Source organism: Streptosporangiales bacterium, from assembly GCA_009379825.1.
GTDB lineage: Bacteria > Actinomycetota > Actinomycetes > Streptosporangiales > WHST01 > WHST01.
The window spans coordinates 1-113,226 of sequence record WHTA01000001.1 but is presented as its reverse complement, the minus strand read 5'-3'; the positions used below and the strand labels follow the sequence as shown (position 1 = coordinate 113,226).

Genomic DNA, 113,226 nt, shown 5'->3' with positions numbered 1-113,226 from the left:
ACGTTCTACGATGAGCTCGGTGACGGGCCCGCCATCGTCTGCGTGCATACGGCCGGCGCGAGCAGCCTGGAATACCGGTACCTGCTGGCCGAGCTCGCCGACCGTGGCTACCGTGCGATCGCGCTGGACCTGCCCGGCCGTGGACGCACCTACCCGGCGGGCTGGGAGGTCACGACGAGGATCCACCCGCACGCGGAGTTCGTGCACCGGTTCACCCAGCTGGTGTGCTCGGGGGGGCGTCCCGTGATCACGGGGTCGTCGATCGGCGGCGACATCACCCTCGACATCGCCGCGCACCACGGCGAGGACTACCTGGCGGCGATCCCGATGGAGGGCGCGGCACGCACGCCGACCTTCCCGGACCCGAGCGAGTACATGTACCCGTCCTGGACGCCGGGCTGGCAGGACCTGATGGAACGCGTGTCCGGCGCATCGCTGAACCGCGCGTGCCCGGCGGAGAAGGTCGAGGAGCTCCGGTGGATGCACCGCAATGCCCAGGTCAGTGCAGTGGGCGACCTGTGCGGCTGGGCCAACCACGACATCCGTGACGTCCTGCCGGGCACGCGCTGCCCGGTGCTCGTGGTCAAGGGTGCCGACGACTTCTGGCTCCCCGAGGAGCTCGTCGACGAGACGGTGAAGCTGCTGCCTGACGGTGAGAAGCTGGTCCTCGACGGTATCGGCCACTACCCGATGTTCGAGGACCCAGCCCGTATCGCTGACGTCATCGTCGACTTCGTCCAGCGTGTGAACTCTCGTGCGGTCGGCGCGGCGACCTGACGCGCTTACCGACGTCGACCAGCTACGGGCGGTCGTCGGCGGCGAGATGGGCACCGCATCTTGGGTGTCGGTCAGCGAGGACCGCATTGCCCAGTTCACTGCCGCGACCGACGACGACCCCTAGCCCGGCACCACGACGGTGCCGGGCTTCTTGTTGTTAGCGCTGATCGCGAAGTTCCTGCCGCAGGTGCTGCCCCTCGGTGGTGTACGCATGGTGGTGAACGACGGCCTGGACCGGGTGCGCTTCCCAGCGCCGCTACCCGCCCATACTCGGGTAAGAGCGACGGCGCGGCTGCTGGACGCCGTCGAGATCGACGGCGGCGTGCAGGTGAAGGTGCGCTATACGATGCTGCCGGAGCGTTCGGCGACGCCGGTGTGCATCGCCGACCACCTCACGAGGCTGTATTTGGATCCATCCCACGACCTCGCGTCCCCAGCGATGCGTACTGGTCGCGCAGAACGCGCTTGAGTACCTTGCCCGAGGCGTTGCGGGGGAGCTCGTCGACGAGCACCACGTGTCGCGGGCATTCGTAGCCAGCGAGCTGGCCGCGGCAGCGCGCCACCAGCTCGTCTGCGGTGACCGTCATGCCGGGGCTGGTGACGATGACCGCGCATGGGCGTTCACCCCACCTGGCGTCCGGGATGCCGATGACGGCTGCGTCCTTCACCGCCGGGTGATCGAGGAGCACCGCCTCGACCTGGGCGGGGTAGATGTTCTCGCCGCCGCTGATGATCATGTCCTTGACACGGCCGACGACGTAGAGGTGACCGTCGGCGGTGAGCCGGCCGAGGTCGCCTGTTCTGCACCAGCCGTCGACGAACGTCGCCGCCGTTGCCTCGGGCTTGTTGTAGTAGACGCCGCACGTCGCTGGGCCGCGGACCCAGATCTCGCCCTCCTGGTCTGCTGCGGCGTCCGCCGCGAGGTCGTCGAGGCGCGCGATGCGTACTTCGACCAGCGGCATCGGTGTGCCGACGCTGGCGGGATGGGTGTCGAGGTCGGCGGGGTCCATGACCGTGGAGATCGGGCCACCCTCGGTGAGTCCGTACGCTTGCTCCAGCGAGACGTCGGGGAGCGCCTGCCGCATCTTGGTCACCGCCCACGCCGCCATCGGCGACCCACCCGTCACGACCCGGCGCAGGCTGGGCAGGTCGAGCGCGCCGGGCGCGTCCGACGTGAGCAGGTCGTAGATGACGGAAGGGACGAGAAAAGTGTCCGTGACACCGTGTCGTCGCACCATCGCGGCGATCCGTTCAGGGCGCAGGCCGGTCGAGCGCATCATCACCGCGTGGCCGCCGAGCATCAACGCCGGCAGCGCCCAGTCCTCGACCGCGCTCACGTGGTACATCGGCGTGGTGGACAGGCAGACGAGATTCTTGTCGTACTTCCATTGCATGACCTGGATGGCGCATTGCCACAGCGTCGTGTCGTGCGACCACAACGCGCCCTTGGGGCGTCCCGTGGTGCCCGACGTGTACATGATCATGCACGGGTCGGTCGCCGCCGGGTCATCAACCGGTGGTTCGGTAGCCGGCTGCGTCGCGAACGGGTCGGCGCCTTCTGTGAAGGCCACCGGCGTCAGGTCGGGCAGCACGCCGAGCATCTGGCGCAGCTCGCCGGTGAAGGCGTCGTCGAGGCACAGTACCGTCGCGCCTGAGTCGCGCAGTGCGTAGTCGAGCTCGGCCGGCGCCAGTCGCCAGTTCAGCCGTACGGCGATCGCCCCGATCCTCGTGGTGGCGAGGTAGGCGGCCCAGTACTCGAGCGAGTTGCGCATCAGCAAGCCGACACGGTCGCCCGCGGTCACGCCGAGGTCGAGCAGGCCGTTGGCGTACCGGTTGACGTTGGCGACGAGCTCGCCGTACGTCCACGTGGGCCCGTCTTCCAACGACACCGCGGGACGGTCGCGGTAGCCTGCCCTCGCCCGCTGCGCCACGCTGCGCAGCACGCTGCTGGTGAACATCGCTCAGCCTTCCAGCCTGGTCCGGACGACGAAGTCGTCGAGGTCGGCGCGGCGCGTGAGCGCCCAGTAGTCGACGATCCGCCAGGGTGAGTTGGTGACGACGCGCCCGTTGCGGTTCCGGTACCAGGTGTCCATGCCCGGATGGGTCCAGATCATCCGCGCGTGTGCGTCGTCGAGGTCGCGATTGTACCGCTCTGTCACGTCCGCGCGTGGCTCGACGGACGTGATGTCTGTGTCGATCATCTGCGCGACCAGGTCGACGATGTACCTCACCTGGCACTCCGCCACCGTGATGTAGCTGCCGCCGTGCCCGAGGTTGGTGTGTGGGCCGTAGGTCAAGAAGAGGTTGGGGAAGTCCGGTACCGTGATGCCGAGGTACGCGTACGCGTCGTCGTCGCCCCAGACGCCCCTGAGGGTTCGTCCGGAACGCCCGCGGATGCCCAGCTCGCCGAGCAGCTTGCGTGCCTCGAAGCCGGTCGCGAACACGACCACGTCGGCGGGGCGTTTGCGGCCGTCGGACGTCTCCACGCCGGTACGGGTGAACCGCGTGACGGGTGCTGTGACGAGTTCGACGTTCGGCCGGCGCAACGCCTTGAACCAGCCGTTGTCGAGCAGCATCCGTTTGCCGAACGGTGGGTAGTCGGGCAGTGTCTTTGCCTGCAGGTCGGGGCGGCCGTCGAGCTCGCGCATCAGGTATCTGGTGAAGTACGTGCGGTGGCCGTCGTTGACCGCGTTGACGGCGTGCTGTCCGAGACCCCAGTCGGGGTCGATCTGCAGCGATGCGTGTGTCTTGTCGTTGAACGTCCACGCCAGTCGCACGCGGTACCAGGCGCGGTAGTACGGCACGTGAGTGATCAGCCAGTCCTTACGCGGGCTGACCGGTTCGAAGTAGTTGGCGTTCGGCGCGACCCACTGTGGGGAGCGCTGGTAGACGGTGAGGCTCGCGACCCGGTCGGCGACGGCGGGGACGATCTGCATCGCGCTCGCGCCCGTGCCGACGACGGCGACGCGCTTCCCGGTGACGTCGAGGCCGTCTGGCCAACGCGCGGAGTGAAACACCGGGCCGGTGAAGTCGGCTGCTCCTTCGATGTCGGGCACGGCGGGGCGGTTCAGCTGGCCGACCGCGGTCACGACGGCGCGCGCGGTGAATCGGTCCGTACCGCCGTCAGGGCCGACGACCGTCACCGTCCAGCGCTGCGCAGTGTCGTCCCATTCGATGGCTGTCACCTCGTGGCGGAGCCTGATGTGGGGCCACAGCTCGAAGTGATCGGCGAACTCCTCGAGATAGCGCGCGAGCTCGTCGCGTTTCGCGAAGTGCGCAGTCCACCGGCGCGGAAAGTACGAGAACGAGTAGAGGTGGCTCGGTGTGTCGACGCCGGCGCCTGGGTAACGGTTCTCCAGCCACGTCCCGCCAACAGTCGCGTTCTTCTCCAGCACAGTGACAGGCACGCCCAGCTCACGGAGCTTGACCGTCGCGGCGAGCCCGGAGACACCGGCACCGATCACGACGACCGGGAACCCCGCCGCTCTCTCGGTGTCGACGACCCGTGACCGCGCAGGAGCGAAACCCAGCTCCTCTGCCATCATCGGCTCGAAGTCCGGTGCGACCTGCTCACCCATGCACACCGAGAGCATGGTCGTCAGCAGGTCGCCGCGCGGTGCCGGGACGGTGACCGGTCGGCCCTGGTCCCAGGCGAGCACGGCGGTGGCTGCCGCGTTCCGCACACGTTGCTGGAGGTCCGGGGACAGACCACCGTCGTCGTGGTCGCTCATGCCGGGAATGCGGGTGGGCAGATATGGCTCGCGCAACCAGCTACGGTTGCCGCTCAGCTGGAACAGCACCATCAGCAGTGTGGGCACGTTGGCCTCGACGAGGGTGTCACGCAGAGTCGCCTCGTCGAGGGAGGTAATGCGTTCCGCGGCTCTCGGCACGGTAACCTCATTCCTGAATCTAATGTAGATTAGAATCAAGATGAGGATGGTGGCAAGCGAGCTGGTTGGGTAGAGCGCTCAGTTCGCGCACTTCGGCTACAGGCAGCGATGGCTGGTCGATCTGACGCGCTGCCAGGTCGACCGTGCCCTTGGCGTCACGGTCTCCAGGCTGGAGTCGCCGCGGGCTCCTCGGCATGCCAACACGTGTGGTGTTTCAGATCGGTACACCCCGCGGTGGCGGCTGCGGCCGCACACTGCATCACACGGTCCCGCCGTTACGGACAAAGGAGTATCGAGATGGCGGTCTCTTCCGAACCTCAGCAGTCGAAGACCTCAACTGACGCAGATACGCTCAGGAGCCTCTACGCGGACTGGACCGAGATCCTCGCGTCGACACCGGACCTGAACATACGGTTGCTCCGGAGCATCTTCGACGAGTGGCACCAGCCCACCCGCGAACCCGAGAACGTCACCTACAAGGAGGAGACGATCGGTGGCGTACCTGGCATCTGGGCCCTGCCCAGCGGTGCCGACCGCGCCAAGGTCCTGCTCTACACTCACGGCGGCGGCTTCGCCGTAGGGTCGGCGGCCAGTCACCGCAAGCTCGCCGCGCACGTCGCGCGAGCGATTGGCGTCACAGCATTCGTGCTCGATTACCGGCGAGCACCGGAACACGTCCATCCGGCGCAGGTCGAAGACGGTGTCGCGGTGTTCCTAGCGCTCACCGACCGAGGGATCGCGCCGGCCGACATCGCGACCATCGGTGACTCAGCCGGCGGGAACCTGGCCGTCGCGATCCCGTTGGCACTGCGTGCTGACGGCCGGCCACTGCCCGGGCGGGTGATCGCGTTCTCGCCGTGGCTGGACATGGAGAACAAGGGGAAGACGTTGGTCACCAACGACGCCACCGATGCGTTGATCACGGTCGGTTTGCTCGAGGGCATGATCGCCGGCGTGCTTGGTGGCACGGTCGCTCCCACGACGCCGTTGGCGAATCCCTTGTATGCCGACTTCACCGGTTTCCCGAGGCTCTACGTCAACGCTGGTTCGGTCGAGTCACTCGTCGACAACGCCACCCGGCTCGCCGCGAGCGCCGACGCTGCGAGCGTCGACGTGACGTTGTCCGTCGTCGAGGGTATGCAGCACGTCTTCCCCTTCCTCGCTGGCCGCGCACCGGAAGCGGACGAGGAGATTCGACGGATCGCCGTCTGGTACCACGGCTGACCGTGTCAGGCCTATCGACACCTACCGAGCAAAGGAGCATCACTGATGGCTGCCAGCAAGACGAGCACGGACGTCGACGCGATCGTCGTGGGCGCGGGATTCGGGGGCATCTACATGCTCCACAAGCTACGCAATGAGCTCGGCCTCACCGTCCGGGCGTTCGACAGGGCCAGCGGCGTAGGGGGCACCTGGCACTGGAACCGATACCCAGGAGCATTGTCGGACACCGAAGGTTTCGTCTACTGCTACTCCTTCGACAAGGATCTGCTCCAGCAGTGGACCTGGGACACCCGTTACCTCACGCAATCACAGGTCCTGGCCTACCTGGAACACGTCGTCGAGCGTTTCGACCTCGGCCGTGACATCCAGCTGAACACCGGCATCACGTCCGCCGTCTTCGACGAGTCGAGGAATGCGTGGGAGGTCCGCACCGACACCGGCGAGACGTTCACCGCGCGGTACCTGGTGTCTGCCCTGGGGCTGCTCTCTGCGACGAACATCCCGGACATCGCCGGGCGGGACACGTTCGAGGGGGAGGTCTACCACACCGGCGCCTGGCCCGAGGAACACGACCTTGCCGGCAAGCGAGTCGGCGTGCTCGGCACGGGTTCCACCGGATGTCAGGTGATCACCGCGCTCGCGCCGGAGGTCGGGCACCTCACCGTCTTCCAGCGTTCGGCACAGTACAGCGTCCCGATCGCCAACGGTCCGGTGACCGAAGACTATGTTGCGTCGGTCAAAGCGAACTATGACCAGGTCTGGGACGGCGTGCGCAACTCGGTCGTCGCCTTCGGCTTCAAGGAGAGCGCCGTCGCGGCGATGAGCGTTTCGGAGGAGGAACGGCAACGCGTCTTTGAGAAGGCATGGGAACGCGGTGGCGGTTTCCATTTCATGTTCGGTACGTTCAGCGACATCGCCACGGACCCGGAGGCGAACGAGGCCGCGGCGTCGTTCATCCGAGCCAAGATCGCGGAGATCGTCGAGGACCCGGAAACCGCGCGCAAGCTGACACCGACGGACCTCTACGCCAAGCGACCACTGTGCGACCCGGGCTACTACGAGACGTTCAACCGCGACAACGTCTCGCTGGTGGATGTCAAGGCCAACCCGATCGCCGAGATCACGCCGAAGGGTGTGCGGACCGAGGACGGCCAGGAACACCAGCTCGACGTGCTCATCTTCGCGACCGGCTTCGACGCGGTCGACGGCAACTACACCCGGATCGACATCCGCGGACGCGGGGGAAGGTCCGTCAAGGAGCACTGGAAGGACGGACCGACCAGCTATCTCGGCATTTCGACGACGGGCTTCCCGAACCTGTTCATGATCCTCGGACCCAACGGGCCCTTCACCAACCTGCCGCCCAGCATCGAGGCCCAGGGTGAGTGGATCTCCGAGCTGATCAACAACGCGGAGCGGTCGGGTGTGACATCGATCGAGGCGACCGCGCAGGCAGAGGAGGGATGGACCACCACCTGCCGCGAGATCGCGAACATGACGCTGTTCCCCAAAGCGGACTCCTGGATCTTCGGCGCCAACATCCCCGGCAAACCCAACACCGTCATGTTCTACATGGCTGGCCTGCAGGCCTATCGCCAGCAGCTTGCCGAGGTGACGAGCAACGGCTACGCGGGCTTCGAGATGGCTCCATCGGCACAGGTCTCGTAGGACGAGCCTCATAGGACGAGCTGTTACGCGGCCTGGGTCGTCCGCTGGCCCTGAACCCGTCGCCCCACGGAAGGACTCTTCAATGGATGCGCAGACCGTCATACTCGGGGTCGCCATCGCGTACTTGGTGGTAATGATCGGCATCGGACTCTGGGCGAACTCCAAGATGACGTCGTCGAAGGAGTTCCTGGTCGCCGGCCAGTCACTGGGATTCTTCGTGATGGCGATCGCCTCGTTCTCTTCGATCCAGAGCGGCTGGGGCATGGTGGGTGCCAGCGGCACCACGTCGGCATGGGGTCCCGCCGCGTTGGTGGCCGGGGCGTTCCTCGCGCCGTTGGGGCCGTTCCCGACGGCCGCGCAGACGGCAGCCTCGCGATCACCTGGCGGCGCAGCGGCGTCGAGGGAGCAGAGACCGCCCCGCCCCTGTTCCGTTCTGGAACATGATCGTCGCCGGGATCGATGAGATCATGTGCTCAGAGCCTCTGTTCAGAGTCGAGGAGTGGCTGTGTACGCGTACGCCGTAACCGAAGACGACACCACGGTTCGGCAGGTCGAACTGCCCGACCGTCCACCACGGGCCGGCGAGGTCACCCTGCGTGTGCTGCACGTAGGTGTCTGCCACACCGACACCCATCTCCGGCAGGGGTACTACGATCTCGGGCGGCGCGGCAGGCTCCGGCTCACCGACCGTGGCATTGCCTACCCGCTGGTCATGGGTCACGAGATCGTGGGCAGGGTCGAAGCCATCGGTCCCGACGTCCGCGACGTCGCTGTCGGGGAGGAGCGGCTGGTCTACCCGTGGATCGGCTGCGGCTCGTGTCACCTCTGCGCTGCCGGCTTGGACAATCACTGCGGCTCCGGCCGAACGATCGGGGTGAACAGACACGGCGGCTACGCCGAGCTCGTGACCGTCCCCGACGAGAAGTTCCTCATCGACATCTCCGGACTGGAGCCTGCCTGGGCGGCCACCCTGGCCTGCTCAGGTGTCACCGCGTTCAGCGCCGTGAACAAGGTGCTGCCGTTGCCGGCCGACATGCCCGTCGTCGTGATCGGCGCGGGAGGAGTCGGGCTGACCGTGGTCGGTGTTCTTGTCGCGCGTGGGCACCGCAACGTCTGCGCCGTCGACATCAATGCGGCGAACCTCCGGCTCGCGTCGGCTGCAGGCGCGACGACAACACTGGTGGTGGACGGAGACCGGGCGCAGCAGGATCTGTCCGAGGCATGTGGCGGGCCGGTCCGTGCCGTGATCGACGTCGTGAACAACACCCAGACCGCCGAACTGGCCTTCAACGCGCTCGGCAAGGCCGGCAAGCTCGTGCAGATCGGGCTGTTCGGCGGCGAACTCACCGTGCCGACCGCCCTCATGGCGTTGAAGATGATCACCATCCAGGGCAGCTACGTCGGCACACTCGACGAGCTGCAGCAACTCGTGACGATCGCACGGACCAGTGAGCTACCACGCTCACCGGTCGTGCCTGGCACGCTGGACCTCGCCGGCGTCAGCGGTTCCTTGACCGATGTCGCCAACGGAGGGGTCCCCGGCCGGATCGTGCTCTCGTCATGAACACCAGCGCCGAACCGTGGCCCACCGGACCCGCAGCCGACCAGCAACGCATCCGGCAGGCGAAGGACGACCTGCTGAGCAATGGCCTCCTCGCCGTGCGACCGTCAGCGGTGGGCGTGAGAGACGTCATCGAGCGCAGCTGGCGGCGTTCCCTCGGTGACACTGTTCCGACGAGACCTGACGAGATCCCCTACCAGGAGATCGACGGACACGAGCTGGAACTGGGGAGAGCCGCGGCCACGGTCTTCGACCGGCTCAGCGACCACATCGGCGAGGTCCGGGTCGCGATGTTCCTCAGTGACCACACCGGCAAGATCATCATGCGTCGAGTGAGTGAACCCAGCCAGCGCAGCGTGCTCGATAACGCCTTCGCGGCGGAGGGGTTCGACTTCTCGGAGACCTCGATCGGGACGAACGGCTTGGGCACCGTCATCGCGGAACGCCGTCCGCTCGTCGTGCGGGGCAGCGAGCACTACAACGACATGCTCGAACCCATCACCTGCGCCGGCACTCCAGTCTTCGAACCCTTCACAGGGCGACTGGTAGGAACGTTCTCCCTGGCCTGCTACACCGTCGATGCGACACCGCTCACGTACGCCGTTGCGATCGATGTCGGTCGTCAGATCGAGAGCAACCTGACCGCGATGCGCGGCGCCAAGGAGCGTGCCCTCATCCAGGCATACCTGGTCGCCAACCAGGGAGAGCACGACCCCGTCCTCGTCGTCAACGAACGGGTGATGTTCGCCAACACCGCAGGGCTGACCTACGTGAGCAGCGACTCACACGCCTTGTTGTGGACACACCTGTCCGACGCCCCGCTGGAGCGGGGACCACAACGGATCGGGATTCCGTTGCCCACCGCATGGCGCGAGGCTGTGGTGGAGCGGGTCGACGGGAGCCACGAATCCGATGCCGCATACTGCGTCCGCCTGCTCCCGGCCGACCACGACCCGCCGCACCGGGCCGGCACGGTCTTGACCGGATCGGCGATCCGGCTGCCGGCGGCGTCGCTGAGTGTGACGCCGGACGTCCAGACGCAACTCATTGACGCCATCTGCAGTCGGGACTGCGTCGCGATCGACGGCGGACCAGGGACGGGCAAGTTCCATGCTGCGTCCGCGGTTTACCGTACCTTCCGCACTCACGTGTCGCCGCTTGTCATCGACGTCTCCTGTCATCGTCGGGACGACGAGTCCGGCTGGTTCTCTGCTGCGAGCGAGGCGCTCGCCGAGGACAGGCCGGTGATCCTGCGGCATGTGCAGGATCTTGAGCCGCGTGAGGTTAACAGGGTCAAGGCGCTCGTCCAATGCCAGGATTCCGCAGGTTCTACCGCCACTGCGGGTGATCGCTGTGCTGCGCTGGTCATGACGGTCGATCTGGATGCGGCGGAAGAGCACGTCCAGTCCTTAGTGGGCCAGCTGGCGACCATTGTGCGGTTGCCGACGTTGCGTGAGATACAGCAACAGATCCCGCAGTTGGTGGGCCACATCCTGACCGGTCTGCCGGACGGGCGTCGGGAGACGACGTTCTCCTCGGAGGCGCTGCAGGCGCTGATCGCGTGGTCGTGGCCAGGGAATGTCGCCGAGCTCTCCCGGACCGTCGAGGATCTTGCTTGCCGCATGCCGGGAGGGGTGGTGCGGCTCACGGATCTCCCGACACGGCTGCAGCACGCCCGGTCCCGTCGTCAGCTGACCCTGATGGAAGACGCGGAACGGCAGGCCATCATCTCGGCGCTGCACCGATCCGGCGGAAACCGAACCGAAGCCGCCCAGGCACTCGGTATCGGCAGGACAACGCTCTACCGCAAGATGGTGGCACTGCGCATCGACGCATGAACGGCACGAACGCAACAGCACGCATGTTCCGTATCGGCACAACCGCAACCTCTGCCGGTCTCCGAGACTATGAGTCTGGTCGGCATGCACGCGACGAAGGGAGGGACCATGGGCGACTATGTCACGCGTCATCCGGGGACCGGGACCGTGCTCAAGGTGTTTCCCGTCGCGACGGCCGCGGAGATCGAGGACGTGCTCGAGGAGTCCTCTGCTGCCTACCGGATGTGGCGAGTGACCTCCTTGCGGCAGCGCGCCGAGGTGTTGCGCCGGGTCGCGGCCCTGTATCGTGAACGCTCTGAAGAGCTCGCGTTGACGGCGACGCTGGAGATGGGCAAACCCGTCACCCAGGCCAAAGGCGAGATCGTGCTGACGGCCGACATCTACGAGTACTACGCCGACCACGGCGAACGGTTCCTGGCCGACGAGCCGCTGGAGATCGCCGGCCGGGGCGAGGCGTTGGTGCGAACCGAGCCGATCGGACCACTCGTCGGCATCATGCCGTGGAACTACCCGCACTATCAGGTCGCCAGGTTCGCCGCTCCGAACATCCTGCTCGGCAACACGGTCGTGTTGAAGCACGCCCGCAACTGCCCACAGTCCGCCCTGGCCATCGAGGCGCTGATGACCGACGCCGGGCTGCCCGCCGGCGTGTATGTCAACGTGTTCGCCGACAGTACGCAGATTGCGCAGATGATCGCAGATTCCCGTGTCCAGGGCGTGTCGCTCACCGGCTCGGAACGAGCGGGATCGGCGGTTGGTGAGGTCGCCGAACGTCACCTGAAGAAGTACGTGCTCGAGCTCGGCGGGTCCGACCCGTTCATCGTGCTCGACGGCCACGACCTCGACGCGACCGTCGCCGCGGCTGTGAACAACCGGCTGACGAACGCTGGCCAGGCATGCACCGCATCCAAGCGCTTCATCGTGTTGGACGACATCTTCGACGCGTTCGTCGGCAGGTTCGCGACGGCGATGCGTGCGCAGGTTCCCGGCGATCCCGTCGACCCGGACACCACGTTCGGGCCGTTGTCGTCGCGCGAGGCCGTCGACGAGCTCGCCGCGCAGGTCGACGACGCGGTCGCCAAGGGCGCGACCGTACTCACCGGCGGACACCGGATCGCCGGCGCGGGCTCGTTCTACGAGGCAACCGTGCTCACCGACGTGACCCCTGCCATGCGCGCCTATCGGGAGGAGTTGTTCGGGCCGGTCGTCCACCGAGCGGCTTCGGCGGATGCCGCCGTCGCCCTCGCGAACGACACGCCGTTCGGGCTGGCCGCTGCGGTCTACACGCTCGACATCGACCAGGCCCGTGCGCTGGCCGAGCGGCTCGAGGCCGGCATGGTGTGGATCAACGGCACCAGCAAGAGCGCACCCGACCTCCCGTTCGGTGGCGTCAAAGCCTCCGGGGTCGGACGCGAGCTGGCCAGGTACGGCATCGAGGAGTTCGCGAACAAGAAGCTGGTCCGTGTCATTGGTTGACTCAGCGAGGAGAGTATCGACCATGGGTAGCACGGCCACAGCCTCGAAATCCACCGGCCAACTCGCCGATCTGTGGAAGCTGCTCTATCCACGGTCCATCACGGTGATCGGTGCCTCCGACAACCCCGTCAAGCTCTCCGGCCGACCTGTCGACTACTTGCAGCGGTTCGGGTTCACCGGCCGCGTCATCCCGATCAACACCGCTCGCCCGCAGGTGCAGGGCCTGCCCGCCTATCGCAGCCTCGACGAGGTCCCCGGCACTATCGACCTCGCCATGATCATGCTGCCGGCCGAGCAGGTGCCAACTGCGGTACGTGCCTGCGGAAAGAACGGGATCTCCGCGGCCATCGTGGGAGCGTCCGGCTTCGGCGAATCGGGTAAGCGGGGCGCGCAGCTGCAGCTGGAGCTCGAAGCCGCCATCGCGGAGACCGGAGTCCGTGTCCTCGGCCCGAACTGCCTTGGGATGATCGGGGTCAGAGACCGAGCCGTTCCGACCTTCACCTCAGCGCTGGACGAGACGATCGAGCTGCGGGACGGTCCTGTAGCCTTCGTCAGCCAAAGTGGTGCCTTCGGGTCCTTCGTCTTCACCGAGGCGCTACACGCTGGGATCGGGATCTCGCACTACGTCAACACCGGCAACGAGGTCGATCTCTCGGTCGCCGACGTCCTGGACGCACTGTTGGACGCCGGCGAGACGCGGGTACTGCTCGCCTACCTGGAAGGCGTCAGCGACGGACGGCGGCTGCTGGAGGTGGCGCGCCGTGCCCACCGCCTCGACAAGCCCATCCTCGCCGTGAAGGTAGGACGGTCGGAAGCCGGCGCCCGGGCCGCGCAGTCACACACCGCCTCCCTTGCCGGAGAGGACGCGGTCTTCGAAGGAGCAGCGCACCAGTTCGGCATCGTCCGGGTCGACGGCATGAACGCCCTGCTCGATGCCGCCCAGCTGTTCGCCACCGGCCGCCGTGCACATGGCCGCTCACTCACCACATTGTCGCTCTCCGGCGGCGCCGGTGTGCTCATGGCAGACGCGGCCAGCGCACACGGCGTCGAGATCACCGCCTGGGACCAGGCTTGGCAGGACCGAATGGCCGCGGTTCTCCCACCCTACGGGTCCCCGAGCAACCCGATCGACTTGACGGCGGCGCTGCTCGCCGATCCCGACCTGCTGCGGTGCGCGCTCGATGTCGCCCTGGCACACCCGGACTCCCATCTGGTCGCTGTGCTGCTTGGCAATGCCGACAAGCACGCCGAGCAGCTGGTCGACGTGATCGGTTGTGCACACCGGTCCACCGACCGTCCGTTCGTGGTCGTGTGGACCGGTGGCAGCGGCGATGCGCAGCGGCTGTTGCGAGCGCAGGGCATTCCCTGCTACAACGACCCGGGACGGGCGGCCGCAGCTCTGGGCGCACTCGTCGACTACAGCCTCCGGCCGGCGGTACCCGATCCGCACCGTCCGTCCGGTGTCGACCCGACGGCGGCCCGTGCGGTTCTCGACGCGGTCAGGACCGCCGGGCAGACCCAGCTCGACGAGTACGCGTCCACAAGGCTGATCGCCGCGTACGGCATACCCAGCGCGGGGTCACGCCGCGCAGCCACCCCTGAGGCTGCCGTGTCCGCCTTGGATGAGCTCGGCGGACCAGTCACGGTCAAGCTGCTCTCCCACCATGTCGGGCACAAGAGCGACATCGGCGGAGTGCTGCTCGACCTGGTCGATGCCGACCAGGTACGAGAGGCGGCGCGGACGCTGCTCACCCGCGCGTCGACCGCTGAGCTCGCGGACGCGGAGCTGCTGGTGCAGCGCATGGTCGACGGCGACCTCGAAGTGATCGTTGGAACCAAGCATGACATCGGGTTCGGCCCGGTCGTCGTCGTAGGGTTCGGGGGCGTGCTCGTCGAGGTCCTGGCCGACAGCGCGGCCGCGGTCGCTCCGGTCGACCTCGACACCGCTCGGCGAATGCTGCTCTCGTTACGCGGCAGCCGGTTGTTCGGTCCGGTCCGCGGCCGTCCTGCCTGTGACCTCGACGCCATCGCCGATGTAGTCGTACGAGTGTCCTGGCTCGCGACCGATCTCGCCGAAGAAGTCGCCGAGCTCGACGTCAATCCGCTGCTCGTCGATCGATCCGGGCAGGCGCTGGCCGCCGTCGACTGCCTGGCCAGGCTCACCGACGTGCCAACCACTCCTTGACGTTACAGCCAAGAGGGAGAGCCGCTATGGACGACGCGGACTTCGCCGCGGTACTCGAGGCCGTCAGGACACTCGTGCGAACTGGCTGACTCACAGACCGAGCTCTATGCGGGTCGTGCGATGGTCCTGCAGGCGGCCCGCGAGTACGACGAAGGCAGCGACCGACGAACCGCGCCGTCGTGTACGAAGCTCTTCTGCTCCGAGATGGTCGACCGAGTCGCCGACCGTGCTGTCCAGATCCACGGCGGGCTCGGCTACATGCGATCCGTCCCGGTCGAGCGGTTCTACCGAGACGCACGGCTGTTCCGCATCTACGAAGGCACCAGCGAGGTCCAGAGAGTGATCATCGCAAGAGGCGTTCTAGGCGACGCTTGGTCAGGTGGGTCCAGACCTGACGGGTGATCGGGAACGTCGCGTATGAGAGCCAGCTATCGCCAGTTGCGTGACCTCGTCGCGACGGCGAGGGAGAACGGCTCTATCCGTTGGGCGACGATGTTGATAGCGCCGTTGGCGCTCTCCAGGAGGCCGGTGACGAACAGAGCGGGGCTGTCGAGGAGGGTTTTCTTGGTTCGGCGGTAGGTTGGGGGTGGGCAGATGATGTTGGCCATGCCGGTTTCGTCTTCGAGGTTGAGGAAGCAGACACCGCCGGCGGTGGGTGGGCGTGTCCCGCGTCATCCCAACGAGACACTGACGCAAAGCAGCGAAAAGCCCGAGCAGGTCGAACTTGATCAGGCCGAGCCAGGCGCAGTCGTCCTTGTCCCACTGGATGACGCTGCGACCGGGCATCCGCGCCCACTCGACCGGGCACACCTCGCCGACGGGGCGGTCGCAGATCACCATGCCGCCGGAGTGGATGCCCAGGTGACGGGGCAGCCGCTTCACCCTGGTGGCGAGGTCGCGCACCATGGCCGGCAGCTCGTCGGACGACTCGAACTCACCCAGCCCCACCGACTTCGACCACGCGTCCTGCTGGCCCGGGCTGTAGCCGAGCGCCCTGCCCACGTCGCGGATCGCCATCTTCGGGCGGTACGAGATAACGTTGGCCACCTGTGCGGCGTGCTCCCGCCCGTAGGTGTCGTAGACGTGCTGGATGACCTCCTCGCGGCGGGCGTTCTCGATGTCCAGGTCGATGTCCGGCGGGCCGTCCCTGCCGGGGGAGAGGAACCGCTCGAAGAGCAGCTGGTGCCGTACGGCGTCGACACCGGTGATGCCGAGCGCGTAACACACCGCGGAGTTCGCCGCGGAGCCACGGCCCTGGCAGAGGATCCGCTCCTCCCGGCAGAACGCCACGATCTCGTGCACGATCAGGAAGTAGCCGGTGTACCCGCCGCCGATGATGACGTCCAGCTCGCGTTCCAGCTGGGCGTACGCCAGCGGGTGCTCGACGAGCGACCCGTAGCGCCGCAGCGCCCCCTCGCGGGTGAGCCGCCGCAGGTGCTGCGACTCGGTGTAGCCGGTAGGCACCTTACGGTCCGGCAGCTGTGGCGCCACCTCCTCGAAGTCGAACGCGCAGGCGCGGGCGAGCTCCGCGGTCGCCTCCTGGACGCCGGGGAACCTGGCCAGCCGGGCGGCCATCTCCGTGCCCGAGCGCAGGTGTGCGGTGCGGGTGGCGGGCAGCCAGCCGGCCATCTCGTCCAGGCTGCGCCTGGCCCGCACGGCGGCAACGGTGGCGGCGAGGTCGGCTTCACTCGGTCCGGCGTAGTGCACGTTGTTCGACGCGACCACGCCCACCCCGACCCGGTCGGCGAGCACCGCGAGGGCGTCGTTCCTCGCGTCGTCGAGCGGCTGGTCGTGGTCGACCAGCTCGACGCAGACATTGTCGCGGCCGAACCGGTCCACCAACTCGCGCAGCTCCCGTTCCGCGGCCGCCGCACCGTACGTGGCGAGCGCGGCCGGCACCGCGCCCTTGCGGCAGCCGGTGAGCACCACCCAGTGCCCGTCGTGCGCCGCGCTCAGCTGGTCGAGGTCGTAACGCGGCCGGCCCTTCTGCCCACCGGCGAGCTGGGCGGCGCCGATCGCGCGGCTCAGCCGCCGGTACCCGGTGCTGTCGCGGGCCAGCACCAGCAGGTGTCGGCCCTGCGGGTCGGCCACCCCGGTCTGCGGTGCGGCCAGCCCCAGGCTCAGCTCCGCGCCGAAGACCGTACGGAGCCCGGTGCCGCGCGCGGCCTCGGCGAACTGGGCGACGCCGTACATGCCGTCGTGGTCGGTGAGGGCGAGCGTCTGGATCCCCAGCCGCAGCGCCTCGGCCACCAGTGCTGCGGGGGAGGAGCAGCCGTCCAGGAAGCTGTACGAAGAGTGGCAGTGCAGCTCCGCCCACGGCGGCTGCTCGTCTTGCTCCGCCGGTGCCGCCGTACGGGCCGGCGGCTGCTCCGCCGCCGGCGACGCGACGTCCGGCGGTCGGCGGCCACCGTGCCACGACAGCCGCCGCTCGAACTCCCGCCACGGAATGGCCGGGTTCTGCCACCCCATTAGGGCACGCCTCCCAACACCTGTCCGGGCTGCGCGACGCCCAGGACGGCCCCTAGCGGCGTTGTCCTCAGCGCGAGTATGCCCAATACGAGCGCCTCGTCCGCCGCCGCTATCGACCGCTCTGGACGCCGCTCGCCTCGACCGCCGTTGGGAGGCATGCCCTAGTACTCCGCCTCGACGTACCACCTGGCCTGCCGCAGCACCAGCAACCAGCCGCGGCCGTCCGCGGTCACCAGCTGGCACCTGACCGACCGCTGGCTGCGCGCGGGGTCCCACCAGTACTCGTGCGCCGGCCAGGGCCCGGTCCAGCCGGTGACGGCCAGCGCGGCCGACCGCGGCCCGACGACCAACCGGTGCGGGGGCGCCGAGGCGGCGCACCGGCCGTCCACCGTGACCGGCGCGCCGGCGGCGTCGACGACCGCGACCGCAGGCGGCTCGACGTGGACGACGGCCGGCGCGGGCGTGGGCACCCGGCCCGGCCAGCCGCCGTCCCGTGGGATGTCGGCGGGCGCGTCGCCCCACGGCACCCGCAGCACCTGGTCGCCCGGCCCGCGACCGCCGACGCGGACCGGCTGCGTGACCGCGGCGTGGCCGAGCATCGTCTGCACGCGGGTGGCCGCCCGCTCCACCTGGTCGTCCGCGGCCCGGCCGCCCCGCAGCGCCAGCTGCCGGCCGCTGTCCGGGACCAGCTGGTCGGGGACCAGCCGGAGCCGGACCAGGCCACCGGTCAGCGCCTCGTCGGCCGCCGTGGCCGTACGCCACGCGTCGAGCTGCCAACGCACCCGCTCGGCGACCGCCGACGCGGAGAACAGCCCGTCGTGCCGCCACGCCCGCGACCAGCACCTGCCGTCGTCGGTGGTCACCTCCACCTCGACCCGTACGCAGCTGACCCCGTGCCTGGCCAGGGTGGTGTGCAGCTCGTCGGCGAGCGACTTCGCGGTGAACACCACCTGCTCGAACTGCTCGACCGGAGGGTCGAACGTCAGCTGCACGGCGAGGTCGCGCGCGGGCGTACGCGGCGCCAGCCGGCGCGGTTCGCGCCCGCGCGCGAGCTGGTGCGCGACCGCCGCGTCGGCACCGAACCTGGCGAACACGTCCTCGCCTGGCAGCGCGGCGAAGTCGGCCAGGGTGCGGATGCCAAGCCGCACCAGCAGCCCGGACAGCTCCGGCCGGTCGAGCACGTTCACCGGGTGCCCGGCGAGGAAGCCAGCGGTCTCGGCCGTCTGGACGATGCGGATGTCCGACTCGGCGGCGCGGGCCGCGAGCACGGCGGCGAACAGCCCGTCGGCGACGCCGACCCGGCACTCGACGCCCGCCGCGGCGACCGTCTCGTGCATCAGCTCGGCGAGCACCTGCTCACCGCCGTAGTAGCGCGCCGGGCCGCGGGCAGGCACGGCACACAGCCCGGGCCGGATCACCTCCACCCGGGGACACCGTTGTTCCACCCCGGCCACCACCTGCTCGAACAGCCGCACCTGGGCAGCGAGGTCGTCGTCGAGTACCTGCAGCTGCGGACAGCGCCCCTGCGCGTCGCGCAGCCGCTGCCCGCGGCGTACACCCGCGGCGCGAGCCGGCGCGGAGCAGGCAACCACCCGCCCACCGGTGACGACCGCGACCGGCTGCTCCCGCTCCGACCGACCGGCGACGCTGACCACCGGCCAGTCCGGACACCACACCGCCAGCACCCGCGCCGGCCTGGCCCCGGCGCTCACAAGACCACCGCCAACTCAGCCGGCGGTACTTGTCGCACGACGCCGTCCGCGCCCGACAACCACAGCGGAGTGCACCACACCCTGACGGCACAACCACAGGCCACGACCCCCACCTCAGCCAGCGGTGCCCCCTGCTCAGCCACGACCTCCCGCACGATGCGGCCGGCGCTCACGAGACCGCCTCCACTTCGGCCGGGTAGGGCAGCGGTGTCAGCTGTTGCTCGGCCGCGGCCTCCCGTACGGTGCCGTTCGCGTCCGGTAGCCACAGCGGGGTGCGCCACGCCCTGGCGGCACTGCCGCGGCCGGCGCTGGTGACCGTGACGTGCCGGCGGGTCAGCTGTCCGTGTCCGTCGGCGACGCCGTACCAGCGGCTGCCGGCAAGGCTCAGGTTCACCTCCGCGCCCGCCCAGGCACCGGCGACCAGCAGGGCGGCCTCGTGCCGTCTGGCCAGGGCGACCAGCCGCCGCGCGACGGCCGGCGGCGGCTCGCCCGCCGGCCACACCGCGACCAGTGTGACCCCGTCGAGCAGCGCGGCGACCACCTCGGGCCAGCGCCTGCCGGCGTCGTCGACGAGCAGCAGCCGGTCGGTCGCCACCCCGAGCTCCGCCACGGCGACCAGGCCGCACTCCGGCATGCCCACGAGCGCGGCCCAGCCACCGGCGGCGGTGGGGCCGGCCGCGAGCGCCAACAGCAGCGTCGGGTCGTCCACCGTGGTCACGGAGCCAGGCCGCAACCCGCCCGCGGGCAGCAGCCCGCGCAGCGGCGGAAGCACGGGCAGCACGTCCTTCACGCGCTGCCCGGCCACCGCTTCGGCCATCCCAGGAGAGGCAACCACTCTTCCAGAATCGAACACGTGTTCGACAACGTCAAGTGGTTCGAAACCGCCCGCGGTGTCCGTGCCGGCGCGTACGCTGCCGGCCATGGACACCACCGCGGAGCAACTGCCGGTCACCGCGGAGCAGCTGCGGATCGTCCCGGCCAACGAGGCGTCCTGGGCAGACGTGCAGGCGATCTTCGGCACGACCGACTACCCGGGGCTGTGCCAGTGCCAGCGGTTCAAGGTCGCCGGCTGGGTGTGGCGCGACACCATCCAGGAGGAGCGGATCGCGCTGCTGCGCACGCAGACGGCCTGCGGTGAGCCGGACGCCGCGACCACCGGCGGGCTGGTCGCGTACCTCGACGGCGAGCCGGTGGGCTGGGTGGCCGTGGAACCGCGCACGGCGTACCCGAAGCTGCGCACCTCGCGCATCCCGTGGCGCGGCCGGGACGAGGACAAGGACGACGAGAGTGTCTGGGCGGTGACCTGCTTCGTGGTGCGGAAGGGTTACCGCGGCCGCGGCCTCACGTACCCGCTCGCCGCGGCCACCGTCGAATACGCGCGCGGACGCGGCGCGCGGGCGGTCGAGGGGTACTCGATGATCACCCAGCCGGGTAAGGAGATCACCTGGGGCGAGCTGCACGTGGGTGCGCGCCAGGTGTTCGAAGACGCCGGGTTCACGGAGGTCAGCCACCCCACCGTGCGGCGGGTGGTGATGCGGGTCGACTTCGGCGCGGGAGGCGACCAGCGGTGAGCGACCCGGTCACACCACGGCAGGTCCATGAGGCCGCCGGTCTCGACGACTGGCGGCTGGTCGGCGAGACGCTGTGCACGTACTTCCGCACCGGCTCGTTCGCCGCCGGCGCCCGGCTCGTACGGACGATCGGCGAACTGCCCAGCGTCGACCGACACGAGCCCGACGTCGACCTGCGACGCGGCGGGGTCACCGTGCGGCTGCTCACGATCACGCCGGACTACTACGGGCTGACCGCAGCCGACGTCGAGCTGGCCAGGCGGATCTCCGCGGCGGCACGCGAGCTGGACGTACCGGCCGACCCGTCCGCCGTGCAGAACCTGGTGGTCTCGATCGACGCGCTCGTCATCCCCGAGGTGCTGCCGTTCTGGCGGGCCGTGCTCGGCTACCGGCCCCGCGCCGACACCCCGGACGACGAGCTGAACGACCCGCACCTGCACGGGCCGGTGTTCTTCTTCAACCAGATGGACGCGGCGCGCCCACAGCGCAACCGGATCCACCTCGACGTGTGGGTGCCGCTCGACCAGGCGGAGGCACGCGTCGCGGCGGCGCTGGCCGCCGGCGGGCACGTGGTGACCGACGAGCACGCGCCTGGCTGGTGGGTGCTCGCCGATGTCGAGGGCAACGAGGCCTGCGTGGCCACCTGGGTGAGCAGCGGCTGACCGCCGGCTACGCCTTGGCCTTGGGCCTGGCGCGCAGGTGTGCACGCTCGCCCTGTTTGCCGAACAGGCTGAGGAACTCGACCGGGTCGCTGTCGGCGGAGCCGAACCAGTGCGGCACCCGGGTGTCGAACTCCGCGGCTTCGCCGGGGGAGAGCACCAGGTCGTGCTCGCCGAGGATCATCCGCAGCCGCCCGTTCAGCACGTAGAGCCACTCGTAGCCCTCGTGCGTCTGGAGCTCCGGTTCGGCCGCGCGACGGCGACGACCGGGGAGCACCAGCTTGTACGCCTGGATGCCGCCGGCGCGGCGGGTCAGCGGCAGCATGGTCATGCCGTGCCGGGTGACCGGACGCAGGTTGACGCGCGGGTCCCCGGTGGGCGGGGCGTCGACGAGCTCGTCCAGCGTGACGCCGTGCGCCTTGGCCAGCGGGAGCAGTTGCTCGAGCGTCGGCCGGCGGGCACCGGACTCCAGTCGCGACAGCGTGCTCACCGAGATGCCGGTGGCCGCCGACAGGTCGGCCAGCGTCGTCTCGCGCTCCTTGCGCAACGCGCGCAGCCGGGCGCCTACCCCGTCGAGCGCTCGACCCAAGTCCTCGTCCATACCGCCAGTTTGCCATATCGGCAAGGACGTTTGCCGACGCGTCCGCGGCGTGTGCATGGTTGCCGTGGAGGTGGTCATGGTGACCGATCAGCTGGCGGACAGCTACGAGGTAGTGGTGATCGGCGGCGGTGCCGCGGGGTTGAACGGCGCACTGCTGCTGGCCCGGGCACGACGCTCGGTCGTGGTGATCGACGCGGGCGCTCCGCGCAACGCGCCGGCCGCCGGCGTGCACGGCCTGCTCGGCAGGGAGGGGACCGACCCGGCCGAGCTGCTGGCACACGGACGGGCGGAGGTCCGCGGCTACGGCGGGCACGTGGTGCCGGGCGAGGTCGCCGTCGCCACGCGCACGGACGACGGCTTCGTCGTGGAGCTGGCCGACAGCCGGACGGTCCGCGCGCGCCGGCTGCTCGTGACCACCGGGCTGGTCGACGAGCTGCCCGACGTACCTGGCCTGCAGGCGCGGTGGGGTCGCGACGTCCTGCACTGCCCGTACTGCCACGGCTGGGAGGTCCGTGACCGGGCCATCGGGGTGCTGAACAGCGGGCCGATGTCGGTGCACCAGGCGTTGCTGTTCCGGCAGTTGAGCGCCGACGTCACGTTCTTCACCCACAGCAGGCAGGTGCCGACAGAAGACGAGGCGGAGCAGCTGGCCGCCCGCGGCATCCGCGTGGTGCCGGGCGAGGTGGCGTCGCTGGAGGTCGTCGACGACCGCCTCGCGGGAGTGCGACTGACCGACGGCACCCCCGTCGACTGTGACGCCGTCGTGGTCTCGTCGCGGATGGTGGCACGCGCCGGCTTCCTGGACGCGCTCGGCCTGCAGCCGGTGGAGCACCCGGCGGGCGTCGGTGCGCACATCCCCGCCGACCCGACCGGCCGCACCGACGTGCCAGGGGTGTGGGTCGCCGGCAACGTCACCGACCTGGTGGCGCAGGTGGGCAACGCCGCGGCAGCGGGTGCGGCTGCGGCCGCGCAGATCAACGCCGACCTGGTCACCGAGGAGACCCGGCAGGCCGTCGACGCCGCGAGAGCCACGGCACCGACCGGGTAGGAAGAAAGCGTCAGGACCGCTGAGCTTCCGGGCCGGGCGCGCTCACCGACCGACCCGCCGAGGCGGCCGCGATGGCCGGGATGAACAGCATGGCGAGGGCGCCGACCAGAGCGGGGATCGCGAACGCGTAGAAGTTCGCCTGCAGGCCCCATCCGGTGGACAGGATGAAGCTGCCGTAGAGCGGTCCGAGGATGGCGCCGAGCCGGCCGATACCCAGCGACCAGCCGATGCCCGTGGCACGCATCCGCACCGGGTAGAAGTTGGCGGTGTAGGCGTTCACCAGGATCGTGGTGCCGATCGTGCAGGTGCCGGCGACGGCGACCAGCACGTACTGCACCGCGGTCGGCATGCCGAGACTCAGCAGGAAGATGCACACCGCGGCGGTCAGGAACATCCCGACGGTGACCGGTTTGGAACCGATCCGGTCGGCGAGCGCACCGAGCAGTGGCGTCCCTACGATCGCGCCGAGGTTCAACGCGAGGAGGAAGGCGAGCGCAGAACCCAGGCCGAAGCCGGCCTTCACCATGATCTGTGCGAGCCAGGTGTTCAGGCCGTAGACGAGCAACAGCCCGATCCCGCAGCCGAGCCAGAACAGCAGGGTGCCGCGCAGCACGCTCGGGTCGAACAGCGCCTTCAGTCCGGCGAGGCCACCGACCCGCTCGTCGTCCGCCCGGCCCGGCTCTTCCAGCCGCAGGTCGTACTTTGCGGCCAGCTGCTCCGCTTCGGCCCGCCTGCCCCGCGCGACCAGATAGCTCGCCGACTCGGGCAGTAGGGCGATACACAGCGGGACGAGTAGCACCCCCAGCGCCGCGCCGATCCAGAACATCGCCCGCCACCCGAGGCTGGTTATCGCGACGGTGCCGATCAGCGACACCACGATGCCACCGACCGAATAGCCGACGAACATCACGGCGTTCGTCGCGTTGCGGTGCCGCTCGTGGGCGTACTCGATCGTCAGCGCGATCGCGGTCGGCACCACGCCACCGAGGCCGAGCCCGGCAACGAACCTGGCCAGTGCGAACAGGTCCGGGTTCGGTGCGACGGCGGCGAGCGCCATGGCCGCGGAGAACCAGGTGATGCAACCGATCATGATGCGACGCCTACCGACGAGGTCGGTGGCAGTGCCGATACAGATCGCTCCGACCAGCATGCCGATCAGCGCGTAAGCACCGATCCGGCCGGCCTCGGCAGTGGTGAGGGTCCACTCCGCGTCGCCACCGACGAGGACGGGCAGCACCACGCCGTAGACGATGAGGTCGTAACCGTCCACGATGATGGCCATACCGCACAGAGCGACGACCACGAACCTGCTTGACCGCTTTCCAGCGGCCACATTGCTGGACATCATGAAATGCCCCTGCCTCGCGGTGAATTGTGGCAGCAGACGTTATAGCGCCAGCATGACGGCCGTCAAGGCCGCGCACGATGCGCCAGCGCGTCCAGGTCCCGCTCCGCGTACAGCCGGTGTTCCCACTCCTCGGTCAGGATGCACAGCAGGCACTCTCGCACCGGGTAGCTGCGCGGCTGCGGCCAGCCGGGCCCCTCGACCGATTCTGTATGCCCGGCCAGCGACTCGTCGGTGAGACCCTCGAGAACCGCGCGGACGGTGGACATCCGGTCACGACGCAGCTCGAGCACCACGTCGAGCGACGGCCGTACCTCGCGGTCGCGGGGCACGCCGGGCGTGTCCGCCATCTCGTCCCACGGCAGGTCGAGCGGATGCCACGGCGACGGGTCGCCGAGGATCGCGCGCCTGACCCAGGCATCGGTCGCGAACACCAGGTGCCGCAGCGTCTCGATGAACGACCACTCGCCGTCGACCGACTCGTGCAGCAGCTCGGGGTCGAACCGGCGGGCCCCGGGCGACAGTACCGTCCCAGAGCCGCTCGAGGACGTCCCACCCCTCGCGGAAGCCGGCCGGGTCCTTCGGTCGCATCTTCGCCCGGTCGGGATATCGGCGGTCGAGCTCGGCGTCGACCAACGGCCCGACGTCGACACCGTTGACGGTCAGGTTCACGATCTCACCGTAGATGTCGACGTCCACCAGTTCGACGCCGCGCATCACCACCCGGCTCATGTCGACGCCGCGGAACGTGGCGCCTGTCAGGTCGCTGGCCCGGATCTGCGAACCGCTCAGGTCGACCCACTCGAACCGGGATCCCTGGAGATCCTCGCGGAAGAAGTTGGCCATGGCCGGACGGTAGCGCCGGCTGCCGACAGTCCGATCTTGACATCCGATCCGCGAGCGGCCAGCGTGTACGACGCCGAGGCGGGGGAGGAAAGGGGAGCAGCGGTGTCGGAGCCCGCACGGGCATCGCCTCAGAACCGGCTCGCCACCTGGCGGTTCGTCGCCACGACCGTCGTCGGCTGCCTGTTCTTCCTGCTGCCGATCCGCGTGGCCGGCTCGTGGACCGTACCCTTCGACGTCGCGGTGAGCGCAATCACCGACCGGATACCGGCAGCGGTCGACGTGTACAGCCTGGTCGTGATCCTCGCATCGGCGGCGCTCACCGTGGCCGGCGTAGTGCAACGCCGCGCCGCCGAGGCACCCACCGGTTACCGCGACGTACGGGCGTTCGCGGCCGGACCGGTCTTCCTCGTACTCCGCGTGCTCGGCGCCGTCGCGGCCGTGCTGATCTTCTTCGACATCGGCCCGGCCGTGATCCGGGCGGAGGAGTCCGGCGGCCTGATGTTCAGCACGCTGGTGGCGTCGGTCGGTGTGATCGTCCCCATCGGCGCGGTCTTCGTCACGCTGTTCGTCGCGTTCGGCGGCCTGGAGTTCATCGGCACGCTGGCGCGCCCGGTGATGCGGCCACTCTTCCGGGTGCCGGGGCGGGCGGCGCTGGACGCCATCGCGTCGTTCGTCGGCAGCTACTCGGTCGGGCTCTACGTCACCAACCGGATGTACCTGGAGAGCCGTTACTCCGCCAGGGAGTCCGCGACCATCGCCACCTGCTTCTCCACGGTGAGCATGGGGTTCTTCGCGGTCGTCGCGTCCACCCTGGACCTGCTCGCGTACTTCCCGCTGATCTTCGGGTCGGTGTGCCTGGTGACGTTCGTACTCGGCGTCGTGCTCTGCCGGGCGCCGCCGCTGTCGCGGAAGCCGGACACCTACGTCGGGACGCCGCGGCCGGAGGAGAAGGTCACGGGGAACCTCTGGCGGGCGGCGGTCGACCGTGCCAAGTCGCGTGCCGCCGAGTCCGGGAGCGTCGGCAGGGAGGCGGCACGGGGCTTCCTGGACGGCCTGCGGCTGGCGGTGATGATCCTGCCGACCATCCTCGCGGTGGGCCTGATCGCCATCCTCATCGCGAACCACACGCCGGTCTTCAACTGGCTCGGCGCACCGCTGGAACCGGTGCTGTCCCTGCTCGGCATCCCCGACGCCGACACGGTGGCGCCGGCGAGCCTGATCGGCATCAGCGAGATGTTCCTCCCTGCCCTGTTGAGCACGGGAGCCGCCGTACCGGCGAAGTTCTTCGTCGCGGTGCTGTCGTTGAGCCAGATCCTGTTCTTCTCCGCCACCATCCCGTTGCTGCTCGAGCTCGACGTGCCGGTGCGGCTGCACGACTGCCTGCTGCTGTTCGTATTCCGTACGGTGCTCGCCATCCCGCTCATCGCGGCCATCACTGCGCTGCTGTTCTGACCGACTACTCCGCGCGGAACCCACAGCGCGCGGCGCCCGCACAGGATACGCTCATCGCCGCGACAGCCGGGAGACGAGGAGTCGAGGAGCGTGCCGTCCGCGGGCCCACCCAGCCAGCCAGACCCGATGACCGGCCCACCGCCGCCTGGTTGGCCTGGCGGCTCTCCGCCGCGGCGGCGGCGCAAGCGGCGTGTCCTCGTGGTGACGTTGGTCGTCGTCGCGACGCTCCTGCTGCTCGTCGGTGTCGGTGGCGTGCTCGCCGCCCCGACGGTGCGCGACGTCGCCCGTGACCAGACGGTCAGGACCACACTGCCGGCCGAGGCCGGCGGCCTGTCGAAGGGCGACGACGCCACGGTGCTGGCCGAGCTCGACGGCATCGACCTCGCCTCGTTCGACACGCCAGTGAAGGGCTACTACGAGGACGACGCCCGACCGATAGTGGTGTGGGGCGGCACCGGCCTGATGCTCCTGCTCGACCGACAGATGGACGACTTCTTCAAGACGGTCGAGGACGAGGGCGACCCGGTATCCCGGCGCACCGCAGTGTCCCCGGGCCGGGTCGGCGGCCGACTCGAATGCGCCGCCATGAAGACCGCAGACGGCACCAACGGCCTATGCGTCTGGATGAACCACGGCGCGCTCCTGGCATTCCTCAGCCCGGACCGCCTCCCGCCGACAACCGCCGGCAACCAGGTAGTGCGAATGCTGCCCGACATGGTGCACCGAGCCTGACCGCCCACCCCGATGCCTGACGGCGGTGCAGCTCGTGCACCTCCCCGGCAGGCTTCGCGACGCGCCCCTCGACGACAACACCGGGGCACGACATCCTGCACCGACCAGGTCAGCCCCGATACCGACGACGGAGCAGTCCGTGCACCTCCCCGGCAAGCTCGACGACCGGCCCTTCGACAACACTTGGACCGACCGGTCAACTCCGGTGCCGACGGCGGTGCAGCTCGTGCACCTCCTCGGTGAGCTCCGCGACGGGGCCCTCGACGACTACACCGGGGGCGACGTCCTGGACCGGCAACGCACGTACCCGGCCCCGGGGGCACGCCGAGCTCGGCCAGCCAGCTGCTCCGACGAGCTGGCGTAGACGATGCGTCCGAGGCCGACCCAAGCATGCGCCGCGGCGCACATCGGGCAGTGCTCGCCTGAGGTGAAGACGGTCGCCGCGGCCCGTTCGTCCGGCGTCATGTTCGCCGCCGCCCAGCGGGCCAGCTCGAACTCCGGATGCCGGGTGTGGTCGCCGCCGGCAACCCGGTTGCGGTCCTCGGCACGGGCCACGCCCGCCCCGTCCACGAGCACGGACCCGAACGGCTCGTCCCCGTCGTCGAGTGCCTCCGTCGCCAACTCCACGCAGCGCCGCAGATGCCGCACTTCCGCCTTGTCGCTCATCACGCACCCCCTTCCGCGGCGCCCATGCTAGTGCCGTACGCCCAACAGGGGCACCGCTTGCGGACGACGGCGCGCGCCGCGGGCGTGCTGGTTTCGGTTCGCGGGGCGCCGCGCGCAGCCACGATGCTTACGCGCCGGAGCCCCATGTGCCCGGGCGGGGTACGCCGCCTGGGTGCTCGGGGACTGGCACACCGGGCTCGGCCGCATCCGGGAAGCGGCCGAGCTCGGCGGACATGCTCTTCTGCCGGGATGCTCGATGAACCGGGGTCGGGCGCCTGCAGGGAGGCGGGCGACTGGTCAATCCGGTGACCGTGTGCCACAGGCCCGGCAAGCCGGTGTGCCAAGGGCCCGACGACCCGTGCGCCAAAAGGCCCAGACCTTCGACCCCGGTGACCCGTGTGCCCCGGGCACGGTCCGAGGGCACGCCGAGCCGTTGCGCCACCGGGCCTGGGCACAAGACCCGGCAACCCGTATGCCCGGGCACGGTCCGAGGGCACGCCGAGCCGTTGCGCCACCGGGCCTGGGCACAAGATCCGCCAACCCGTGTGCCCCGGGCACGGTCCGAGGGAACGGCGAACCCGCGAGCCACGGGCCCGGGCACCAGGGCGCGGCAGGTTAGGCGGCTTGGGTGGTTGGGGACTCGGCGAACTGGGTGCGGTACAGCTGTTCGTAGCGGCCGCCGACGGCTAGGAGCTCGTCGTGGGTGCCGCGTTCTACGATGCGGCCGGCTTCGACGACCAGGATCTGGTCGGCGGCTCGTACGGTCGACAGGCGGTGGGCGATCACTACGGCGGTGCGGCCGCTCAGCGCTTCGCTCAGGGCCTCCTGCACCGCGGCCTCCGACGTCGAGTCGAGGTGTGCCGTCGCCTCGTCCAGGATGACTACGCGCGGCTGGGCGAGCAGCAACCTGGCGATGGTCAGCCGCTGCCGCTCGCCGCCGGAGAACCGGTAGCCGCGCTCGCCGACGACGGTGTCGAGGCCGTCGGGTAGCAGCGCCACCAGATCGTCCAGGCGCGCCCTGCGCAGCGCGTCCCACAGCTGCTCCTCGGACGCGTTCGCCCGGCCGAGCGACAGGTTCGCGCGGACGGTGTCGTGGAACAGGTGACCGTCCTGGGTCACCATGCCGAGCGTCTCCCGCACGGAGTCGGTGGTGAGGTCCTTGACGTCGACGCCGCCGATCCGGATCGCGCCGGTGTCCGCGTCGTACAGCCGCGGGATCAGCTGCGCGATGGTCGACTTGCCCGCACCGGACGAGCCCACCAACGCGACCATCTGCCCGGGTTCCACGCTGAACGACACGTCGTGCAGCACGTCCTCGCCGCCGCGGGTGTCGAGCGTCGCGACCTCCTCGAGCGAGGCCAACGACACCTTCTCCGCGGACGGGTACGCGAACGTCACCTCGTCGAACTCCACCGCGACCGAACCCGCAGGCACCGGACTTGCGTCCGGCTTCTCCGCGATCAGCGGCTTCAGGTCGAGCACCTCGAACACCCGCTGGAAGCTCACCAACGCGCTCATTACCTCGACGCGTGCGCTGGCCAGCTCGGTCAGCGGCGCGTAGAGCCGGGTCAGCAGGAACGCCAGCGCGACGACCGCGCCCGCGTCGAGCTGACCGATCAGCGTGAAGTAACCGCCGAACCCGTAGACGAGCGCGAGCGCCAACGCCGAGACCAGCGTCAGCGCAGTGATGAACACCCACTGCACCATCGCCGTACGGACGCCGATGTCGCGCACCCGCCTGGCCCGCGCGGCGAACTCCTCCGACTCGCACCCCGGCTGCCCGAACAGCTTCACCAGCGTCGCGCCCGGCGCGGAGAACCGCTCGGTCATCTGCGTGCTCATCGCCGCGTCGTGGTTGGCCGCCTCCCGCTCCAGCCGCGCCAACCGGCGGCCCATCCGACGGGCCGGCAGCAGGAACAGCGGCAGCAGGGCGAGTGCGAGCAGCGTGATCTGCCAGGAGAGGCTGATCATCACCACACCGGTGAAGACGACCGTGACGAGGTTCTTCACCACGCCGGACAGCGTGTCGCTGAACGCCCGCTGCGCCCCGATCACGTCGTTGTTCAACCGGCTCACCAGCGCGCCCGTACGGGTGCGGGTGAAGAACGCCACCGGCATCTTCTGTACGTGGTCGAACACCGCCGTACGGAGGTCGAGGATCAGGCCCTCACCGATCCGGGCGGACAGCCACCTGCTCAGCAACCCGACGCCGGCCTCGGCCACCGCGATCAGCGCGATCAGCACGGCGAAGCTGACGACCAGCTGGACGGCCGCGCCGTGCACGATCGCGTCCACCACCCGGCCGGCCAACAGCGGCGTCGCGACCGTGAGCATCGCCGTCAGCACGCTGAGGACCAGGAACCACACCAGCCGCGCCTTGTGCGGCCTGGCGAACGCGCCGATCCGGCGCAACGTCTCCTTGGAGAACGGGCGCCGGTCCTGCTGGGCGTGCATCGCGTTGTACAGCGACATCCACGCCGTGACTTCCATGCTCATCGAGGTCCCTTTCCGCTGCTGGCACAGTCAACCACCGGCCAGTGACAGAACCGACGTTATGACCTGAACCAAACTTCAGGTCAAGGCATTCCGTCGTCGAGAACACGGACTCCGCACGGAAGGAGAACTCATCGGCGCCGGGGGAGCGACCCCTACTCGACCGTCACCGACTTGGCCAGGTTGCGCGGCTTGTCGACGTCGTGGCCGAGGTGGGCGGCGGCATGGTACGCGAGCAGCTGCAGCGGCACGGTGAGCAGGATCGGGTCCAGCTCGGGCTGGTTCGCCGGTACGTCGATACGGGTGGCGGACAGCTCGCCCAGGTCGACGTCGGCGTGGGTGACCACGACGAGCGGCCCGCCCCGCGCGGCGATCTCGTGCAACGCCGCCAGGTTGCGCTCGGTGAGCTCGTCGCGCGGCGCGATGGCGACGGTCGGCAGGTGCGGGCCGACAAGCGCGAGCGGGCCGTGCTTCAGCTCGCTCGCCGGGTACGCCTCGGCGTGCCGGTACGAGATCTCCTTGAACTTCTGCGCACCCTCGCGCGCCACCGGGTACCCCCGCACCCGGCCGAGGAAGAACAGGCTCGGTGCGTCCGCCAGCTGCTTGGCCACCTCCGCCACCCGCCCGTCGGCGGCGAGGATCTCGTCGATCTGACCGGGCAGCGCGCGCAGCCCTTCGATGATGCGCAGCCCGTCGGTGATCGACAGGTCGCGCACGCGCCCCAGGCACAGCGCGAGCAGCGCGAAGCCGACGGCCATGTTCGTCAGCGCCTTGGTGGACGCCACGGCGACCTCGGGGCCGGCGTGCAGGTAGATGCCGCCGTCGCACTCCCGCGCGATCGTCGAGCCGACCACGTTCACCAGCCCCACGACGCGGCCGCCCTTGCGCTTGATCTCCTGCACGGCGACCGCGGTGTCCGCGGTCTCGCCGGACTGGCTGACGACGACGTACAGGGTGTCCGGTTCGATCAGCGGGTTGCGGTACCGCAGCTCGGACGCCGGCTCGGCGTCCGCCGGCACCCTGGCCAGCTCCTCGATCAGCAACGCACCCAGCTGCCCGACGTAGTACGCAGAGCCGCAGCCGAGCACCTTCACCCGCCGCACGCCGCGCAGGTCGCGGGCATCCAGGTTGAGCCCGTCCAGCCTGGTGGTGCCGAACCGGTCGTCCAGCCGGCCGCGCAGCATCCGTTCCACGGCGGCGGGCTGCTCCCAGATCTCCTTGCGCATGAAGTGCGCGTGGCCGGCCCGCTCGTAGTCGGCGGCGTCCACGTCCACCGTGGTCGGTTCCTTGCGGACGTCGCCGCTGTCCCTGGTGAACGTGGTGAAGTCGGTGGCGGTGACGGTGGCGAGCTCCCCGTCGTCGAGGTGGACGACGGACTTCGTGTGCCGCACCAGCGCGGCCAGGTCGCTGGCGACGAACATCTCGTGGTCGCCGACGCCGATGATCAACGGGGACCCGTTGCGTGCCACCACGATCCGGTCCGGGTGGCGTTCGTCGAGGACCGCGAGCCCGTACGTCCCTTCGATGCGCGCGAGCGCGTCGAGCACGGCGCCCTCGAGTGTGGTGGCGTCGGACGCGGCCACCAGGTGCGCGACGACCTCGCTGTCGGTGTCCGACGCCAGCCGCACGCCCGCGTCGGCGAGCTCGCTGCGCAGCTGCGCCGCGTTGTCGATGATGCCGTTGTGCACGACGCTGATCCGCCCGTCGGCGCTGGTGTGCGGGTGCGCGTTCGCCTCGGTCGGCGGACCGTGGGTGGCCCAGCGGGTGTGCCCGACGCCGATCTTGCCGGCGAACCGGCGCGGCACTGCCGCCCTGAGATCAGCGACCCGGCCGACCGTGCGTACGGACCTGCTCCCACCGTTGCCGAGCACGGCGACGCCCGCCGAGTCGTAGCCGCGGTACTCGAGCCTGGCCAGGCCCTCGAGCAGGACGGGCGCCGCGTCCTTGCGCCCGACGTATCCGACGATGCCGCACATGATGGTCCACCTTCAGCCGTAGATGATGCGCCGTAACTGCCGCTGCGTGAGCGCGGGCCCCGCGAACACCCGCTCGCCGACCTCCGCGGCGAGCTGGGCGTAGATCTCGTCGTTGCGGCCGCCGTACACCTGCAGGTGCGCGTGCCGCCGCCGCACATAGTCCGCTACCGGCTCGCGGTAGTACGCCACGACGTCCTCGACGACGCGCGCGGCGACCGGCGGGGGCAGCCCGGTGGATGTGGCGACGCGGTCGACGAGCTCCTGGTCAGGCACCCGACGATCATCCACGGCGCCGCAGGAAATGGCAACGATCTGCCCGAATTCGGGCAGATCTTCGCCACTGCGCCTAAACGGTCAGGGTCGCGCGGACCTTCCGCTCGTGCTCGAGCAGGTACTGCTTGCGCGGTAGGCCGCCGCCGTACCCGGTCAGGTCGCCGTTGGCGCCGATCACCCGGTGGCAGGGCACCACGATGCTGATCGGGTTGCGCCCGTTGGCCAGGCCGATGGCACGGGCGGCGGACGGCTTGCCGATCCGCTCGGCCAGCTCGCCGTAGCTGACCGTCTCCGCGTACGGGATGGTCCGCAGCGCCGTCCACACGGTCTGCTGGAACGGGGTGCCGGCCGGGTCGAGCGGCAGCTCGAACTCGGTCAGCTCGCCGGCGAAGTACGCCGTGAGCTGGTCGACGACGGCGTCGAAGCCGGTGTCGTCGCGCTCGCCGAAGGTCTCGTGCTCCGGCCGGTGGCTCTGGGTCTCCATGAACAGGCCGGCCAGGCCGCTGTCGGTGCGTACCAGGGTCAGTGGCCCTACCGGGCTGTCCATCACGGTGTGCGTGCGGTGTGGGTGGGACATGGTCGTCGTCTGCTCCTCGCAGGTCAGGCGGGTAGGTGGTTGATGGCGTGGTCGCCGGTGGCCCACAGGTACTGGACGGCGTAGGCCCGCCACGGCTGCCAGGCCGCGGCCCGTTCGGTCAGCGCGCGCGGGGTGTCAGGCAGGCCGAGCTCCGCCGCGGCGAGCTTGATGCCGAGGTCGCTCGCCAGGAACGCGTCCGGGTCGCCGAGCGCGCGCATGGCGACGCTCTCCACCGTCCACGGCCCGACGCCGGGCAACCCCGCGAGCTGCTCGCGCGCGGCCCGCCAGTCGCTGCCGATGTCGAGGTCGATCTCGCCGGCCGCCAGGGCACCGGTCAGTGCCCTGAGGGTGCGGCGCCGCGTCTGCGGCATGGCGAAGCTCGCGTCGTCGACCTCGGCGAGGGCCGCCGGGGTGGGGAAGAGGTGGGTGAGCCCGCCGGCCGGGTCCTCGACCTGGTCGCCGTACGCGGTCACCAGCCGTGCGGCATGTGTGCGGGCCGCCGCGGTCGACACCTGCTGGCCGATGACCGCGCGCACGGCGAACTCGGCCGGGTCCACCGTCCGCGGCACCCGCCGCCCCGGGCTCTTGTCCACGTACGGCTGCAGCACCGGGTCGGTACGCAGCTGCGCGTCGACGGCGGTCGGGTCGGCGTCCAGGTCGAGCAGCCAGCGGCACCGGCTGATCGCCGTGGTGAGGTCGCGGTGGTCCGACAGCGTCAGCTCGCACCCGACGTACGCGGGCGTCGGCCGCAGCGCCGCGATGCCGTAGCCGTGCGGCAGCCGCAGCGTCCTGCGGTACGCACTGTCGCGCCACTCCTCGACCCCGGGTACGGCGGTCGCGGCGAGGTGCCCGAACAGGTTGTCCGGACACAGCGGTGCACGGAACGGCAGCCGCAGCGTGATGGTCCCCGTCGTGGTGCTCGGCCGGCCGCGCGCCACTCGGCTGCGCAGCTCGCTCGGGGTGAGGGCGAACACCTCGCGCACGGTGTCGTTGAACGAGCGCACGCTGCTGAAGCCGGCGGCGAACGCGACGTCGGCCAACGGCAGCGTGGTGGTCTCGACCAGCAGCCGCGCCGTCTGCGCGCGTCCCGCGCGGGCCAGCGCGAGCGGCCCGGCCCCGAGCTCGGCGACCAGCTGCCGCTCGATCTGCCGCGTGCTGTAGCCGAGCCGGCTGGCCAGGCCCGGCACCCCCTCGCGGTCCACCACGCCGTCCGCGATCAGGCGCATCGCGCGGGCGACCAGGTCGGCCCGCTCGTTCCACTCCGGCGAGCCCGGGCTGGCGTCCGGCCGGCAGCGTTTGCAGGCGCGGAAGCCGGCCTGTTGGGCGGCCGCCGCGCTGGGGTAGAAGCGCATGTTCTCGCGCTTCGGCGTGACCGCAGGGCAGCTGGGCCTGCAGTAGATGCCGGTGCTGACCACGGCGACGAAGAACCACCCGTCGAACCGGGCGTCCTTCGACCGTACGGCGCGGTAGCGCCGCTCCTCGTCTTCATCCATGTCTGCCAGCATCCACCGTGGTCACCACCATGGTCTAGCAAGAATCCGACAGCGTTGCCAACGCGAACCTCGATGTCGGATTCCTGCTAGTCACGCCGCATGGCGGCGACCACCGTCGCGGCGTCGGTGCCCGCGCCCCCGATGATGCCGGAGGCCAGCGTGTTCTGGAACTGCATGCCCACGAAGTGCAGCCCGGGTACCTCGCCCGGCAGGTCGAGCCAGCCGAGCCCAGGACGGTACCCTGTGCACCACACGACCGTGCGTACGGCCAGCTCCCGGCCGTCGGCGAGCAGCGGGCGGCCGGCCCGCACACCGGTCACCCGCGGCACCCGGCGGATGCCCGCGCGAACCAGGTCGGCGCGGCCGATCCCCACCAGCGGGGTGCCCCGACCGGCCAGCCGGCGCGCCACCGCGCGCCCGACACCACGATCGGTGCGGACGTGCGGCAGCACCTGATAGCACGAGGCGTCCAGCCAACCAGGGACGCGCCCGGTGGCGCGACCGGCCAGCCAGACCGGGTGGTACGGCGCGAGGTCCATGGCGATGTCGCCACCGGAGTTGCCCGCGCCCACCACGAGCACCGGCCCGGCCGGCAGCTGCGCCGGCTCGACGTAGTCCGCAGAGTGCAGCTGGTGGACGCCAGGGTCAAGACCGGCAGCGAACGCCGGCACCCGCGGCGCACGCAGCGGCCCGGTGGCAACGACCACATGGTCCGCCGTGAACCGCTCGCCGTCGACGGTCAAGGCGAACCCCGTATCGGCACGCGTCATCTTGTCGACGGCGCAGCCCGACAGCACCGGCAGCGCGAACGCCTGCGCGTACGCCTCCAGGTAGTCGGCCATCTCGTCCTTCGTCGGCCGGTGGTTGCGCGGCGCAGGGAACGTCATGCCGGGCAGCGCGTCCACGGCGGCCGGCGTGAACAACCGCAGCGACCGCCACCTCTGCCGCCAGGCGTCACCGACCCGGGCGGCAGCGTCGAGGACGACGAGCTCGCGCCCGTCCAAGGCCAGCTGGCGGCCGGCCGCGAGCCCCGCCTGGCCGCCACCGACCACCACCACGTCGTAGTGCTGCGCCACCTGGCCGACGCTAACGTGGAGCCCATGGTGACCACGCGCACGGCTCACCCCGCCGACGTACCCGCACTCGAACAGCTCGCCGCCGCGGCATACGAGCCCTACACCCCGCGGATCGGAAGGCCGCCGGCGCCGATGGTGGCCGACTACGCCGCCGCCGTCCACGCCGGCCACACCTGGGTGGCCGAGCACGACGGCGCCGTCGTCGGCCTGTTGGTCCTCGTCGAGCAACCCGACCACGTCCTGCTGGAGAACGTCGCGGTGCATCCGGCGGCGCAGGGAAGCGGGGTCGGCCGGCTGCTCATGCAGCTCGCCGAGGAGCAGGCGCGCACAGCCGGGTTCACCGAGATCAGGCTCTACACCAACGAGGCCATGACGGAAAACCTCGCGTACTACCCACGGCACGGCTACCTGGAGACGCACCGCGTCGGGGAGGACGGCTTCCGCCGCGTCTACTTCCGCAAGACGCTCACCGCGTGACGGTCACTGCGCCGCGGACACCACCTCGTCTTGCGGCCGCACCCGCCGCCGGTACCGCACCAGCCTGATCACCTGCGGCAGCACGACGCCGAGCACGATCACCACGACGAACACCAGCGAGATCGGCCGCGTGACGAAGACCGTCGGGTCACCCGCGCTGATCTTCATCGCCCGCCGCAGGTTCTCCTCGAGCAACGGCTCGAGCACCAGACCGAGCACGACCGGTGCCAACGGGAAGTCGTAGCGCTGCATCAGGTACCCGACGAGACCGAACGCGAACAACAGCACCAGGTGGAACAGCGAGAAGGTGAGCGCGAACGCGCCGAGCACGGTCAGCGCGAGCACGCTGCTGTACAGCAGCGCCGGCGGGATCTTCAGCAGCCGCACGAACAGACCGACCAGCGGCAGGTTCAGCACCAGCAGCACCAGGTTGCCGATGTACATGCTCGCGATGATCGCCCACACCAGGCTGGAGTTCTCCGTGAACAGCAACGGCCCCGGCTGCAGGCCGTACATCATGAACACGAACAACAGCAGTGCCGTCGTCGCCGAGCCCGGGATGCCGAGCGTCAGCAGCGGCACCATGGCACCGCCGACGCCGGCGTTGTTCGCACTCTCCGGGCCTGCGACGCCTTCGATCGCGCCCTTGCCCCACTCGCTCTTCCGCCGCGACAGCCGCTTCTCCAGCATGTACGACGTGAACGAGCCGAGCGTCGGGCCGATGCCGGGCAGCACGCCGGCGAGGAAGCCGATCACCGAGCCGCGGCCGTACGGGCCGACGGACCGCCGCCAGTCCTCGCGGTTCATCCACACCCGGCTGGTCACGCGCATCGTCTTGCCGTGCGTCGTCCGCCCGGTCGCGAGCGCGCCCAGCGCCTCGGGGATCGCGAACATGGCGATCGCGACGAGCGCGAAGTCGATGCCGTCCTCCAGGTACAGCGCACCGAAGGTGAGCCGTGGCACGGTCGCCTGCGGATCGATCCCCACCACCGCGATGGTCATCCCGAACGCGGTGGCCAGCATCGCTTTCAGCCGCGAGCCGGTGCTCAGGCTCGACATCATGGCGAGTGCCATCAGCATCAGCAGGAAGTACTCGGGCGCGCCGAAGATCACGGCCAGCTCGGTGAGCAGGGGAGCGAGCAGGGTCAGCGCGATGACCGCGAGCGTGCCCGCGACGAACGAACCGATCGCCGCCGTCGCCAGCGCCGGTCCGGCACGTCCGCGCTTCGCCATCTCGTGGCCCTCGAGCGTGGTGACCACAGACGCGACCTCACCGGGGGTGCGGATCAGGATCGACGTGGTCGAGCCGCCGTACATGGCGCCGTAGTAGATGCCGGCGAGCAGGATCAGGCCGGCCGTCGGCTCCAGCCCGAACGAGACGGGTATCAGCACCGCGATCGCCGTGATCGGGCCGATGCCGGGGAGCACCCCGACGACGGTGCCGATCAGCACGCCGAGGAACGCGTACACCAGGTTCTGCGGTGCGAGCGCCGTGGCGAGCCCCTCACCGAGCTGCACCAGTACGTTCATGCGAGCAGCCCGATCGGTCCTGGCGGAAGTTCCACCTGCAGTCCGTAGGTGAACGCGACGTAGACCACTCCTGCGAACACCGCCGCGAAGATCGCGTTCCTGATCCACTTCCGGCGCTCGATGTACGTGCTGACCGCCAGCAGGAAGCCGAACGTGGCGATCAGGTACCCGACGGGGATGAAGATCAGGATGTACCCGAGCAGCATGGCCGCGAGGACGAGGAAGCGTCTCCCCAGGCCGGGGAGCGCAGCGTCCTCGTCCTCTTCGTCCGGGTCGTGCCCGGCAGCCGGCTCGGTGGCCGGCTGCCGGGCACGCAACACCGCCGTGCGCAGCCCGTTGACGAGCAGCGCCACGGCGCCGGCCGCGATCACCACGCTGAGCGCGACCGGCACGACCTTCGGGCCGATCAGCTCGACGTTCGCACTGACCTCACGGATCTGTAACGACGCGACGAACACCACGGCGGCGAAGACGAAGACCGCCGCACCGACGTAAACATCGGACGGTAGCTCCTTGGCCCGCGACATGGCAGACCGTCACTTCGCGTCGCCGGTGGACTCCAGTGCCTTCTTCAGCTCAGCGTTCGTCGTGCTGAGGTAGTCGTTCATCTCCTTGCCTTGCAGGTACGCGGTGTCCCACTGGTTGCGTTCTGCGGTCTTCTGCCAGGACTTCGTCTCCATGGCCTTCTTCAGCACGTCCTGCCAGTACTTCACCGCGTCCTTCGGCATGCCCGGCGGGCCGTACACGCCGCGCCAGTTGTCCAGGGTCACGTCGTAGCCCTGTTCCTTCGCAGTAGGGATGTCGGCGAGGTCGCCCTCCAACCGGTCTTCCTTCAGCACACCGAGACCGCTGAGCTTCTTCGCGACCAGCTGCCCGCGCAGCTCGCTCACGCCGGCGATCGCGGCGTCGATGTCGCCGTTGAGCAGCGCCGTGGTCTGCTCACCGCCGCCCTCGTAGTTCACGAAGTTGATCTTCTCCGGATCGCCGCCTGCGGCCATGACCACGAGGCTGAACGGCAGTCGGTCGTCACCGGCCGCACCGATCGGCACCGACTTGGGGTTCTTCTTGATCGCGTTGATCAGGTCGGGCAGCTCCTTGTACTTCGAGTCAGGGGTCGTCGCGATCGTGTAGTACTCGCTGAACAGTTTCGCGATCATCGTCACGTCCTGGTAGCTGTGCTTGCTCAGCCCACGCAGGCTGTTCGACATGATCGGTGTCGACGTGACGGCGATCTGGTACGGGTCGCCCTTGTTCGCCGTCACCATCTTCGACAGCCATACCGCACCCGTGGCCCCTGGCCGGTTCTGCACCGGCAACGGCTTGTCGACCAGGTTCTCCTTCTGCAGGGTCTGCACCAGCGCCCTGGCCGTGGTGTCCCAACCGCTACCGGGTTCCGACGGTGCGGTGACCGTCACCGGCTTCCGCGGATAACCACTACCTGCCGTGCCACCGCCTTGTCCTGTGCCACATGCCGATACCCCCAATACCGCTGCAGCAATTGCGGCGACGAGCCTTCGTTGCCTCATCTGCCTGCTTCCTCTCTGTGCGAGATACGTCTAGGAGGCCTTCACCTGCCGGTCCGGTGCCGCGTGCAGCGCCCACGAGACGCCGGCACGGGCAACGGCACTCTCCAGTTCGTGACCGACTGCCTCGGTCACGACGCCGCGGGACAGCGCCAACATGGCGTCGATGTCGACGCCGGTCTCGATCTCCATCAGCTGCAACATGTGCACCAGGTCGTCCGTGGCCAGGTTGCCGGTCGCGCCAGGCGCGAACGGGCAACCGCCCAACCCGCCGACCGCCGAGTCGAACGACGTGACACCCGCCTGCATCGCAGCGAGGACGTTCGCCAGCGCCATGCCACGGGTGTTGTGCAGGTGCACGGTCAGCTCCACGTCGGGGAAGTCCGACCGCAGTCGCGACAGCCGGTCGAGCACGAGGGCCGGGTCCGCGACGCCGACGGTGTCGGCGACCGTCAGGTGTCTGACGCCGAGCTCGTGGTAGCGACCCGCGACGTGGTGCAGCCGCTCGTACGGCGGCCGCCCTTCGAACGGGCAGCCGAGCGCGGTCGCCATCCCGCCGACCACCTCGACGCCGTGCTGCAGGCCGAGCTCCACGACCGGCGCCACGGCGTCCATCGCCTCGTCGGTGTTCCGGTTCGCGTTCGACCTGCTGTGCGCGTCGGTCACCGACAACATCAGGTCCCACTCGTCCGCCTGCAGCGGCACGGCGCGCTCCGCGCCGCGCAGGTTCGGCACGAGGATCGAGTACTTCACGTCCGGCCGGCGCTCGATACGTGCCATCACCTCCTCGGCGTCAGCGAGCTGCGGCACGGCCTTCGGGTGCACGACGGAGGTCACCTGGATGGTCGGCACCCCGCTCGCCGAGAGGGCGTCCACGATCGCGATCTTCTTGTCGGTCGGGATGTGCGCGGCCTCCGCCTGGAAGCCGTCCCGCGGCCCCACCTCACGGATGTGCACCTGGGCCGGCAACGGCTGCGTGCTCATATCACGCCCTCCTCGCTGAGTTCGCTGATCTCCTGGTCGGACAGGCCGAGCGCGCGGTACACCTGGGTGTTGTGCTCGCCCAGTCGCGCGCCCGAGGTACGCACCTGTCCTGGTGTCTTCGTGAAGCGCGGCACCACGCCGGGCAGACGCACCTGGCCGAGCGTCGGGTGGTCGACTTCGACCAGCATGTCGCGTGCGGCGTAGTGCGGGTCGGCGAAGATGTCGGCGATGTCGAGGATGCGCGACACCGGCACACCGTTCGCGTCACACCGCTGCTGGATGGTCTCCGCGTCGTGCGCGCCGAACCAGTCACCGACGATGCCGTCGACCTCGTCGCGGTGCTCGACGCGCGCGCGGTTGGTCGCGTAACGCGGGTCCCCGAGCATGTCGCGGCGGCCGATGACCGACGCCAACCGCTTGAACGTCCGCTCGGTGCTCGTCGTCAGCACCATCCAGACGCCGTCGCCCGCCTTGAACACACCCGCGGGCACCGACGCGGTGAGCCGGTTGCCCAGCCGTTCCTGCACGACGCCGAGCCGGTCGTACTGCGCCACCATCGTCTCGAGCAGCCGGAACATCGACTCGTACAGCGCGGCGTCGACCTCCTGCGCGTCGCCGTCGAGCGCGTCGCGGTGGTAGAGCGCGGCCAGCGAGCCGATCGTCGCGAACAGCCCGGTGACGTAGTCGGTCAGCGAGATGGGCGGCAGGATCGGCGGCCGGTCGGGGAAACCACTGATGTGGGTGAAGCCGCTGAATGCAGTGGCCGGCGTGCCGAAGCCGGCGTGCTCGCGGTGCGGGCCGGTATGACCGAACCCACTGACCCGCACGACCACCAGCTTCGGGTTGACCGACCGCAGCTCGTCGATGCCCAGCCCCCACTTGTCGAGCGTGCCTGGCCGGAAGTTCTCGAACAACACGTCGCGGTCGGCGAGCAGGCGCAGCAGCAGCTCGTGTCCGCGGGGTGTGCGCAGGTCCAGGGTGATGCAGCGCTTGTTCCGCGACATCGCCGCCCAGACGAGCGACTCCTCGCCCTCGAACGGCTGCAGTGCACGCAGGGGGTCGCCGGTGCCCGGCAGTTCGACCTTCAGCACGTCCGCGCCGAGGTCGCCGAGGATGGTGGCAGCGAACGGCGCCGCGTAGACGGTCGCTATGTCGAGAACGCGGAGGCCCGCCAGCGGACCCGTCGCCGTCGAAGTGGCCGCATCATCGTCGGTCTCCGTCACGGCGTCCTCCTGCCGTTGTCGTGTTACTGCGCTGGACTCTCCAGGTAGCCGGTGTCCTTGGAAACGCTTGCTGCGGTGGTGCGGACCAGCGGCGCCAGTTCCCTACGCCGCTTCGCCGGCAGGCGGGTCGAAGGGCCGCTGAGCACCACCGCGGCCACGACCTCACCACGCACGTCGAACACCGGCGCCGCCACGGCGGCGACGCCGGCCCACCGCTCGCCGTCGCTGTCCGCCCAACCGCGGTTGCGCGTGCGCCGCAGCGCCGCGTGGAACGTCTTCTGGTCGAACGCGCTGCTGCCGAGGAAGTGCCGCGCGCTCGCGTCGGCGATCGCCTCCGCCTCGTCCGGCGGCAGCCAGGCGAGCAACGCCTTCGCGCTCGCCCCGACGTGCAGCGGGAACGGCATGCCCGCCTCGACGAACGGCCGCAGGTTCTGCGGGCTCAGCACCACCTCGACGGCGACGCGCGCATGGCCGCGGCGTACGTGCAGCTCGGCGTTCTCCGCGGTCTCGGCGCTCAGCCGGTTCAGGTGGGGGAGCGCGGTCCTGCGCAGGTCGAAGGCCGCGGCACCGAGGCCACCCAACCTGAGCAGACGGGTGCCGGGCCTGAACCGCGTACCGTCCTTCTCCAACAGGCTGTGCTCGGTCATCGCCTGCATCAGCCGGTACACGGTCGGCAACGTGAGCCCGGTGCGCTCGGCGACAGTGCGTGGCTCGAGCACCGTGGCCCCGCGCTCGTACGCATCCAAGATCGCCATCACCTTGTCCAGGACCGCGACACTGGAGACATGCACCGATTCCATTATGCGGAATCCGTTCCATATCTCATGGCTGAGATGTCTAGCACCGCGTAGCAGCGCGGGTCAACGGTCGCCGTCGGCGAGAGGTACCCACCGTCGTCACGGCTGCGTTGAGCTACACTACCAACCGGCCGGATGGGCTAGAATCAGTCCATGCGGTCGAAAAACCGTCCAGACGGCCGGACAGAGTCTTTCATCGAGGCGGCGCGGCGTGCCCAGATCGTGGCCGCGGCGATCGAAGCGCTCAACGCCGTGGGCTACTCGAACGCCTCGCTGGCGCGCATCGCGCAGCAGGCGGGGATCAGCAAGAGCGTCATCTCGTACCACTTCGCGGGAAAGGGCGAGCTGTTCGAGTACGTGATCGCGCACGTTCTCACCGACTGCGCGGAGTTCATGCGGCCACGGCTGGCCGCCGAGACGACCGCGGCCGGCCGGCTCAAGGAGCACATCAGGGCCGAGCTCGCGTACATGGAGACCCACCACGCCAACTTCGTGGCGCTCGGCGAGCTCGTCGTCAACCACCGCGACAGTGACGGCTCGCAGGCGTTCGCCGACGATCCGGACGAGTACCTACTCGACGAGCTGCTGACGATCCTCCGCGACGGACAGCGCGACGGCGAGTTCCGCGACTTCGACCCGTACGTGATGGCCATCACCGTCAGCCAGGCCGTCGACGGTGCGCTCACGGCATGGGCGAGCGGGCGGATCGCCGACCTCGGCGCGTACTCCGAGGAGCTGGTCACCACCTTCGACCTGGCCACGGCACGCACGGCGAAGCGACGGGCGCGCCGGTGACCGAACACGACGAACTGACAGGGGGAGCGGTGGACAACGACCACGCGGACGTCGAGACCGTCGTCGCGTACACGATCGTGGACAGGCTCGTGTTGTGGTGCGGCCTGCCGCTCGCCGGCGCCGCCGTCGGCTGGGTGCTGAAGCTCCTCGCCGGCGGGCCGCGAGGCTGCCGTGGGTGCCGTTCCAGGGGCCGTTCGAGCTGATCGCCAGCATCCCCGACCCGCAGGCAACCGTGGGCGCGCTCGTCGTCGGCGCGCTCGCCGGTGTCGTGCTCGGGTTCATCGGCTCGCGGGAGGGCCTCACCGTACGGGTGCGCGACGACCAGGTCACGCTCACCCGCGGCGACGACACGAGGACGGTCTCCGGTCACCAGGTCACCGTGGTCTGCATGGACGCGAAGCAGCTCGTGCTGCAGGACGAGAACAGGAGAGAGCTGGCCAGGGAACAGACTGACGCCAAGCCGGAGCGACTCCGCGCCGCGTTCGCCGCCCACGGCTACTCCTGGCACGACGGCGACCCGCACGCCGCGGCGTTCCGTCCCTGGGTGGAGGAGTCACCGGACCTGTCGTCGAGTGCGCACGCCCTGCTCAGTGCCCGCCGGCGCGCCCTGGCGAAGGACAACAAGACCGACGCACGGCACCTGCGCGAGGAGCTGGCCAGGCTGGGCATCGTCGTACGCGACGAGAAGAAGGTCCAGTACTGGCGGAGCGTCCTCGACAGCCGCTGAGCGCCGCGTCACCTCAACGGGCTTCGCGCCGTTGGGTGAGGATCTCGTGCACGTCCAACGGCTGTTGGGTCACCGGCGGGCCTGCCGGCGGCTTGCGTAGCGCTTCGCCTATGCGCACGTTGACCTCGTCGACGATGGCGCGGGCCTCGTCGTCCGAGCGCGCGGCCAACGCCCTGGACGTGGCCTCCTCGGCGTCCTTGCGCAGCTGCAGTGCAGCGGGCAGGTACGAGAGGTTCTCCCGGCGCATCTTGCGCTTGATCCACCAGGTGTCCTCGTACGGGCGGTCGATGTCGGGGATCGGCTCGCCCGCGCCGGGCAGGTCGTCGAAGTCGCCGCGTTCCTGGGCTTCGCGGACCTTCTGCTCGACGACCGACTCGATCTTGCTCAGGCTCGGCTCGCCGTCCCGCATCGCGACCTCCCCGCTACCGCCCACCGCTCTCGTCGAGATTCTAGCGAGCCGCGAGATACTGCTGCGATGGAGATCTGGATCAACCCGGGCTGCTCGAAGTGCCGTTCTGCAGTGTCCCTGCTCGACGCGGAAGGCGGCGAGTACACCGTGCGGCACTACCTGGAGCAGCCACCTACCGCCGCCGAGATCACCGACGTGCTCGACCGTCTCGGCCTCGAACCCTGGGACATCACCCGCACCGGCGAACCGTCCGCCGCCGAGCTCAGCATCGCGGACTGGCCCAGGGACGCGAACGCACGCGGCCGGTGGATCGACGCGCTCGCCAGCCACCCGATCCTCATCCAGCGCCCCATCATCACCGCGGACGACGGCACGGCTGTCGTCGGTCGCACACCGGAGTCCGTCCGTTCCGTGCTCCCGTGAGCCGACGGCCGGTCACGTGTCGCTGCGCGCAATCAGCTCCTCGAGGAAGCTCGGGAGCCTCGTCTCGAAGTCCAGCAGCTTCGCCCACTCCGGCACGACGGTGAGCCGCGCCATCTGCGGGTAGATCCCACGTACGGTCGCCTCGAACTCGGGCATCCGCTCGGCGCCGACATGCTTCTTCGCGCCCGCCAGGTACTCGGGGAAGACCCCGTCCACGACGTCCACCGTGACGGTGCCTCGTACGAGCAGCACCTTCGGCGGCTGGATCGCCGTGTCGACGGTCAACGCGACCTTCGGGTTGGCGATGAGAGCGGCCACCTTCGGCGAGTTCGTCGCGGTGCCGACGATGATCCTGGAGCCGTCCCAGTGGAAACCGACTGGGACGACACGCGGGAAGCCGTCTGGACCGGTGTACGCGAGCCGCGCGGGGATGTCCGCCGCCATCAGCTCCTGGGCCAGCGGGTCGTGCAGAACCTGGGTCACGGTCTTCGCGTCCATGATGGTGTCCTCTCCTGCGAACGGCTTCTGTACCTACGGGACGGAGCCGAGTCCGCGTTCTCGACATCAGGAATCTCGCGCTGCGTAGCGCACGACGAGCTCGGCACCGATGTCCGCCAGTTCGGCGCGTACCGTCGCCGGCTCCTCGACCACCACGGTGGTGCCCCACCCGGCGAGCTGTTCCGCGATCGACCGCGGGGTGTGCGCGGCCACCCGCACCCGCACCCGCGCGGGCCCGGTGCCGGGCAGGTCGAGCACCTCGAGGTGCCGACCGAAATGGGTGCGTAGAACCGGCAGCAGCCGTGCCTCGATCAGCACCACCGCGGACACCAGGGACCGTCGCTGCTCGACCTCGTCGACGACCCGCTCCCAGGTCGCCGCGAGCTCGAAGTCGTCGGGCAGCTCGTAGGGGACCTCGGTCACCTCGACCGAGACGATGCGGTCGATCCGGAACGTACGCTGACCCGCCTCGGTGCCGGCGATCAGGTACCAGACGTCGTCCTTGTCCACCAGGCCCCACGGATCGACCAGCCGGGTGGTGGTCCTGCGGCCGCGCCCGGTGTACTCCAGGCGCACCCGCCGCCTGTTGACGACGGCGTCCTGCAGTGTCGCCACGTACGCCGGCCGGTCGCGCTCCGTCTCGCCCCACCTGGTGTGGTCGATGACCACCGCGCTCGCGGCTGCCTCCGCACCGGCACGGAAGGTGTCCGGCAACGCCCGCACCAGCTTCCGCAACGCCGACTTGAGCTCAGGCGCGACGGCCGCCGCCGGGCCGGCCAGCAGGAAGAGCGCCTGTGCCTCCGCGGCGGTGAGCCCGGTGAGGTCCGTACGCGCACCGCCGAGCAGCGCCCAGCCGCCGCCGCGGCCCGGCTGCGGATAGACGGGGATGCCGGCGGCCGACAGCGCCTCCAGGTCGCGGCGGGCGGTGGCCACCGACACCTCGAGCTCGGCCGCGAGCTCCGCCGCCGTCACCCGGCCGCGCGCCTGCATGAACAGGAGTGCGGCGACCAGTCGATCTGCGCGCATGCCGGAAAGTCTGCCAGGAAAAGTACGCAGAGCGTGCGTACTTTTCTGCTCTACCTTGTGGACATGGAGATCGAAGACACACCAACAGTCGCCGCAGCCTCCAGAGCGCAGTGGCGTACCTGGCTGGCGGCGAACTGTCGCACCGAGAAGGCGGCCTGGCTGGTGATCCAGCGGCAGGGGAGCAGCACGCCGAGCGTCAGCTACGGCGACGCGGTCGAGGAGGCGCTCTGCTTCGGCTGGGTGGACAGCAAGGCCGTCAAGCGCGACGCCGACAGCACCTGGCAGCGGTTCGGCCCGCGGAACCCGAGGAGCGGCTGGAGCAACGTCAACAAGGAACGCGTTCAGCGGCTCACCGACGCCGGGCTGATGACCTCGTACGGCCAGCAGCTCGTCGACCTCGCCAAGCAGACCGGCACCTGGGACCTGCTCACCGACGCGCAGAACCTGGTCGTACCCGACGACCTGCGCCAGCGGTTCGACGCCAACCCGGCCGCGTTGCGCAACTTCCAGGCCTTCCCGCCGTCCTCGCAACGCCGGATCCTGGAGTGGATCGCCACCGCCAAGCGCCCCGAGACCAGGCAGCGCAGGGTGGGCGAGACCGTCGAGCTGGCGGCGAGGAACGTCCGCGCCAACCACCCCTGACCAGGTCAGCCGGGTTGCGCCACGCGGCTCGTACGGGCCGTGCCTACGAGCGCCACGGCCGTCCCCACGCACGCGACCACGCCGACCAGGCTGGCGACGCCGACCCCGCCGCGGACGGCGTACGACGCCACCGACGTCGTGAAGACACCGGCGGCAAAGCACAGCGCCGCCACCAGTGCCGGGCGCGCGGACCGCAGGGGGAGTGCCGCGGTCACGGCAAGCGCCACGCACAACACCAGGTCGGGGACGAGGAAGATGTTGTCGGCGCGCCAGGAGTCATGGAGGAACAGGAAGACGAACGTACTGACGCTGACGGCGAGCGCCACCAGACGGGCTACGAGCACCACGGCCTGCACCTCCGTACACTGATCAGCAGTACTGACGATCAGTATAACTGATCGTCATGGTAGTTGCGGAGTTGTAGATTGAGACAGGTGACGAGCAAACGACACGCGACGATGGAAGACTTCACCGGCTTCCTCATCTACCGGATCGGCACCGACGTCGCCAGGGTGATCGAGCGCACGCTGGCGCCGACCGGCATCAGCGGGCGGGAGCTGCGGGTGCTGAGCTTCCTGTCGGCGGGGGAGTTGTCCCAGCGCGAGCTCGGCACGAAAGCCGGCCTGGACCGCACCACGATGGTCGCCGTCGTCGACCACCTCGAGGAGCTCGGACACGTCGACCGACGCCGCAGCACCGAGGACCGGCGGAAGTACGTCATCGTCGTCACGTCGAAGGGACGCACGACGTACAACGACGCGGTCAAGCGTCTCGCGAAGGCAGAAGGCGACTATCTCCGGTCACTGGACGCCAGTCAGCGCAACGCATTGCACGACACGCTCCGCACGCTGCACGCCGCGCACCAGATCGACTGCTGACGGCTAGCGGCTCACCGCCGTCTCGCGCTCCACGCGCGAGAGCTTCTCCGGGTTGCGCACGTAGTAGAACCCGGTGACGAGGCCGTCCTCGACCCGCACCGCCGCGACGCCGTCGAGCTCCCCGTCGAGCCGGATGCGCAGAGCCGGCCAGCCATTGATATGCACCGGCTCGACCGACATCCTGCCGCCGCCCACCGTCTTCAAACCGGCGGCGAACAGGCGAGCAACCTTGTCGGCTCCCACGATGGGCCGCGGCACAGCCTGCTTGACGCCGCCACCGTCGCTCAGGACGACCACGTCGGGCGCGAGGACGTCGAGCAGGTTCTGCAGGTCGCCCGTGTCGACCGCCCGCTGGAAGGCCGCGAGCACAGCTCGGGTCTCGGTCGGGGAGACGACCCCACGCGGCCGGCGTGCGGCCACGTGGGCCCGCGCCCGGTGGGCGATCTGGCGGACCGCGGCCGGGCTCTTGTCGACGGCTTCCGCGATCTCGTCGTACCTCAGGTCGAACACCTCACGCAGCACGAACACGGCCCGCTCGGTCGGCGCGAGCGTCTCCAGCACCAGCAGCATCGCCATCGAGACGCTCTCCGCCAGCTCGACGTCGTCGGCCACGTCGGGCGCGGTGAGCAGCGGCTCGGGCAGCCAGGTGCCGACGTACGACTCCTTGCGGCGGCCGAGCGTACGCAGCCGGTCGAGCGCCTGCCGAGTGGTGATCCGCACCAGGTAGGCACGCTGATCCCGCACCGTGTCGAGATCGACGCCCACCTACCGCAGCAGGTCTCCTGAAGGACGTCCTCCGCATCCGCCGCGACGCCGAGCATCTCGTACGCGACCGTAAAGAGCAGGTTCCGATGCACGACGAACGCCTCGGTGGCGGGGTCCGGCCGGCCGTCCTCGCTCATGCCCACTCCTGTCTTTTTGCTCTCGACTGCGCCACCCACAAGATGCCGCACCCTGCCGTTCTGTGACACCCCTCAGCTGACCACCATGTCCTGGGCCTTGGACATCTAACTTGACATAATGTCCATTATCGGCCAATCAAAACAACGGGAGTAGCACTAGATGCGCTGCCCTCGCCTGTTCCCTGTCCGGGTACGTGCGCCAACGACTGACCTCGGTCGAGTTCCCATTCCCTAACCCGGACTGGAGCGGCACACCTGAGCCCTGTGGGGCTGAATCTGGCGGTGCGGCTGTTCGCTACCCACCTGACGCGACAGGCCGCACGGGTGAACGCCGCGCTTCGCGGTTGACGCCGCCCAGCCCGTCACATGGACCTCGACGGTCTACCTAAGGAAGATCCATGACGCGGCCACTTAGCCTGCGCGGCATGATCGAGCCCACGCCGCCGAGCCCGCACGCCCGCCCGAGGCACGTCCCGCGTGCCTCGCCTCGTGCCGTGGCCATCCTGTTGTTCAGCACCACGATCGCCTGCGTCGCGGGAGGCGTCACCCAGTTCGTGATCGTCTATGGGTACCTGTTCCCGACCGTGAGTGACGACTTCCTCGAAGGTTTCGGCCCGCTCGTAGCCCGCACTCTGACGGCCGTGTCCACCGGCCGTGCCGGCGTCCTCGGTGCGTGTGGCGTACTGCTGGCCGCGGCGGCCTGGAGACGTAGGCCCCGCCGCGGTGACCGTCTCCGGGTGTTCATCGGCCTGGTCGCCACGGGATAACTGCTGTGGGCTGTGGCGCCGTTGCCACCGGTGGTTCGTCTGCTCGAGCTCATGAGCGCCATCGCCCCCGGCGGACAGACCTGGCCGTTGGTACTCGTCGTACTCCAGAATGCGCTGGTCGGGCTGGGCGCGCTCGTGACCTGATCATACTGGCGCTGCTCCGTGCTCAACGGACACGCAGCCAGCCGAACTCGAAGCCATGAAACACGAAGCGTTACCAGCAAGATGACGGGAGTCGAGGGGCCGAGGGCTTGCTGGTCAGGTATCGCGTCGGGCCATGTGCACGACGACAGGACCTTGTTGACCGTCGGCCGGGAGTCGTAGCTCGGCGACGATGCGTAGGTCTGCGTTCTCGAGAAGAACGGTCAGCTGCTCGGGCCGCCATTGGTATGTCGTCCAGTTCACCGCGACGCCGCCGTAGGCCTCGGTCCGGACCACGTCGTCATCGCCGACGTGCGTCGCGATGATCAGCTGCCCGCCGGGCAGGAGCGCGTCGTGGAAGGCGGCGAGGACGTTCGGCAGGATCTCGCGTGGCAGGTTGAACAGCGACCACCATCCGAGGATGCCCCCTAACGACCGCGGCTCGAGGTCGAGTTCGGTGGACGAGCCGACGGCGAAGGTGCACTCCGGGTGAAGCCGTCGGGCGTGTTCGATCATGCGAGGTGACAGATCCACGCCCGAGACGTCGATGCCACGCTCGTGGAGGTACGCCGTGACGCTCCCGGGCCCACATCCAACGTCAAGAACCGGACCAAGGTCCCGGACTGATTCGGCGAACGCGTCGATGGCTGCCTTCAACCCAAACCCGGCGGGATCGGAGGGTCGACGTACCCGAGCACGGCCTTCCGAAACTCCGCAACCGCTCGTGGATTCGCGCAGTCGAAAGTCACCTGCACCTGCTTCACGTTTGTCATCAACCCAGAGTATGACCGAGCGCCCTCCGGCCGTCTCGACCCCGGCACAATGAGGGTCTCGATGAACGGAGGAGTCCCACGGTGAAGACAGACTTCAAGAAGACGCTCGACTGCTATCGAGCGCGACACCGTGAGTTCCGCATCGTGGAGGTGCCGCCACTGCAGTACCTGATGGTCGACGGGCATGGTGACCCGAACACGGCGGATGAGTACGCCGACGCGCTCGCGGCCCTGTATCCGGTTGCCTACAAGCTCAAGTTCGCCAGCAAGCAAGACCTGGGCCGCGACTACGTGGTTCCGCCTCTGGAGGCGTTGTGGTGGGCGTCGGACATGGACGTCTTCACGTCAGCGCGGGACAAGTCCCAGTGGGACTGGACGGCGATGATCATGGTGCCCGACTGGATCACCGCCGAGATGTTCGACGACGCCGTCGCCAGAGCCGCCGCGAAGGATCGTCCAGCCAGTCTCGACGAGGTGCGTATGGGGACCCTAGACGAGGGAGACTGTGTTCAGACCCTGCACATCGGACCGTACGACGATGAGGCCCAGGTGCTGGCTGAACTGCATCACCACTTCATCCCGACCGCCGGCCTACGCACGACGGGTAAGCACCACGAGATCTACCTCAGCGACGCTCGGAGGGTCGAGCCGTCGAAGCTGCGGACCATCCTGCGCCAGCCAGTCGAGCAGACCTAGGTGTGCCGCCCGCATGTGCCGCAATCGGTGCTGATCATGATGGTTGGGCGGCACATGATTCGGCTGAGACTCGTCACGCCAGGAGGGCGCGCCAGCGGTCGGCGGACTCCATCTCGTCCAGGCTGATCCGCTCCAGGAACGTCCCTACCTTTACCAACCGCTGCCCCACGGGCCCATCGAGCCCGAACCTCTCCGCCGCCGTCATCGCGGCCCGCGCCGACTCGAGCAGCTGCCGTGAGCTGATCACGACCGAGTGGTACCAGGCGTCGTCGTCGACCACGTAGACGTCGCGACGCCACTGCAGATCGCGTTCGCGCCGGACGAACCCCTGCCGGATCAGGAGATTCACGGCCACGGAGACCGAGGCCGGGCTGACCTTCAGCCTGCGGGTCAGCTCGGCCGCGGTGCGCCTGCCCTCTTCGGACAGCACCAGGTCGAGGTGCACGCGCGCTGCCGTCCTCGGCATTCCCGCCCTGACCGCCATCTCGATGATCTCCTCGTCGATCGTGCCGTCCGGCGGTCTGGCCGCGCGCGGAGGTGTTGGTGTGCCGCGCCGCGCCCGTTGGACCGTCGCCCAGTGCGCCTGCTGCGACCGGTAGCCGCCGGGGCCGCCGTTGCGTCCGACCTCTCGGCTGATCGTCGAGGTCGGCCGGTCGAGCCGCCTGGCGATCTCGGCGTAGGAGCGCCCGTCGGCGAGTCCGGCTGCGATGCGCTGGCGGTCCTGCTGGGTCAACCGTCCTCCTGGCATGCCGCCAGTATTGCCTTCGCCGCCATTCATTGCAACGTGGCATTGCGTTCAAGGTCAGCGTCATTGCGTCAATTTACCGCCACTTACCTGGGTAAATGCCGTTCAGCTGATTGACATCCATTCCGGATGCAACGTAGCTTTCGAGCTATATAAAACACGTACTATCGCGAGATGGGCAACGGCATGGGTGACTCCCTCCACACCGTCACGACGATGCCGACGGCGGTTCAGCTCGCGCAAGGAGCTCATGCTCCACCACCCGACCATCGACTACACCGGCATCGAGGCCCCTCCGGCGGCGCCAGGCGAGTTCCTCGTCATGGACGAGCCACAGCACAGCCGCTATCGCAAACCGCTGGTGGACAAGTTCACCGCACGCCGGATGCGACTGCTCACCGAGCGCGTCGAGCAGATCACCGCCGAGCACCTGGACGCCATGGAGAAGGCCGGGCCGCCGGCGGACCTGGTGACCGCGTTCGCCAAGCCCATCCCCGCCATCATGATCTGTGAGCTGCTGGGTGTGCCGTACGAGGACCGGGACTCCTTCCAGGGGCATGTCGACAAGTTCATGGACGGGGAGACGAACGACGACGACCTGATCGCGGCCTACACGGCGACCCAGCAGTACCTCGCGGAGCTGGTGGCCGCCAAGCGCGCGAACCCCACCGACGACGTCCTCAGCGACCTCACCGACAGCGACCTGACCGATGAGGAACTGCGAGGGATGAGCCTGATCATGCTGGCGGCCGGGCTCGACACCACCGCGAACATGCTGGCGCTCGGCACCTTCGCGCTGCTGCGCAACCCGGCGCAGCTGGCCGCGCTCCGCGCCGATCCCGCGCTCACCGACCAGGCCGTGGAGGAGCTGCTGCGGTACCTGAGCGTCGCCAAGACGTTCCAGCGGACGACGCTGGAGGACGTCGAGCTGGGCGGCCAGACCATCAAGGCCGGCACAGCGGTTGTCGTTTCGTACAGCACCGCCAACCGCGACCCCGAGCGCTTCGCCGATCCACACGTGCTCGACCTCCGCAGGCAGGACGGCGGGCACCTGGCCTTCGGCCACGGCATCCACCACTGCCTGGGACAGCAGCTCGCGCGCATCGAGATGCAGGTCGCCTTCCCCACGCTGGTCAATCGCTTCCCCACCCTGCGCCTGGCCGTACCGGCCGAGGAGGTCGAGCTGCGGCCCGAGACCGCGGACATCTACGGGGTGAAGAGCCTCCAGGTCACCTGGGACGTATGACCGCGATCAGATCGGTCAACGGCGCACCCGATAGCGCAGGTGGAGCACCCGGATGCCCTGGACCATCACATCAGGATCCTCCAACAGGTGCTGCGCGTCGACCGACCCGAAGTAGCGCTTGCCGGACCCGAACACCACGGGTACGACGTCCATAGCGACCTCGTCGACGAGCCCTGCCGCCAGCACCTGACCGCCGACGGAGCTTGCGGGCGACCTCGACCGTGCGGTCGCCCGCAAGCTCCTGTGCCTTGGCCATGGCGGCCTCGACACCGTCGACGAAGTGGAACGGCGCCTCGGGGTCCCAGCCCTCGGGCGCCGGCCGGTGCGACACGACGACTACGTGGTCGATCCCGCCCGGCGGCTCGGCGCCCCAGCCGTCCGTCAGGTCGAAGACGTGCCGGCCGACGATCGTCACTGCGATCTGGTCCCAGTACGGCCGGGTATAGTCGTAGGACGCCTGCGACACCTTCACCTCGCCGCTCTCGTCCAACGGGACGTCACCGCTGGACAACCAGTCGAACAGCGGTCCGGGCTGGTCGTTCTCGTCCGCGACGAAGCCGTCTACCGACACCGAGCTGTACATGACCACCTTGCCCACGGACTCTCCTCTGCTTGGGATGCACCCAGTTTGACGTGTCGTGAGATCTCGGCTCTTGTAAGAAATCAATCGGCCGGCAGCGGCCCGACGTCGAGCGCATGACCGGGATGTTCGCGCAGGAACCGCCGCCGGACGTCGACGTACCGGGTCGGCGTAAGCCCCGTGAACGCCCGGAACTCGTGGCCGAAGTGCGCCTGGTCGAAGTAGCCGGCGCGACCGGCGAGGTCTGCCCAGTCGACCGGTCCGGCGAGGTCGATCGCGAACACGGTGGCGGCGAAGCGGTAGGTGCGGGCGAGCCGCTTGGGCGTGACACCGATGAGTTTCTTGAACCGCTGTGCCAGATGGGTGCTGCTGACGCCGGCCGTCGAACTCAGGTCGCCGATCGCCACCGCTCCCCTCGCCGCCGCGATGACGCTGCTCGCGTGGCGGACCAGCCCGAGGCCGGCGGTCTCGCAGAGCCGTCGCATCAGCTCGTCCTCCAGCAGCGTCAGCATCTCGTGCGCCCCGGCCGCCGTGGCCAGCCGGTCGCGCAGCCCAGCAACGCCTGCGCGGCCCCAGACCTGCTCCACCGTCACCGGCCGGTCGCACAGCTCGGCCGCAGCCATCGGCAGGAACGGCGCCAGCCCCCACGGCTTGAAGTGCACGCCGACCGACCGGGTCCCCGGCGGGTAGCCGAACTCGAAGGCACGGGTAGGCGTGGTGACCACGCAGCCGTCGGCGTACTCGGCCGGCTCGATGTCGGTGCCGGCGCGGCGGATGCGGAACGGCGCCCCGAGGTTGAGGATGAGCACCGCCGACGGCATCGGCGGCAGCGTCAGGCGGGGGTACGGCGGCGCGCCCTCCAGGTAGTAGGGGTCGTCGATCAGCCCGTCCAGCGGCGGTCGTGGCACTCTGGACCCGTACTCCACGGGTGACAGTATCGCCGACGCCCAGACGGGCCGCCAGGTCAGCGACCCGGGGCGACGCCACCTTGATAGGCAAGTGAACACTTGCCTATCGTGCGTCTGCACCGTGCGGCGTTCGAAACCTGAAGGAGAATCCATGACCGAACCCACCGCATACGGAGCCTTGGAGACCATAGCCGGTCGTCCGGCACTACGTTTCGAGCGCACACTCGCCTATTCGGTCGAGCGCGTGTGGCAGGCGGTCAGCGTGCCGGCTTCGAGCTAACCGCTCAGCAAGACGGCTGCCGGTTGACATTTACCCACGTCATCGACGACCTGGCGCTCGCAGCGCAGACTGCAACCGGCTGGGAGACCTACCTCTCACGGCTCGAGCCTCATCTCGCCGGCGAGCACCTCTCCGAAGAGGTAGCGCACGAGCAGTGGGCGGAGATCCACGAACGCTACGCCGAGCGCTTCGGAGTCGACCCGACGCCTGGACGGCGCTTCGCGGCGGCTCTGCGTGCAGGTCAATGACGTTGTGAGCGACGTGTACAAAGCGATCGCAGATCCGACCCGGCGAGCCATCCTCGACGAGCTCATCGAGCGGGACCGGCAGACGCTGTTCGAACTGTGCGGCCGCTTGACGATGAAACACGGACTCACGTCGTCGCGGCAAGCGATCTCGCAACACCTCGACGTGCTGGAGGCGGCCGGGCTCGTGATCGTGGTCAAGCAAGGCCGCTACAAGTTCCACTCCATCGACACCACCCCGCTGCACGCCATCGCGGAACGCTGGCCGCGACAGACCCGAGAGAACATCTCATGAGAATCGAAGTCACCAGCATCTTCGTCGAGGACCAGACTGCCGCGCTCAAGTTCTACACCGAGGTTCTCGGTTTCGTGAAGAAGACCGAGGCGCCTGCCGGCGAGTTCCTGTGGCTCACCGTCGTCTCCCCCGAGCAGCCAGGCGGCGTCGAGCTGCTGCTCGAGCCATCGGTCCATCCCGCCGTGCCGCCGTACAAGCAGGCGCTGGTCACCGACGGCATCCCGGCAGGCCGAGTATGAACGGCTGAAGTGGCTCGGCGTCGCGTTCACGCAGGAGCCGACGGAGCTGGGTCCCGTGACGACGGCGGTGTTCGACGACACCTGAGGCAACCTCATCCAGATCGCCGCTATGCCGAAGTCCGACTGAATGCGTTGGTCGACGTCATGGCCCTATATACGAAGACAGCTACCGGCTCTGGTTGGCGGCTTGTCTGCGGGCTCGGTAGGCCGCGGCCTTCACGCGATTGCCGCAGGCCTCCATGCCGCACCATGTACGACGTGCGCCACGGGAGCGGTCTAGGTACAGCCGTGTGCAGCCCGGACGGCCGCATTCCTTCAGGCAGGCGTGGCGGTCGGCGAGCATGGCGATCCCGGTGCGTGCGACGTGGGCGTTGCCATGATAAGCCATTGTCGGACTTCCCCGCTGCCCGGTCACGCTTTCTCATCCCGCGCTGCCGGACAGCCACCCGGGAAGGTCGAGGCGCAGCGACGTGCTGCCTGCGACGGTGGCAAGGTCGCGCTCCAGCTGGCTCAGTCGCCGTACGCCGAGGGTCGCGCTCCACTTCTCGCGGATCTCGGCGAACACCGCGACGGAGGCGGCCAGGAAGTCGCGGCCCCTGTCCGTCGGTACGACGAGCTTGCGCCGCCTGTCCCCTGCGTCGACCGAGCGTGCCACGTAACCCTGCTGTTCCAGCAGCTCGATCGTCTTGGCGGCCGCCTGCTTGGTCACGCCGAGCCGGCTGGCGACCTCGGTCGCTGTCGCCCCGTCACCGACCGCCTGCAGCGCGAACCCGTGCACCGGCCTGGTGTCCGGGTGCCCGCGCTCGGCCAGCAGCCGGTGCGCCTCGCCGAGGTGCGCCCGGGTGGCACCGAGCAGCGCGAGCGGCAGGTCCCACGGAGCCGCCCCCTTCCCCATCGGGGTCCCTCCACTTCCTATAGTCAATATGGTTGTCTATTATCGTCAACTACGTTGACCGATCATAGGAGCGACATGGAGATCATCGACCGCACGACCCGCCGGGTGACCGAGACGCCGAACGCCGTCATGACGACGCTCGCGTCACCGACGCTTGGCGGAGCCACCCGCAGCCTGTGGTACGTGGAGATGCGACCGGATGCCGTTGGCCCGACCCACGCCTTCGACAGCGAGGTCGTCTGGTCGATCACCGAGGGCGCCGGCCTGGCGCGGTACGACGGCCGCGAGACCGACCTCGGTGCGGGCGACACGGTCGTGCTCCCGGCCGGGAAGATGCGCCAGTTCGTCGGCGGCCCGTCCGGCTTCCGAGCCGTCGTGGTGGCCGCCGGCGCAGCCGCCGTGACCCGCGAGGACGGGAGCGACCCGGTCGTCCCTGCGTGGGTGGCCTGAGCCCAGGCGGCGGGTTATCGGCAGCCAGTACTCCGTCGACTGCGGCCTCACCATGTGGTGCGGCGCTCCCCCGAGCGGGCGACCGGGCTCCCTCCGCAGCGGGAGGGCGGCCGGGCCGGACCGGCCTAGGTTCGTGGACATGTTGATCCGTGCCGAAGAACAGGTCCGCTGGCCGGCCCTCGCGACGGCCGTCCTGCTGCTCGGGTACGCGGCCGGCAAGGTGGTGTACGCCATCGAGGGACGGCTGGGGTTCCGGTCAGGTCCCGTCCCGAGCGCGGCCGAGCACGCGCGCTATTCCACCGAGATGATGGGGGTCGGCGAAGCGCAGTGGTCCGCGGCGGCGACCGGGATCCTGGCTGCCATCGTGCTGGCGACCGTGACCCGGGTGGGGCGCCGCATCCCCCGCGTCGCGCTGCTGGTGCTGCTCGTCGGCGTCATCGCCGGCGTGGGTGCCGGCGCCGTCGTGCTGGCGGCCGCGGGCCTGCTCGACGGCCGCCGCGCCACGACGCACTGGCGCTACGCCGACGTGCTGCAACAGCGGTACCCGCAGACGGCCGTCGACCCGAGCCCGCTCTACATCGACGACCGCGACATCCTCACCAGCGCCGGATGTGCGGCGGGCCTCGACCTGTGCCTGCACATCGTCCGCCAGGACTTCGGCGCGGCCGTCGCGAACGCCGTCGCCAGGCGGCTGGTCGTCCCGCCGCACCGCGACGGTGGCCAGGCGCAGTACATCGAAGCGCCGATGACGCCGACGCCCGCGGACGACCGGATCGCCACGAGCATGGCGTGGGCGATGGAGCACCTCGCCGAGCCGATCACCGTACAGACGCTGGCACGTCGGGCGGCGATGTCCGTACGGACGTACCTCCGCCACTTCCCGCGGCATACAGGGATCAGCCCGATCCGGTGGCTGATCAACCAGCGTGTGCAGGCCAGCCTCGGCCTGCTGGAGACGACGGACGCCTCGATCGAGGAGGTCGCACGGGCAGTGGGGTTCGACACGGCGGTGACGTATCGCCACCACTTCGGCCACGTGATGCACACCTCGCCGTCCGCCTGGCGCCGGACGTTCCGCAGGAACGGCGCCGCTACGTGACCGGTCACGAGGAGCTGGTCTCGCTGGTCGACCGGGCCGGCCGCGAGGTCGACGCCGCGCCGCGCCCGGTCGTGCGCCGCGACAACCTGCTGCACGCAGCGACCGCCGTCCTCGTCCGCGATCCCGGTGGCCGGATCTACCGGCACCGGCGGAGCCTCGACAAGGACTGGGCACCGGGGATGTGGGACCTCGCCGCCGGCGGCGTCATGCGGTTCGGCGAGGTGCCGCAGGAGGCGGCCGGGCGCGAGCTCGCCGAGGAGCTCGGCATCAGCGGCCCGTACCTCCAGCCGCTCGGCAGCAGCCTCTTCGAGGACGACACCACCCGCTGCTTCGAGCACGTCTACGAGGTCGTGTGGGACGGGCCGATCACGCATCAGCCGGAGGAGGTCATCGACGGCGGGTGGCTGCGCATGACCGAGCTCGCCCGCCTCCTCGCCCGTCCCGACCACGATGTCGTGCCGGACACGGTCCACCTGCTGCGCCATCTCGCCCGCGCGGGCGTCTCGGACTACGGCACGCTGTCCGCAAGATCGGAGTAGCGCCCCGGCTCTGCGGGCCGCGATAGTCACGTGGAGGCCCGGGCGTACCGGGCGGGAGGAGACGACGCCGTGGCGACCACCCTGTACGCGGCAAGCATGTCGCTGGACGGCTTCATCGCCGGCCCCGGCGGCGACATGTCCTGGCTGACGCCACACGTGGGCACACCCAACCCGACGGCGGACGGGCTGGTGGCCCGCATCGGCTGCATCCTGGCCGGCGGCCGCACCTTCCGCGGCGACGACCCGAACCGGGGCACGGACGCCGAGGGCGCGTTCGGCGGCCAGTACGACGGGCCGACCGTGGTGCTCACCCGCCGGCCGCGCGCCGACCCGGTACCCGGCGTCACGTTCAGCGACGACCTGCACGACGCCGTGGCGCGAGCCAAGGAGCTCGCCGGCGACCGGTACGTGAACATCCTGGGTGCCGAGGTCGCCCGCAACTGCCTGCACGCCGGCCTGCTCGACGAGATCCTCATGTTCGTCGAGCCGGTGCTGCTCGGCGACGGCGTCCGCATGTACGAGCACCCGGGCGGCACCGACGTCCGCCTGGAGCAGCTCCCCGACACCACCGAGCACTGGTACCGGGTCGTGCAGCGGTAACGGTTACGGCAGGCGGTAGACGGAGATGTGCGACCCGGACTCCGCGGTGAACTCGGCGCCGGCCCAGTCGGCGTGCCTGCTCTCCAGCTCGAAGCCGGCGAGCTGCGCCATCAGGTCGAGCTCGGCCGGCCAGACGTAGCGCTGCGGGGTGCGGAAGAGCTCCGCCTGCCTGCCATCGGCGAACCTGAAGTGGTGCGAGACGAGGTGCTGCCGCACCACGTCGTAGGTGTCCACGCCCATGTACCCGGCCTCGCTGTGGAACACGACCGCCTGCTGTCCTGGCGGTAGCTTGCGCAGGTCGGGCACGCCGAGCTCGATCACGAACCTGCCGCCGGCAGCGAGGTGGCGTGCGGCGTTGCGGAAGCACGCGACCTGTTCGGCCTGGGTGAGCAGGTTGCCGATCGTGTTGAAGACGAGGTAGACGAGCGAGTACTCCCCCGGTGCCCGGGCACTCGCCATGTCACCGACGACCACGGGGACCATCGCCTCGTCGACCTTCGTACGGAGCTGCTCGACCATCGGTACGGACAGCTCGATACCCGTGACGGGCACGCCGCGCTGCGCCAGCGGCACCGCCACCCGACCGGTACCGATGGCGAACTCGAGCACCCGACCGCCACCGGCGAGCTCGGCCAGCCGGTCCACCGTCGGCCCGAGCACCTCGGTGGCGAACATGCCGGCGCCCGGGGTGTCGTACCCCCGGGCTGCGTCGGCGTCCCAGATCTCGTCCTGCCGCATGCCGACGACCATGTCAACGAACCAGCTGCACGTCCACCGATTTCCTCGCGCTAAGGTCGTTACCTCCGCGTAGTTCGCCAGGTCCGCGTCGATGCCGGCGCCGGAGTGGTTCCCCAACAGCACGTCGTCGAGGAACCCTGGATGATCCCGCAGCACGGCATGCGTCCGACAACTCCGGTTCAGGTCAACGGCTTCGTCGCCCAGGCGCCGATCAACGGGCCGGTGATCAGGACGCCGTCGTTGGCATCCAGCTCCGCCAGCAGTCGATCGCTCAGCGTGTCCGGGGCGACCCTGCTCCCGCGTCGCCACGCCGTACTTCTCCATCAGCGGCAGCACGCCCGCCACGACGTTCGCCCAGCCGTACGTCGGCGCCTGCGGACCGCCGCGCACGATCGACTCCAGGTTCATCTCCGGGTCCGGCAGGCCGGCCGTACGGAAGCTCGCGAACAGCCGGTGGCCCATCCGGACCTCGACACCGGCGCGCCGCATCGTCTCCCGCACCCAGTCCTGCACCTGCTCCCACAGCGGCATGGCCAGCCGACCCACGACCGCGTCGAAGCCACCCTCCACGCCCTCGAGGGATGCGACGTCACCCACGCGGAACTCCACGTTGTCCATGCCCCGGCGGGCCGCCATGGCCGTCGCACGCGCCACGGTGTCGGCATCGGCGTCGATCCCGACGACCGATCCGCGGGGACCGACGAGCTCGGCGGCGAGCAGCGAGACGTTCCCGGCACCGCTGCCCAGGTCGAGTACGCGCCAGCCCGGCTGGAGTCCGGCAGCCACGAACGCACGCTTGGTGATCGGGTCGATCACCTCGCCCTGCACGCGCAGCCGCTCGTCCTCGTCCGTACCGCGTTCGAAGAGATAGTCGCGTTCGCTGCTCGCCTTCGTCAGCTCAGCCATGTTGCTTCCTTCCCCAGGTGCAGACGAACTGGTGGAACCACGCGCGGAACCGCGGGTCGAGCATCAGCTCGCGGTACCTGGCCAGCTCGCCGTCGGTGGCACCTGCCTTTCGCAGCAGCGGCTCGGCCTGCATGTTCAGGTTGCGGTGCAGCCGGCATCCCGGGCTGCCGCCGACCGTCGTACGGGACAACTCGCGGGCCTGGACGTCGACCAGGCCCGCGTCGACCATCGCACCGTCCACCTCACCTGCCCACGGCCAGTGCATGCCCACCGCCGGCGACACGACCTCGAGCGAGAGGTACTGCATCCGCCGGAACAGCTCCTGGTCGGCGTCGCTCGGCGCCGACAGCACCTCGAGCGGACGGTCGGTGAGCTCGCCGACCACCAACCAGCCACCCGGCGCAAGTGCGTCGACCAGGCTCGCCAGGACCTCCCTGCACCGCGGCAGGTGGATCAGCAGCAGCCGGGCGTGGATGAGGTCGAACGGCCCACCGGGCGGCGGTCCCTCGTTGATGTCGTGCGCGCGCACCTGGACGCCCGGGTGCGCGACCAGGTGGTCGGTGTCGAGGTCCGTCGCGACGACGGCCCGGTGCGCTCTGCCAGCCAGCCCGCGATCGACCCGCCACCCGCGCCGACGTCGAGGCAACGCTGGCCGGCCCCGACGACGGTGCCCAAGCACTCCTTGGTCGGCCCGTCGAGCAGCTCCTCCAGACACCGTACGTGCTCCTCGCCCAGGTCGGAGCCGGTGTCGAAGATGTATTCCGTGTCCATTGGTGTCCCCGTCGTAGTCGCCATGCCCGTCGGGGACGCTAGTTGCCGGTGTTATAGGTCGGCTATAGCAGCTGCGCGAACCTGCCCGCCGCGACGAAGCCGGCGGCGAGCAGCAGCGCGAGGTTGACGGCGACCGGCCGCGGCTCGCCGAGCGAGGCGTGCGAGACGGCCGCCCCGGACATCACGGCCACCAGGCCGAGCGCGGCGACGGGCGTCAGCGCCGGGACCACACCGGTCAGCCACGGCGCGAACAGCCCGACGACCGCGAGCAGCTCACAGCAGGCGACGATCCGTACGACCGGCATCGGGAACGGCGCGATGCCGGTCTGCCCGGTGGCGAGCAACCGGTCCCGTGACATCGTCGCCTTCGCCACCCCGGACACGATGAAGGCAACGGCGAGCAGGCCACTGACCAACCACAACGCTACGGACATGAGCACTCCTCTCGAACATCGGACGAGGAGTGGACGAGATACGGCCGCCGGTTGTGACAGGCTCGCTGTCACAACCACCGTGCGCAGCTCGTCAGGACAGATGTGACCGACCAAGAGACCCGCGACTGGGACGACATCGACCGTCGTCTGGCGGCGGCGTACACGGAGCACCGCGGCGCGCTGCTCGCGGTGGCGTACCGGATGCTCGGCAGCTTCCGCGACGCCGAGGACGTGGTGCAGGAGGCGTTCCTGCGACTGCGGCGTGCCCTGCTCGCCGGCGAACGGCCGGACTCCCAGCGCGGCTACCTGGTCACCATCACCACCCGGCTGGCCATCGACCAGCTGCGGTCTGCGCAGCACCGGCGGGAGACGTACGTCGGCCCGTGGCTGCCCGAGCCTTCTGTGCTCGACGACCCCGCCGACGCGGCCGCGCTCGCCGACTCGCTGTCCACGGCGTTCCTCGTGCTGCTGGAGCGGCTCAGCCCCGAGCAGCGGGCGGCGCTGCTGCTGCACGACGTCTTCGACCTGCCGTACGCCGAGGTGGCGTCGATCCTGGGCAAGTCCGAGGAGGCCTGCCGCCAGCTCGCCACCCGGGCCAGGCGCCGGGTCCGTACCGACCAGCCGACGCCCACGGCTACGTCCACCACCGAGGCGCAGCAGCTGGCCAACCGGTTCTTCGCCGCCGCACACGACGGCAACCTCGACGGGCTCGTCGCGTTGCTGGCCCCGGAAGCGGAGTTCGTCGGCGACGGCGGCAGCTCCGGCAGGGGCGTCACTCGTGCGATCCACGGCGCGGACGCGGTCGCGAAGACCGTACGGGGCATCTTCCGCCGCATCAGGTCGCTGAGCGGCACGACGCAGCCCGTCTGGGTCGGCACGCAGCCCGCTGTCCTCATCCTCGCCCCGGACGGCGCCCTGGCCGGCGTCTGGTCGCTCGTGGTCGCCGGCGACCGGGTGCACGCAGTGCACGGCATGGTCAACCCGGCGAAGCTCGAGCACCTCGGCATCCCGCTCACCGACCTCGCCCGCTGAGCGGGATGCGCTGTCGGCGCCGCGGTCTACGGTGACGGCGTGACCGACGACGACTACCCGTGGGAGCCACCGGTGGCCGGCTCAGAGGCCGAGCAGCTGCTCGGCGCGCTCGACCGGCTGCGCACGACGTTCCGTTGGAAGGCCGACGGCCTCGACGCGTCCGGGCTGCTGACCCGTATCGGCGCGTCCGCACTCACGCTCGGTGGGCTGCTCAAGCATCTCGCCGCCGTTGAGGACTACTACTCCACCGCCAAGCTGCACGGCGAACCGCTCGGCGCGCCGTGGGACGCCATGGGCGGCGACGGCAGCAACGACTGGGAGTTCACCTCCGCCGCCGACGACTCCGCTGACCAGCTCTACGACCTCTGGGACGGCGCCGTCGCGCGGTCGCGCACCCGCTTCCAAACCGCCCTCGACGACGGCGGCCCTGGCCGCCCCGTCCACGTCGCCGACCCGGAAGGGAACCACGCCAGCTGGCGCCGGCTGACCTGCGACCTCATCGAGGAGTACGGCCGGCACACCGGCCACGCCGACCTACTCCGCGAAGCAGTGGACGGCCGCGTAGGCGAGGACCCACCGGACGGCTGGCGCCCCACAGCCGGCCGTCCCCTGCCAACCGGCTGAGCCCTTTCCGGCACTCGGGGCACGGGGCATCAGGGGGTTGCTGCGACGCAGTTCAGCAGGACGTGGCCCAGCGGGGTGGTGTGGACGTCGGCGACGCGGAGGCGGCGGTGGTGGCCAGGGTGGTGTAGCCGTCCACGGTCCGTTCGCGGCCGCCGCAGAGGGCCAGCATCCGGAGGTCCATCTCGGTGAAGGTGGCCGGGTCGTCGCCGGCGGTGCCGTGCGTCTCGACCACGAGGACGCGGCCGCCGGCGCAGGATCGCGACGGCGTCGTCGTCCGGCCAGTCGTGCACCACGCCGCTGAGTACGTAGACGTCGCCGCCGGTCGGCAGCGGGTCGAAGAAGCTCTGCCCGACGAACGCGCACCGGTCGTCGAGGCCGAGCGCGGCCAGGTGCGCGCGGCCGCGCTCCACGGTGTCTGGCAGGTCGACGAGCGTCGCGCGCAGCTGCGGGTTGGCACGCAACGCCTCCGCCAGCAACGCACCTTTGCCGCCACCGACGTCCACGACGTGTGACACGGCCGTCCAGTCGCAGCCGCCGGCGGCGTCCACGATGTACTCCGGCCCCGTGGCCATGGCGGTGTCGAAGGACGCCGCCAGGTGCCGGTCCGCGGCCAGGTGGTCCCAGAACGGCTGCCCGAACACCCGCGGCCAAGCGGGCTCGCCGGTGCGGACGGTGTGCAACAGCTCGGTGAACGCCAGGTCCATCCGGCCACCGAACCCGTCCAGGTCCAACCAGGTACGCATGCCGGCGGGATGGTCGGAATGCAGCAACCGCCCCAGCCCACCGGCGGCGAACCTGCCCGGGTCCGGCTCGGCGAAGACGCCGCGCGTCGCCAGGTGGCGCAGCAGTCGGCTCAGCGCGTCGACGTCCGTGCCGCTGCGTTCGGCCAGCGACTCGACGGCGACCGGCCCGTCCCCCATCAGGTCGGCGATACGCAGCGTGGCAGCCACCCGCAACGCCATCGGCGTCGCCAGGTCCATCAACGGCCCGAGCGCCGCCCATGCCGACGGCGCGCTGTCATCCTCGGTCATGCACGGCACGTTACCGGCCGGACGACGACGGCGGCTTGGAGAAATGTGACCCGCCCGCGGACGGCCTCAGTCGGTGCCGTACTCCATCGCCGCCTGGTCGAGCAGCTCGTCCTCACCGGCACCGTCGCCACCGGCGGCGATCGCGTCCGCCCCGCCCTCCGGCATCGCGCCGATCAGCCCGGTCGACGCGGCCTGGGCGGCACCGATCAACGTCGGGTGCGGGGTGCCGACCATGCCGAGACCGGCGTACTGCTCGAGCTTGGCACGCGAGTCGGCGATGTCGAGGTTGCGCATGGTCAGCTGGCCGATGCGGTCGACCGGCCCGAACGCGGCGTCCTCGGTCCGCTCCATGGAGAGCTTGTCCGGGTGGTAGCTGAACGCCGGCCCGGACGTGTCCAGGATCGAGTAGTCCTCACCGCGCCGCAGCCGCAGCATCACCTCCCCGGTGACGGCCGTCGCGACCCAGCGCTGCAGCGACTCCCGCAGCATCAGCGCCTGCGGGTCCAGCCAGCGACCCTCGTACAGCAGCCGCCCCAGCCGCCGCCCCTCGTTGTGGTAGCTGGCGAGGGTGTCCTCGTTGTGGATCGCGTTCACCAGCCGCTCGTACGCGGCGTGCAGCAGCGCCATGCCAGGCGCCTCGTAGATGCCGCGGCTCTTGGCCTCGATCACCCGGTTCTCGATCTGGTCGGACATGCCCATGCCGTGCCGGCCGCCGATCGCGTTCGCCGCGAGCACCAGGTCGACGGCGGTGCCGAACTCCTTGCCGTTGATCGTCACCGGCCGGCCCTGCTCGAAGCCGACCGTGACGTCCTCGGCGGGTGCGTCCACGGCGGGGTCCCAGAACCGCACACCCATGATCGGTTCCACGATCTCGATGCCGGTGTCGAGGTGCTCGAGCGCCTTGGCCTCGTGCGTCGCGCCCCAGATGTTCGCGTCGGTGGAGTACGCCTTCTCCGCGCTGTCGCGGTACGGCAGGTCCCGCTCGAGCAGCCACTCGGACATCTCCTTGCGGCCGCCGAGCTCGCTGACGAAATCGGCGTCCAGCCACGGCTTGTAGACCCGCAGCGACGGGTTGGCGAGCAGGCCGTACCGGTAGAACCGCTCGATGTCGTTGCCCTTGAAGGTGGAGCCGTCACCCCAGATCTGCACGTCGTCCTCGAGCATCGCGCGCACCAGCAGGGTGCCGGTGACCGCGCGGCCGAGCGGGGTGGTGTTGAAGTAGGCGCGGCCACCTGAACGGATGTGGAACGCTCCGCAGGCCAGCGCCGCCAGCCCCTCCTCCACCAGCGCCGCCCGGCAGTCGACCAGCCGGGCGACCTCCGCGCCGTACTGGTGGGCGCGGCCGGGTACGGAGGCGATGTCGGGCTCGTCGTACTGGCCGATGTCGGCGGTGTAGGTGCACGGCACGGCACCCTTCTCGCGCATCCACGCGACCGCTACGGAGGTGTCGAGGCCGCCGGAGAAGGCGATCCCGACGCGTTCGCCGACGGGCAGGGAGGTAAGCACTTTGGACACATCTGAATTATATGCACACTCATGCATGATCATGCAAAGCCGGTGGACTAGAGTCTCCCCCGGGACCGCGATCCGGAGACGTCCACCGGGAAGAGGGCACCATGGTTCGACCACACGACGTCGGCGGGGCCGAGGGGTACGGCCGCGTGCACCCGAGCCCGGACGAGCCACCGTTCGAGCACGTCTGGGAGGCCAGGGTCCACGCCGTGCACCAGCAGCTCGTCGCCGCCGGGGTCTACTCCAGGGACGAGGGGCGCGACGGGATCGAGCGGCTCACCGCGACCGAGTACGCGCTCGGCTACTACGAGCGCAGGTTCCTGGCCACCGTACGGCTGCTGCAGGAACGCGGCATCCTCGGCGAGGACGAGCTCGCCGAGCTCATCCTGCGGGACCAGCCGTGACCGGCCGGGGCTACCAGCCTGGCCAGCGGATCCGGATCCGCGGCGAGGAACGGCATGGCCACCACCGGGTGCCGCGGTACTCCCGCGGCGCGACCGGTCACGTCGTCGCCGTCCACGGTCCAGGCCCGCTGCCGGACGACGTCGTCGCACAACGACCGGAGCCGCGAGTGCAACCGATCTACACCGTGCGGGTGCCGGCACACACCCTCTTCGGCGCCGGCGACCATGTGGTGCACCTCGACCTGTGGGAGGACTACCTCGAGGCCGCACCGGACCAGGGAGGTGAAGGGGCATGACCGACACCCACCACGCCACCGCCGCGATGACGGCGCGCGTCCGCCGGCTGGAGGAGCTGCTCGAACAGAAGGGCGTCCTGCGCGGCGCCGACACCGACGCGTTCCTCGAGCGCTTCCTCACCACCGCCACCCCGCGCAACGGGGCCAGGATCGCCGCCCGCGCATGGGTGGACGACGCGTTCCGGCAACGACTGCTCGCCGACGCCGACAGCGCCGTACAGGAGCTCGGCTACAGCATGAACGACATCGGCCTGCGGGTCGTGGAGAACACCGCGGACACGCACAACGTCATCGTCTGCACGCTGTGCTCGTGCTACCCGCTGCCGCTGCTCGGCCCGCCGCCGTCCTGGTACAAGAGCGAGGCGTACCGCGCGCGCGTCGTGCGTGACCCGCGTGGCGTACTGCAGGAGTTCGGCCTGACGCTGCCCGCCACCACGGCCATCGACGTCTGGGACTCGACGTCCGAGCTGCGGTACATGGTGCTCCCGCGACGTCCCGCCGACAGCTCGGGCCGCACCGAGGAAGAGCTGGCCGACCTGGTCACCAGGGACGGCCTGGTCGGCACGGCGACCGTCTGACACAGCGGTCAGCGCGCCTCGAGCACGGCGAGGTCGCGTATCGCGAAGCGGTGGTGCTCGCACTCCTCCTCCATCACCACGCCCAGGCATTCGCCGACCGAGCGGGACTCCGCCGGATACCCGGGCGCGGGCGACCGCGCGCACGCGCGCCCGAGCTCGGCGTCGGTGAGGTCGTCGACGATGCCGCGTACCAGCGCCATCCGGTCGGCGCGCACCTCCAGCACCTCCGTGTACGGCGGCCGCGCCTCTAGGTCGATGCCGAGTGCCGCCGCGTCCGCCGGCGCGTACGCGGTCTGCGGCAGGCCGAGGCGGTGGTAGGGCAGCTCCTCGTCGAGCACCGTGCGGCTGGCCCACGTGTCGGTGATGAAGACCAGATGGCGCAACGTCTCCACGAACGACCACTCGCCGTCGACGCGCTCGCCGCGGGCCGCCTCGGGCAGCCGCTCGGCCCGCGCGACGGCCAGCGCCCACAGCCGTTCGACCGTGCGCCACATCGCCCGGAAGTCGGCGGCAGTGCGCACCTCGCGCAGCTGCACCCGCTCCGGATGCCGGCGGTCGAGCTCGCCCTCGACGTACGCGGTGACGTCGACACCGTTGACCCTGAAGTCGCTGACGTACCCGGACACGTCGACGCCGACGAGCCACGAGTCGACGACCTTCACCAGGCTCATGTCGCAGTCCACGAACCGCGCGCCGGTGAGGTCCGCGACGGTGAAGCTGGCACAGCGGTACGCGGCGTTGTTGCCGTCGTCGTGGTAACCGGCCGACCAGCGGTGCGGACCGTACTGTGCTGCCATCGCGCTGCCTCCCCGTACGACGCTCGCCGACGAGGCTAGACCCGGCCACCGACAGCGTGCCGGCGTCAAGGAGCACGCACCATCAGCACGGGGCAGGTGGCCTCGCGCAGTACGACCCTGGAGGTGCTGCCGACGACCGCGGAGGTGAGCCCGTTGCGCCGGCGCGCGCCGAGGACGATCACCCCGGCGCCGCTCGACCGCGCATCGTCGAGGATCAGGTCCGGCAGCAACGCCTTGCGCACGCCCGAACGCACCACGCCGACGGCGGTGATGCCGTGACCGCGCAGCTTGCCGATCGCCGCCTCGACGGCGGCGGCCGCCTCCTCGTCGTTGTCGCCGTCCACCTGGCCGGACGCGCCGTGCCGTTGGTCGGCGAGATGCAGGACGCGGACGCGGATCGGCAGCGCGCCGAACAGGGTGACCACGGCCTCCAGGGCACGGTCGGCCGCGACGCACCGCCCGTACGGCAACAACACCACGCCGTTCGGTGGGCCGCCGCCGGACGACGTCGGCGTCAGGTCCAGGGACGCGCTCTGCAGGAACGCCGTCACCTCGTCGACCAGCTGGCCGCCGGCACCGGTCACGTCGTGCGTCGTCTCGCCGTGCGTGGGTACGGTGACCGCGGGGCGCAGCGCACCGGCGGATCCCCGGAACGCTGACAAACGACGCCTCGCGGACATGACCGGGCTCCTCGTAACGGTATGCGACGCCACAGCTGGCTTCCCGGCACACCTACGTCCAAGGATAACAACCTCACCAGGTACGGCGGCCCTCAATCGGCCGCCGGATGGTCCGCGGCGAACGCCGCGATGTCCGCGAGGCAGGGCCGGTAGCCGTCCGTCGTGTCCACGTCGATCGTCGGCACCGGCAGTGACACGCGTTCGAACGCCCGGTGCCTACGAATCGCCCCGGCGACGTCGTCCAGCTCCGCCTGGTCGGCGTGGGCGCGCCGCACCGGGTTCGCCGCCAGCCGCCGGCGCCGGCGCGCGACCCCGACGTCGGCGGTGACGTGGCACTGGACCAGCCGGACGTCCGCGAGCCCGTCGAGCCGCTGCAGCCCAGGCCGCCAGAGCCGGTCCTGGAACGCGGCCTCCGCCACCACCGTGACGGCGTTGCGGAGCAACACCTCGAGCACGTCGAAGAAGACCGTGAGGGTGCGCAGCGACAGCACGTCGCCGTCCGCGTCCCCCGCGGCGGCCACCATGCCTTCCTTGATCTCGTCGCGGCACACGGCCGGGCACCCGATGGCCCGCGCCAACTCGTGGGCGAGCGTGGTCTTCCCGGCACCCGCGGGACCACTCACGACCACCAGCGTCGGCTCCGCCACGCCCCCGACCCTACGCGGCGGTCGCGCTCACGTGCGCGGCACGAGACGGACGAACGGCAGGTGGCGACCCACCGCGCGGAAGTCCTCGGCGGAGCCGTCGACGGCGAAACCCATCAGCCACGGCAGCAGCTTCGTCGCGGCGAACCGGTGCTTTACCCCGTACCAGGCCGTGATCTCGGCCCCCTCCTCGACCGGCAGCGGCACGGCCGTGACGGGGATGGTGCGCAGCCCGATCTGGATCGTGACGTCCGGCGACTCGAGGATGTTGCGGTACCAGGCGGCCGTCGCCCCCAGCCCGACGCGACGGTGACGCTGCCGTCGGCCGGGTCGATCCTGATCACCTCGAGCACGGCCTGCCGCGGCTTGCCGGTGACCCGGCCGACGTGGTGGAGCACCAGTATCCGGTTGCCGAACAGCCACCCCGGCCGGAGCCGGTAGAGGTGCCGGGGCAACCGGAACAGCAGCCGGCCGATACCGCTCGGCGGCCGTACGTCCTTGACGAGCTCCACGGTCATCCCCTCCCGTCGTCGGCACGTTCGGCAAGCGCGCCGAGCGCGTCCATCGCCTCGTCGACCGGCAGCTGCGGATCCAGCAGCCGGTGCAGCACCAGGCCCTCGAGCAACGCAAGCAGCAGCGTCGCCGCACCGGTCCGCCGCGGCGCGGGCCAGTCGGGGTACAGCTCGCCCAGGCGGTCGGCGAGCGCGGCGCGTAGCTGCCGCAGCTGGTCCTCGCCGGCCGCCGCGAGACCGGGCTCGCGCAGGGCGCCGGCCATGACCTCCATCGCCAGCCGGGCGCGCCGCTCGTCGTCGGCCGTCTCCGGCAGCAACCGCCGCATCGCGTCGACGACCGCTCGCGCGCCGTCCGCGCCGAGCAGCTCGTGCACCACAGGGTCACCGAGGTCCTCCGCCGCCCGCTGGGTGATCGCCGCGCGCAGCTGCGCCAGCCCGCCGAAGTGGTAGTGGATCAGCCCCACGTTGACGCCCGCCCGCGCGGCCACCCGGCGGGTGGTGACGGCCGGCCAGCCGGCCTCGACGAGCAGATCCACGCCGGCCCGGACGATCTCCTCCCGCCGGCGCGAGCCGCGGGTCGAACTTGGTCGATCGCCCAACTTGGTCATGTGACCAAGTTAGCAAGAACCGCCACCGGGTCGACATGAAGGTGCCCTCGACCGGCAGCGCGAACGCCTTCGTCGGCCGGATCGCGTAGGCGGCGTACGGCGGGCCGCCGGACGTCGGGGCACCGTACGTCGCGTCCAGCAGCTCGCCGCTGACCGTCGTCGGCCAGCCGTACACCGCCTCGAACGCGCCGGACGCGCGGCGGAGCGTCTCCTCGTCGCGGACCCTGGCCGCCACGCCCTCCACGACCAGGTGCGCATCCTCGGCATCCTTGGTGAGCACGCAGCGCCCGTCCGCGGACAGGTTGCGGCTCTTCCGCGCGGTCTGCTTCGACGCCACGAAGACCACGGACTCCGACCACACCGCGAGCACCGGCATGACGTGCGGCGCGCCGTCCGGGCGCACGCTCGCGAGCCAGTACCAGCCGCCGGCGGCCAGCCGTTGCTCCACCGCGGACCAGTCGAAGACATCCGTGTCGTCGATCTCGGCGTCCAGCTCCGTTCCGCGACCGGTCGGCCGGATCGGCTCGGCGACCGGCTCCAGGTACCCCATGATTACCTCCGAGCGACTACTTTCTTTTCTACATCAGTAGTAGCCTAGAGCGAGTGCTTTAACAACGCAACCGGTAGAGGAAGTACAGCGCTATGGCCGCCAGGCACCGATCCCGCTGCCCGATCAACCTCGCCGTCGAGGTCTTCGGCGACCGGTGGACGTTGCTCGTGCTGCGCGACATCATGTTCGCCGGCAAGCGCCACTACCGGGAGCTGCTCGCGTCCGACGAGCGCATCTCCACGAAGATCCTCGCCGACCGGCTGCGGATGCTCGTCGACAGCGGCCTGCTCACCAAGGCGGACGACCCCAGCCACCGGCAGAAGGCGGTCTACAGCCTCACCGAGCCGGCGATCGCCCTGGTGCCGGTGTTCGCGCAGATCGGCGCCTGGGGCCGTCAGTACCTGCCGGCCAGCGACGAGCTGAGCTGGTACGCCGACGCCCTCGACCGCGGCGGCCCAGCCCTGTGCGAGGCATTCATGGACGACCTCCGCGAGATCCACCTCGGTCCCACCGCCCGGCACCAGCCGCCGGGCACCGGCCCGTCACTGGCGGACGCCCTGCGCTGATGTCGAGCTGGCCTGCGTGGCTACGACGTACCACTACAGCACCGGCGACGGAGAGGACGGCACCATGTCCGTGACGGAGACCGACGTGCGGTCGGCGGACGGTCGGACGCTGCACGTGTACGACACCGGCAGCACCGGTGCGCTGCCCGTCTTCTGGCACCACGGCACGCCGAACGTCGGCGCACCGCCGGAGCCGTTGTTCGCCGCGGCGAGGCGGCTCGGGCTGCGGTGGGTCTCGTTCGACCGGCCCGGTTACGGGGGTTCGACACCGCATCCGGGCCGTACGCTGGCCACCGTCGCGGCCGACGTCGCCACCGTCGCGGACGCGCTCGGCATCGACGGGTTCGCCGTCGCGGGACACTCCGGTGGCGGCTCGCACGCCCTGGCCTGCGGGGCCGCCCTTGGCCGGCGGGTGCGCGCCGTGCTCGCCGTGGCCGCGCTTGCGCCGTACGACGCCGCCGGGCTGGACTGGTTCGCCGGCATGATCCCTTCGGGTGTCGCCTCGCTGCGTGCCGCAGCCGCCGGGCGTGCGGCGAAGGAGCAGCACGAGTCGGCCGGCGCGGAGTACGACCCGGAGTTCACCGCGGCCGACCTGGCCGCTCTCGAGGGCGCGTGGTCCTGGCTCGGCACGGTGGTCGGCCCCGCCGTCGCCGCCGGCCCTGGCGGGCTGATCGACGACGACCTCGCGTACGTCACGCCGTGGGCCTGCGAGCCGACCGCGACGACCGCGCCCGTCCTGCTGCTGCACGGCGGCACGGACCGGATCGCCCCGCCCGCGCACGCCGAGTGGCTGGCCGCGCATGTCCCCGGCGCGCAGCTACGCCTGTCACCGGCCGACGGCCACCTCTCCATCCTCGAACGAGCCGAGGACGCACTGCAGTGGCTCGCCGACAACGCCAACTGACCACGCCCCGCCCGGAGTCAGTGCCGCCCGCCCACGTCACTCGCCACGGCGAGCAGGGCGGCCTCGGAACCGGGTGGGCCGAGCACCTGACGGGGTCCGAGGGCAGTCGGGAACGCCACGGCCGGCCAGCCGAGCGCGTTCGCGACCGGGGTGTGCCTGAGCAGCCGCTGCCGCAGCTCCGCCTGCACCCGCGGGTCCTCGTCCGAGGCGGTCTGCACCGACGGCGCCGGTCCCTCGACGACCCGGTCGACGAGCACGTCGAAGCCCGCCACCGCGGCCGCGTACTCGGCGCGCCAGGCGGCTTCCACCTGTCGTGCCCGGCGTTCGGCCGCGTCGTCGACGTGCGCACCGGCCGCCTGCACCCGGCGCCGGAACTCCGCGCTGTACCCCTGCGGATGCTCCACCACGGCCGTGCCGTGGACGGCCCAGACCTCCGCGTTGAACACCGTCCAGTGCTCGTCGGGCAACGGCGGCGGCTCGACGTCCGTGCCGACGACGCCGACCCGCAGCTGCCGCGGGTCGGGCAGCGTGTCGATCGCCAGCACCCGCTGCAGCTCGGCGCGGTTCGCGGCCAGGTAGCCCAGGCTGTCGTAGCTCGGCGCAAGCGGGTACACCCCCGTGAGGTCGAGCCCGTGCGCGCACTTGAGGCCCCAGACACCGGCAAGCGCCGCCGGGATACGTACGGAACCGCTGGTGTCCGTACCCAACGCGAGCGTGCACACGCCCGCGGCGACGGCGACGGCGCTGCCGCCGCTCGACCCGCCGACGGTCGTGCCGCGGTCGTGCGGGTTCAGCATCGCGCCGAAGTGCGGGTTGTGGCCGCTCACCCCGAACGCGAGCTCGTTCAGGTTGGTCTTGCCGAGGACGATCGCGCCGGCGGCACGCAGCTCCGCCACCACGGGCGCGTCGCGCTCGGGATGGTGGTCGACGTACCGCGCCGTGCCGTACGTCGTGCGCAGGCCGACGGTGTCGACCAGGTCCTTGACGGCCACCAGGCGGCCACGCAGCCGGCCGTCGCGCACGTCCGACGCCGCGCGCAACACCGCGTCCGGATCCACCGTGATGAACGCGCCGAGCTCAGGATCGATCCGGTTGAGTGCGACGACCGCCGCGTGCCGCGCCGACATGGCCCGCCCCCTGACCGTGCTGCAGATGTCGTACCAGCATCGCACCGGCCCGATCCCACCACGGTGTCACCCCTCGGCGACCGCCGCCGCGATCGCGTCCCCCATCGCCTCCGTGCCGACGACACGGCTGCCGGTGACGGCGATGTCGTACGTACGGAGCCCGCCCGCCACCGTGCGCACGACGGCGGCCTCGACGGCCGCAGCCGGCTCGGCCAGCCCGAGCGCGTGGTCGAGCAGCATGGCGAGCGCACGGACGGTGCCGATCGGGTTGACGTCGTCCTTCCCTGCGTGGCTCGGCGCCGAGCCATGGACGGGCTCGAAGATGCCGGGCCCGTCACCGACGCTGGCCGACGCGAGCATGCCGATCGACCCGGCGACGGCACCGGCCTCGTCGCTGAGGATCCCGCCGAACAGGCCGTCGGTGAGGATGACGTCGAACCGGTCCGGGTGGCGGACCAGGTCGTTGGCGCAGTTGTCGACGAGCACGTGCTGCAGCCGTACGTCGGGGTACTCCTTCGCGATGCGCGTGACCTCGTCGCGCCACAGCGCAGAGCTCTCCAGCACGTTCGCCTGGTCGACCGAGGTCACCAGGCCACGCCGCCTCCCGGCCCACCGGAAGGCAGTGTGCGCGGTGCGCGCGATGTCGGTCGTGGAGTAGCTCATGGTGTCGAACGCTTCCGCCACGTCGCCGGCGAGCTGCCGGCGGCCACGCGGTTGGCCGTTGAACAGGCCGGCCGCCAGGTCCCTGACGATGACCAGGTCGATCGGCGCCCTGCCGTCGCCGGTACGGAGCGACGACAGGTCGGCGAGGTCGGGCGGCAACCGCACCGGCCGGATGCTGGTGTGCAGCCCCAGCTCGCGGCGCAGCTTCAGCAACGCCACCGTCGGGTTCTCGTCGCCCACAGACCGGTCGATCGCCGGGTCGCCGACCGCGCCGAGCAACACGGCCGCGGACGCCCGCGCGGCGGCCAGCGCAGCGGGTGGCAGGCTGGTCCCAGCGGTCGTCAGCCCGGCGGCGCCCACCGCGTGCTCGGTCACAGTGAACTCGTAACCCCAGCGCTGGCTCACCGCATCGAGCACCTTGACCGCCTGGGCGACCACCGAGGGGCCGATGCCGTCGCCGCCGAACGCGGCGATCTCGTACGCCACGGCGGCCGTCAGGCCCGCGATCCGGACTCGCGCGGGTCGGTGAGCCGCACGTCCTGCAACCCGGTGTAGCCCGGCTGCAACATGGTCAGCATGGTCTGCTCGAGGCTCGCGCGCGGGAGCACGCACTCCTCGCAGTCCACCGACTCCAGCACCAGGCGCACCGACAGGCTCTGGTCGTCCCAGTCGAGCACCTCGACGTCGGCGCCGTCGGCGCGCAGCGCCTCGCGCATCGGCGCGAGCAGGTCGTCGAGTTCCGCTTGCGAGGGTTTCACGGGTCCTCCCAGATCTTCGTTGCTCACCGGACCTCCCGGGTGACGGCGATCGATCCCCCGGGCCACGACGGCAGGTAGGCGGCCTTCACCCCGGTACCGCCGGTGCACAGCACGAGGTAGTCGGCGGGTGCCCGCGCGCAGCGCAGCACCTGCTGCCCGCGGGCGCCCTCGGTGAGGCGCGAAAGCGCGCTCGCCGGCAGCCGGTCCACCGGCAGCACCGCGTGCTCGTACAGGTACGCGCCGGTCGACTCGCGGGTCCAGCCCTCGGCGACGAGCCGCACCACCCACTCGGGCGGCAGCACGTACAGCTGTTGGCCGCCGCCGACCAGCTCACCGTTCGCGCTGATGCCCGCCGGCAACGGTGTCGCCGCGGCCAGCGACTCGAGCAGCCCGCGCGCGGTGTCGCTCCAGGTGTCGGCGACCTCGAGGTTGCCCGCCGTGCAGAACACGGTCACCGCATCCCGGTCCGCCGGCGCACCGCGGAACTCGTGCCACGTCTGCCACCCCGCGGGTGCCTGCTCCTCGGCGAGGCACAACGCGAACTTCGCCGGCTGGCCGAGCGTCGCCATGTCCAACGTGCCCGGCACGGCACCGCCGAGCACGCGGCAGGCCAACGCGAACGCACGGCCGAAGGCGGCGTTCACCGGCGTCGGCCCCAGGCAGTTCGCGCCGGTCGCGAACGGGTGCTGCAGCCGGCCGGCGCTGTGCACGATGATGCCGGCTGCCGCGTTGCCCGTCGTGGTGGAGACGCCGAGCAAGTTGAACTCGTCCGCGGTCACGGCGTCGACCGCGGCGAGCAGGTACGGCAGCACCCCTGGTGCGCAGCCGGCCAGTACGGCGCATACGGCGACGTCCTCGACGGTGGCCGGGTAGCACAACGGCGCGAGCGGTTCGACCGGCTCGTCCGCCGTACGTCCCGCCAGCATCGCCGACACCTTGGCCGCCGTCGGCGACGCCATCGGGAAGCCGTCGCCGAGCCCGGCCGCGTCCAGGCGCGCGACGACGCCCTCGGCGGCCGCGTCCCCTGTCACGACACGCAGCGCGGACGGGTCGACCGGTGCGGCGGCTGTGTTCATGGCACGGTCAATTCTGCCCGAAGGCATTGACCCCCGTCGCCTGTTCGTGTGAACCTCTTTTCGTAATCAGGATGGTTGTTCATATATACGCACCGGGTTAGCCATGACGACGTTCGGCGCTACCGAAGACTGGACCGACGCCCCCGTCGACGACGCCGGATTCCTCACCGGACAACCAGAATCCGACTGGGGTGACGGCCTGCCGCTCGTCCCGCCAACTGTCGACAGGATCGCGGCGATGCTCGAGCGCGTCGACCACGACGCCGACGCCGAGCTAGGCGAGATGCCACCCGCCGACGGCATCGTGACACCCGCGAAGGTCGCCGCGAACGCCGTACTTGCCGGGTGCCTGCCCGAGGTGTTCCCCGTCGTGCTTACCGCGGTGCAGGCAATGCTCGAGGAACGGTTCAACCTCAACGGCCTGCAGTCGACGACACACCCCGTAGCGCCGCTGGTCATCGTGCACGGGCCAGCCGTCCAGGAGCTGGGCTTCAACGCCGGCGCGGGCGCCTTCGGACCCGGCAACAGGGCGAACGCGACCGTCGGCCGCGCCGTGCGGCTGTGCCTGATGAACATCGGCGGCGCGCGCCCGGGTGCGCGGGACCGCGCGACCCAGGGCCAGCCGAGCAAGTACAGCTTCTGCATCGCGGAGAACGCCGCGGAGAGCCCGTGGGGTCCGTACACCGGCGGCGACACCAGCGCGCTGACCGTCGCCGGTTGCGAGAACCCGCACAACGTCAACGACCACGTGAGCACCGACGCGGTCGGCATCCTGTCCGTCATCGCGTCCACGATCACCAGCCTCGGCGCGAACAACGCGCACTACAGCGTCGGCGAGATCTTCGTCGCACTCGGCCCGGAGCACGCGGCCACCATCGCCGGCGCCGGCTTCGACCGCCGCGACGTACAGATGTGGCTGTACGAGCACGCGCGGATGCGACTGGGCGACTTCAAGCTCGGCGGCATGTGGGGCATGCAGTCGTGGCCGGCGTGGAAGAACGCCGCCACCGACGACGACACCGAGCTGCCGTACGCCGACTCCCCCGACGCGTTCCGCGTGGTGGTCACCGGCGGACCAGGCAAACACTCGAGCGTGCTGCACAGTTTCGGCATCACGTCGTCGGTGACCCGGCCGGTCACCACCGGCGCGAGCGAGCTCGGAGGTGAGAACGGATGACCCGTACCGTGCAGGTCTTCAGTCCGTTGGGCAGACAGGCCGACATCGGCGATGACGTCAAGACCGAGGTCGCGAACCTCGCCGGCGGTGTGCTCGGCATCCTCGACAACACCAAGCCGAACGCGCGCTTCCTCATGGAACAGGTCGCTCAACGCGTCGGCGAGCGTGCCGGCGGCATGCAGCTCAGCATCGAGCGCAAGGGCAGCGCCGCCGAAGGCATGAACGAGGACGTCCGCGAACGGCTCGCCGCCACCGCCAACGTCATCTTCACCGGGAGTGGTGACTGAGGCGCCTGCACGTCGTGGAGTTGCCGCGACGCCGCTCGGTTCGAGCGGGCAGGAATCCCCGTGGTCCTCTTCTGCACCACGCCGTTCGTGGCGATGGCGCAGACGCTGGTCACGGCTGCGGGTGTGCCGCAACTGCGCATCGTCGAAGCCAGTCACCCACTGGGCGGCCGGCAGGAGGCGGAGGTACTCGCCGAGGTACCGGCCGTCACCGACGAGGTGATGCGCCTCCTCGGTCTGGTCCCCTAGGTCGCATCGACACCAGGAAGCAGGGAACGCCATGCCCAGCGAGACCGTGGCCTGGCTGGTGGTCAACATCGTCGTCGGGGTGCTGACGTTGGTCGTCGCACTCTACGTCACAAAGGACTCCAGCTCGAGTCGCTGAGGAGAGCCGCAGCGTGGGGAACATCAACGTCTACTACGCAGTGAGCGCACTCGTCTTCTTCGTGCTCCTGCTGGGGATCGGTTTCACGCTGTCGCGCCGGCACCGCGCCGACAGCACCCCATGACTTCGCGGTGGCGTCCAGGCAGCTCGGCGCGCCGCGCATGGTGCTGATGAACATCGCGACGTACCTCAGCGCCGTCTCGCTCATCGGCTTCACCGGCTACGGGTACGCGAGCGGGTTCGCGATGGTGTCGTTCTTCTTCGGCACCATTCTCGGCCACTTCCCGTTGGCCCTGGTGGCGAAGCGGCTGCACCAGTGGCACGTCAGCAGCATCCCCGAGTTCGTCGGCCTGCGCTACAAGAGCTACGCGATGCGCATCTGGTTCGGGCTCGTCTTCGTCGCCGTCTACACGCTCTACCTGATGCTCAACCTGGTCGGTGTGGGCGTGCTGCTGCACAGCGTCGCCGGCTTGCCGGTATGGCTGTCCGAGCTCGTCGTGCTCGTCGCACTCATCGGCTACGTCACGCTCGGCGGGATGCGGGTCACGTCGCTGATCAACAGCGTGCAGGCCGTGGTCATCCTGGTCGTGGTGTTCGCCGGCGCCGCGATCGCGGTCGGCACGGCCGGCGGGTTCGGCGCGCTCCTCGACGACGTCCGCGCGGTCGACCCCACCCTGCTGTCCGCCACCAACGACGGCGCGCTCGGCCCGAGCATCCTGCTCGGCACGAGCATGGGCTGGATGGCCGGTGTCGCGTGCCGAGCCGACTTCGGCGCCCAGGCGCTGTCCGGGAAGCGGGCGCGGGTCGCCGGCTGGACGCTCGGGCTGCCCGGGTTGGTCATCGTCTTCGTCTACTTCGCGCTCAACCTGATCGGCCTGTCCGCGCGCACCCAGCTGCCCGAGCTGGCGAACAGCGACGCCGCGTTCCCGGTGTTCTTCAGCGAGATCGCCCCTCCCTGGATGGGCTGGGTGATGATCTTCGCCCTGCTCTCCGGCATCACGGCGGCCTGCGACTCGTACATCCTGACGATCAGCACGATCATCTCCAACGACGTCATCAAGCCGCTGCTGCAACGGCGCGGCACCGCCACCGACCGCACCGAGCGGCTGTCCGTCTACGGCGCACGGCTGACCGTCCTGGCGTCCGCGGCCGTCGCGTTCCTCCTGTCGCTGGCCGAGCTGCCACTGCTCGCGGTGGCGACGCTGAGCCTGTTCATCGTCTGGGGATCCACCTGCTTCGTGCCGTTGTACGGCGGCCTGCTCTGGCGCCGCGGCTCCGGCCGTGCCGCACTCGCGAGCTCCGGGGTCGGCATCGTGGTCGCGTTGATCTGGCTCAACGCACCACCGTTCGGCCCCGGCGCGGGTGCACTGGTCGCGATTCTCGCGTCGCTGGTCGCCTACGTGGCGTTGAGTCTCGCCAGCAAGCCCACCGAACCCGAGCTCACCCCGGCACCGAAGGCGGCCGTCGACACCCGACCCGTGGACGTATCCGCACAGCGGTGTCATGGTGACTCCCATGGCCACGGTGAGCGTCAGGTACATCGTCCACGACGTCAACGCCGCGATCGAGTTCTACTGCCGGCATCTGGGTTTTCTGCAGGTGATGCATCCTGCGCCGACGTTCGCCATGCTCGTCAGGGGCGACCTCCGGCTGGCGTTGAGCACACCCGACGGGGCGAGCAGGAACCGGGCGGCTGGAACCGTTTCTCCGTCGAGGTCACGGACATCGACGCCAGGGTCGAGGAGCTGCGACAGGCCGGCGTGCGCTTGCGCAATGACGTCGTCACCGGTGTCGGCGGCAGACGGGTGCTGATCGAGGATCCGTCCGGCAACCCGGTGGAGCTGTTCGAACCCACCAGGGCCGAGGCGAAGCTCGACGCAGGACCGTTGGAGCTGCGGCCGGTCGGGTTCGTGGAGTCCACCCTGACCGACATCGCGGATGCGCCGAACCAGGGCGACCTGGGCGCACCGGACGCTTGGCTGGTGTTCGAAGCCGAGTTCGGCGAGGCGATGCGTGACCTGACCGTCGGCGACGAGATCCTCGTGATCACGTGGTTCGACCGCGCCCGCAGGGACGTGCTCTCGACCTACCCGGGCTCCGACCCGCCCGACCCGGTGCTCGGCGTGTTCAACCTCCGCTCGCCGCAGCGGCCGAACCCGCTCGGCCCGCACCGGGTGCCGATCGTGGCGGTCGAGGGCAGCCGCGTGCACGTACGCAACCTGGAGGCGGTGCACGGCACTCCCGTCGTGGACGTCAAGCCGGTGCTCGACCGCCGGGAGCGGTGACCGGCCAATTCGATGGCGCGGCCGGGGGCGCGTGCACGAGGATGCCCCGATGGAGATCCGCATTCAATGCCTGGCGACGCGGTGCGCGAGCACCACGTACGCGCCGAAGAGCATCGCGTTCGCCGCGGCGAACGCGATGCCGACCGGCTCCACGACGATCCGTACCTCGGTGAGCAGGTACACGCCGGCCACCACCGACACGAGCGCTGCCGCGTTGCGCCACCCGCGCACTGCGACCGCCGCGATGACGATCACCGGTACGAACTCGATCGCGGCGACAGTGCCGAGCGGCAGCCGGTCGATGGCCACGTAGAAGCAGCTGTTCATCACCGCGAGCACGCCGCCCCACGCGAGCAGCAGCAGGCGGCCCCGGCCGTCGAGGTCGCGGAAGGCCCGCCAGGGCCGCCGCCACACGGCGAACAGGAGCGCCGCCGACGCGATCCGCAGCCACGCCACCCCCAGCACGTCGACGCGGGCGAAAAGCAGCACCGCGAACGCCGGCCCGAGGTAGTGGAACACCGCGCTCACCACGAAGTACCCGTGCGGCGGAATCGTCCTGCGATCCATGCGTTCATCATCGGAACTACGATTGGCAGCGTCCATGCCAGACCGGCCAGCCAGGACCTCGCAATGCCTTCGAAGAAGCCCACGAACTCCCATGATCCGTTCCGGAAAGTCCGCTACTCGACGACGTGAACCGTCGGCTGCTCGCCCTGCTCACGGACGACTGCCGGCTGTCCGTCGCGGAGCTCGCGCGCGGGGTGGGCATGTCCGCACCCGCGGTCCGGGAGCGGCTCGGCCGGCTCGAGCGCAGCGGGGTGATCCGCGGCTACCGGCTGGACGTCGACCCGGCCGCCGTCGGGCTGCCGGTGGCCGCGTGGATCCGCGTCCGTCCCGGCCCGAACCAGCTGAGCAAGATCCCCGACCTCGCCCGGCAGATCCCCGAGGTGAGCGAGTGCCACCGCATCACCGGCGAAGATTGCTTCCTGGTCAAGGCGCACCTACCCGACGTCGAGGCGCTCGAGCGCATCGTCGACCAGTTCCTCAGCTTCGGCCAGACCACCAGCTCGATCGTCGTCTCCACCCCCGTAGCGGCACGGATACCCGAGCGACACCCTGACGGTGTCACCGGGCGGTAGTAGCGTCGGGTCATGACGAACATCGCGCTGTTCCACTCGGTCCTCGGTATCAGGCACGGCATCCATGACGCCGCCGACCGGCTACGCGCACACGGCCACGAAGTGCTGCCCGTGGACCAGTACGACGGGCGGGTGTTCGACGACTACGACGAAGCGTCCGCGTTCGCCGAGCAGATCGGCTACCCGGAGCTGATGCGCCGGGCCACCGACGCGGTGGCGGCCATGCCGGACGGCTTCCTCTGCGTCGGCTTCTCCAACGGCGGCGGCATGTCCGAGTACGTAGCCACGCAACGTCGCGTCGCGGGCGTCGTCATGTGCTCGGGCGCGCTACCCCTGGACATGCTCGGCGTCGACGCGTAGCCGACGGGCGTCCCCGCGCAGATCCACTACACGGTGGAAGACGCGTTCCGCCAGGCCGGCTGGCCGGAGTCGGTGTACGCCTCCGTACAGTCCGCCGGCGCCGAGGTCGAGCACTTCGACTACCCGGGCAGCGGCCACCTCTTCACCGACAGCAGCCTCCCCACCGAGTACGACCCAGACGCCACCGAACTCCTCTGGGAACGCGTCTACGAGTTCTGCGCCAAACACGGCTAGCCGGGCCACGCCGCCCGGACCAGCTCGACGCGCCCGGCGTAGCGCGGCGGGCGCAACGGACCAGCCCGAGCCATAGGCCGGGCTCGCCGCGGCCGGCCTACCTCCATGCAGCCGGCGCAGATACCAATCGGACCACCGCCACGCCGAGCCAGCCACGGCCGCCTCGAGGCAGGCAGCGCAGGTACCAGCCCGGGCCGGCCACGGTCGGTCGGCCGGGGCCAGACCTGCCGAGACGACACCACCACCGGCCACCCAACACCCTCCGCACGCCGGCCCGGCCATCACGGCCGGCGCCGACGACGCCATCAGCAACCAAGCGCCGTGCGCGCCACTGCCAGGTGCCAGCCCGGGCCGCGCCCGGGGCGGACACACGGTCGCTAGCCGCCGGAGGGCTGGTGGTCGGTGAATGCGGCGTGGACGATGCGGCCGACGTCGGCGCCCAGGTCGCTTGCGTCGCCGCCGGTCGTGTCGGTTGTTGTCAGTGGGTCGGCGAAGCCTTCGGTCAGTACGACCACGACGACCGGGTGGTCGCCGGTCGGGCCCAGGTGCAGGACGCCGGCGTCGTGGCGTAGGCCAGGTAGGTCACCGGTCTTGTGCGCGACCCTGGTGCCCTCCGGCAGGTACCGGGGCAGGCGGTCGCGCACCTGCTGCCGGCCGAGCATGTCAAGCGCGGTGCGCGTATGCGAACCGGTCAGTACGTCCCCGCGCACCAGTGCGGCCAGCAGCGTGGCGATGTCGGCGGCGGTGATCACGTTGTCCAGGCCGCGGTCCCTGGCCGCCAGGTCCATCAGCTTGCGCTCCAGCCGGCTGCTGCCGAGCCCGCAGTCGCGCAGCAGCGCGTCGACCGCTTCGATGCCGATCACGTCGAGGACGGTGTTCGTCGCCGTGTTGTCCGAGACGATGACCATCAGCATCAGCAGGTCGCGCAGGCTCAGCTCATGGACGCTCGTCAGCTCCTTCAGCACCCCGCTGCCGCCGACCGGGTCACGGCACGGCCGCGGCACCCGTTGCTCGAGGTCGACCGTGCCCGCGTCCGCCAGCCGCAGCGCCGCGAGCAGGATCGGCACCTTTATGACGGAAGCCGCGGTGAACGGGTCACCGCCGGCCCAGTCGATGCGCTCACCGGTCTCGGCGTCCACCACCACGAGGCCGACGCGCCCGCCGTCGGGGCGGGCCCGCACCGCGTCGACGAGCCGTTGCAGCTTCGGCCGGGCGACGGCCAGCCCGTTCGAGTCGTAGCTCATAGCAGGATCAGGAAGAGGACGGCGAAGAGCGCGGTGTTGGCCAGCATGATCGCCCACCCGTTGAACATCATCAGGCGCAGGTTGCTCGACCTGGCCAGGCCCATCTGCCCGACCATGTCCGCGTTCGGGAACGGGCCGAACCAGTCGATCTGCGAGCTGCCGAGCAGCACCGCCGCCCACGCGGTCGGCGGAATGCCCAGCGACGCCACCATCGGCGCGAACAGCTTGTCCATCAGCACGACCTGCGCGACGGCGGCGCCCGCGACGCCCAGCCAGCCGATGAGCAACGCCAGCATGCAGAACCCGAACGCGCCGACGGTCAGCAGCACCGGCCGCGAGGTGTCGAGCAGGTCCTGGTACGCGCCGGTGTCGTCGACCAGCTCGAGCAGCGGGTTGAACAACCAGAACAACATGAACAGCCAGAGCAGCTTCGCCGCACCGGCGTACATCGCCTTCGCGATACGAACCGGGGAGAAGCCGCCGACGATGCCCGTGACGAACGCGGTCACGGGCATCACGATCAGCGCGTACGTGTACTCGGCGTGCATGACGATGCCGAGCGCCGTCATGGCCGCGAGGATGAGCACGAACGCCCACGTGGCGCGGCGCGCGGCACCGGTGCTCGCCTGGTCCGAGGCGGCCCCCAGCTCGACGTCCTCGGGGTCGTACTCGTTCGGTGACCGCTTCTGCAGGAAGCGCGCCATCACGAAGCCGGTGGCGATGGTGACGGCGGCCATCGGCAGGCCGGCACTGGCCAGGTACTGGGGTAGCTCAGGTCCGCGGCCCCGATGACCGTGACCACGGGCGCGGTGAACGGACCCACGAACAGCCCCGCGGCACCGGCCGAGTGCAGCATGGCCGCCACGGCTGGCGGTCGCCAGCCGACGGCCGCGGCGATCGGGATGATGATCGGCGCGAGGATCGCGTTCGCACCGACCATGGTGCCGAGCGTGGCCACCAGCAGGAACGACGACAGCACGATGCCGACGTGCACCCGGGTGCGGGTGTTCAGCCCGACCCTTGCCATCACCGCATGGACGAGCGTCTGGGCCGCGCCCGTCTCGCGGGCCACCTGGCCGACGCCGGCGCCGAGGATCACGACCAGCCCGATGATCGCGATGAAGCTGCCGAGCGACTCGCCGAGCAACGTCGCCATGGCCATCGGCCCGGTGACCGTCATCACCGCCGCGACGACCACTGCGGCGATGGTCGCGATCACCACGTCGACGCCGAAGACCACCAGCATTGCGTACGCGATGATCGGGGTGATCCCCCACAGCCCGGGCTTGCCGCCGCGCTCGCGATCGCCGCCGCGACGCCGATCGCGAGCGCGAAGACCACGAGCGCCGCAACCCTGGTGCGGTCGACCGAACCCCACCGTCTGCCAGAACCCGGCCCGGCCGACGCCGTCGTGGAACCCGTCACATCGCGACCTCCGCTCGACCCTCGGGCAGACCAAGATCACACGGTACAGCGGCCCGGCGTGGCCACCTGACGGTTGCCGCGGTGGTGGTATTCGTTCGCGGGACGGGGCTTCAGAACCGGGTGGGGAGCTCCTGGATGACGTGGCCGCTGTCGTCCAGCAGCAGCACCAGGTTCCACTTGTCGAACGCGGTGCACGGGTGCGAGATGGCGAAGCCGACCCACTCGCCCACCGCCAACGGCTCGTCGGCCGGCAGGTCGATGAAGCAGTGCTGGTCGTTCAGGTGCGCGCCGACGCCCTGCAGGTCGGACGACGGCCCGCCGGCGGCCGGCTTCCGCCACCGCGGCGCCGGCAGGTCCTGGTCGTACGGCGCGTCGCGGCGGCCGACGTCCACTACCGCGCGCGTCGGCTCCGGGCGCGAGAGCACCCTGCCCCACACCTCGAACGCGGGCGTCAGCTCCGGGCCGTCGCCACCGCGGGCGACCGCCGTGGTGCGGGCGTACAGGCCCTCGTCGTGCGTGACGTACGCACCGGACCGCAACACGACGGTCTTCGGCACACCGGTGAGCGAGTCGTCGTCGACGAGCACGGCGGCGACGTCGTCGAAGTACGCGGAGCCGCCCGCGGTGACCAGCAGCGGCCGGTCCGGCTCCGGCTGGACCAGGCCGGCCTGCACCAGGTCCACGGCCACCGCGTGCATCCGCCGGCAGAAGTCGATGACGGCGCAGCTCTCGGCGCCCTTCGCCGCGCGCGACGCGGCCACGCCCTCGTAACCGGCGACGCCGCTCAGCCGCAGCCAGGAGCTCTCCGTCACCGCACGGGCGACCCGGATGGCGGTCTCCTCGTCACGCACACCGGTGCGGCCACCGTCGACGCCGACCTCGAGCAGTACGTTCAGCCTGGTGCCCACCGGCAGCTGGCCGCGCAGCCCGCGGTCGAGCAGGGCGACCCCGTCGACGCTGTCCACGTAGCACCACAGGCCGAGATCGTAGTCGCGCGCGAGCGTCGCACCGAGCCACCTGATGCCGGCCACGTCGGTGACCTGGTTGGCGATCAGCACCCGGCGCGCACCCGCGGCGAGCGCCACCCTGGCCTGCGCGGGGCTGGCCGCGGTGAGGCCCCATGCCCCGGCCGTCAGCTGCCTGGCGAAGATGTCCGGCGCCATGGTGGTCTTGCCGTGCGGTGCGAGCTCGGCGCCGTGCCTGCGGCACCAGTCCTGCATGGCCGCGATGTTGCCGACGAGTGCGCGCTCCCTCAGTACCGCGAACGGGGACGCGACCGTGCCGTCGAACGGGTCCACCCCGACGAGCACGCCCGGGACGTCGTCGAGCAGGCCACGGAAGTAGACCGGCAGCTCGTACCGGATGCTGCCGTAGTCGTCGTCGCCCTCGCCGATCATCGGGTCGCACCGGCGCCGGCACACCGGTCAGCCGAGACAACGAACATGAGCAGCTCCTCACGCACTGTCGACGACCGTCATGCTGTCAGGTCGGCCGAGCCGGCGGCTCACGGGGTCCGCGCCGACAACAGCACCTCGATGCCGTCCAGCACGCGGCGCAGCCCGAACTCGAACAGCTGCTCCGGGTCGCCGGCCGAGCCGTGCGCCTCCCCCACTGCGGCGCCTACCCGGGACGCCAACGGGTACTCGTCCGCACGCACCACCGTGTCGAGGAACGGCGCACGGGTCTGCCACCACTCCTCGTCGGTCATGCCCGTACGTGCCCGCACCTCGCGCGCCTGGACGGCACGGCGCGCAGCCGCCTGCACCAGGTCGGCGACGAGCGCCACGACCGCGTCCATCTCCAGGTCGTCCAGCCCGCTGTCCGCTACGGCCCGCAGCTCGTGCTCGTACTTGGCCATCAGGTTCGGTCCGAGCACCGGCCGCGGCGTCGCCACCTGCAGCATCCACGGGTGCCGCCGGTACAGCGCCCAGTTCTCCCTCGCCACCTGCTCAAGGCGCGCCCGCCAGCCGGCGGCCGGGTCGTCCGGCTTGGCCGTCTCCGCGTAGACCGCGTCGAGCATCAGGTCGAGCAGCTCGGCCTTGCCAGGCAGGTACGTGTACAGCGACATGGTGCCGACGCCCACCTCGGTGGCGATCTTCCGCATGGACAGCGCGCCGAGCCCCTCCCGGTCGGCCAGGTCCACCGCGGCGCGGACGATCGCGGCGACCGTCACCCGCCCCTTCGGGCCGCGCCTGCCGCGCTCCTCGGTGCCCCACAGCAGGGCGAGGCTGCGTGCCGGGTCACCGGTGCTGCTGAAGTCAGTTGCCATCGACCGTCACCGTTCGGAATCTTTCCGCGCCCTCGCGCGGTACCCTGCGGGCACCAGCTCCGTACATCGTACGAGGTTGGTCTCGCTCGCTGCGCTCAGCTTGCCGGCCACCGAAGGAGACAGCATCGTTGGGGTACCACGAGGATCCAACCCACCACCGGACGGAGACGGCCATCGACGCGCGCCACGAGAGCCTGCTCCGGCTGCCGGCGCTGTTCCGACCGGCTGACCCGCCGCGGACCGGCCAGCTGCTCTTCTGGGCGGCCACCGACGACGCGTTGCCGCCGGTCGGCGAGCCGTCGCAGCACCGGGTCGTGGAGCACCACGACGGCTTGCTGCAAGCGGTCGAGGTCCGGGCGCGCGGGCTCGCTCTGGCCGACGCGCTGCCGCTGCTGCTCACCGCTGGCGCCGCCGACACCGGGCACCCCGCGGTCGGGTTCTGGGCCGCCGCCGCGCATGCCGCCGTGCACCTGGTCGGCCGCGGCCGGCTGCTGCCAGGGGTGTCCCCCGCCGGCCACGGGGCCTGGCGGGTCGGCCCGCTGGACGTGGCCGACGCCGAGCACCTCCGTGCGCTCGCCGCGGCGATGCCGGTCGAGGCCAGGGCCACGTCGGCCGGCGACGGCGAGCTGCGGCTGCCCGCCGCGCAGCCGCTGGTGCGCGCGTTCTACGACGCGGTCGCCGACCTGCTGCCCCGCAGCCCGGCCGCGCCGCTCGCCAGCGAGACGCCCGCCTACGCGGCGGCGGAGCCGGTGCCGGCCGGGCAGCTCACCGGGTGGGCGCACGACGTCGCGGCCGGCATCGACACCGGCGTACGGGTGTCGCTGCGGCTCGAGGTCGACGACCTGGCGGCCGGCGCGTTCCGCGCGGTCGCGCAGGCGCACAGCCTCGCCGACCCCACGGTGGTCATGGACGTACGCGAGCTCGCCGCCGGCGCCATGCGCGGCTTCGGCCCGCGGGCCAGGATCGACGCGATGGTCGCCCTGCGGCGCGCGGCGCGGGTCTGGCCACCGCTCGGCCGGTTCTTGCAGACCGCGGTGCCGGACGAGATCCCGCTGACCGACGACGAGGTCGTCGAGCTGTTGGGCAACGAGGGCGTACGGCTGGCCGCCGCCGGCGTGGACGTGCACTGGCCGAAGGGCCTCACCCGCGGGCTGTCCACGCACGCGAAGGTGCAGAGCGCGGCGCCACCGTCGGAGAGCGCAGGCCTGCTCGGCAGCGAGGAGCTGCTGACGTTCAGCTGGCAGCTCGCGCTCGGCGGCGAGGAGCTGACCGCCGGCGAGATGGACGCGCTCGCCGAGGCCCACCGGCCGGTCGTACGGCTGCGCGACCAGTGGGTGCTCGTCGACGCGGCGGCGGCGCAGCGCGCCAGGCAGCGGGTGCTGCAGCCGGTGTCCGCGGTCGACGCGCTCGGCATGGCGCTGACCGGCACCGCAGAGCTCGACGGCCGCGCGGTCGAGGTCCGCTCCGGCGGCTGGCTGGACGAGCTGCGGGCCAGGATCGCCGAGCCGGACGCCGACGACGAGCCGGTCGCCCAACCCGCCGACCTGACCGCGTCGCTGCGCGACTACCAGCTGCGCGGCCTGCGCTGGCTGGCCAGGATGACGTCGCTTCGCCTCGGCGGCTGCCTCGCCGACGACATGGGGCTTGGCAAGACGATCACCGTCATCGCGTTGCACCTGCAGCGGCAGGCCGACAGCGCGACGCCCGGCCCGACGCTCGTGGTGTGCCCGGCGTCGCTACTCGGCAACTGGGAGCGCGAGATCGCCAGGTTCGCGCCGGGCACGTCCGTGCATCGGTACCACGGCGCCGGGCGCAGCCTCGCCGACGTCGCTGACGGCTTCGTGCTCACCACGTACGGCACCATGCGGCTGGACCACGAGCAGCTCGCCGGCACCCGGTGGGGCCTGCTCGTCGCGGACGAGACGCAGCACGTGAAGAACCCGTTCTCCAGCACGGCGAAGGCGCTGCGCCGCATCCCCGCGCACGCCCGCGTCGCGCTCACCGGCACGCCGGTCGAGAACAACCTGTCCGAGCTGTGGGCGATCCTCGACTGGACGACGCCAGGCCTGCTCGGCACGCTCACGGCGTTCCGGTCGCGCTGGGCGAAGGCGATCGAGGCGGACCGCGACACCGAGGTCAGCGCGAAGCTGGCCCGGCTGATCCGGCCGTTCCTCCTCCGCCGCCGCAAGACCGACCCCGGCATCGCACCCGAGCTGCCGCCCAAGACCGAGACCGACCACGCGGTGGTGCTCACCCGCGAACAGGCGTCGCTGTACGAGGCCGTGGTGCGGGAGATGCTCGCGGAGATCCGCCGCAGCGGCGGCATGGAACGCCGCGGCCTCGTGCTCAAGCTGCTCACCGCGCTCAAGCAGATCTGCAACCACCCGGCGCAGTACGTCAACGAGACCCAGCACAAGCTCGCCGACCGGTCGGGCAAGCTCGACCTGCTCGACGAGCTGCTCGACACCATCGTCGCGGAGGACGGGGCGGCGCTGGTCTTCACCCAGTACGTCTCGATGGCCCGGCTGCTCGACCGCCACCTCACCGGCCGCGGTATCACCACACGGCTGCTGCACGGCGGCACCCCGGTGGCGCGCAGGGACGAGCTGGTGCAGGAGTTCCAGGCCGGCGAGGTACCGGTGTTCCTGCTGTCGCTGAAGGCGGCCGGCACCGGGCTCAACCTCACCCGCGCCGACCACGTCGTGCACTACGACCGGTGGTGGAACCCGGCGGTCGAGGAACAGGCCACCGACCGCGCGTACCGCATCGGCCAGACGAAGGCCGTGCAGGTGCACCGGCTGCTCAGCGAGGGCACCGTGGAGGAGCGCATCGCCGAGCTGCTGGAGAGCAAGCGGGCGCTGGCCGACGCGGTGCTGAGCGGCGGCGAGGCCGCGTTCACCGAGCTGACCGACGACGAGCTCGCCGAGCTGGTGGAGCTCGCCGGACCGCGGGCCCGTGGCACCGCAGTTGCGGGGGCGTCATGAGTGATCTCTCCGCCGACCGCGTTCGCGGCTTCCCACCGTTCCCCCGGCAGGCGCGCGGTGCGCGGTTCGCCAGGTCGTGGTGGGGCGAGGCCTGGATCCAGGCGATGGAGGAGACCTCGCTGGACCGTGGCCGGCTCAGCCGCGGCCGCACGTACGCGCGCACCGGCCACGTCGACTCCATCACCGTCAGCCCGGGCCGCATCGCCGCACCCGTGCACGGCAGCGACCCGGAGCCGTACGACACCGTCGTCACCGTCGAGCAGCTCTCCGACGCGCAGTGGGACCGCTTCCTCGACCAGGTGGCGGGCACTGCGGCGCACATCGCGGCGCTGCTCGACCACGACATGCCGCCGGAGCTGGTGGCGGACGCGTCCGACGCGGGCGTGCCGTTGCTGCCGGACGTCGGTGACCTCGAACCGGAGTGCACGTGCCTCGACTGGGGCTATCCGTGCAAGCACGCCGCCGCGCTGTGCTACCAGGTGTCGTGGCTGCTCGACACCAACCCGTTCCTGCTGTTGTTGCTGCGCGGACGCGGCGAGCGCGAGCTGCTGCGCGAGCTGCAGCGCCGCAACGCCGAGCGCGGCGGTGCCGACGGCGAGCCGACTGCGCAACCACCGAGCACCGAGCTCGCCGTCGACGCCTACGCCGCCGGGCCGGCGCCGCTGCCCGGCCCGCCACCGCCACCGGACGAGCCGACGCCGCTTGTGCTGCCGCCCAGTGAACACGTCGACGTCGCTGCGCTCGGCTTCCTCGCCGCGGACGCCGCCCGCCGCGCGGCCGACCTGCTCCACCACCGGCAGCCGCAGCCCACGGACGTCTGGCCGGACACCGTGCGGATCGCCGCGACCTGCACCGACCGGCGCGTGCTCACCAGGCTCGCCGCGACGACAGCGCGCCCCGACGAGCTGGTGCGGGCCGCGACCGCGTGGCGGTACGGCGGCGCCGCCGGCCTGGCCGCCCTGGAGGAGGTGTGGACACCTCCCGCGGCCGACCTCGCGCGCGCCTGGGACGCGGTCACCGCTGCCTGGGACACCGACCAGCTGCCCGAGGTGCACAACTGGCGCAACCGCTGGACCGTCGGCGACGCGCAGCTGAGGTACGGCCAGGACAGGCGGTGGTACCCGTTCCGGGAGGACGACGGCCAGTGGTGGCCGGCCGGCCACCCCGACCACGACCCGGTCGCCGTGCTCACCGACCTGCTCGCCTGAGCCCACTACTCGACGCGGCGGTGCCCGTAGGTCTCGTGCTCGGTGACGAACCCGAGGCCGGCGTAGAGAGCCGCTGCCGCGGCGTTCGTGGCGTCGTGCTCCACCGTGGCCGTCCGCATGCCCGCCCGGTGTAGCTCGGCGAGCCCGCGGCACATCAGCGCCCTGGCCAGGCCGAGCCGGCGGAACGCGTCGCTCGTGCCGACCGGCTCGAAGTGCCCGACCCGGTTGAGCTCGTCGAGCCAGGTGACCGTGTACGCGGCGAACCTGCCGCCGGGCGCGACCACGACGAGCTCGCGTTCCGGCCGGTAGCCCGGCCGGAACAGCACGCCGTCGGACAGCTCCCGTCCCGTCCACGAGGTGCCGAACGACTCGTTGCGCACGGCGGCGAGCCGGTCGGCGTCGGTGTACGTCGCCGCGCGGACGGTGAACCCGGCGGGCAGCTCGGCGACCGGCAGCTCGGCCAGCGGCCTTGCGGTCACGTGGTCCCACTTGCGGTACCGCTCGAACCCGAGCCGCGCCAGCTGCCGCGCCCGCACCTCGTCGTCGCCGTAGACGTCGCTGATCGCCCACGTGTTGCCGTGGCCGGTGGCCACCATCACGTCCCTCGTCACCCGGTACGCCCGCGCCAGCATCGCCAACTCGGCTTCGGTACCCCGCAGCGCCGGCCGGGTGAACAGGTCGAAGGAGGTGTCGAACCGGCCGCACAACGCCACGGCCGCCACGCCGTCGGCGTCCTCCCACACCCGCACCACGTCGCCGAGCACGGGACCGTGCAGGCCCTCGTAGATGCGGTGCGCGAGGTCGCCGACGTGACAGCAGCCGGGCAGCCCGGCCTGCCGCCGCCACTGCGCAAGCGCCTCCTGCAGCCGCGGCAGGTCGGCGTCCACGTACGGCCGCGACGCGTCAGGTGACCGAGGGCTGCCCATGACGCCGAGATTAGCCGCACGCGCGTGGCTGGTCGTCGCATATCCTCGGCCGATGGCAACTGCGCAACGGACTGCCGACGCAGCGGACGTCATCGTCGTCGGCGCGGGTCTTGCCGGCCTCGTCGCGGCCACCGAGCTGCTCAACGCCGGACGCGACGTCATCGTCGTCGACCAGGAACCTGCCGCGTCGCTCGGCGGCCAGGCCTTCTGGTCCTTCGGCGGCCTGTTCCTCGTCAACTCCCCCGAGCAACGCAGGCTCGGCGTACGCGACTCGCGAGCGCTGGCCTGGCGCGACTGGCTGGGCTCCGCCCAGTTCGACCGCGACGTCGACCACTGGCCACGCAAGTGGGCGGAGGCGTACGTCGACTTCGCCGCCGGCGAGAAGCGCAGCTGGCTGCACGCCCAGGGGGTGCGCTGGTTCCCGCTCGTGCAGTGGGCCGAGCGCGGTGGCTACGACGCGAGCGGGCACGGCAACTCGGTCCCCAGGTTCCACGTCACCTGGGGCACCGGCCCCGGCATCCTCGAACCGTTCGTCCGGCAGGTGCGGGCGGCGGCACGCGACGGCCTGCTCCGGCTCCGCTTCCGGCACCGCGTCACCGGGCTGCGGACCAGTGGCGGCACCGTCACCGGCGTCACCGGCGAGGTCCTCGCCGACAGCGACGCCGTACGAGGTGCTCCCAGCTCGCGCGACGTCGCCGGTGAGTTCGAGCTGAGTGCACAGCTGGTCATCGTCACCTCGGGCGGCATCGGCGCCGACCACGACCTGGTGCGTACGTCGTGGCCGCAGGAGTACGGACCGCCGCCGCACCGGATGCTGTCCGGGGTGCCGGACCACGTGGACGGCGCGCTCATGGACGTCGTACGGCGACACGGCGCACGGGTCATCAACGCCGACCGGATGTGGAACTACCCGGAAGGGGTTCGCAACCACAGCCCCGTCTGGTCGCAGCACGGCATCAGGATCCTCCCCGGGCCGTCTTCGCTGTGGCTCGACGCGCACGGCGAGCGGCTGCCCGCTCCCCTCTTCCCTGGCTTCGACTCGCAGGGGGCGCTGCGACACATCGTCGCGACCGGGTTCGACCACTCCTGGTTCGTGCTCAACCGCACGATCATGCGCCACGAGTTCGCGCTCTCCGGCTCCGAGCAGAACCCGGACCTCACGGAGAAGGACGTCAAGCTGCTGCTGCGGCGCGTGCTGCCAGGCGCCACCGCACTCATCGAGCAGTTCGCCGGCCGCTGCCCGGACTTCGTGACGGCACGCACGGTGCCGGAGCTCGCCAGCCGGATGAACGACCTCACCGGTGAGCCGCTCATCGACGCCAGGGCGTTGGCCCGGGTGGTCGAGGCGCGCGACGCACAGGTGCGCAGCGGCCTGGGCAAGGACGCCCAGCTCGCCGCCGTCACCGCCGCGCGTCGGTTCGTGACCGACAGGATCATGCGCGTCGCGAAACCGCACCCGTTGACCGACCCTGCCGCGGGGCCGCTGATCGCCGTGCGGCTGTCCATCCTCACCAGGAAGACCCTCGGCGGGGTCGAGACCGACCTGCACGGCCGGGTGCTGACCGGGTCGGGCGAACCGGTGCCCGGACTGCTCGCCGCCGGCGAGGCAGCCGGCTTCGGCGGCGGCGGCATGCACGGCTACCGCGCGCTCGAGGGCACCTTCCTCGGCGGCTGCCTGTACTCCGGCCGGGTCGCCGCACAGACCGCCGCGGCCGACGTCCGCTGACACGTACGGGACCTACCACTACCGACGCCACGGCGGCGACCTGGGGAGAATGGCCTCGGGAGGAGGCCCGATGGCGAACGGTGGGCACGAGCGCGAGCGGTTCCCGCTGCTCGGGCTGAGCTTCGTGCTGTTCCTCGGCACGGTGCTCTCGCACCCGCTGCTGTGGGGGACGCTGGCCATCGCGCTGGCCATCAGCGCGCCGTTCGCCGCCCTGATGGTGCCGGTGTGCCTGCTGCTGATCCTGCCGTGGACGCGCCGCGCGGGTAAGGCCATCATCCGCACGCTGGCGCTGATCCCCAGCCCGATCGTGATCGCGCTGACGTCCGTCGTGCGCGGCTACACCAGCCTGCACCGGCGGGCGGCCGGCTGGATCCTCGACACCGACGTCCCGTCGCCGTACCTACCGCCCACCGGGCGCGGCCTCGCGCGGAGGTACCGCAGGACGCTGCGCGACGCGGCGACCTGGCGCGACCTCACCTGGCTGTTGCTCAACGGCACCCTCGGCCTGCTGCTGTGCGTGCTCACGTTCGCGCTCTTCCTCGGCGCGCTGTGGTACTTCCTGGTGCCGTTGCTCGAACGGGTGGTGCCCGGCATCGACCTGATACCGGTGATCCTCGCCGAGCTGCTCGGCGCCGCGCAGGCCGAGGTGGTCTCCGTCGCCCTCGGCGTGGTCATCCTCGTCATCTGGTGGCAGCTCGCGCCCACGCTGATGCGCGGCTACGGTCACCTGGCCAGGCTGCTGCTCGGCCCCACGGAACGGGCCAGGCTCGCGTTGCGCGTCGAACAGCTGGCGGAGTCGCGGGCCGAGACCGTCGACGCGCAGGCCGCGGAGATCCGCCGCATCGAACGCGACCTGCACGACGGTGCCCAGGCGCGGCTCGTCGCGCTCGGCATGAACCTCGGCATGGCCGAGGAGCTGGTCGACCGCGACCCACAGGCCGCCAGGGAACTGCTCGCGGAGGCCCGCCAGTCGAGCAGCCAGGCCCTCGCCGAGCTACGCGACCTGGTGCGCGGCATCCACCCGCCGGTGCTCGCCGATCGCGGCCTCGACGGCGCGATCCGGGCGCTCGCCCTCGACAGCCCACTTTCCGTAGGAACCGACATCGAACTTCCCGGTCGGCCGTCTGCCCCGGTGGAGTCCGCGGCATACTTCGCGGTAGCGGAGTCACTGACCAACGCCGCCAAGCACAGCAGGGCCACGATGGCGTGGGTCACCGTCAGGTACACCGAGGGCCGACTCGTCATCGTGGTCGGCGATCGCGGCCGCGGCGGCGCGAGCGTCGGCAAGGCCGGCGGTCTGCACGGAATTCGCAGGCGCCTCGGCGTATTCGACGGGACAATGAAGCTCACCAGCCCGCCAGGCGGGCCGACCGTAGTCACGATGGAGGTGCCGTGCGAGTTGTCATCGGCGAAGACCTCGCCCTCCTGAGGGAGGGAATGATCCGGCTGTTCGCCGGACACGGGTTCGAGGTCGTCGAGGCGGTGGACAACGGCCCGTCGCTGCTGCGCGCGCTCGTCACGCACCACCCGGACGTCGCCATCGTCGACGTCCGGCTGCCGCCGACGTTCACCGACGAGGGCCTGCGCGCCGCGCTCGACGCCAGGAAGCAGATCCCCGGGCTGCCGGTGCTCGTGCTTTCGCAGTACGTCGAGCAGCTCTACGCGCGGGAGCTGCTCTCCGACCGCACCGGCAGCGTCGGCTACCTGCTGAAGGACCGGGTCTCCGACATCGGGCAGTTCATCGAGGCGGTCGAGCGGGTCGCCGCCGGTGGCACGGCCATGGACCCCGAGGTCATCTCCCGCCTGCTCACCAACCGCGCCACCGACGAGCCCATGCAACGGCTCACCGCCCGCGAGCGGGAGGTGCTCGAGCTGATGGCCGAGGGCCGCACGAACACCGCCATCGCCGGCAGGCTGTACATCACCGAGAAGGCCGTCAGCAAGCACACCAACAGCATCTTCACCAAGCTCGACCTACCACCGTCCGAGGGCGACAACCGCCGCGTCCTCGCCGTCCTCGCCTACCTCGACACCTGACGGCGCGACCCAGCTCGGCTACTTGCGGACGACCAGGTTCTGGCTGTCCACGAAGCGGCCGACGTCTGAGGCGAGCATCTCGATCACGGACGCGACGTGGCTCGGCTGCATGATCGTCGTCGGGTCCTCGTCGGGGGCGAGGGTACGGCGCAGCTCGGTGGCGCACCGGCCCGGCGAGATCGTCACCACGCGGGTGCCGAAGATCTGCAGCTCCTCGCGCATGACCTCGCTCATGTTGATCACGGCAGCCTTCGACGCCGAGTACGTCAGCCAGCCCGACCGGCCGTTGATGCCGGCGGTCGACGCGATGTTGACGATCAGCTCGAACTTGTTCCCGTGGTGCAGCAGCTCCTGCACGATGGTGAACGGCGCGTACAGGTTCACCGACATCGTCCGCTCGAACGACGAGAACTCGATCTGCTGGATCGGCTTCGGGTCGGTGTACCCGGCGTTGTTGACCAACAGGTCGATCTGGCCGTGCTGGTGCGCGACCTCGCCCATCAGCCGGACGATCGCACCCCGGTCGCCGAGATCGATCATGTACGGGTGCAGCTTCTTGCCGTACGGGTTGTCGTCCTCGAGCTTCTGCAGGTTCTCCGCGAACGCGTCGGACTCCCTGGCCAGCAGGACGAAGTCGGTGACGTCGTTGTCCGCGTAGAAGAAGCGCCGGACGGTTTCGAAGCCGATGCCCTTGGACGCACCGGTCACGAGGAGGGTCTTACTCATCCCAGTCCTCATTCCCACCCTGCAGCAGGAAACCTGCCAGCCGGACGTCGGTCGGCGTGGTGACCTTGAAGTTGCGCTCGTCCCCGTCGAGGAACCGCACGTCGCCACCGGAGACCGTGACCATCGTCGCGTCCTCGGTGAAGAGCGTGCCTTCGCGCTGCGCGTACTCGTGGCCCTGGATGAGCGCGTTCTTGTTGAACTTCTGCGGCAGCTGGACGTTGCGCAGCTTGTTCCGCTCCAGGTAACCGGTCACCTTGTGCTGCTCCGGGTCGACCGGCGCGACGGTGAACGACAGCGGCAGCATGTAGCTGACGTTCTCGTGCGGCTCGCTCACCAACCGCTCGAAGTCCTCCGCGCGCACCAGCGGCCTGGCCGACTCGTGGACGATGACGTTGTCGTTGGAGCAGTGCTTCAGCATCGCCGCGACCGACTCGTGCCTGGTGTTGCCCGCGGGGACATAGACCACCGGAGTCTTGATCGCGTAGTCGTTCACCATCTGCTGGACGGTGTCGTGCCAGTCCGGCGGGTAGTTCAGCACGATCTCGGTGATCGACTCCACGGCGTCGGCCGCGACGATCGAGTACACCAGGATCGGGATGCCGTTCACTTTCAGGAACTGCTTCGGCTGACCGGCAGCGATGCGCTTGCCGATGCCACCGTTGAGAAGGATCAGGCTGTACATCCCCGCTGATCACACCTTCCGACTGCGGAAAATCTGGCGAGAGTGGAGTGTAGATGGCCGACGGCCGGACGCGTCGACTGGCTCGTCGTTGCGCCCATCCCGCCGGCACCACGACCGACCACCATAGAAAGTTGCTGTTCCCCCAGCAAAGCACAGCCCATCGGACGGCCCGATCCCGACCTTGGCCACTGTCCGCCGCGGCCCGCTGTGCGGTCTCCTGATACGAGACGAACGGGGTCACCAGAAACCCGGTGGTCACGGTCAGTAACCTTGTCGCGACTTGGTCGCGTCCAGTGAGCCTGTGCGTCCCGCCCGGGCCGTTCCGATCCACCCCAGCGAGAGCGCTGGCCGGCACGGCGGATGACCACAGCCAGGGGGGAAGGAACGCTTCATGTCGCACCTGGCCAGGCTCAGCCTCGCCAACCGCACGATCGTGGCGCTCATCTCGCTGATCGTCGTCGGGTTCGGCTTCTACTCGGTCCCGCAGCTGAAGCAGCAGCTCATCCCGAGCATCGAGTTCCCCGCCGCGTTCGTCATCGCGCCGCACGCCGGCGCCGCGCCGGACATCGTCGAGGACCAGGTCACCGTGCCGATCGAGGAGGCGGTGCAGGGCATCGACGGCGTGGAGGACGTCACCTCCACCTCGGCCGACGGGTCGGCGACCATCCAGCTCCAGTTCACCTACGGCACCGACCTGGACGAGGCCACCGCCGACGTCGAGGAGGCGATCGGCGGCATCCAGAGCCAGCTGCCCGAGGACGTCGAACCCGAGGTCGTGAACGGCAGCAGCGACGAGATCCCGGCCGTGGTGTTCGCCGCCACGTCCGACCTGGACCAGCAGGAGCTCGCCGACCGGCTGGACGAGACCGTCGTACCCGAGCTGACCCAGGTCAGCGGGGTGCGCAGCGCGGAGGTCACCGGCGTGCGCGAGCAGCAGCTCTCCGTGTCGGTCGACGAGAAGGAGCTCACCAAGGCCGGCCTGACCACGTCGGCCGTCGCGGACGCGCTCACCGCGAACGGCACCCCGATCCCCGCCGGCTCGTTCGACGACGCCGACAAGAAGGTCTCCGTCCAGGTGGCGAAGCGGTTCGAGTCGGTCACCGAGATCGAGGACCTCTACGTCACGCCGAGCGCCGACGCGACCGGCGGCCCGCAGCCGCCGGCCAAGCCGGTGCAGCTCGGCGACGTCGCCGACGTGTCGCTGACCGAGGCCGAGGCGACGACCCTCACCAGGACCAACGGCAAGCCCAACCTCGGCCTGCTGGTGACCGCCGCGCCTGACGGCAACAACGTGCAGATATCCGACGAGATCCGCGGCATGCTGCCCGACCTCACCGACGACGTCGGCGGCGACACCGAGCTGACCGTGGTCTTCGACCAGGCGCCGTACGTCAAGGACTCCATCAACAGCCTCGGCACCGAAGGCGTGCTCGGCCTGGTGTTCGCGGTCGTCGTCATCCTGCTGTTCCTGCTGTCGCTGCGCTCCACCCTCGTCACCGCCGTGTCCATCCCGATGTCGGTGCTGATCGCGCTGATCGCCATGTGGACCGGCGACCTGTCCCTCAACCTGCTCACCCTCGGCGGCCTCACCGTCGCCGTGGGCCGGGTGGTGGACGACTCGATCGTGGTGCTGGAGAACATCAAGCGACATCTCACCTACGGTGAGGAGAAACAGCAGGCCGTGCTGAACGGCGTACGCGAGGTCGCCACGGCGATCACCGCGTCCACCCTCACCACCGTCGCCGTGTTCCTCCCCATCGGCCTGGTCGGCGGCATCACCGGCGAGCTGTTCCGGCCGTTCGCCCTCACCGTCACCATCGCACTGCTCGCGTCGCTGTTCGTCGCTCTGACCATCATCCCCGTGCTGTGCTACTGGTTCCTGCGCGCGCCGAAGCTCCGCGCCGAGGATGCCGAGGAATACGAACGCAAGGCGGTGGAGAAGGAGCGCAGGTCGCCGCTGCACCGCGCGTACGTACCGGTGATCACGTTCACCACGAAGCACCGGGTGATCACCGTCGTGCTCGCGCTGCTCGTGCTCTGCGGCACCGGCCTGCTCGGCTCGCAGCTGAAGACGAACTTCCTCGACGACTCCGGGCAGAACGCGGTCACCATCACGCAGAAGCTGCCGGTGGGCACCAACCTCGACACGACCAGCGACGCCGTCACCGAGGTCGAGGACGTCCTCCTCGACGACGCCGGCGTCGACGACTACCAGGTCACCGTGGGCGGCGGCGCGTTCGGCGGGCCTGGCGGCGACGCGTCGTCCGCGAACTACCAGGTGACGCTGGGCGAGGCCGTGAACGCGCAGGCCGTGCAGGACCGCCTCAGGCGGGAGATCGACGACCTCGACGGCGTCGGCACGGTCACCGTCGGCGGTGCCCAGGGCGGCGGGCCCACCGCGGCCAGCCAGCTGCAGGTCGTCGTGCAGTCGCCGAACGACGACGACCTGCGTACGGCGGCGCGACAGGTGCGCGACACCGTCGCCGGCCTGGCCGACGTGACCGACGTGACCAGCGACCTCGCCGACACCGCACCGCGGGTGGAGATCGAGACCAAGCGGTCGGCCGCGGCGCGGTACGGCCTCACCGACAGCCCCATCGGGCAGGCGGTTGCCGCGGCCATGCGCGGCAGCACGGTGACCCAGATGAGCGTGGACAGCAAGCAGCACGACGTCGTGCTCACCACCGACGGGCCACCGAAGTCGCTGGCCGAGCTGAAGAAGCTGAAGCTGCCGACGCCCGCCGGCGAGGTGCGCCTGGACGAGGTGGCGTCGGTGACCCGCACCACCGGCCCGTTCAGCATCTCGCACGTGGACGGGGCGCGCAGTGCCACCGTCTCGGCGACGCCGACGGGCGACAACACCGGCGCCGTGTCCGCCGCGCTGACCCGCGAGCTGGCCGAGCTCGACCTGCCGGAGTCGGCGAAGTACTCGGTCGGCGGCGTCAGCGCCGACCAGTCGGAGGCGTTCTCCAGCCTCTTCCTCGCGCTGGCCGCCGCGGTGCTGATCGTGTTCGTCATCATGGCGGCGACGTTCCGCAGCCTCGCGCAGCCGCTGATCCTCATGGTCTCCGTGCCGTTCGCCGCAACGGGGGCGATCGGTCTGCTGCTCGCGACGGACACCGCGCTCGGCGTGCCCGCCATGATCGGCGTGCTGATGCTCGTCGGCATCGTGGTGACCAACGCCATCGTGCTCGTGGACCTGATGAACAGGTACCGCGTCGCCGGGATGGGCGTCCACGAGGCGGTCGTCGAGGGCGGCAGGCGCCGGCTGCGGCCGGTGCTGATGACCGCGCTGGCGACCATCTGCGCGCTGATCCCCATGGCGCTCGGCGTCACCGGGCACGACGGGGCCGGCTTCATCTCGCAGTCGCTGGCGATCGTGGTGATCGGCGGCCTGGTGAGCTCGACGGTGCTGACGCTGGTCGTCGTGCCGACGCTGTACGCGGCGCTCGAGCTGCGCAAGGAGCGGCGCAGGAACCGCCGCCAGGCACGGCACGCCGCGCGGCTGGCCGCGCCCGCGGCGGAGACGCCGGCGGAGACGCCGGCGGAGCCGCCTGCGGAGCCGCCTGCGGAGCCGCCTGCGGACGACGAACCGGAACAGCCGGACACACCGCCGGAGGAAGCCGAGGAACCCGTACCGGCCGACCAGTTCGACGACGAACTGGGGCAATCCGACCCGGTGGCGGAAGCCGACTCCCCCGAGCCCGCAACACTCGGCCCGGTTGCACCGATGATCATGGTGGAGGTGCCGACGATGAACGGACATCAGCCACTGACCCAGCTGCCCCGGTGGACGTACGACCGGGTGGGCACCGCGCTCGACGGGGAGAACCCGACGGTGCTGACCAGGCTGGAGGGCGGTTTCGTCGCCATCGGCGACGTGCAGTTCCTGCCCGGGTACTGCGTGTTGCTCACCGACGACCCCGACGCGACCCGCCTCACCGACCTGCCCCGCAGCCGCCGGCTGCAGTTCCTGGCCGATGTGGAGCGGCTCGGCGAGGCCGTCCAGCTCGTGTGTGCCAGGCGCGACCCCGGTTTCCGCCGGATCAACATCGAGATCCAGGGCAACGAGGACGGGTTCCTGCACGCGCACGTCTGGCCGCGGTTCGAGTGGGAGCCGGAGGACGTGCGCCACCGCCCGGTCGGCCGGTACCCGGACGACCGCTGGGCCGACCCGGTCACCGCCCTCGGCCCGCAGCACGACGAGCTGCGCGAGGAGCTGGTCGCGGAGCTCGACCGGTTGGTCTACGACCCGGCCAGGCCACCGGAGACCCGCGGCCGGGGGCAGCAGCCGGCGGACGGCGTCGACGGCGCCGAGGAGTGGTCGCCGCCGGACCCGCAGGAACACACCAACTGACGGTGCCCGTCGGTACGCTCGGACGCACCGAGCCCACCGACGAGAGGGGCCGACGATGCCGACTGGGCTGACCAAGGATGCCGGCTGGCAGATCGGGGTGTCGCGTACGCTCGCGCACCCGCCGGCGGCCGTCTGGGAGTTCATCACCAGCCCGGCCGGGCTCGAGCTCTGGCTCGGCCCGGGCGCGGAGCTGACCCCGGAGCGCGGCGCCGCGTACCGCACGACCACCGGCGTCGCCGGCGAGGTGCGCAGCTACCACCCGGGCGAGCGGGTGCGCATCACGTACGGCGACACCACGGTGCAGGTGACCGTCACCCCCGCCATCAGCGGCGCGGGTGCCGTACTGCGCTTCCACCAGGAGCGGCTGTCCGACGCCGAGGAGCGTGAGCGCCAGCGAGCGCACTGGCAGCAGGTGATGACCGCCGTAGCCACCACCCTCGACGAGCAGTAGCTCGACGCGGTCACGGTGCTGGCTGCAGGCGCCGAAACACCGGCGTGCGCCGGGCGCCGTCGCACTGGGCGGTGATCCGCGCGGCCAGCTCGGGCAGGAACGGCTGCAGGTGCCAGCCGATGTCCCGGCAGCTGGCGACGAGCTCCGCGAGCACGGCGTCGAGTACCTCCGGTCCTGCACCGGCGCGCTCGGCCGCGGCCAGTTCCCAGGGGCGGACGGCCTCCACGTACCTGTTCGCCTCGTCCCCGATGCGGACGACGGTCGCGACCGCGGCACGAAAGTCGAACCCGGCAAGCGCGGCGTCGATCGCCTCGCCGGCGGCAGCTCGCGCCAACCGCAGCGGCGCCGCCACCGCACGGCCATCCCCCGCCGCCCCACGCGCGTCACCGTCGCCGGTCGCGCTCGGCGCGGTGGCGCCGCGGTACTTGGTGAGCATGGCGAGTGTGCGGCTGACCAGGTTGCCGAGGTTGTTCGCCAGGTCCTGGTTCGCCGCGGCGATCAGGCGGTCGGCAGAGTAGTCGGTGTCGGTCGTACGGGCGACGCCGCGCAGCAGCCACCAGCGCAGCGGGTCCCGGCCGTAGCTGGCGGCGACGTCCACCGGGTCGGCGCCGTTGCCGGCCGACTTGCCGAGCTTCGCGCCGCCTGACGTGACGTACTCGTGCACGAAGATCACGTCCGGCAGCCGCACACCGGCCGACAGCAGCATGGCGATCCAGTACACGGCGTGGAACCTGAGCACGCCCTTGCCGATCACGTGCACGACCTCGTCCGCGCCGGTCCACCACTGCGCGAACCGCTCGGGGTCGGTGCCGAAGCCGGGGCCGGTGAGGTAGTTGACCAACGCGTCGTACCAGACGTAGATCACCTGGCCGGGGTCGCCGGGCACCGGGACCCCCCACACCCCCACCCCCACCCGCGCGAGCGCGCCGCGTCGCGCGACACGCTGAAGTCGGCCAGCCCGGCCCGGACGAACGCCAGCACCTCCCGCCTGCGCCCGGCCGGCTCGACCCGCAACCGGCCAGACTCCAGCAGGTCGATGAGCTGCTCCTGGTACCGGCTGAGCCGGAAGAACCAGTTCTCCTCCGCGACGTGCTCCGGCTCGCTGCCGTGCTCCGGACACCGCCCGTCGCCGGTCAGCTCGTCCTCGGCGTAGAACGACTCGCAGCCCACGCAGTACCTGCCCTCGTACGCCTTCAGGTACAGGTCGCCGCGCTCCGCGCACGCCGCCCGCAGCCGTTCGACCCCCGGCCGGTGCCTGGGGTCGGAACTGGTCTTGACGAAGTCGTCGAACGACAGCTGCAGCGGTCCGCGCAGTTGCTCGAACGCGAGCGCGCCACGGGCCACGTACTCGGCGACCGGGAGCCCCTCGGCTGCCGCGCCGCGGACGTTCTTCAGCGCGTTGTCATCGGTTCCGGTCTGGAACCGCACCTCGTGCCCGCGCTGCCTGCTGTGCCGGGCGAGCACGTCGGTCTGGACGAGCTCGAGCGCGTGCCCGAGGTGTGGCTTCCCGTTCACGTACGGGATCGCCGTGGTGATGGTGTGACGACCCATCGTCTGCTGCCTTCCTCACCCCTCGACGGCTGCTCGCGGGGTGAGGAGGCGCCGAGTGGGCCTCCTCGATAACCGTCAGGACATGCCGAGTTGGCCGGATAGCGACATCTCCATCCGGCCGGCGAACGCGTCGTGCCTCAGCATGCCTCCAGCCTACCCGCCGCCGCGGTACGGCGCGCGCGGTGCGCGGCGACCCTGGCCCTGGTGGCGCACTCCTTCGAGCAGTACCTACGCGGCGAGCCCGGCCCGGTGCCGAGGAAGAGCGTCGCGCAGCCGGCCGCGGCACACTCGCCCCACGCGATCCGGCCGCGCTCGCTCATCAGCTGTGCCAGTGCCAGCGCGCTCGACGTCAGGAACCACTCCGCCCAGCCCGCGTCGTGCCTGTCGACGTGCAGGTGCCAGTGGTGCCCGTCGTGGTTCGACAGCCGCGGCGCCGTCGCGCACTCGGCGAGCAGCGCGTTCAACGCGCGCGCCGCGTGGTCGACGTCGGTCAGCAGCAGCACCGCCGTGAGCCGGCCGGCCGCGGCACGCAACGCGGCGGCGTCGGCGACGGTGAACGCCTCGCCCCGCACGTCCCGAGCCGCCTCGCCGTGCTCGCGCAGGAGCGCGGCGAGCCGGCTGCGCGAGATCGCCGGCTCGCGGCGCACCGCGTCCGCGAGCGCCACCGCACGCTGCGCCGGCCGGAAACCGGTCTGGTACTCGCCCATCCCCACCTCGCCGCACTGGTAACGTCTTATCGATTAAAGACGTTACCAGGTTGGAGTGCGATGCTTACCCGGCCACTGGCGACCTACCTGGTGACGTCGTTCTTCGCCCGGTTGGCCGACGAGGGCATGGGCGTGACGGTCGCCCTGCTCGCGCTCGCCCGCACCGGCGACGCGGCGCAGGGCGCCGTCGTGCTCACCGCGTGGACGGCACCGCACGTCGTCGCCGCGCCGTTGATGGGCGCGTTCGCGGCGCGCACCAGGCGCCCGCGCGCCTGTTACGGCGGCACGCTGGCCGTGTTCGCGGCCGGCGTCGCCGGCGTCGCCGGGACCGTCGGCCGGGTGCCGCTGGTCGCCGTGGTCGCGGTCGCTGCGGTCGGTGGCTGCTGCGGCCCGCTGGTCACCGGCGGGATGTCCAGCATGCTCGGCGGCCTCGTCGACGCCGACGGCCGCACCCGCGCGTACGCGCTCGACTCCGCCACGTACAACGCCGCGACGCTGGCCGGCCCGGCGCTCGGCGCCGTGCTCACCGGTGCGTGGTCGGCCGGTGCGGCGACCGCGGCACTCGCCGGGTCGGCGGCGCTCGCCGCTCTCGGGGCGGCCGCGCTGCCGATACCGCGGCTCGGTGACTCCGCACCGCCTGGCCTCGCCACCGCGATGGTCAGGGGCGGCACCGTCATCTGGCGCAACGGTGTGCTCCACGGCGTGACGGCCGGCACCTGCGTCGCGTACCTCGGCATCGGCGCACTGCCAGTCACGGCGGTGCTCCTCGCCGGCTCCTGGTCGAGCGCCCGCGACGGCGGCCTGCTGATGACCGCGTTCGCCGCCGGCGCGCTGGTGGCGGCGGTCGGGCTCGCGCGGTGGCGGCCGACGCTGCCGCCGGAGCGCCTCGCCGGCTACTGCCTGCTCGGCTGCACCGTCGCCCTCGGCCTCGCCGCGGCGAGCCCGGGACTCGTGGTCGGCCTGGCCCTGTTCGCCACCGCCGGCGCATGCGACGGGCCGCTGCTCAGCGCGACACTCGCCGCCCGGTCACAGCACGCACCGGCCGGGTCACGCCCCCAGGTGTTCACCGTCGGCGCCGCACTCAAGGTCTCGGCCGCCGCCTGCGGCGCGGGCCTCGTCGCCGTCGCCGCGGACCTGCTGCCTGCCCTGCTGCTGCTCGGCATCGCCGGCACCCAGCTCGCCGGCTACGCCGCCCTGCGACTGCTCCCACGGCTGCCCGGGTCAGCCGCGGCTGGCGCGCACCAGCTCGACCACCGCGGCGAGGCCTGACACGTCCGGCCCGGCATGCCGGCTACGGCAGTCGCCGTACGGGTCGAGGTGCACGGCACGGATACCCGCCTGCTCGGCGCCGTGCACGTCGGCGTACGCGAAGTCGCCGACCATCAGGGCGTGCGCCGCGGCGCAGCCCGCGGCGTCCAGGCCGAGCTGGAAGATCGCCGGGTCCGGCTTGCGCACGCCGACCAGGTGCGAGTCGATCACCGCCTCGACCCGTACGCCCGGCCCGTCGCCCACCTGGCACACCCCGGCCACCGCGAGCTGCCGTTCGACCGTGCCGACCGCATTCGACACCACCACGAGCGGCACGCCGAGCGCCGCCAGCCTGGCCAGCTCGGTCGCCGCCGCCGGGGTGGCGCTGATCCACTCCCGCCGGGCCGCGAACAGCGCCTGAGCAGCGGCGTCGCCGTGCTCGGCGGCGTCGCCGTGCTCGGCGGCAACTCCCAGCGCCGCGACGTAGGCTCGGGTATACGCGGACCAGCCCTGTTCCAGGTCGCCGTCCTGCGCGGCCATCCCGGCGTAATGGGCTCTGGTCAGCTCGGCATCGGTCGGATCCACCCCGTACGGCTCCAACGCGGCGCGCATCGCGGCGTGCTCCGGCAGGATGAGCACCCCGCCGGCGTCCAGGAGAACCGCATCGATCGCCGTTTCGGTGCACGCTGCCACAGGGAGACTCACATGCCGTATCCTTCCAGCACTCGAGAACCTCGGCCACGAAGGTAGCGTCAGAACTGCTATGCCTGACCAACGCGCTGTAGGTATGGCCTTCGCCACCGTTGGGGTGCCGCTCACGGTTGGCGGTCTCAGCTGGCTCGCACATACCGCCAACCACCGCTTGCGGCTCACCCCCGTCCAGGCCACCGTGGTCCGTGCGTACCAGGCGTCGCGCTACACCGGATTCTCCGACGGCGCGTTCACCCCGCACCCAGGGCACTACGTCGAGGTGGCGTACAACCACCCGCAGGACGCCCAGGACGCGACCGTACGCACCCACCACCTGCCGGTCTACCGCAGGCACCGGCCGAACTCCCGGCTGCGGCTGCTGGTCGACCCGGAGAACCCGGACGCCCAGCCGCACTCGTACGGCCTGCCCGGCTACGCGCGCCCCGCGCGGTTCTCCGCCGTCGCCGGCCCGGTCGCCGTCGCCGGTCTCAGCCTCCTACTGTTGAGGTGATGAGCACCGACGCAGGCACGCTGTACCGGCGGTTCCTCCTCGATCTCTGGCACGCGGGCGACGACGACCTGCCCGGGCTCGCCGCCGAGCTCGTCGGCCCCGAGTTCACCATCCACCGGCGCGGCACGTCCGGTCCCACCACCGGCCCGGACGCCGCGGTGGAGCTGATCACCGGCGGCCGGGCGTACTTCGACGACGTCGAGGTCACGCTCGACCTCGGACCGATCGTGGACGGTCAGTACGTGGCCGGCCGGTGGACGTTCGCCGGCAGTTACCTCGGTGGCATCCCCGGCGCGTCCGCGGCCGTCGGCACCCGGGTCGCGTTCTCCGGGCACGACATCGTCCACGTCGCCGACGAGAGGATCACCGACTACTGGGGCAGCTCGGACGCCGACCACCTCATGGAGCAGCTGACCGCGGGCTGAGCCCGGCTCAGTCGTCCGGCAGCATCCGCGGCATCACGTAGTACCGCGCGGCTTGGTTGATCTCGTTGCCTTCGCTGTCGGCGCAGCCTTCGAGCAGCGCAGGACGCACGTTGTGCTGGTACGACAGCTTCGCGTAGCCGCCGGTGAGCATGCCCAGCCCGTCGAGCAGGTATCCCGCGTTCACCGCGACGCGCGCCGGCTCGTTGCGCTGCACGGCAGCGAGCCGGGTGCGGCCACCCATCTCGCCTTCGCTGCTCGCGGTCACCACGACCCCGTGTGCACTGATCTCCAGCACCACGGCGGCGAACTGGTCGGCCACCAGGGAGATCCGCCGCACCGCGCCCGCCAGCTCCTCGCGGTCGACGACCACGTCGCCCGCGAAGCTGGTCGGCATGCCGCGCAGCACGTCCGGGTAGGTGCCGTCGAGCAGCCTGATGGTGGACGCGGCGCCGCCGCGGCCGAGGCTGAGCCGGCGCTCGGCACTGTCCGAGAGCCCGACGGTGATCGGCCCGGAACCCGGCAGCCCCTTCACCGCCTCGGCGAGCAGCCGCGCAGGCACCACGGCGTTCGCCTGCTCGGTGAGCGTCGGCTGCCAGGGCAGCTGGTGCCGTGCGATGCGGTACCTGTCGGTGGTCATCAGCGAGAGCGCCTCGCCGATACCGACCGCCACACCGGACAGCAACGGCACCGACTCGTCGCGCAACGCGACCCGCGACACCGCCGCCACGGTGGACGCCAGCGTGGCGGCGTCGATCTCGCCGACGGTCGGTGCGATGGCCGGCACCACCGGGTAGTCGTCGATCGGCAGCAGCGGCAGGGTGAACTCGGTGTCGGCCGCCTCGATCCGCACGCTCGCGTCCTTGCGCGCGATGGTGACCTCGGCGTCCGGCAGCGAGCGCACGATCTCCGCGAACACCCGGCCGGGCACGAGCACCTCACCGGGCACCTCGACGTCGGTCTCGATGGTCGCGACCGAGCTGGCCTCGTAGTCGTACCCGGTGACCGTCACCTCGCCCGCGGTGGCACGCAACCGCAGCCCGGAGAGCACCGGCAGCACCGGCCGCGACGACGCATGCCGCGCCGCGAACCCCGCCGCCTTCGCCAACTCTGCCGTCTGCGCATTGATCCGCATGGTTGCCTTCCGGGTCCCGTCGCTTCCCCTGTCCGCCAGACGATACGGGCTGTGGACGACACCCGTGACGGCGCCACCCACCCTGCACAATCACCCGCCTCGCCGCGCTATCTTTGCCTGTCGGGTGCACCTCGATTGGAGACCACGTACGTGAACCCGCTGCCTCGGACCCGTGGACGCCACCGGTGACCGACGTCGAACTCACCACCGAGCAGGCGTACGTCGATCGCCTGTACACCCGGTTGGACGAGCTCCGCGCCGGCTCGGCCGCAGAACTCGCCGCAGTGCGCAAGGCCGGCTCGGTGGGCACGCCGGCCGCACGCAGCGAACGCGACGCCAGGTCGACGATGCTGGAAGACCGCATCGCCCGCTTCAACGCCGTCGAGCACGGCCTGGTGTTCGGCCGCGTCGACAAGACGACCGGCGAGACCCACTACGTGGGCCGCATCGGGCTGTCCAGCGACGAGTACGAGCGCCTCCTCATCGACTGGCGCGCGCCCGCCGCGCGTCCGTTCTACGCCGCGACGCCGAGCGCGCCGCTGAACGTCACCAGGCGCCGGCACCTGCGGATCCGCAACCGGCAGGTACTCGGCATCGACGACGACGTCTTCGACCTGGCTGCGCTCGACGGCAGCGACCGCACCCACCTCTCCGGCGAGGCGGCGCTGCTCGCCGCGCTGCGGGAGGGCCGCACCGGCCGGATGCGCGACATCGTCGCGACCATCCAGTCGGAGCAGGACGCGGTGATCAGGAGCGAGCTCACCGGCGTGCTCGTGGTGCAGGGCGGGCCCGGCACCGGCAAGACGGCCGTGGCGCTGCACCGCGCCGCGTACCTGCTGTACGAGCACCGCGACCGGCTGGCCAACAGCGGCGTGCTCGTCGTCGGACCCAACGACGTCTTCCTCACCTACATCGAGCAGGTGCTGCCTGCGCTGGGCGAGACCGGCGTGGTGATGTCCACCGTGGACGGGCTGTACCCCGGGGTCGAGGTGACCGCGAGCGAGTCGACGGAGGTCGCCGCCGTCAAGGGCGACCTGCGGATGGTCGACGTCGTCGCCGAGCTGGTGCGTTCGTGCCAGCGGCTGCCGGAGCAGCCGGTGGAGATCGCGTACGGCCGGCACCGGCTGCGCCTGGACCCCGCGCTCGTAAAGCAGGCCCGCACGAAGGCGCGTAGGTCGAGGCGGCCGCACAACCAGGCGCGGGCGACGTTCCAGCGCCAGGTGTACGGCGCGCTGGCGGCCCAGGCGCTCGAGGCGATCGGGGCGAGCCCGGGCAAGCAGGCCCTCGACGACACCGCGAGCGAGCAGCTGGCCACCGACGAGGTCGCCGCCGCCGTCGACCGGCTGTGGCCGTACCTGACCCCGGAGCGGGTGCTCGCCGCGTGCTACGCCACGGCGTCACTGCGTGACCTGACGGCGACCGCACTCGAACCGGCCGAGCGCGAGCTGCTGCAGCGTCCCCGCGACCACGGCTGGACCAGCGCGGACGTCCCGCTGCTCGACGAGCTCGCCGAGCGGCTCGGGCCGATCCCCGCCAAAGACCCGCTCTCCCACCTGCGCGCCGAGGAGGAGCGGGTGGAGGCGGACGCCGCCACCGAGGTGCTCGGCCAGCTGGAGCTGGCGTTCCCGCTCGACGCCAACCAGGTGGTCGAGCGGTACCAGGGCCCGCAGTCGCGGCGCACCGCCGCCGACCGGGCCGCCGGCGACCGCAGCTGGACGTTCGGGCACGTCATCGTCGACGAGGCGCAGGAGCTCTCCCCCATGGCCTGGCGGATGCTGCAGCGCCGGTGCCCGCTGCGGTCGATGACCGTCGTCGGTGACCTCGCCCAGGCCAGCGTGCCGTGGCGGCCCGCGCGGTGGCAGGACGCGCTCGGCGACTACGCCCGCGACCGGCTGCGGGTCGCCCAGCTGACGGTGAACTACCGCACGCCGACCGAGATCATGGACGTGGCGGGTGCCGTTCTGCGCAGCGCCGACCCAGCGGCCGAGGTGCCGGAGTCCATCCGGGCGGCGGAGACCGCACCGTGGAGCCTGCAGGTGCCGCGCGAGTCGCTCGCCGAGGCGCTCACGAAGATCGTCGCCGACGAGGCGGCACAGTTGACCGAGGGCATGACGGCGGTGGTCGTCCCCGACGACCTCGGCGCGGAGATCGACCGCAGGCTCGCGGCGGACGTACCGCACCTGGTGCGGGCGCAGCGGCTCGACCTGGACTCCCCCGTCGTCGTGCTCGACGTGGCCCGCGCGAAGGGCCTCGAGTTCGACTCGGTGATCGTGGTCGAGCCGGCAACCATCCTCACCGCCGCCCCCGGCGGCGCACACGACCTCTACGTCGCGTTGAGCCGCGCCACCAAACGCCTAGGCGTCGTCCACACCGGCGACCTACCCGAACCCCTGCACGGCCTCGCCCGCCACGCCGGGTAGCGGGCATCAGCCAGCGGCCAGCAGGTCGACGGTGGCCGCCGCGATGGTGGCGACACCGAGCGGCAGCACCCGTTCGTCGACGTCGAACTTCGGCGTGTGGTGGCCGCTCGGCAGGTCGGTGCCGACGATCAGGTACGCGGCGACACCGCCTTGCTCCTGCACGCGGCGCATCATGGCGGTCGCGTCGTCCGACGCCTCCGCGACTACCTGCCCGCCCACGTTCACCACGCCGGGCACGCCCCGCGCCGCGGCAGCGACCGCTGCCATCGCGCGCTCGTCGGAGCTCGCACTCGGCGCCTTGCCCGCGAGTACGACCTCGGACTCCACCTCGTGCGCCGCGGCGGTACCCGCCACGATCAGCCTGGTGCGGCGCTCCAGCTCCTCGACGACCGCCGCGGACTCACTGCGCAGCTCCATCAGCATCCGCGCCGACCCGGCCACCACGTTGCGCCCGGTGCCGGCGTCGAGCCGACCGACGTTGACCCGCGAGTTCCCGTCGGCGTGCCGCGGCATCGCGTGGAGCTGCAGCGCCGCGGCAGCGGCGGCGATCAGCGCGTTGTGCCCGGTCTCGGGAGCCAGGCCGGCATGCGCCTCCTTACCGGCGAAGTGCACGTCGAGCTTGCTGGTGGCGAGGAAGCCGCTGATCCCAGGGAGGATCTCCCCCGATCGGTGCGACTGCGCGCCGACGTGTGGGGCGAGGAACGCGTCGACGCCGTCGAGCAACCCTGCCGTCACCATGGACTCGGCGCCCCTGCAGCCCTCCTCGCCGGGCTGGAACACCAGCCGGACGGTGCCCTGCCACTGGTCGCGGGTGCGGGCGAGCGCCTCCGCCACGCCGAGCCCCATCGCCGTGTGCGTGTCGTGGCCGCAGGCGTGCATGATGCCCTCGTGCACGGACGCGAAGCCCTCACGCGCGGGCAGGTGGTCGTCGCTGCTCGCCTCCGGTACGGCTAGGCCGTCGATGTCGAACCGCAACGCGACCGTACGGCCCCGACCCGCACCGTCCAGCTCGGCGACACAGCCCGTCCAGCCACCGGCCATCGGCTCGAGCAGCTCGACGTCCGCGCCGTCGGCGACCGCCCGCTCGTAACCGGCGGCGAGCTCGTCGGCCGACGGCACTCCCAGCCGGTCGACACCGGCGTAGAGGTCCTTGCCCCAGCGGACGCGCCAGCCGAGCGCGCGCAGCCTCGTCACGATCCTCGCCGTCGTACGGAACTCCATCCAGCCAGGTTCCGCATGCCTGTGCAGATCCCGGCGGTCGGCGACCGCCTGCTCGGCCAACTCGGTCGCGATCGCGACATAAGGGTTACTGTCGACGGGCACGGGCGAAGACCTCCTCGGGACTACCGGGTTCAGTTCAGCGGCCGGGCGGGGGCGGTGGTGCGGGGGCGAGCTCGTCGAGCTCTGCGAGGTCGGCGAGGGTGGGCTGCCAGGTGCCCGCGGCCGCGTTCGCGGCTACTTGGGTGGGCTTCGTCGCGCCGGCTATCACGGTCGCTACGGCCGGCTGTGCGGCGAGGCCACCGATCGCGACGTCGAGCAGGGTCAAGCCGCGCGCCGCGGCGAAGGCGGCCAGAGCGTCCAGCTGGTCGAAGTCGGCGTTCGCCAGCACGTGCGGCTTCTCCACCAGCTTGGTGCCGGCGGGTGCGGGCTCGCCGCGCCGGTACTTGCCGGTCAGCAGGCCGTTGGCCAGCGGGAAGTACGGGATCAGGCCGACGCCGTACTGCTCGCAGGCCGGCACCAGCTCACGTTCCACGTCGCGCTCGAGCAGGTTGTAGTTCTCCTGCGTGCTGATCATCCGCGGCGTGCCCCTCGTACGAGCGGTCCAGTCCGCGTCCGCGACCTGCCAGGCGGCGAACTGCGACGAGCCGACGTACCCGACCTTGCCCTCCCGGACGAGGTCGTCGAGGACGTCCAGGGTCTCCGCGATCGGCGTCGCCGGGTCCGGCTCGTGCATCTGGTAAAGGTCGATGTGCTCGACGCCCAGCCGCCGCAGGCTGGCTTCCACCGCCCGCCGCACGTACCGCCGCGAGCCGCGCGCGCCGTAGTCGGTGCCGTTGCTGCCCTGCATGTCCTTGCCGAACTTCGTCGCGAGCACCACCTCGTCGCGCCGCCCGCGCAGCGCCGCGCCGACGACTTCCTCGCTGGCGCCCTGCCCGTAGATGTCCGCCGTGTCGAGGAAGGTGATACCGGCGTCGAGCGCCGCGTGGATGACGGCGACCGAGTCCTCCTCGCCGATCCTCGTGCCGAACGCGTTGCACCCCAGCCCCACCGCGGAAACGGTGAGTCCGGAGTCGCCGAGCCTGCGATACGTCATGTCAGCCATGATCAGAACGTATCGGCATGGCGGAATTTGAGGATGTCCCGAGTTCCGTTGAACTTCGGTGGCGGCCCCGAGGTGATCGTTAGGCCACCTGCTCGTGTTCAGCATCGCATGGGGTACTGACAGTCTCGGTGAACTGGGCGTTGAGCGTGTCGCGGAGCTGGCGGAGGTG

101 protein-coding genes and 18 pseudogenes (1 of these 119 only partly in view) are annotated in these 113,226 nt (G+C 70.7%); 57 read left to right on the top strand and 62 right to left on the bottom strand.

The genetic code is table 11. The annotated features are described in order from the left end of the window. Positions 1–777: the 3' portion of an alpha/beta fold hydrolase gene (locus tag GEV07_00595; GenBank protein MQA01269.1), read on the top strand. 57 nt of this gene lie to the left of the window's left edge; the window shows 777 of its 834 coding nt (coding positions 58–834); the start codon falls outside the window, past its left edge; the stop codon is at positions 775–777. A 151-nt stretch (positions 778–928) separates the two neighbouring features. Further along, positions 929–1,246, top strand: a complete 318-nt coding sequence (locus GEV07_00590) for a hypothetical protein (protein MQA01268.1) — start codon at positions 929–931, stop codon at positions 1,244–1,246. Here the strand turns inward: GEV07_00590 and GEV07_00585 are convergent. Together GEV07_00585 and GEV07_00580 are read right to left on the bottom strand one after the other, a co-directional pair. Further along, the gene (locus GEV07_00585) at positions 1,170–2,735 is read right to left on the bottom strand and encodes an AMP-binding protein (GenBank protein MQA01267.1); all 1,566 of its coding nucleotides are present in this window, start codon (positions 2,733–2,735) and stop codon (positions 1,170–1,172) included. The genes GEV07_00590 and GEV07_00585 overlap by 77 nt on opposite strands. Positions 2,736–2,738: 3 nt before the next feature. Continuing rightward, entirely contained in the window at positions 2,739–4,580 is a 1,842-nt protein-coding gene (locus GEV07_00580; protein ID MQA01266.1) for a SidA/IucD/PvdA family monooxygenase, read from the bottom strand. 384 nt (positions 4,581–4,964) lie between these two features. On the opposite strand from GEV07_00580, the gene GEV07_00575 reads away from it, so the two are divergent. The 8 genes and pseudogenes from GEV07_00575 (at position 4,965) to GEV07_00540 (ending at position 15,021) form a co-directional block, all read left to right on the top strand. Then, complete coding sequence (locus tag GEV07_00575) at positions 4,965–5,891, top strand: alpha/beta hydrolase fold domain-containing protein (protein ID MQA01265.1); 927 nt, start codon at positions 4,965–4,967, stop codon at positions 5,889–5,891. Positions 5,892–5,936: 45 nt separating this feature from the next. Continuing rightward, on the top strand, positions 5,937–7,559 hold the full coding sequence (locus GEV07_00570) for a SidA/IucD/PvdA family monooxygenase (GenBank protein ID MQA01264.1): 1,623 nt from the start codon (positions 5,937–5,939) through the stop codon (positions 7,557–7,559). A gap of 82 nt (positions 7,560–7,641) precedes the next feature. Next, a pseudogene (locus tag GEV07_00565) lies at positions 7,642–7,875 on the top strand (sodium:solute symporter). 189 nt (positions 7,876–8,064) lie between these two features. After that, positions 8,065–9,123 (top strand): alcohol dehydrogenase catalytic domain-containing protein, encoded by a 1,059-nt coding sequence (locus GEV07_00560; GenBank protein ID MQA01263.1) that lies wholly within the window; start codon positions 8,065–8,067, stop codon positions 9,121–9,123. Continuing rightward, positions 9,120–10,958 (top strand): GAF domain-containing protein, encoded by a 1,839-nt coding sequence (locus GEV07_00555; protein ID MQA01262.1) that lies wholly within the window; start codon positions 9,120–9,122, stop codon positions 10,956–10,958. The genes GEV07_00560 and GEV07_00555 overlap by 4 nt, the downstream gene beginning before the upstream one ends. Before the next feature lie 108 nt (positions 10,959–11,066). Continuing rightward, complete coding sequence (locus tag GEV07_00550; protein MQA01261.1) at positions 11,067–12,434, top strand: aldehyde dehydrogenase family protein; 1,368 nt, start codon at positions 11,067–11,069, stop codon at positions 12,432–12,434. Between the two features lie 22 nt (positions 12,435–12,456). Next, on the top strand, positions 12,457–14,619 hold the full coding sequence (locus GEV07_00545) for a hypothetical protein (GenBank protein ID MQA01260.1): 2,163 nt from the start codon (positions 12,457–12,459) through the stop codon (positions 14,617–14,619). 81 nt (positions 14,620–14,700) lie between these two features. Further along, positions 14,701–15,021, top strand: a complete 321-nt coding sequence (locus GEV07_00540; protein MQA01259.1) for a hypothetical protein — start codon at positions 14,701–14,703, stop codon at positions 15,019–15,021. Here the strand turns inward: GEV07_00540 and GEV07_00535 are convergent. The 3 genes from GEV07_00535 to GEV07_00525 all read right to left on the bottom strand — a co-directional run bounded on the left by GEV07_00535 (position 14,995) and on the right by GEV07_00525 (position 19,617). Continuing rightward, positions 14,995–17,088 carry a PHP domain-containing protein gene (locus GEV07_00535; protein ID MQA01258.1) on the bottom strand — a complete coding sequence of 698 codons (2,094 nt, stop codon included), beginning with the start codon at positions 17,086–17,088 and terminating at the stop codon, positions 14,995–14,997. The two genes, GEV07_00540 and GEV07_00535, sit on opposite strands and share 27 nt — an antisense overlap. Before the next feature lie 161 nt (positions 17,089–17,249). Beyond that, entirely contained in the window at positions 17,250–18,800 is a 1,551-nt protein-coding gene (locus GEV07_00530; GenBank protein ID MQA01257.1) for a DNA polymerase Y family protein, read from the bottom strand. Between the two features lie 169 nt (positions 18,801–18,969). Continuing rightward, positions 18,970–19,617, bottom strand: coding sequence for a hypothetical protein (locus GEV07_00525; protein MQA01256.1), 648 nt, complete (start codon positions 19,615–19,617; stop codon positions 18,970–18,972). Positions 19,618–19,720: 103 nt separating this feature from the next. Between GEV07_00525 and GEV07_00520 the strand changes: the two genes are divergently transcribed. Together GEV07_00520 and GEV07_00515 are read left to right on the top strand one after the other, a co-directional pair. Then, entirely contained in the window at positions 19,721–20,371 is a 651-nt protein-coding gene (locus tag GEV07_00520) for a GNAT family N-acetyltransferase (protein ID MQA01255.1), read from the top strand. Further along, positions 20,368–21,033, top strand: coding sequence for a Pterin-4-alpha-carbinolamine dehydratase (locus GEV07_00515; GenBank protein MQA01254.1), 666 nt, complete (start codon positions 20,368–20,370; stop codon positions 21,031–21,033). Before GEV07_00520 ends, GEV07_00515 begins: the two co-directional genes overlap by 4 nt. Before the next feature lie 7 nt (positions 21,034–21,040). Here GEV07_00515 and GEV07_00510 read toward each other — a convergent pair whose 3' ends face one another. Next, positions 21,041–21,631, bottom strand: coding sequence for a helix-turn-helix domain-containing protein (locus GEV07_00510; GenBank protein MQA01253.1), 591 nt, complete (start codon positions 21,629–21,631; stop codon positions 21,041–21,043). A gap of 55 nt (positions 21,632–21,686) precedes the next feature. Between GEV07_00510 and GEV07_00505 the strand changes: the two genes are divergently transcribed. Next, a complete protein-coding gene (locus tag GEV07_00505; protein ID MQA01252.1) occupies positions 21,687–22,679 on the top strand; it encodes an FAD-binding protein in 993 nt (330 codons plus the stop codon). Positions 22,680–22,689: 10 nt separating this feature from the next. Here the strand turns inward: GEV07_00505 and GEV07_00500 are convergent, their stop codons facing one another. Together GEV07_00500 and GEV07_00495 are read right to left on the bottom strand one after the other, a co-directional pair. Next, a complete protein-coding gene (locus tag GEV07_00500; GenBank protein ID MQA01251.1) occupies positions 22,690–24,024 on the bottom strand; it encodes an MFS transporter in 1,335 nt (444 codons plus the stop codon). Positions 24,025–24,089: 65 nt separating this feature from the next. Beyond that, positions 24,090–24,870, bottom strand: a pseudogene (locus GEV07_00495) (DinB family protein). A gap of 102 nt (positions 24,871–24,972) precedes the next feature. Here GEV07_00495 and GEV07_00490 point away from each other — a divergent pair. Together GEV07_00490 and GEV07_00485 are read left to right on the top strand one after the other, a co-directional pair. Continuing rightward, positions 24,973–26,322, top strand: coding sequence for a YjiH family protein (locus GEV07_00490; protein ID MQA01250.1), 1,350 nt, complete (start codon positions 24,973–24,975; stop codon positions 26,320–26,322). A 126-nt stretch (positions 26,323–26,448) separates the two neighbouring features. Further along, complete coding sequence (locus GEV07_00485) at positions 26,449–27,054, top strand: hypothetical protein (GenBank protein ID MQA01249.1); 606 nt, start codon at positions 26,449–26,451, stop codon at positions 27,052–27,054. A 196-nt stretch (positions 27,055–27,250) separates the two neighbouring features. On the opposite strand, the pseudogene GEV07_00480 reads toward GEV07_00485, so the two are convergent. From GEV07_00480 to GEV07_00450, 7 genes and pseudogenes are all read right to left on the bottom strand, one after another. Continuing rightward, positions 27,251–27,720, bottom strand: a pseudogene (locus tag GEV07_00480) (nucleoside deaminase). Positions 27,721–28,335: 615 nt separating this feature from the next. After that, entirely contained in the window at positions 28,336–30,216 is a 1,881-nt protein-coding gene (locus GEV07_00475; protein ID MQA01248.1) for an ATP-binding cassette domain-containing protein, read from the bottom strand. Between the two features lie 152 nt (positions 30,217–30,368). Then, a complete protein-coding gene (gene glmS / locus GEV07_00470; GenBank protein ID MQA01247.1) occupies positions 30,369–32,189 on the bottom strand; it encodes a glutamine--fructose-6-phosphate transaminase (isomerizing) in 1,821 nt (606 codons plus the stop codon). A 12-nt stretch (positions 32,190–32,201) separates the two neighbouring features. Further along, on the bottom strand, positions 32,202–32,462 hold the full coding sequence (locus GEV07_00465; GenBank protein MQA01246.1) for a hypothetical protein: 261 nt from the start codon (positions 32,460–32,462) through the stop codon (positions 32,202–32,204). 73 nt (positions 32,463–32,535) lie between these two features. Continuing rightward, the gene (locus GEV07_00460; protein MQA01245.1) at positions 32,536–33,039 is read right to left on the bottom strand and encodes a methylated-DNA--[protein]-cysteine S-methyltransferase; all 504 of its coding nucleotides are present in this window, start codon (positions 33,037–33,039) and stop codon (positions 32,536–32,538) included. Positions 33,040–33,062: 23 nt separating this feature from the next. Next, complete coding sequence (locus GEV07_00455) at positions 33,063–34,532, bottom strand: helix-turn-helix domain-containing protein (protein MQA01244.1); 1,470 nt, start codon at positions 34,530–34,532, stop codon at positions 33,063–33,065. 86 nt (positions 34,533–34,618) lie between these two features. Continuing rightward, on the bottom strand, positions 34,619–35,608 hold the full coding sequence (locus GEV07_00450; protein MQA01243.1) for a SidA/IucD/PvdA family monooxygenase: 990 nt from the start codon (positions 35,606–35,608) through the stop codon (positions 34,619–34,621). Between the two features lie 24 nt (positions 35,609–35,632). Between GEV07_00450 and GEV07_00445 the strand changes: the two genes are divergently transcribed. Continuing rightward, positions 35,633–36,085 (top strand): GNAT family N-acetyltransferase, encoded by a 453-nt coding sequence (locus tag GEV07_00445; GenBank protein ID MQA01242.1) that lies wholly within the window; start codon positions 35,633–35,635, stop codon positions 36,083–36,085. A 3-nt stretch (positions 36,086–36,088) separates the two neighbouring features. On the opposite strand, the gene GEV07_00440 is transcribed toward GEV07_00445, so the two are convergent. The 6 genes from GEV07_00440 to GEV07_00415 are packed head-to-tail and all read right to left on the bottom strand — an operon-like array spanning position 36,089 to position 42,145. Then, a complete protein-coding gene (locus GEV07_00440) occupies positions 36,089–37,615 on the bottom strand; it encodes a tripartite tricarboxylate transporter permease (GenBank protein MQA01241.1) in 1,527 nt (508 codons plus the stop codon). After that, the gene (locus GEV07_00435; GenBank protein MQA01240.1) at positions 37,612–38,142 is read right to left on the bottom strand and encodes a hypothetical protein; all 531 of its coding nucleotides are present in this window, start codon (positions 38,140–38,142) and stop codon (positions 37,612–37,614) included. Before GEV07_00435 ends, GEV07_00440 begins: the two co-directional genes overlap by 4 nt. 9 nt (positions 38,143–38,151) lie before the next feature. Further along, positions 38,152–39,141: a tripartite tricarboxylate transporter substrate binding protein gene (locus GEV07_00430; GenBank protein MQA01239.1), complete on the bottom strand. Its 990-nt coding sequence runs from the start codon at positions 39,139–39,141 to the stop codon at positions 38,152–38,154. Between the two features lie 30 nt (positions 39,142–39,171). Beyond that, entirely contained in the window at positions 39,172–40,122 is a 951-nt protein-coding gene (locus GEV07_00425) for a hydroxymethylglutaryl-CoA lyase (GenBank protein ID MQA01238.1), read from the bottom strand. Then, positions 40,119–41,345: a CoA transferase gene (locus tag GEV07_00420; protein MQA01237.1), complete on the bottom strand. Its 1,227-nt coding sequence runs from the start codon at positions 41,343–41,345 to the stop codon at positions 40,119–40,121. The genes GEV07_00425 and GEV07_00420 overlap by 4 nt, the downstream gene beginning before the upstream one ends. Before the next feature lie 23 nt (positions 41,346–41,368). Further along, positions 41,369–42,145, bottom strand: coding sequence for a helix-turn-helix domain-containing protein (locus tag GEV07_00415; protein MQA01236.1), 777 nt, complete (start codon positions 42,143–42,145; stop codon positions 41,369–41,371). Positions 42,146–42,295: 150 nt separating this feature from the next. Here GEV07_00415 and GEV07_00410 point away from each other — a divergent pair, with 150 nt between their 5' ends. Together GEV07_00410 and GEV07_00405 are read left to right on the top strand one after the other, a co-directional pair. Further along, positions 42,296–42,937 carry a TetR family transcriptional regulator gene (locus tag GEV07_00410; protein MQA01235.1) on the top strand — a complete coding sequence of 214 codons (642 nt, stop codon included), beginning with the start codon at positions 42,296–42,298 and terminating at the stop codon, positions 42,935–42,937. Positions 42,938–42,966: 29 nt separating this feature from the next. After that, positions 42,967–43,664: pseudogene (locus GEV07_00405) on the top strand (hypothetical protein). A gap of 13 nt (positions 43,665–43,677) precedes the next feature. Here the strand turns inward: GEV07_00405 and GEV07_00400 are convergent. Then, positions 43,678–44,073 carry a DUF1992 domain-containing protein gene (locus tag GEV07_00400; GenBank protein MQA01234.1) on the bottom strand — a complete coding sequence of 132 codons (396 nt, stop codon included), beginning with the start codon at positions 44,071–44,073 and terminating at the stop codon, positions 43,678–43,680. A gap of 66 nt (positions 44,074–44,139) precedes the next feature. On the opposite strand from GEV07_00400, the gene GEV07_00395 reads away from it, so the two are divergent. Continuing rightward, positions 44,140–44,496, top strand: a complete 357-nt coding sequence (locus GEV07_00395; protein ID MQA01233.1) for an arsenate reductase family protein — start codon at positions 44,140–44,142, stop codon at positions 44,494–44,496. Positions 44,497–44,508: 12 nt separating this feature from the next. Here the strand turns inward: GEV07_00395 and GEV07_00390 are convergent, their stop codons facing one another. Together GEV07_00390 and GEV07_00385 are read right to left on the bottom strand one after the other, a co-directional pair. After that, entirely contained in the window at positions 44,509–44,994 is a 486-nt protein-coding gene (locus GEV07_00390) for a pyridoxamine 5-phosphate oxidase (GenBank protein ID MQA01232.1), read from the bottom strand. Positions 44,995–45,060: 66 nt separating this feature from the next. Then, complete coding sequence (locus GEV07_00385) at positions 45,061–46,020, bottom strand: WYL domain-containing protein (GenBank protein MQA01231.1); 960 nt, start codon at positions 46,018–46,020, stop codon at positions 45,061–45,063. A gap of 63 nt (positions 46,021–46,083) precedes the next feature. Between GEV07_00385 and GEV07_00380 the strand changes: the two genes are divergently transcribed. Next, positions 46,084–46,662 (top strand): hypothetical protein, encoded by a 579-nt coding sequence (locus tag GEV07_00380; protein ID MQA01230.1) that lies wholly within the window; start codon positions 46,084–46,086, stop codon positions 46,660–46,662. A gap of 5 nt (positions 46,663–46,667) precedes the next feature. Here the strand turns inward: GEV07_00380 and GEV07_00375 are convergent, their stop codons facing one another. Further along, positions 46,668–47,009 carry a hypothetical protein gene (locus tag GEV07_00375; protein MQA01229.1) on the bottom strand — a complete coding sequence of 114 codons (342 nt, stop codon included), beginning with the start codon at positions 47,007–47,009 and terminating at the stop codon, positions 46,668–46,670. 87 nt (positions 47,010–47,096) lie between these two features. On the opposite strand from GEV07_00375, the gene GEV07_00370 reads away from it, so the two are divergent. Next, entirely contained in the window at positions 47,097–47,540 is a 444-nt protein-coding gene (locus GEV07_00370; GenBank protein ID MQA01228.1) for a MarR family transcriptional regulator, read from the top strand. A 3-nt stretch (positions 47,541–47,543) separates the two neighbouring features. Here the strand turns inward: GEV07_00370 and GEV07_00365 are convergent. Next, positions 47,544–48,442, bottom strand: a pseudogene (locus GEV07_00365) (RNA polymerase sigma-70 factor). Between the two features lie 398 nt (positions 48,443–48,840). Between GEV07_00365 and GEV07_00360 the strand changes: the two are divergent. After that, positions 48,841–49,209: a hypothetical protein gene (locus GEV07_00360; GenBank protein ID MQA01227.1), complete on the top strand. Its 369-nt coding sequence runs from the start codon at positions 48,841–48,843 to the stop codon at positions 49,207–49,209. A gap of 258 nt (positions 49,210–49,467) precedes the next feature. On the opposite strand, the gene GEV07_00355 is transcribed toward GEV07_00360, so the two are convergent. Next, a complete protein-coding gene (locus tag GEV07_00355) occupies positions 49,468–50,088 on the bottom strand; it encodes a methyltransferase domain-containing protein (protein MQA01226.1) in 621 nt (206 codons plus the stop codon). Next, a pseudogene (locus GEV07_00350) lies at positions 50,013–50,123 on the bottom strand (VOC family protein). The gene GEV07_00355 and the pseudogene GEV07_00350 overlap by 76 nt, the downstream one beginning before the upstream one ends. A gap of 81 nt (positions 50,124–50,204) precedes the next feature. Between GEV07_00350 and GEV07_00345 the strand changes: the two are divergent. Then, the gene (locus GEV07_00345) at positions 50,205–50,819 is read left to right on the top strand and encodes a hypothetical protein (protein MQA01225.1); all 615 of its coding nucleotides are present in this window, start codon (positions 50,205–50,207) and stop codon (positions 50,817–50,819) included. Between the two features lie 73 nt (positions 50,820–50,892). Here the strand turns inward: GEV07_00345 and GEV07_00340 are convergent, their stop codons facing one another. Beyond that, positions 50,893–51,552 carry a helix-turn-helix domain-containing protein gene (locus GEV07_00340; GenBank protein MQA01224.1) on the bottom strand — a complete coding sequence of 220 codons (660 nt, stop codon included), beginning with the start codon at positions 51,550–51,552 and terminating at the stop codon, positions 50,893–50,895. A 121-nt stretch (positions 51,553–51,673) separates the two neighbouring features. Between GEV07_00340 and GEV07_00335 the strand changes: the two genes are divergently transcribed. Continuing rightward, a complete protein-coding gene (locus GEV07_00335; GenBank protein MQA01223.1) occupies positions 51,674–52,810 on the top strand; it encodes a cytochrome P450 in 1,137 nt (378 codons plus the stop codon). A 15-nt stretch (positions 52,811–52,825) separates the two neighbouring features. Here the strand turns inward: GEV07_00335 and GEV07_00330 are convergent. After that, a pseudogene (locus GEV07_00330) lies at positions 52,826–53,408 on the bottom strand (dihydrofolate reductase). A gap of 65 nt (positions 53,409–53,473) precedes the next feature. Beyond that, positions 53,474–54,298 (bottom strand): helix-turn-helix domain-containing protein, encoded by an 825-nt coding sequence (locus GEV07_00325; GenBank protein MQA01222.1) that lies wholly within the window; start codon positions 54,296–54,298, stop codon positions 53,474–53,476. A gap of 151 nt (positions 54,299–54,449) precedes the next feature. Here GEV07_00325 and GEV07_00320 point away from each other — a divergent pair. The 3 genes and pseudogenes from GEV07_00320 (at position 54,450) to GEV07_00310 (ending at position 55,442) form a co-directional block, all read left to right on the top strand. Beyond that, positions 54,450–54,826 (top strand): annotated as a pseudogene (locus GEV07_00320) (hypothetical protein). Between the two features lie 4 nt (positions 54,827–54,830). Further along, positions 54,831–55,118, top strand: a complete 288-nt coding sequence (locus tag GEV07_00315; protein ID MQA01221.1) for a helix-turn-helix domain-containing protein — start codon at positions 54,831–54,833, stop codon at positions 55,116–55,118. After that, positions 55,115–55,442 (top strand): annotated as a pseudogene (locus GEV07_00310) (VOC family protein). The gene GEV07_00315 and the pseudogene GEV07_00310 overlap by 4 nt, the downstream one beginning before the upstream one ends. A gap of 81 nt (positions 55,443–55,523) precedes the next feature. Here GEV07_00310 and GEV07_00305 read toward each other — a convergent pair. Further along, positions 55,524–55,724, bottom strand: a pseudogene (locus tag GEV07_00305) (hypothetical protein). 54 nt (positions 55,725–55,778) lie between these two features. After that, positions 55,779–56,252: a MarR family transcriptional regulator gene (locus GEV07_00300; protein ID MQA01220.1), complete on the bottom strand. Its 474-nt coding sequence runs from the start codon at positions 56,250–56,252 to the stop codon at positions 55,779–55,781. 75 nt (positions 56,253–56,327) lie between these two features. Between GEV07_00300 and GEV07_00295 the strand changes: the two genes are divergently transcribed. The 4 genes from GEV07_00295 (at position 56,328) to GEV07_00280 (ending at position 58,940) form a co-directional block, all read left to right on the top strand. Further along, on the top strand, positions 56,328–56,702 hold the full coding sequence (locus GEV07_00295) for a cupin (protein MQA01219.1): 375 nt from the start codon (positions 56,328–56,330) through the stop codon (positions 56,700–56,702). 139 nt (positions 56,703–56,841) lie between these two features. Then, on the top strand, positions 56,842–57,801 hold the full coding sequence (locus tag GEV07_00290; GenBank protein ID MQA01218.1) for a helix-turn-helix domain-containing protein: 960 nt from the start codon (positions 56,842–56,844) through the stop codon (positions 57,799–57,801). Beyond that, a complete protein-coding gene (locus GEV07_00285; protein ID MQA01217.1) occupies positions 57,612–58,340 on the top strand; it encodes an NUDIX domain-containing protein in 729 nt (242 codons plus the stop codon). The genes GEV07_00290 and GEV07_00285 overlap by 190 nt, the downstream gene beginning before the upstream one ends. Positions 58,341–58,409: 69 nt before the next feature. Further along, the gene (locus GEV07_00280; GenBank protein ID MQA01216.1) at positions 58,410–58,940 is read left to right on the top strand and encodes a dihydrofolate reductase; all 531 of its coding nucleotides are present in this window, start codon (positions 58,410–58,412) and stop codon (positions 58,938–58,940) included. A 3-nt stretch (positions 58,941–58,943) separates the two neighbouring features. Here the strand turns inward: GEV07_00280 and GEV07_00275 are convergent, their stop codons facing one another. Genes GEV07_00275 through GEV07_00265 form a run of 3 tightly spaced genes read right to left on the bottom strand, consistent with a single transcriptional unit; the run spans position 58,944 to position 61,789 of the window. Then, positions 58,944–60,584, bottom strand: a complete 1,641-nt coding sequence (locus tag GEV07_00275; protein MQA01215.1) for a methyltransferase domain-containing protein — start codon at positions 60,582–60,584, stop codon at positions 58,944–58,946. Next, entirely contained in the window at positions 60,577–61,410 is an 834-nt protein-coding gene (locus tag GEV07_00270) for a methyltransferase domain-containing protein (protein MQA01214.1), read from the bottom strand. The genes GEV07_00275 and GEV07_00270 overlap by 8 nt, the downstream gene beginning before the upstream one ends. Before the next feature lie 7 nt (positions 61,411–61,417). Beyond that, entirely contained in the window at positions 61,418–61,789 is a 372-nt protein-coding gene (locus GEV07_00265) for a DoxX family protein (protein MQA01213.1), read from the bottom strand. Between the two features lie 147 nt (positions 61,790–61,936). Between GEV07_00265 and GEV07_00260 the strand changes: the two genes are divergently transcribed. Further along, positions 61,937–62,821, top strand: a complete 885-nt coding sequence (locus GEV07_00260; GenBank protein ID MQA01212.1) for a sigma-70 family RNA polymerase sigma factor — start codon at positions 61,937–61,939, stop codon at positions 62,819–62,821. A gap of 39 nt (positions 62,822–62,860) precedes the next feature. Then, entirely contained in the window at positions 62,861–63,445 is a 585-nt protein-coding gene (locus GEV07_00255) for a DUF664 domain-containing protein (GenBank protein MQA01211.1), read from the top strand. 29 nt (positions 63,446–63,474) lie between these two features. Here GEV07_00255 and GEV07_00250 read toward each other — a convergent pair whose 3' ends face one another. Both GEV07_00250 and argG read right to left on the bottom strand, forming a co-directional pair. Further along, positions 63,475–64,476, bottom strand: coding sequence for a methyltransferase (locus tag GEV07_00250; protein MQA01210.1), 1,002 nt, complete (start codon positions 64,474–64,476; stop codon positions 63,475–63,477). A gap of 66 nt (positions 64,477–64,542) precedes the next feature. Further along, positions 64,543–65,991, bottom strand: a complete 1,449-nt coding sequence (gene argG / locus GEV07_00245) for an argininosuccinate synthase (GenBank protein ID MQA01209.1) — start codon at positions 65,989–65,991, stop codon at positions 64,543–64,545. Between the two features lie 101 nt (positions 65,992–66,092). Between argG and GEV07_00240 the strand changes: the two genes are divergently transcribed. The 3 genes from GEV07_00240 to GEV07_00230 are packed head-to-tail and all read left to right on the top strand — an operon-like array spanning position 66,093 to position 67,266. Beyond that, on the top strand, positions 66,093–66,392 hold the full coding sequence (locus tag GEV07_00240; GenBank protein ID MQA01208.1) for a nitrile hydratase subunit beta: 300 nt from the start codon (positions 66,093–66,095) through the stop codon (positions 66,390–66,392). Continuing rightward, a complete protein-coding gene (locus GEV07_00235; GenBank protein ID MQA01207.1) occupies positions 66,389–66,688 on the top strand; it encodes a nitrile hydratase subunit beta in 300 nt (99 codons plus the stop codon). The genes GEV07_00240 and GEV07_00235 overlap by 4 nt, the downstream gene beginning before the upstream one ends. Then, on the top strand, positions 66,685–67,266 hold the full coding sequence (locus GEV07_00230) for a nitrile hydratase subunit alpha (protein MQA01206.1): 582 nt from the start codon (positions 66,685–66,687) through the stop codon (positions 67,264–67,266). Before GEV07_00235 ends, GEV07_00230 begins: the two co-directional genes overlap by 4 nt. Positions 67,267–67,274: 8 nt before the next feature. On the opposite strand, the gene GEV07_00225 is transcribed toward GEV07_00230, so the two are convergent. The 6 genes and pseudogenes from GEV07_00225 to GEV07_00200 form a co-directional block, all read right to left on the bottom strand. Next, entirely contained in the window at positions 67,275–68,063 is a 789-nt protein-coding gene (locus GEV07_00225) for a DinB family protein (protein MQA01205.1), read from the bottom strand. Positions 68,064–68,128: 65 nt separating this feature from the next. Further along, the gene (locus tag GEV07_00220; protein MQA01204.1) at positions 68,129–68,743 is read right to left on the bottom strand and encodes a hypothetical protein; all 615 of its coding nucleotides are present in this window, start codon (positions 68,741–68,743) and stop codon (positions 68,129–68,131) included. Positions 68,744–68,835: 92 nt separating this feature from the next. Next, entirely contained in the window at positions 68,836–69,366 is a 531-nt protein-coding gene (locus GEV07_00215) for an AAA family ATPase (GenBank protein ID MQA01203.1), read from the bottom strand. 51 nt (positions 69,367–69,417) lie between these two features. Then, a pseudogene (locus GEV07_00210) lies at positions 69,418–69,899 on the bottom strand (nitroreductase family deazaflavin-dependent oxidoreductase). A gap of 2 nt (positions 69,900–69,901) precedes the next feature. Further along, positions 69,902–70,507, bottom strand: coding sequence for a TetR family transcriptional regulator (locus GEV07_00205; protein MQA01202.1), 606 nt, complete (start codon positions 70,505–70,507; stop codon positions 69,902–69,904). Further along, positions 70,281–71,057, bottom strand: coding sequence for a hypothetical protein (locus GEV07_00200; GenBank protein MQA01201.1), 777 nt, complete (start codon positions 71,055–71,057; stop codon positions 70,281–70,283). Before GEV07_00200 ends, GEV07_00205 begins: the two co-directional genes overlap by 227 nt. Positions 71,058–71,149: 92 nt before the next feature. On the opposite strand from GEV07_00200, the gene GEV07_00195 reads away from it, so the two are divergent. After that, the gene (locus GEV07_00195; GenBank protein MQA01200.1) at positions 71,150–71,623 is read left to right on the top strand and encodes a transcriptional regulator; all 474 of its coding nucleotides are present in this window, start codon (positions 71,150–71,152) and stop codon (positions 71,621–71,623) included. Between the two features lie 64 nt (positions 71,624–71,687). Continuing rightward, positions 71,688–72,527: an alpha/beta fold hydrolase gene (locus GEV07_00190; GenBank protein MQA01199.1), complete on the top strand. Its 840-nt coding sequence runs from the start codon at positions 71,688–71,690 to the stop codon at positions 72,525–72,527. A 17-nt stretch (positions 72,528–72,544) separates the two neighbouring features. Here the strand turns inward: GEV07_00190 and GEV07_00185 are convergent, their stop codons facing one another. From GEV07_00185 to GEV07_00170, 4 genes are all read right to left on the bottom strand, one after another. Continuing rightward, positions 72,545–73,654, bottom strand: coding sequence for a hypothetical protein (locus tag GEV07_00185; protein ID MQA01198.1), 1,110 nt, complete (start codon positions 73,652–73,654; stop codon positions 72,545–72,547). 66 nt (positions 73,655–73,720) lie between these two features. Beyond that, positions 73,721–74,986, bottom strand: coding sequence for a 3-isopropylmalate dehydrogenase (gene leuB, locus GEV07_00180; GenBank protein ID MQA01197.1), 1,266 nt, complete (start codon positions 74,984–74,986; stop codon positions 73,721–73,723). Further along, positions 74,812–75,075: a hypothetical protein gene (locus GEV07_00175; GenBank protein ID MQA01196.1), complete on the bottom strand. Its 264-nt coding sequence runs from the start codon at positions 75,073–75,075 to the stop codon at positions 74,812–74,814. The genes leuB and GEV07_00175 overlap by 175 nt, the downstream gene beginning before the upstream one ends. Before the next feature lie 23 nt (positions 75,076–75,098). After that, on the bottom strand, positions 75,099–76,151 hold the full coding sequence (locus tag GEV07_00170; GenBank protein ID MQA01195.1) for a hypothetical protein: 1,053 nt from the start codon (positions 76,149–76,151) through the stop codon (positions 75,099–75,101). Between the two features lie 103 nt (positions 76,152–76,254). On the opposite strand from GEV07_00170, the gene GEV07_00165 reads away from it, so the two are divergent. From GEV07_00165 to GEV07_00140, 6 genes and pseudogenes are all read left to right on the top strand, one after another. Beyond that, entirely contained in the window at positions 76,255–77,328 is a 1,074-nt protein-coding gene (locus GEV07_00165) for a hypothetical protein (protein ID MQA01194.1), read from the top strand. Continuing rightward, positions 77,325–77,615: a hypothetical protein gene (locus tag GEV07_00160; protein MQA01193.1), complete on the top strand. Its 291-nt coding sequence runs from the start codon at positions 77,325–77,327 to the stop codon at positions 77,613–77,615. Before GEV07_00165 ends, GEV07_00160 begins: the two co-directional genes overlap by 4 nt. A 60-nt stretch (positions 77,616–77,675) precedes the next feature. Next, positions 77,676–77,861, top strand: a complete 186-nt coding sequence (locus GEV07_00155; GenBank protein MQA01192.1) for a hypothetical protein — start codon at positions 77,676–77,678, stop codon at positions 77,859–77,861. 297 nt (positions 77,862–78,158) lie between these two features. Next, a pseudogene (locus GEV07_00150) lies at positions 78,159–79,307 on the top strand (hypothetical protein). 205 nt (positions 79,308–79,512) lie between these two features. Further along, positions 79,513–79,847: pseudogene (locus tag GEV07_00145) on the top strand (VOC family protein). A 36-nt stretch (positions 79,848–79,883) separates the two neighbouring features. Further along, positions 79,884–80,282 (top strand): tRNA (N6-threonylcarbamoyladenosine(37)-N6)-methyltransferase TrmO, encoded by a 399-nt coding sequence (locus GEV07_00140; GenBank protein ID MQA01191.1) that lies wholly within the window; start codon positions 79,884–79,886, stop codon positions 80,280–80,282. A 69-nt stretch (positions 80,283–80,351) separates the two neighbouring features. On the opposite strand, the pseudogene GEV07_00135 reads toward GEV07_00140, so the two are convergent. Next, a pseudogene (locus GEV07_00135) lies at positions 80,352–80,885 on the bottom strand (EamA family transporter). A gap of 89 nt (positions 80,886–80,974) precedes the next feature. Between GEV07_00135 and GEV07_00130 the strand changes: the two are divergent. Continuing rightward, positions 80,975–81,421 carry a winged helix-turn-helix transcriptional regulator gene (locus tag GEV07_00130; GenBank protein ID MQA01190.1) on the top strand — a complete coding sequence of 149 codons (447 nt, stop codon included), beginning with the start codon at positions 80,975–80,977 and terminating at the stop codon, positions 81,419–81,421. A 12-nt stretch (positions 81,422–81,433) separates the two neighbouring features. Next, positions 81,434–82,015, top strand: a pseudogene (locus GEV07_00125) (dienelactone hydrolase). A 377-nt stretch (positions 82,016–82,392) separates the two neighbouring features. Here the strand turns inward: GEV07_00125 and GEV07_00120 are convergent. From GEV07_00120 to GEV07_00105, 4 genes and pseudogenes are all read right to left on the bottom strand, one after another. Beyond that, positions 82,393–83,259, bottom strand: coding sequence for a serine hydrolase (locus tag GEV07_00120; GenBank protein MQA01189.1), 867 nt, complete (start codon positions 83,257–83,259; stop codon positions 82,393–82,395). After that, positions 83,256–84,505: pseudogene (locus tag GEV07_00115) on the bottom strand (gluconate:proton symporter). The gene GEV07_00120 and the pseudogene GEV07_00115 overlap by 4 nt, the downstream one beginning before the upstream one ends. A gap of 289 nt (positions 84,506–84,794) precedes the next feature. Continuing rightward, positions 84,795–86,081, bottom strand: a complete 1,287-nt coding sequence (locus GEV07_00110; protein MQA01188.1) for an amino acid deaminase — start codon at positions 86,079–86,081, stop codon at positions 84,795–84,797. A 107-nt stretch (positions 86,082–86,188) separates the two neighbouring features. Then, complete coding sequence (locus tag GEV07_00105) at positions 86,189–86,953, bottom strand: TetR family transcriptional regulator (GenBank protein MQA01187.1); 765 nt, start codon at positions 86,951–86,953, stop codon at positions 86,189–86,191. Between the two features lie 194 nt (positions 86,954–87,147). Between GEV07_00105 and GEV07_00100 the strand changes: the two genes are divergently transcribed. Both GEV07_00100 and GEV07_00095 read left to right on the top strand, forming a co-directional pair. After that, a complete protein-coding gene (locus GEV07_00100) occupies positions 87,148–89,937 on the top strand; it encodes an ATP-dependent helicase (GenBank protein MQA01186.1) in 2,790 nt (929 codons plus the stop codon). Beyond that, a complete protein-coding gene (locus GEV07_00095) occupies positions 89,934–91,145 on the top strand; it encodes a hypothetical protein (protein ID MQA01185.1) in 1,212 nt (403 codons plus the stop codon). Before GEV07_00100 ends, GEV07_00095 begins: the two co-directional genes overlap by 4 nt. A gap of 5 nt (positions 91,146–91,150) precedes the next feature. Here the strand turns inward: GEV07_00095 and GEV07_00090 are convergent, their stop codons facing one another. Next, the gene (locus GEV07_00090) at positions 91,151–92,233 is read right to left on the bottom strand and encodes a GNAT family N-acetyltransferase (protein ID MQA01184.1); all 1,083 of its coding nucleotides are present in this window, start codon (positions 92,231–92,233) and stop codon (positions 91,151–91,153) included. Here GEV07_00090 and GEV07_00085 point away from each other — a divergent pair. From GEV07_00085 to GEV07_00075, 3 genes are all read left to right on the top strand, one after another. Next, positions 92,124–93,797, top strand: a complete 1,674-nt coding sequence (locus tag GEV07_00085) for an FAD-binding dehydrogenase (GenBank protein MQA01183.1) — start codon at positions 92,124–92,126, stop codon at positions 93,795–93,797. The two genes, GEV07_00090 and GEV07_00085, sit on opposite strands and share 110 nt — an antisense overlap. Positions 93,798–94,011: 214 nt before the next feature. After that, positions 94,012–95,226, top strand: a complete 1,215-nt coding sequence (locus tag GEV07_00080) for a sensor histidine kinase (protein MQA01182.1) — start codon at positions 94,012–94,014, stop codon at positions 95,224–95,226. Then, on the top strand, positions 95,190–95,834 hold the full coding sequence (locus GEV07_00075) for a response regulator (GenBank protein MQA01181.1): 645 nt from the start codon (positions 95,190–95,192) through the stop codon (positions 95,832–95,834). Before GEV07_00080 ends, GEV07_00075 begins: the two co-directional genes overlap by 37 nt. Positions 95,835–95,852: 18 nt before the next feature. Here the strand turns inward: GEV07_00075 and GEV07_00070 are convergent, their stop codons facing one another. Together GEV07_00070 and GEV07_00065 are read right to left on the bottom strand one after the other, a co-directional pair. Continuing rightward, a complete protein-coding gene (locus GEV07_00070; protein MQA01180.1) occupies positions 95,853–96,560 on the bottom strand; it encodes an SDR family NAD(P)-dependent oxidoreductase in 708 nt (235 codons plus the stop codon). Then, entirely contained in the window at positions 96,553–97,242 is a 690-nt protein-coding gene (locus GEV07_00065) for an NTP transferase domain-containing protein (GenBank protein MQA01179.1), read from the bottom strand. Before GEV07_00065 ends, GEV07_00070 begins: the two co-directional genes overlap by 8 nt. 391 nt (positions 97,243–97,633) lie before the next feature. Between GEV07_00065 and GEV07_00060 the strand changes: the two are divergent. Then, a pseudogene (locus tag GEV07_00060) lies at positions 97,634–100,780 on the top strand (MMPL family transporter). A gap of 874 nt (positions 100,781–101,654) precedes the next feature. Beyond that, complete coding sequence (locus GEV07_00055; GenBank protein ID MQA01178.1) at positions 101,655–102,050, top strand: SRPBCC domain-containing protein; 396 nt, start codon at positions 101,655–101,657, stop codon at positions 102,048–102,050. 10 nt (positions 102,051–102,060) lie between these two features. Here the strand turns inward: GEV07_00055 and GEV07_00050 are convergent. Together GEV07_00050 and GEV07_00045 are read right to left on the bottom strand one after the other, a co-directional pair. Further along, positions 102,061–103,601, bottom strand: a pseudogene (locus GEV07_00050) (methionine--tRNA ligase). Between the two features lie 137 nt (positions 103,602–103,738). After that, positions 103,739–104,308, bottom strand: a complete 570-nt coding sequence (locus GEV07_00045; GenBank protein ID MQA01177.1) for a CGNR zinc finger domain-containing protein — start codon at positions 104,306–104,308, stop codon at positions 103,739–103,741. 60 nt (positions 104,309–104,368) lie between these two features. Here GEV07_00045 and GEV07_00040 point away from each other — a divergent pair, with 60 nt between their 5' ends. After that, on the top strand, positions 104,369–105,577 hold the full coding sequence (locus tag GEV07_00040; GenBank protein MQA01176.1) for an MFS transporter: 1,209 nt from the start codon (positions 104,369–104,371) through the stop codon (positions 105,575–105,577). Here GEV07_00040 and GEV07_00035 read toward each other — a convergent pair. After that, positions 105,530–106,261, bottom strand: coding sequence for an HAD hydrolase-like protein (locus tag GEV07_00035; protein MQA01175.1), 732 nt, complete (start codon positions 106,259–106,261; stop codon positions 105,530–105,532). The two genes, GEV07_00040 and GEV07_00035, sit on opposite strands and share 48 nt — an antisense overlap. 103 nt (positions 106,262–106,364) lie before the next feature. On the opposite strand from GEV07_00035, the gene GEV07_00030 reads away from it, so the two are divergent. Further along, positions 106,365–106,757, top strand: a complete 393-nt coding sequence (locus GEV07_00030) for a hypothetical protein (GenBank protein ID MQA01174.1) — start codon at positions 106,365–106,367, stop codon at positions 106,755–106,757. Then, positions 106,757–107,182, top strand: a complete 426-nt coding sequence (locus GEV07_00025; GenBank protein MQA01173.1) for a hypothetical protein — start codon at positions 106,757–106,759, stop codon at positions 107,180–107,182. Before GEV07_00030 ends, GEV07_00025 begins: the two co-directional genes overlap by 1 nt. A gap of 7 nt (positions 107,183–107,189) precedes the next feature. On the opposite strand, the gene dnaN is transcribed toward GEV07_00025, so the two are convergent. Next, entirely contained in the window at positions 107,190–108,314 is a 1,125-nt protein-coding gene (gene dnaN / locus GEV07_00020; GenBank protein ID MQA01172.1) for a DNA polymerase III subunit beta, read from the bottom strand. Positions 108,315–108,499: 185 nt separating this feature from the next. Between dnaN and GEV07_00015 the strand changes: the two genes are divergently transcribed. Next, positions 108,500–110,734: an AAA family ATPase gene (locus GEV07_00015; protein ID MQA01171.1), complete on the top strand. Its 2,235-nt coding sequence runs from the start codon at positions 108,500–108,502 to the stop codon at positions 110,732–110,734. Positions 110,735–110,740: 6 nt separating this feature from the next. Here GEV07_00015 and GEV07_00010 read toward each other — a convergent pair whose 3' ends face one another. After that, positions 110,741–112,057, bottom strand: a complete 1,317-nt coding sequence (locus tag GEV07_00010; protein ID MQA01170.1) for an amidohydrolase — start codon at positions 112,055–112,057, stop codon at positions 110,741–110,743. A 34-nt stretch (positions 112,058–112,091) separates the two neighbouring features. After that, complete coding sequence (locus GEV07_00005; protein MQA01169.1) at positions 112,092–113,057, bottom strand: aldo/keto reductase; 966 nt, start codon at positions 113,055–113,057, stop codon at positions 112,092–112,094. Positions 113,058–113,226 lie beyond the last annotated feature (169 nt).

Bases quoted from the DNA above. Each gene is read 5' to 3' on its own strand.
- glmS (MQA01247.1), bottom strand. From the start codon at position 32,189: ATGTGCGGCATCGTCGGATACGTCGGGCGCAAGGACGCGGCGCCCGTC.
- GEV07_00045 (MQA01177.1), bottom strand. From the start codon at position 104,308: ATGGGCGAGTACCAGACCGGTTTCCGGCCGGCGCAGCGTGCGGTGGCG.
- GEV07_00505 (MQA01252.1), top strand. From the start codon at position 21,687: ATGGTTGCCGTGGAGGTGGTCATGGTGACCGATCAGCTGGCGGACAGC.
- GEV07_00120 (MQA01189.1), bottom strand. From the start codon at position 83,259: ATGAGCTACGACTCGAACGGGCTGGCCGTCGCCCGGCCGAAGCTGCAA.
- GEV07_00190 (MQA01199.1), top strand. From the start codon at position 71,688: ATGTCCGTGACGGAGACCGACGTGCGGTCGGCGGACGGTCGGACGCTG.
- GEV07_00065 (MQA01179.1), bottom strand. From the start codon at position 97,242: ATGTACAGCCTGATCCTTCTCAACGGTGGCATCGGCAAGCGCATCGCT.
- GEV07_00005 (MQA01169.1), bottom strand. From the start codon at position 113,057: ATGGCTGACATGACGTATCGCAGGCTCGGCGACTCCGGACTCACCGTT.
- GEV07_00430 (MQA01239.1), bottom strand. From the start codon at position 39,141: ATGAGGCAACGAAGGCTCGTCGCCGCAATTGCTGCAGCGGTATTGGGG.
- GEV07_00575 (MQA01265.1), top strand. From the start codon at position 4,965: ATGGCGGTCTCTTCCGAACCTCAGCAGTCGAAGACCTCAACTGACGCA.
- GEV07_00535 (MQA01258.1), bottom strand. From the start codon at position 17,088: ATGGGGTGGCAGAACCCGGCCATTCCGTGGCGGGAGTTCGAGCGGCGG.
- GEV07_00170 (MQA01195.1), bottom strand. From the start codon at position 76,151: ATGAACACAGCCGCCGCACCGGTCGACCCGTCCGCGCTGCGTGTCGTG.
- GEV07_00445 (MQA01242.1), top strand. From the start codon at position 35,633: ATGGTGACCACGCGCACGGCTCACCCCGCCGACGTACCCGCACTCGAA.
- GEV07_00040 (MQA01176.1), top strand. From the start codon at position 104,369: ATGCTTACCCGGCCACTGGCGACCTACCTGGTGACGTCGTTCTTCGCC.
- GEV07_00415 (MQA01236.1), bottom strand. From the start codon at position 42,145: ATGGAATCGGTGCATGTCTCCAGTGTCGCGGTCCTGGACAAGGTGATG.
- GEV07_00225 (MQA01205.1), bottom strand. From the start codon at position 68,063: ATGGCAGCACAGTACGGTCCGCACCGCTGGTCGGCCGGTTACCACGAC.
- GEV07_00055 (MQA01178.1), top strand. From the start codon at position 101,655: ATGCCGACTGGGCTGACCAAGGATGCCGGCTGGCAGATCGGGGTGTCG.
- GEV07_00090 (MQA01184.1), bottom strand. From the start codon at position 92,233: ATGACGTCGCGTCCGGCGTTGAGCAGCTCGGTGGCCGCGACGAGGCCG.
- GEV07_00390 (MQA01232.1), bottom strand. From the start codon at position 44,994: ATGGACGCGAAGACCGTGACCCAGGTTCTGCACGACCCGCTGGCCCAG.
- GEV07_00165 (MQA01194.1), top strand. From the start codon at position 76,255: ATGACGACGTTCGGCGCTACCGAAGACTGGACCGACGCCCCCGTCGAC.
- GEV07_00555 (MQA01262.1), top strand. From the start codon at position 9,120: ATGAACACCAGCGCCGAACCGTGGCCCACCGGACCCGCAGCCGACCAG.
- GEV07_00360 (MQA01227.1), top strand. From the start codon at position 48,841: ATGACGCGGCCACTTAGCCTGCGCGGCATGATCGAGCCCACGCCGCCG.
- GEV07_00195 (MQA01200.1), top strand. From the start codon at position 71,150: ATGGCCGCCAGGCACCGATCCCGCTGCCCGATCAACCTCGCCGTCGAG.
- GEV07_00520 (MQA01255.1), top strand. From the start codon at position 19,721: ATGGACACCACCGCGGAGCAACTGCCGGTCACCGCGGAGCAGCTGCGG.
- GEV07_00385 (MQA01231.1), bottom strand. From the start codon at position 46,020: ATGCGCGCAGATCGACTGGTCGCCGCACTCCTGTTCATGCAGGCGCGC.
- GEV07_00500 (MQA01251.1), bottom strand. From the start codon at position 24,024: ATGTCCAGCAATGTGGCCGCTGGAAAGCGGTCAAGCAGGTTCGTGGTC.
- GEV07_00160 (MQA01193.1), top strand. From the start codon at position 77,325: ATGACCCGTACCGTGCAGGTCTTCAGTCCGTTGGGCAGACAGGCCGAC.
- GEV07_00025 (MQA01173.1), top strand. From the start codon at position 106,757: ATGAGCACCGACGCAGGCACGCTGTACCGGCGGTTCCTCCTCGATCTC.
- GEV07_00425 (MQA01238.1), bottom strand. From the start codon at position 40,122: ATGAGCACGCAGCCGTTGCCGGCCCAGGTGCACATCCGTGAGGTGGGG.
- GEV07_00510 (MQA01253.1), bottom strand. From the start codon at position 21,631: ATGGACGAGGACTTGGGTCGAGCGCTCGACGGGGTAGGCGCCCGGCTG.
- GEV07_00395 (MQA01233.1), top strand. From the start codon at position 44,140: ATGGAGATCTGGATCAACCCGGGCTGCTCGAAGTGCCGTTCTGCAGTG.
- GEV07_00460 (MQA01245.1), bottom strand. From the start codon at position 33,039: ATGTCCCACCCACACCGCACGCACACCGTGATGGACAGCCCGGTAGGG.
- GEV07_00580 (MQA01266.1), bottom strand. From the start codon at position 4,580: ATGGTGCTGTTCCAGCTGAGCGGCAACCGTAGCTGGTTGCGCGAGCCA.
- GEV07_00085 (MQA01183.1), top strand. From the start codon at position 92,124: ATGGCAACTGCGCAACGGACTGCCGACGCAGCGGACGTCATCGTCGTC.
- GEV07_00095 (MQA01185.1), top strand. From the start codon at position 89,934: ATGAGTGATCTCTCCGCCGACCGCGTTCGCGGCTTCCCACCGTTCCCC.
- GEV07_00265 (MQA01213.1), bottom strand. From the start codon at position 61,789: ATGTCCGTAGCGTTGTGGTTGGTCAGTGGCCTGCTCGCCGTTGCCTTC.
- GEV07_00380 (MQA01230.1), top strand. From the start codon at position 46,084: ATGGAGATCGAAGACACACCAACAGTCGCCGCAGCCTCCAGAGCGCAG.
- GEV07_00275 (MQA01215.1), bottom strand. From the start codon at position 60,584: ATGGCTGAGCTGACGAAGGCGAGCAGCGAACGCGACTATCTCTTCGAA.
- GEV07_00185 (MQA01198.1), bottom strand. From the start codon at position 73,654: ATGTCGGCGCGGCACGCGGCGGTCGTCGCACTCAACCGGATCGATCCT.
- GEV07_00585 (MQA01267.1), bottom strand. From the start codon at position 2,735: ATGTTCACCAGCAGCGTGCTGCGCAGCGTGGCGCAGCGGGCGAGGGCA.
- GEV07_00435 (MQA01240.1), bottom strand. From the start codon at position 38,142: ATGTCGCGGGCCAAGGAGCTACCGTCCGATGTTTACGTCGGTGCGGCG.
- dnaN (MQA01172.1), bottom strand. From the start codon at position 108,314: ATGCGGATCAATGCGCAGACGGCAGAGTTGGCGAAGGCGGCGGGGTTC.
- GEV07_00220 (MQA01204.1), bottom strand. From the start codon at position 68,743: ATGTCCGCGAGGCGTCGTTTGTCAGCGTTCCGGGGATCCGCCGGTGCG.
- GEV07_00525 (MQA01256.1), bottom strand. From the start codon at position 19,617: ATGGCCGAAGCGGTGGCCGGGCAGCGCGTGAAGGACGTGCTGCCCGTG.
- GEV07_00485 (MQA01249.1), top strand. From the start codon at position 26,449: ATGACCGGCCCACCGCCGCCTGGTTGGCCTGGCGGCTCTCCGCCGCGG.
- GEV07_00240 (MQA01208.1), top strand. From the start codon at position 66,093: ATGGTTCGACCACACGACGTCGGCGGGGCCGAGGGGTACGGCCGCGTG.
- GEV07_00070 (MQA01180.1), bottom strand. From the start codon at position 96,560: ATGAGTAAGACCCTCCTCGTGACCGGTGCGTCCAAGGGCATCGGCTTC.
- GEV07_00250 (MQA01210.1), bottom strand. From the start codon at position 64,476: ATGACCGAGGATGACAGCGCGCCGTCGGCATGGGCGGCGCTCGGGCCG.
- GEV07_00545 (MQA01260.1), top strand. From the start codon at position 12,457: ATGGGTAGCACGGCCACAGCCTCGAAATCCACCGGCCAACTCGCCGAT.
- GEV07_00475 (MQA01248.1), bottom strand. From the start codon at position 30,216: ATGAGCATGGAAGTCACGGCGTGGATGTCGCTGTACAACGCGATGCAC.
- GEV07_00295 (MQA01219.1), top strand. From the start codon at position 56,328: ATGGAGATCATCGACCGCACGACCCGCCGGGTGACCGAGACGCCGAAC.
- GEV07_00105 (MQA01187.1), bottom strand. From the start codon at position 86,953: ATGGCAACTGACTTCAGCAGCACCGGTGACCCGGCACGCAGCCTCGCC.
- GEV07_00300 (MQA01220.1), bottom strand. From the start codon at position 56,252: ATGGGGAAGGGGGCGGCTCCGTGGGACCTGCCGCTCGCGCTGCTCGGT.
- GEV07_00200 (MQA01201.1), bottom strand. From the start codon at position 71,057: ATGGGGTACCTGGAGCCGGTCGCCGAGCCGATCCGGCCGACCGGTCGC.
- GEV07_00080 (MQA01182.1), top strand. From the start codon at position 94,012: ATGGTGCCGGTGTGCCTGCTGCTGATCCTGCCGTGGACGCGCCGCGCG.
- GEV07_00205 (MQA01202.1), bottom strand. From the start codon at position 70,507: ATGACCAAGTTGGGCGATCGACCAAGTTCGACCCGCGGCTCGCGCCGG.
- GEV07_00110 (MQA01188.1), bottom strand. From the start codon at position 86,081: ATGATCGGCGAGGGCGACGACGACTACGGCAGCATCCGGTACGAGCTG.
- GEV07_00550 (MQA01261.1), top strand. From the start codon at position 11,067: ATGGGCGACTATGTCACGCGTCATCCGGGGACCGGGACCGTGCTCAAG.
- GEV07_00290 (MQA01218.1), top strand. From the start codon at position 56,842: ATGTTGATCCGTGCCGAAGAACAGGTCCGCTGGCCGGCCCTCGCGACG.
- GEV07_00230 (MQA01206.1), top strand. From the start codon at position 66,685: ATGACCGACACCCACCACGCCACCGCCGCGATGACGGCGCGCGTCCGC.
- GEV07_00455 (MQA01244.1), bottom strand. From the start codon at position 34,532: ATGGATGAAGACGAGGAGCGGCGCTACCGCGCCGTACGGTCGAAGGAC.
- GEV07_00410 (MQA01235.1), top strand. From the start codon at position 42,296: ATGCGGTCGAAAAACCGTCCAGACGGCCGGACAGAGTCTTTCATCGAG.
- GEV07_00400 (MQA01234.1), bottom strand. From the start codon at position 44,073: ATGCGGGACGGCGAGCCGAGCCTGAGCAAGATCGAGTCGGTCGTCGAG.
- GEV07_00440 (MQA01241.1), bottom strand. From the start codon at position 37,615: ATGAACGTACTGGTGCAGCTCGGTGAGGGGCTCGCCACGGCGCTCGCA.
- GEV07_00570 (MQA01264.1), top strand. From the start codon at position 5,937: ATGGCTGCCAGCAAGACGAGCACGGACGTCGACGCGATCGTCGTGGGC.